Below are 115,343 nucleotides of genomic sequence, written 5' to 3' on the forward strand. Positions count from 1 at the left end.
GGCTGGACGATTTTGAGTTAAAAAGTTTAAATAGTCAGCTCGATTCAGGTGTACAAAATGCTACGTCGACTATTTAAACTTGTATTCAAATTCATTGATAGTTGGGTTCCAGACTAATTTGTGTATATCCCAATCGCCACGTGAAGCAGGTTTCTCAAGTTTTTGAGCAATAATAATTTTTTCACCGTCAGTGCGGACGTTTATCATGCCATAAACAGTTACAGCACGCTCTTTGGCTCGGTCGGACCGTTGAGGAGCTACTTCCACAAATTCTTTACTGGAGCGCGCCAATTCTGTCGAAAAAATTAATGAACGATCACCCCGACTGTGTTTACCAATAGTTCCAAGCGTGTCGGGACGAGGATGCACGTGCGGCTCATTGTCACCACTTGAGATGATTGTAGCCAGGGGATTCAGAGCCTGCATAAATTCGCTTGTAAAATCAGCACTGCCATGATGGCATGATTTAGCTACTTCTACTTCAAATACCACTCTTGCCTGTCTGATCGCATTCATGATTGTTTGCTGAATAGTCGGTCTATTTACTGGAGAGGCCATACGAAGTTGCCGCCGAAGTTGGGGTAAATCAGCCTGTGTATAGTGACGCATCAAATAGTCTTCAGCAGGCTCGTTCAAATCTCCCCCTAGTAACATTCGTACTTTACCAATAGTCAGCTTTAAAATAATAGAATGGCCATTTTTGGTTTTTCCTTTGTTGTCTTCGAAAACAGGTAATGCCGCTTTTCCATTAATAGTTTGAGCCACCGGCCCTACCACATCTATACGTAAACCACTCTTATTATAAATAGGTGGACTGCCTAATCTGAGTGCTTCTTTGGGCTTCGTCGTCTTGGAGAGGGTTCTAATATAGTTTCCTACTTTACCAGCCCCAGTTCGTAGCAGGAATGCAGCATTATCATCACAAAGATCAGTAATGTAATCGTCTCCATTATGGCTAATAGGTGTACCCAGTGTGTCAATCGAACTGCCACTAAATTCAACTAAACCATTGTGATATACTTTTTCAATGCTAAACTGCTGTTGGGTATCATTAGCTGGAGTAAAAACAGCATTGAAGCCACCGTAATGGTCTTCATCAGAATGCGAAACAACTACAGTAAATGGAGGAGGTGCCGAACTTGCCCGTTTCAGATTAAAACGCCACTTCAAAAAACGATACATATTATCCCCCGGTCCGGCATCGACCAGAAAATGTTCGTCATCGGGTGTCACGATATGGCACCCATCGCCCTGACCAACGTCTATAAAATTAACCTCCAGAATTCGGTTAGGTTGAATATCCGATAGTTGGATGAAGCCATCAGCCCCTCTGGCGCGTACTCGAACATATTCATTTCCTTTAATGGTTCGTATATCCGGTACTCCGGCGTCCGTAAATTTCAGGGCAACCCTGTCGCCAAATAACAATTGCTTTACCCGTCCGAATTTTTTCTCACCTGTATCTTCATCAGGTTTGAAGTCAAATAAGAAAACAGAAGGATAAACCGCAAAGCCTACCTTATTTTGAATAACAGTAGCATCAAGTGGCATAGTAGTGGCGTATTAAGGATGTATAAACTATTTGTGTTCCGCAAAAAATTTACAGACCAATTTGGAGACCTAAGTAAAAACTGGGTTTGGTAATGAATCGATATTCCAGATTCTGTTTCAACTGGGCCTCATCGCCAATTTTTCCATTCTCCTCCTTTCCATTTAGTAGTGTTTGTTGCCAGTGCCAAATGGCTCCGTAAGTGATAATAATGGGCATTTTCCAACTTAAACGAATTCCCGCTCCTGACAATAATGTAGGCCGGTTCTTGCCTGTTCCTACACCAAGTTGAATTAAAGGATGAGCAAAACCTTCCAGAGCGTTTAGTGTTAGATTAAGCATACCAGCTAAACCAACAGAATAGTCTTCATCCGTTTTACCGATAACCGTTTGTCCACTCACTGTTTTTACGTTGTACGTGGGAAAGGTAAGGTTTGTATAGAAGCCTCCCATTGAAAATTCAGGCACAAATGTTTGTGCTGCCCGAATCCGTATTTTTCCTTCAAACTGCTTATCTGTTTTATCAATAGAAGGCGGAGAACCATTCAGATTTAATTTACGCTCCTGAACCATAACTCGGACATCCCTCATTTTTTCGAGCTGAACATCATATCGGTTTAGAATGAAAGCGTTATCTAATTGATTACCATTAGGTAAGCGTACAGCTTTAGTCATTAAATTGTCGACTTCCTTGCTGATTTTTTTCGCCAGATCAAGCATCTGGTTCCGTTTCTCCTGAAATTCAGCTCTGGCTCGTACAAATCGCTTAAAGACAATTTGTGAGTAGGTGGCAAAATCCTGACATAAGGATTCATCGGTTGCTGTAATCGTTTTTCGCAGCAAATCCTTAGAAATATTATCCGAAATTAGATCATTGAAGGCCAGTAGTAATTTGATATTTCCCTGATTGACTTTATCAAGACTATCAAGTACAATTTTAAAACGATCATTAACTTTCTGAAAATCAACTATATTATCAGGCTGACTCAATTTAAGTAGATAGTCTTTTGTGACTCCTCGGATGGACGCATTAAAATAACGGTCGTCCAGTAACTTAAGATCTTTCAGCACTTTACTGGTGGTATCAATACATTTAACATTGCCTTGCAACGACATGTATTTCCACTCGGCTAACTCTTCAGCCCTCAAACTATTTATTCGCTTTACCCAATTCCAAGACTCTTTTGCGGTAATGGTAAGTGAAGTGGGAGCTTTCTGATTGTTCGCAACTTTAACTGCGAGTGAGTCGAATTGTCCTGACGTATATACGGTTAATGTATTCTGCTCGTTCGCTCTAATCGAAGCGTTAAGTGAAGCCGATGATGCAGGGCTTGTTGCATCAGAAACTTTTGGTATTGGAGCGGCATTAGGCAACGTACCAAGCAAATTGGTTAATGCCAATGCAAACTGGCCGATATTCTGATAACTGGGTTCAGCTAACAACGTATCACTAGTTCTGATAGAATAACGTAGTGGATTGTAAAATCGAATTGCCAACGCTATCTCCTTACTTTTTAAAGGAACGCCAACGGTTACGTTTTTTAAGGTCTTTGATCTGACCGATGACACATCCCGATCAATTGTGTAGTTGAATTTACCATCAGAAAACTCTGGCCAGAGTAGCACAAAGTCATGCACTTTAGGAGCACCCAGCATCTCGTCTGTGTTACTTTGACCATACGCTTTTGCGCAAAAAAGAAGCAGACTTATAAAATAGAGATATCGCGCCATAAATGTTCAGAATATGGCTACCAATCTATGGTAATCAACACGTTAGCGCAAGGGTAATTTCCCCGTATTCTAAATATAATAATGATTACAGATGGGGGATTTTTAGCTATAGAAAGCAATTTCTACTATAAAGTCTTTACTTAAATTATCCTCAATTCTGAAAGTCAATTCCCCTAATTTGTTAGTTATTTATCAACAAAAAAGCGGCCATTAAGCCGCTTTTTTGTTGATAAATAAGCATGCTTTATTTACCGTCGAAGCTTTGGATCATGTTCCGGTACATGGTTTTTGCTTTCCACTGACCACCGGCAATGATACGTCGAACGGTATAAAGCGGCATTTGATCATCGGGTTTGTCGGCCAGCGTAAAGGCAGCCGCGTAGCCGCGTTTCTGCAATTCGGGAAGTGCCTGTTTGTTCCACAAGCCAAACGGATAGGCGAAATATTTCACAGGCTTGCCGGTAATGGCTTCCAGCTTGGCTTTTGGTTCTTCAATCTGAATCCGCCAGTCGTCGCCCTGATATTTCTTCACGTTGTGGTGATCCCAGGTGTGTGCGCCAATCGTATGTCCCCGGTCGGAAAGGTCTTTAATTTGCGCCTTATCCATATACGGCTGCTTACCCCGACGACCAATGGCTACCGTCATGATGAAGAATGAGCCTTTGAAACCATGCTTTTCAAGTTCAGGAGCCGCCACTTCATATTGGTCGAGGTCGCCATCATCGAACGTCAGCATAAACGGTTTCGACGGTAAGGCTGCGCCCGTAGCCAGATACGCATAAAGCTGATCGGGCGAAATGGTGTGATAACCACTATCGGCCAGCATCTGCATCTGCTCTTTGAATGCAGCTACCGGAATAATGTAATCTTTCGCGCTTTTCGAATCGCTCGCCCGCCAGTCGCGAATCTGGTGATAACACAGAATGGGCACCTGCGGACGCGCCAGAATCGTAGCGGCATCGGCAATTTTATCGGCCGGAATACTCGCCGGCTCTGGAGCAGGCGTAGTAGCCTCCGCTTTTGCCTCGCTGGGTTTCCCGGCTGGTTCCGACGTAGCCGTTTTTTCGGTGGCGGCTTCGTTGGTAGAGCCTTTTGATTGACAACTCGTTAAACTATTGGAAAGTACAATAGAGAGAGAAAGCGCTGCGGTGAGCGATAAGATTTGACGCGAAAACATAACTGAATAGATATACTAGTCAAACTTAACTAAAACTATGATGATGTATAGTATGATACGTTGAAAAATATAGTCAAATTTTGGGCCAACTATGTATATTCTTTTTCAATGGTATTATTGGCAGCAGAAGTAACGTAACGGCGATTTAGGTAGCTTTTGCTAATTTTAGCTATTTGCTGAATCACTACATATATGAGCAACTATGAACGTAACGCCAATCGGCTAACTAATGCGCTATTCGTTATTTTAATAGCCTTGTCTGTCGGTGGAGCCATCTGGTTACCCAGTCCAATTCCGATTCATTATAACATGGCTGGTCAGGCTGATCGCTGGGGTAGCCCCGCTACGTTATTGGTTCTCCCTGTTATTGCTTTTTTCACACTGGGAATTCTGTATGCTACCCGAAAAGTTCATCCCGATTTCATGAACTTTCCGGGACCTCGCACACCAGAGAACGTAGCACGCCAACTGCAAAACGCCTATCAAATGATGGCAACGCTACGGGTTTTTATCGTTTGCCTTTTTCTAAGTATACAAGTGCAAACCATCTGGGCCAAACTGCACAATCAAAATCAGCTACTGGGTTGGACAATCCCTATTCTGACCGCTACTCCGCTTCTGTTAGCCGGTTTCTTTATCTGGCGCGCTTACAAACTGATTCCGCGCCCGTAACACCGAGTTTCTTCGTATTTTTGAGCCATGTTTCTACTCGCTCAAAAGCTGCCCTTTGCCAATCTGCTCCCTTCGTTCGAAGGCGATTTATATTTCGATGAATCACCGGAACACACGGCGCAACGTGTGCTTTACGCAACCGATGCATCGGTGTATCAGGAAATGCCTATTGCGGTAGCATTGCCTAAATCCGTCGCCGATATAAAGAAGTTGCTTCGATTTGCGCAGCAACATCAGCTTGGCCTGATTCCCCGCGCAGCCGGAACGTCGTTAGCAGGTCAGGTGGTGGGCAGCGGCATTGTTGTCGATATTTCGAAATACTTCGGCACTATTCTGGAAACTAATGCCGACGAAGGTTGGGTGCGTGTGCAGCCGGGCGTCATCCGCGACGATCTCAACGCCTTCCTGAAACCACACGGGCTACTTTTCGGGCCAGAGACATCCACAGCCAGCCGAGCCATGATCGGCGGTATGATCGGCAACAACTCCTGCGGACTTCATTCCATTGTCTGGGGCACTACCCGCGATCATTTGCTTGAAGTTAAAACCGTTTTGAGCGATGGTGCCGAAGTAACGTTTGGCTCACTTACACAGGAACAGTTTGACGCCAAATGTCGGGGTGAGAACGTAGTGAGTCCACTTGAGCAAAAGCTTTACGTCCAGTTCCGCGACTGGCTTTCGAACGCAGACGTACAGAACCATATTCGCGAAGGTTATCCCAAACCAACCGTCACCCGCCGAAACACTGGCTACGCGCTGGATGCGCTGGTGTCTTTTTTTACAGAGGGCAAGGAGCAGAGGGCAGAGATAGAAAAGGCCATCCATGCCTACTCTGCAATCCACGCTACGCCCCCCGCCCAAAGCCCTGCGCTTTTCAACTTCGCCAATCTGATTGCGGGTTCGGAGGGAACGCTTTGCTTCATTACCGAAGCCAAACTCAACCTGTTACCATTGCCTCCCAAAGAAACGGCGTTGGTATGCGCTCATTTCGATACAATCCGACAATCGTTAGAAGCTAATCTGGTGGCGCTGGACCATCGTTGTTTTGCCTCAGAACTGGTCGACGATTATATTCTGCAACTGACCAAAACCAATATTGAACAGGCAAAAAACCGCACGTTTGTTGAAGGCGACCCAAAAGCGATTTTGATGGTCGAATTCTTCGATGATACGGTAAAAGGCGTTGAACAGAAAGCGCAGCAATTTGTGGAAGCGCTACGTCAGAAAAATCTGGGTTACGCGTATCCAATCCTGTTCGATGAGGAAACCAAAAAGCCCTGGGCGCTACGTAAAGCGGGTCTGAGTATCATGTACAACATTCCCGGCGACGAAAAACCGGCGAACGTAATTGAAGATACAGCCGTCGACGTACACGATTTGCCCGATTATATCGATGAACTCGACCGCATGGCTTGGGAGCAGCACGGTCTTCGTCTGGAATATTCAGCCCATGCCGGTGCAGGCGAAATTCACGTATTGCCACTTATCAACCTTAAATCCTCAGAGGGACGGACTAAATTCCGGACGTTGCTGATGGATACGGCGCAACTGGTCAAAAAATACGGCGGTTCCTTATCAGGCGAGCACGGCGATGGTCGGCTTCGGGGCGAATGCATTGCGTTTATGCTTGGGCCAGAAAATTATCAGTTGTGTAAAGAGGTAAAAGCACTCTGGGACCCACACAATACGTTCAATCCGGGGAAAGTGGTTGATACGCCCCCCATGAACGAGCATTTGCGTTCGGAAGCCGACGTAGTGATTCCACAACCCAAAACCATTTTCGACTTCTCGAAAGACGGCGGTTTGCTCGAACTAGCCGAAAAATGCTCCGGCTCCGGCGACTGTCGGAAAACAGCCATCTCGGGCGGAACGATGTGCCCGAGTTACATGGCTACCCGACGCGAACGCGACACCACACGGGCACGAGCCAACATCCTGCGGCATTTTTACAGCCAGACACAACAACCATCCGAGCATGATTACAATACGGTTAGCGAAGTGCTGGATTTATGCCTATCGTGCAAAGCATGCAAAGCAGAATGTCCGTCGAGTGTCGATATGACGCGCATGAAAGCCGAGTTCGCGCAGCAGAAATATAAAGCCAATGGCATTCCGCTACGTGCCCGACTGGTTGGAAATTTCACCAAACTAATGTCGCTGGCGAGCATTGCACCCTGGGCGTATAATGCCATTTATGAAACTCCGGCGCTACGTCGATTAGCCAATCAAACCGTCGGTTTTCATCCTGAACGTAGTATGCCTGAACTGGCAGGTACTACGCTGCGGAAGTGGGCACGTAGCAGGACGCAAAGGGCAGAAGGCAGAGAGCAGGGGGCCACGAAAACGAACGGTTCATCCCCCATGCCCCAGGCTCAACGCCCTATGCTTTTTTGCGATGAATTCACCAATTATAATGACGTTGAGGTTGGCCAGAAAGCCATTCAACTGATGGAGCGGTTGGGTTATTCTGTCACGATTCCAGAACACGTAGAAAGCGGACGTACTTACCTCTCGAAAGGCTTGGTTGAGGACGCCCGCCAGATCGCCATTCGGAACGTAACGCTACTCAAAGACCTCATTACCGACGCTACGCCCCTGATTGGCCTGGAACCATCGGCCATTCTCACATTCCGAGACGAATATCCGGATTTAGTACCGGCCGAATTGAAAGCTGATGCACTACGTATCGCCCAAAACGTTTTTCTGTTCGAAGAATGGTTTGCCCGCGAAACCGAAGCCGGACGTATCGACTCAGGCAAATTCACAACAGAATCACGGCTGGTGAAAGTACATGGTCATTGCCACCAGAAAGCGTTGTCGTCGATGATTCCAGTAAAAAAATCGCTTTCGCTTCCAGCTAATTATACTGTTCAATTGATTCCGTCGGGATGTTGTGGGATGGCCGGTTCGTTTGGCTACGAAACCGAACATTACGATTTATCGATGCAGATTGGCGAACTGGTCTTGTTTCCGGCCGTTCGTCAGGCGCAGGACGCTATCATTTCAGCCGCCGGAACCAGTTGCCGCCATCAGATTAAAGACGGAACGGGCCGTAAAGCCCAGCACCCGGCTGAAATTCTGTTTGATGCATTGGTGTAACGTAGTAGAATAATGTAACGCGTTACGTAGTAAAAACCTTTTCTCTTCCCAGTAGTTTTCCATAGACCTTAAACACGTACAACGATCATGGAAAACTCACATTCATCAGCCCTTAGCGACGGATCTCAACAAGCGAATTTGGTTTCGAACGAAAACGCGGAAACCAAATTCGGAGCCGATCAGGGCGAAACAAATATGGTTAAGCTAGTCGACGGTAAACTAACCCCCATTGGTCACACCGAAGACGATGTCGTAGACGAACAACTTCGCAATCGCTATAGCTCCGACGAGGAACGTACCGTTCAGGGCGACCCATCGCGCGGAAAAACATACGAAAACTCGGAAGCATCGCTACACGTTGGCGAAGGTGTCGATGAGAATAACGTACCGAATGATCCGATTGCAGTAGCCGATATTACCGGAAATCCAGACGCAGGTTCAACCGTGAATACAGGTCTGATTTCGGAAGACGAGACTGAACAACCAAAAGGTAAATCGACACAAACGAATTCGTTCGGTGGCTGGAATTATATCGGCGGCAATCAGCCGTTGGGCATGTCTAACGATATGATTCCGCCAACGCCGGGTACACCCGATCCAACGCAACCAATTCCGGGTGTTCCTGAAACCCCACCGACACCACCCGTTCCGGGCCCAGAAATCCCGGATTTGCCCGGTACGCCAAAGCCTGCCGTTCCCGAAATTCAAGAGCCTAGCGAACCTGACCGTTCGCACGAGATTAACTCACAACTCGCTACGTTTACTATGTCGGGCCCCGGCGTTATTCCAACCAATGGCCCCAAACCAGATGGTTACGTACCGAACGACGAACACGTTCCTGAAACGCGTTATGAAAGTCTGGATGAGGGCGGAAAAGCAAAACCCGGTTCGCAGGAAGGTATGGAAGACGAACCCGACACTGGCGATTCGGCCCGGCCTTACGACGTAAACGCAAAAGATCAGGCTCAGAATCAGCCCGGTGAACGTCCGGAAGAAGCGCAGGAAGCCGAGAAGCAACCTCGCGAAATGACCGACGAAAGCGGTGTGAAAGCGCAGGATATGATTTCAGGTACTGACCGCTCTGACCAGAAATCGACGGAAGGACTGGACCGAAAATACAACGACCCACAGGCCGCCCGCGAAATGGCCAGCTAGTTTTGAGACGTAACGCGGACAGAATGTCCGCCGTGTAAAAATTCTCTACACGGCGGACATTCTGCCCGCGTTACTTTTTTATACCTTTACTCAAAACATCTAAACTCTCATGAAACGATTTATTCAGCTAGACGTACTGGGCCGTACATTGAAACGGTTATTTCAGATGGAAGTAGCCATATATCTGATAGGCTTAGTAGCCACGGCCTTTACATTTGCATCTCCACCAAAATGGACATCGTTGTTCGATGGCAAGACCATAAAAGGATGGCACAGCTACCATAAAGAAGGTGTTGTTGGCTGGTACGTTGAAGATGGAGCCATTACGCCCGACGGTACGGGGGGCGACCTCGTAACGGATAAAGAATACGAGAACTTTGAACTGGAATTCGACTTTAAGATTCCGAAAGGCAGCAATAGCGGAGTCGTTTACAAAATCATCGACAACCCGGAAATCAAATCGACATATATGTCAGGCCCAGAATATCAGGTGATTGATGACAAAGGCTATCTGGACGGCGAAGGCAAGCCGTATAAATTAAAAGAGACACAAATGTCAGGCGCTAATTACGACATGATTCCGCCATCGGATTTCAATGCCATAAAAGCGCCCGGCGAATGGAATAAAGGACGTATCGTGGTCAATAAAAATCACGTAGAACATTTCCTCAACGGCAAAAAAGTTGTCGATTACCAATACGGTTCCGACAACTGGAAAGCACTGGTAGCCAAGAGCAAATTCGCAAGCTGGCCCTATGCTACACCACACGCCAAAGGCAAAATCGCGTTACAGAATCACAGCCCCAAAGAGCGCGTTTGGTATAAGAATATCCAGATACGAGAATTGTAATTGATTCCGAAAAATCTCACGAAAAGCCGTGGATGAGTTGCTCATCCACGGCTTTTTTTATTTCAGAACAAACCTACTTCAATAATCAAAATATTATATTGATTTATTTATAGACACCAAATCTAAACATAAGCATTCAAGTTATTTTACAAATAATAATTTTAATTTTTTCAATAATGTCAAAATAATATTTTAATAAAAATCAACAACACAGTATATTAGCCTAATAGCGATTCGAAACAGGCCCTATCTATTTTGTGAATTGCCCTTCTTACCTATTCTGGTCGCTTTTAGTGTCTTCATCTACTTGTTTTCTTAACTACTTACTAACAATGAACCATTTTTTTACGCGATGCTGTCTGTTGGCTTGCCTGCTGGTTAGCGTAGCCAGTTTTGCCCAGGACAAAACAATTAAAGGACGTATTACGTCAAAATCCGATGGCTCAGGTTTACCCGGTGCTAACGTACTGATTAAAGGGACCGACCGGGGAAGTACGACCAACGCCAATGGCGAATTCACACTCAGTAGCCCGGCCAATGCGGTTTTAATTTTTTCATTCATTGGTTTTAAATCGACCGAAATACCGCTTGGCTCAAAATCGGTTATTGACGTAGCATTAGAAGAAGATGCATCGAACCTGAGCGAGGTTGTGGTAACGGCGTTGGGAATTACCCGCGAAAAGAAAGCGCTAGGCTATTCCGTACAGGAGGTCAGCGGAAAACAACTCACGCAGGCACGGGAAACCAATCTCGTCAATGCCTTGTCGGGACGTATCGCCGGGGTGCAGGTTACGGGTTCGAATGGGGCACCGGGTGCTTCGTCGCGGATGCTGATTCGGGGTGCCAACTCGATTGGCAGCAACAACCAGCCCTTGTTCGTGATTGACGGTGTACCCATCGACAACAGCAATATCGGCTCGGGTACGGCGGTAGATTATGGTAATGGAGCCGCTTCCATCAACCCCGACGATATTGAGAATGTGAGCGTATTGAAAGGGCCAAGTGCAGCCGCTCTGTATGGTTCGCGGGGTGCCAACGGCGTAGTGCTGATTACGTTGAAAAGTGGAAAAGGATCAAAAGGAATTGGCGTAGCAGTAAACTCGAACACTACGTTCGATTCGCCATTTCGGCAGCCGAAATGGCAAAATGAATATGGTCAGGGCGGTAAAGGTCAGTTCAAATACGTCGATGGTCGGGGAGGTGGTATCAACGATGGCGTCGATGAAAGCTGGGGGCCAAAACTGGACGGTCGGCTAATTGAGCAATTCGATTCGCCCATTGTCAACGGTGTTCGGCAGCCAACGCCCTGGATTGCGCATCCCGACAATGTCGACAAGTTTTACCAGACAGGTCGCACGCTCACCAATAACGTATCGGTAACCGGCGGCAACGAAAAAGGTGATTTCCGGCTATCGTACACCGATTTGAACCAGACCGGTATTCTGCCAAATACCGATTACAAACGGAAAACATTTGCCGTGAACGCAGGCTGGAATCTGACTGATAAACTCAGCATCCGCGCTACGGCAAACTACGTGAAAGACGGTAGCGACAACCGTACCAACTGGGGCCTGTATTTCATCTGGTTTGGTCGGCAGGTCGATATGGAACAATTGAAGAATTACCAGGCTCCCGGCAGCATTTACCAACGTAACTGGAACGATAATTACTGGACAAATCCCTATTACCAGCTCAACGTCAGTGCCCGCGAAAATACCAAAGATCGGTTGTTTGGGAACCTGTCGGCAACGTATCGGTTTACGCCCTGGCTGAGTCTGACCGCTCGTTCGGGTACGGATTTTTATCAGGATCGGCGAAAGACCAAAAACGCAGCCCGTACGTCGAATCTCTTCGATAGCTATAACGAAGATTTAATTTTCGTTCAGGAAACCAATAGCGATTTCCTTCTGAACGCCACGCATAAGTTTGGCGATTTCGACGTAACGGCGAACATTGGCGGCAACTCGCGCATGAACTACACCCAGCGCAATTACACAGGTGCTACCGAACTGGCGATTCCGCGCGTATGGAACATCGGTAACTCGCGCCAGCGGCCCGTAACGGATAATACTGGCTACACGAAAAAAGTCATCAACAGCTTGTATGCTTCGTCGAACATCGGCTACCGGAATTATTTATTCCTCGATTTGACGGTACGTAACGACTGGTCGAGTACGTTGCCGGTCAACAATAATTCGTATTTCTACCCGTCTGCGGCCGTGAGTGCGGTATTGACCGACATGTTCAATATTAATTCGCCAACGTTGTCGTTTGCCAAAGTTCGGGCGGGTGTGGCTCGCGTGGGTAACGATACCGATCCGTATAACCTGCTTCAGACATATTCGTATGCCAACGCCTGGGGTTCACTGCCATCGCTGGCCGAAAGTAACGCCATCCTAAACGCCGATTTAAAACCCGAATTGACTGATTCTTACGAAATAGGTGCCGAAGTAAAACTATGGCACAACCGGCTTGGTCTTGATGTAACGTACTACGGTAAACAGTCGTTCAACCAGATTCTGAGCGTGAACGTATCGAACGCTACGGGTTTTTCATCGAAATGGCTGAATGCAGGACGCATCGAAAACAAAGGAATTGAAATTCAGCTAACAGGTTCACCCATTAAAACGAGTGCTTTTCAGTGGGACGTAGCACTGAACTACGCTCGTAACCAGAACAAAGTAGTTGAACTGGCCGATGGTCTGGACACTTACACACTGGGTACGGTACGTGGCATGACTATCGAAGCACGTAAAGGCCAACCGTACGGTACGTTCTTTGGCCAGGGCTTCATGCGCGCGCCATCCGGCGAAATTGTCTACGACAACAGCGGTTACCCACGTATCGACCCTACGCGCCGGATTTTGGGCAACTTCACCCCGCGCTGGATTGGTGGTTTCCAGAATACGTTCACCTATAAAAATCTGTCGCTGAGTACGTTAATCGACGCAAAAGCAGGTGGAGACATCTTCTCTCAATCCATCAACATCGGTCGGTATACGGGCGTACTGGCCGAAACCACTCTTGGTCGCGAAACGGGCATTGTTGGTCAGGGTGTCGTAAATACCGGAACGGCTGAAAGTCCGGTGTATACGCCCAATACCAAGAATATATCGTCGGAAGAATGGCACCACAAATACTACCTGCTGACCAACAACGAAGAAACCATTTTCGACGGAAGTTATGTGAAACTACGTGAAGTGCGGATGACGTATCGGCTACCGGGCAAAGTGTTCCCACGTCTGCCTTTCCGCGACATCACCATTTCGGCAGTTGGCCGGAACCTGGCTTTGCTCTATAGCAAAATCCCGCACATCGACCCCGAAACCAGCTTCTATAACGATGGCAATTTGCAGGGCATCGAAAACGGACAGATTCCGACAACCCGCTCCATTGGCTTCAATGTCAGCTTTAATCTTTAATCATCTTCGGTAAATCAGTTGCTGGTCACGTTGGGCTGGCGCAGATTACCCCAAACTTCTTCATGCGTCCATAGCTAATCAAACTCGAACTATGAACTCTACTTTTTATTCATTCCGACATAAACTCACACTCGCCTGTTTACTCTACGGCATGACGGCTTGTACGGGTGAGTTTGCTGAAATAAATACCAACCCGAATACGCCCACCACCGCGTCGGCCGATTTATTCATGCCACACGGTATCCAGACCGCCGTTGATGCGTATTGGGGTGGCTCATTGGGTATGGATGTTGGTGCTGGTTTTTCGCAGCATTGGGCACGTATTCAATACACCGACATCGACCAGTATACCGTCACCAACGACGTAGCAAATACCGGCTGGCAGAACTTCTTTATCGAATCCATGGCCGATTATCAGCGGATTCTCAAGATCGGCAAAGAAACGGGTAACGTCAATTATCAGGCGGTAGCGATTATCATGCGGTCGTTTACGTTTTCGGTACTGACGGATATCTACGGCGACATTCCCTACAAACAGGCGATTCAGGGCGTTGAAGGCATATTACAACCGAAATATGACGCACAGAAAGATGTGTATGCGGGTCTGGTAGCCGAACTGAAAGCAGCCGGCGAGATGATCGACGTAGCGGATAAGTCAAAAGCCATTGCGGGCGATATCATGCTCAACAACGACCTCACGAAATGGCGCAAATTTGCTAACTCGCTCAGCCTGCGTATTCTGAACCGGATGCTGGGCAAAGCCGATGCACCAATCGACGTAAAAGCCGAGATCGAACGTATTCTGAAAGATTCCACAAAATATCCCGTTCTGACGGCAAATTCCGACAATATTCAGCTGGTGTATCTATCGGCAGCACCCAGCAACAACCCGATCAACGAAAACCGGAAAACCCGCGACGATCACCGCGTGGGCGCTACGTTGGTTAACAAGCTGAAGGCCCTCAATGATGCCCGATTGCCTATTTACGCCAATTTACCTGCCGATGGCGGTGATTACAAAGGCGTTCCGAACGGACTGGCCGCTTCGGATGCCAATTCGCTGGGCCTATCGAAAACCTCGAAAGTGGGCAACTATTTCGTAGCCGCTACGGCTCCGGGCGTACTGATGAGTTATGCCGAATTGCTGTTTATCAAGGCTGAATTTGCGTATAAAGGCATCACCTCGGCTGGCGACGTAGCAACAAACTACAGCGACGCCATCAAAGCTTCTCATACGCAATATGGTTTAACGGCAACTCCGGCTTACCTGACGACCAATGCCCTGAAAACTGGGGTGGATGGTTATACGCAGATCATGGAACAGAAGTGGATCGCTTTGTTTGGTCAGGGTGTTGAAGCCTGGACCGAGTTCCGCCGAACACGTATTCCGGCGCTGGTTCCTTCGGTGATTAACACGAATGGCGGTATTCTGCCAACCCGCCTACCCTACCCCGGCTCTGAAGAATCGCTGAACTATGCCAATTTCAACGAAGCACTTACGCGGCAAGGCGGCAAAAACGATATGAAACTTAAACTCTGGTTCGCAAAATAGTCTTGTGGTGTAACGCGGACATTCTATCCGCCGTATGAAAACTGATTGTGTATACACGGCGGACATTCTGTCCGCGTTACGTTCATCACGATACGTGTAATTATGAAAAAAATAGTCTCTGCTACGTTCGTTGCCTGTCTGGCCGGAAGTGTTCTTACCGCCACGGCGCAGAACGATAAAGCGCTGCTTAAAAAAGCGCATAAAATTCACGACAAAGCCTTTACGCTCGATACGCACGCCGATACGCCCATGCTGTTGTCGCGGGGTGGTTTCGACGTAACGAAAGAAAACGACCCACGCACTAGCAACAGCAAAGTCGATTTTCCTCGTATGCGCAAAGGCGGGCTGGATGCTATTTTCTGGGCGGTCTATCTGGGTCAGGGGCCACGCACGGCCGAAGGGCACGAAACGGCGAAGAAAAAGGCAATGGCCATTTTCGACGCGATTGACGCTACGCTCAAAAAGACAGCTTCGGAAGCGGCACTGGCAACTACGCCCGACGAAGCGTATAAAATCAACAAGTCGGGCAAGCGGGTCATTTTTCTGGGTGTCGAAAATGGCTATCCTATGGGCCACGACATCAGCCTGTTGAAGCAATTTTACGAGAAAGGTGCCCGTTACATGACCCTTTGCCATTCGAGCAACAACGACATCTGCGATTCATCGACCGATCCGAAAGGAGCTGAATATCAAGGATTGAGTCCGCTGGGTGAACAGGTCGTTGCCGAGATGAATCGGCTGGGTATGATGATCGACGTATCGCACGTATCGGATTCAACATTTTATGACGTAGTACGTTTGTCGAAAGTGCCCATTATTGCCTCACATTCGGGTGCCAAAGCCATCTGCGACCATCCCCGCAACCTGACCGACGATATGCTGAAAGCATTAGCCAAAAACGGCGGTGTCATTCAGCTAAACCTGCTCAGCGATTACGTTAAAACGATTCCAGCCAGTCCCGAACGCGAAGCGGCCCAGAAAGCGATGATGGAGAAATGGGGGGTTAAAGATCGCCGGGGCATGATGGCCGCTATGAGTAAACTCTCGGAAGATGATCAGAAAAAGCTCCGCGACGAATTCATGGACATCAACAAAAAGTACCCCGTTCAACTGGCTACGGTGAAAGATGCCGTCGATCACATCGACCACATTGTGAAGTTGATTGGCATCGACCACGTCGGTATGGGTGCCGATTTCGACGGCGGTGGTGCGCTGGCCGATTGCTTCGATGTGAGCCAGTATGAGAATTTCACGGTCGAGTTTCTTCGCCGGGGCTATTCAAAAAAAGATATCGAGAAAATATGGGGCGGTAACTTCTTCCGAGTCATGAAAGCCGTCGACAAAGGTAAAACAGGCGAAATCGCCAGCAAATGATTTGTCAAATTCCTGTAACCGCCTGTCAGTATACACCGACAGGCGGTTTTCTTTATATAGAGATATATTACCTCTTTTTTTACAGAACAGTATGATCAATAATTTACCGGACTCTCCGGCCTACCCAACCGTACCAAAACGCTTATCCAAAATCAGTCAGAAAGCATTACAGGCAACAAGCACCCTGTTGGTCAGTACGGTCTGGATTAGTGCCGGTTTGTTTGGGCTGTATATTCTGGCGTTCTACGCAGCTGCTGTTTACGAAGGTAATATGGTGCGCTGGAATCAGGTTTTACCTCGACTGTATGAGCAAAGCACTACGTCGGCAACAACGGGTATCGGGCTGCATTTCGCAGCAGGGGGCATTATCCTGATTCTGGGTAGTATTCAGTTGATCGAATCCGTTAGAATTCGCTTTGCGGCTCTGCACCGCTGGATTGGCCGCGTCTACGTGTCAGCGTGTCTACTAGCGGCTATCGGCGGTCTGGCCTTTATCGCGCTAAAAGGAACAATTGGCGGCCGGGTCATGGATATTGGGTTTGGCCTATACGGTATTCTGATGTTTGTAGCCGCCATTCAAACCTATCGTTTCGCCGTAGCTGGAAAGATGGACCAGCATCGTTTGTGGGCGTTGCGGTTGTATGCACTGGCTATCGGCTCCTGGCTCTATCGAATGGATTACGGTTTCTGGATTCTTTTAACCGACGGCCTCGGTCATACCCGTTCGTTTAATGGCCCTTTTGACCAGGTGATGGCCTTTTTCTTTTATATTCCTAATCTGTTGGTTGTTGAAGCCCTCGCCCGTACAGACCGCGCGCGCGTTTCTCCTATCTTCTCCCTATCGGCATCGCTCCTTCTGCTGTTTGCTACCGCTTTCCTGTTGATAGGCACCTATTATTTTACCTTATATTATTGGGGTCCAGCCATTGTAAACTGGGTATCCGGAACGTAGCGGCAAAAAAAATCCCGGCAGAATACTTGCCGGGATTTTATATGACCAACCTATTATAAAACGCTACGTTATTTAGCCAGAACCGTCAATCCCAAATCCCACGTATTGGTTCGAAAAGGGATAACGGGCAAGCCTTCTTTACTGAATAAATTCGGTTCGGGTGCGTCGCGAAAGGCAAAGCGAACAGCTATCGGCTTGCTGATCCGCTCCGACCAAACCTCAACCATATTACCGTTGATACGTGCCTGCGCTTTCTCGAAACGCTGATTTGCGCCGGCAATCTCAAATTCAGTTAACTCGTTTCCCTTCATGACCAAACCGTTTGGTGCATGGTCGAACGTAACGCGAATCGTGTTTCCAATTACCTGCATCGACTGATATTGTGGACTTTTATACAATCCAATGCTACGTCCGTAATGCTCCGATAACGCCCAATTCGCCAGCCGATTTCCTACTTCTTTTTTATAAGCGGGATGAATATCGTCCAGATTATCAACCAAATCAGTTGTGACTACCATACCCGATTTCGGAATATCCATCGCCTTTGTCTGGTTTTCCCGCAGAAGCGCCGTTTCGTACTTGCCACCGTATTGATACGGAGCCAGTTGGACGTAGTAAAACGGAAAATCCTGCTGCCAGAGTCCGCGCCAGCTTTCAACCAGCAGATGCATCAGTTGATAATAGGCTGGTGGATAATGTCGATTCGATTCTCCCTGATACCAGATCACTCCCGCAATGGCGAAGGACGTAACAGGCGATACCATCCCGTTGAACAACCAGCCCGATTTTGCCGGTGCCCACTGCGTTTTAATCATAGTCTGCGCCGAATGCCGTAGTTCAGGATAAAGCATCACCAGTGATTCAGGCATCCAGCTTTCTATTTTCGATCCGCCCCACGACATATCTATCAGGCCAATCGGCACCTGAAGCGTTGCATGTACGTTCTTCCCGAAAAAATAACCGACCGAGCTAAACGGCTTCATGCTCACCGAATCGCACACGCGCCAGCTTCCGGGCACATCGTTCTGCGGGTCTTTGGCCGAACGTTTATCCATTTTAAACAGACGAATGTTCGAATTAAATGCCTGCGACAACTCTGCCCGAGCGTCTTTGACACCGCCAGCCGCGTTCAGGCCCATATTGGATTGCCCCGAGCAAAGCCAGACTTCGCCAATCAGAATATTGTTGAGCAGCAACGTATTACTGCCTTTAATACTGATAGTGTAAGGCCCGCCCGCTTTGGGCGTTCGTAGCTGGATTTTCCACGTAGCATCTTCGGCGCACGTAACGCTGATGGGTGTAGCGTTCCAACTGGCAGTGATCGTTATTTTTTCGGTCGGGTTGGCCCAGCCCCAGAGTGCTACGTCGGTTTCCTTCTGCAATACCATATCCGACGCCAGAATCGACGGCAATACGACTTCAGCGCGAGACGTAACACTCCAGAGCAGCCAAACCAACAACAGGTATTTCATCAGGCTTCGCGCATACCGAGTTTGGTTAATAACTGCGAAGCATCGCTCCAGGCCACTTCGTGCGGCAGTTTGTTGGTCTTCGCGGCAATCGACGCAACGGCTCCGGCGGCTTCGCCCATCGCTACGGAATTGCCCGTAACGCGGTAACTGGCATGTGCCACAAAATCGCCACTGATACACCGACCGGCCATCATCAATCCGTCCACATCGCGGGCAATCAGGGCACGTAGCGGAATATCGTACGGAATCATTTTAATACCACCCCGACCAATGGTTTCTACTTCGTTCGCTTTCCGGTCAGTCGCGTGAATATCGACGCCAAACGTCGGACGTACTACGGCATCATCGTGATGAATACCCGCCACCAAATCTTCTTTTTTCACGACGTAACGACCCGCTATCCGACGGCCATCGCGAATACCAATTTGTTCGGGCGTCGCTACAATCTGCATACCTTCCCACGGACCGCCCAGTTTGTTGAGCCCACGCACAATGCTATAGACTTCGGCACGCGCCCGAACGGTGGCTTCGGTCAATTCATCAGCGTCGAACGCTTTGATGTTGTATTCATGATTGACCATGATCATCACCAGATTATCCCGAATCAGGAAAAGCGTTGGCATACCGTAGGAGGGCGTAATACCAGCTCGCGCGATTTCTTTTTTGAACGCTTCTACTGCCGGTACGTGCCAGTTTTTCCGATCACCTTCGTTCGTGTAAAACGAAATATATTGCTTCAACGCTGCCGGATCTTTCACCACGGCCAACGTATTGAGTGTCAACGGCTGGCAGGGGCACGTATCACCACCTTTGCCGATTTCCCAGGCATTACCGGCCTGTGCGCCCAGATCGCCATCGCCCGTAGCGTCGATGAATACTTTGGCTTTCCAGGCTTCGCGGCCCGACTTGGAATCGGTCACAACCGTAGTCAGTTGTTTTTTGTCCTTATAAGCCGCCGATACGCGGGTGTGCAGACGGAATTTCACCCCCGCTTCGGCGCACATTTCTTCCAGCAACAGCTTCATTTCGTCGGGATGGTAGACAAACTGGTCAGCAATTTGATTACGTCGCGCACCTCGTTCGTCGAGTTTGGCTTTGATCTCTTTGGTCAGGCCGGGCTTGTTGAAATCGAAAATATACGTCAGCAAACCAGCCGTCCAGACGCCCCCCAGACAACCGTGAATTTCAAGCAATTGCGTTTTTGCTCCTGCACGAGCCGCCGTGATAGCCGCCGACACCCCTGCTGGACCAGCTCCACAAACCACTACGTCGTATTCGCCTTTTATGGGTACGTTACGTGCCGGTTCTTTAAACTCGTCGGACGCCTTCGATGCCGCTTCGGCATCTGACGACAATGTTGGTAACGTAGCAGCACCTGCGCCAGCAAGGGCCGAGTGAATGAATTTCCGGCGGTTCAGGCTGAACATGGCCGATAGTTTATCTTGATTTTCGTTCATTGCTTTAATGATTAAATGTGATGGATAACTCCACGGCAGCGGCCGACCGTCCTAAATCCCGTAGGGCTAATCTTATTGGGTTTTGATCTTACCACCCCGTCGGGTGGGGTCTTTTTAATACCCCGGATTTTGATCTTTCACCGCGTCAATAGCCGTGTTGTAGCCTAATTCTGAAACGGGAAGCGGCCAGAGAAAGGCTTTATCGGCAATGGTGACGTTTTTTACGGCCTTGATAATGTCTTTAGCCTTGCCCGTCCGCTTCAGTTCGAGCCAGCGTTTGCCTTCGTACTGGAATTCATAACCACGCTCTTTAATAACCAGATCCACGAACGTAGTAGCGTTGTAATCAGCTAGTTTGACATCTATATCCGACGTAGCAGTCGGGTTCTTTCCATACGCCCGGCGACGGACCTGATTCAGTGCCTCAACAGCTTCGGCAGTTGGTCCGTTAGCAGCTCGGCTGGCGGCTTCGGCATACAACAACAATACATCAGAGTAGCGATACCAGGGCGCGTCGTTTGCCGAACCGGAGCCAATAGCCTCAGGATCAATAAATTTCTTATTTAGCAATGACGTAGCACCAATACCGATATTCCAGTTATACCAGAGTCCTTTGCGAAGATCTTTGTCGTCCCAGTTTTTGTAGACGAGGTTGTTCGAATCGCTGTGATGCCCATAAACGCCCCCGCCCCCATGAAATTTCGTACCGGGATGATTGGTCAGCCACGGCCACAAATTGCCCTGATTCGCCTGACGCGAAAATTTCAGGTAAAAAACCTCCTCGGACGTAGTAATTACGGCTGGCCCAAAGATTTTTTGGAAATCATCAGTTGTGGCGACGGGTACCAGCGAGAACTTTTTCGATTTGATCACCTCGTCCGATTTGTCGCGGGCTTCGGCGTATTTTCCCAGTTGCAAATACACATCGGCCAGCACCGTCTTGGCTGCCCATTTGGTAGGATGTCCCGATTGAGCAACCTGTTCGGGCAGGTTGGTTTCCGCTTCTTTCAGATCAGCCTGAATCAGGTTGTAGACCTCATCCACAGAGTTACGTTTGGCCCCGATTTCGGTCATGTTAGCTTCGGTACGTAGCGGTACGGCGGCCCAGTTTCTGACCAGATGGAAATAGCTGAACGCCCGCAGAAATTTGGCTTCCGCTACGTATTTTTTCACGTCGGCCTGACTGATCATCGTACCATTTGGGGCATTTTTGATTACCAGATTGGCGTTTCGAATACTGAGGTAAAACGCTTCCCACGTACCCGACGTACGACTGATATTGACGTTATCCAGTCCGGCAAAATTGTTCAGCACGCCATAGCTTCCCCGACCATAAGCGTAGTCGATATGCGCTTCCATCACGGCGATATATACGCCCATACCGCTGGTATTGCTGCTACGTAGTGGCGAATAAATGGCGTTCACCGCCGATTCAACCTCTGCCGCTGTATTGTAAAACGTCTCAACAGCCAGCGATTTGGTTTCTTCCTCCAGCACATCCTCACAGGACGTCAGGGCAAGAATTGAGAGTAAGAATATGAGTTTTTTCATGGTTCAATGTCGAATGAGTGAATGATAGAATGGTAGAGTAATGATTTTTCGCGGCAGCTATTCAATCATTCACTCATTCTATCACTCAGAATTAAAAACCCGCCCGGATACCGAACGTAACGACTTTAGATGTTGGATAACTGAACTGATCGAAGCCCTGCGACGTGGAGTTAGCGCCACCACTTGAATTTACTTCGGGGTCCCACCACGAGTATTTTGTGAGCGTCAGTAGGTTTTGCCCGCTGGCGTATACCTGAATCGAACGCGCCCACTTGACACCCCACTGCTGAAGCGGCAGATTGTAAGCCAACTGAATGTTTTTCAGACGCATAAACGAGCCATCTTCCACAAACCGATCCGATACGTTGATCCGGTTTTTGTTGCTGATCAGCGGATATTTCGCCGTCTTATTCGATGGTGTCCAGTGGTTCAGAAATACCTCGCGGGGCATGTTCAGGCCGTTGTTGTAATCGACCGTGTTGTTGATCGAACTGGTGTTCATGATGTCGTTGCCCTGACTGCCTTGCAGGAAAATAGTCAGACTAAATCCTTTGTACGAAACCGTCGAATTGAAACCATAAATGAAGTTCGGATTTGGGTCGCCGATATAAGTTTTATCCAGCGTGTTCACAGCACCGTCGCCGTTGAGGTCTTTGTATTTCACAAGTCCCTGATCGGTATAGCCGTCTTCGACGTATCCCCAAAAACGCCCGATTGGTTGACCTTCGCGCAGAATATTCCGGTAATCGGTAATAGTGTTGATGTCGATGTAGCCGCCCAGAATATCCTGACCGCCGTAGAGCTTCACCACTTTGTTCCGGTTAAACGCAATATTGGCGTTCACATCCCATTTTACCGCTCCCCTCAGCAGATTCGAATTGATGCCAAATTCAAACCCTTTATTCTGCACCTCGCCCACGTTCTGAATCGTATTCACAAACCCCAGCGACGACGGCAGTGACACGGTATTGAGCAGATCGCGGGTGTTTTTGATGTAGTAATCAGCCGTGATAAACAGACGATTCTGCAAAATGGCTAAGTCGATACCAAAATCGGTTTGGGCCGTTGTTTCCCATTTCAGATTGCCGGGCAACACCGTTCCGGGTGCGTAAGTCGTGTATAAAGCATCATCGAAAATGGTTTTTCCCGAAAAAAGCTGATTCAACGTAGCGTACGCGCCAATGGCCTGACTACCCGTTTGTCCCCAGCTCGCCCGAAGTTTCAGATCGGAGATGAACGTATTGTCTTTCATAAACGCTTCGTTCGAAATCCGCCACGCCAGAGCCGCCGAGGGGAAATAGCCCCATTTGTTGCCACGGCTGTATTTCGACGACCCATCCATCCGAAAACTCGCCGTTGCCAGATACCGGCTGTCATACGAATAATTTACCCGACCCAGATACGACAACAGCGTCGATTTGGAAAAGCTCGACGTTGGAATGCCGGGCGTAGCAGCCGCCGACAAATCAAAGGTTTCGCTGGTATTGCTCAGATAGCCCACACCGGAGCCGCTGAGCGACGTAGTAATAAAGTCCTGATACGTAAATCCGGCAACGGCGGCAATTGAATGTTTCTGGCGAATGGTTTTGTTATAGCTGACCGTATTTTCGCTCAGCAAACTCGTAAACTGCGAGGTGTTGACGCTGGCACTACCCTGATTATTGACAAAACGGTTGGTCGTATACGAATCGCTGCGGTCGTCCGAATTTTCGATGCCGCCCGAGAATTTAAAGGTCAATTCAGGAATCGGGTTATACGTAACAGCCGCGTTGGTCAGCACCCGGTTGGAGCGGGTTACGGCGTTTTGCTCATTCAGAAAATTGATCGGGTTGATAAGCTGCGCCTGAATAAAAGCGTAGGCCGTACCAAACACCCGATACGTACCGTCGTCGTTGAAAGGCGTCAGAATGGGCGGAGCCGAAACCGCACCCGAAATCAACGAACCGCCCCGGTTACCACCCTGACTGTTCTGCGCATTACTTTTAATTCTGGACAACGTAGTGTTCAGGCTCACGTTTAGCTTACTGCTGATGGCATGGCTGACGTTGGCACGTAGCGAATAACGGTTATAATCACTCCCGCGAATGATACCATCCTGAGAAAACGCACTGCCCGATACCGAAAACTGGGTTTTGTCATTGCCGCCACTCACATTCAGCGACAGCGTTTTCATGGGCGCTTTCTGAAAGACGAAATCCTGCCAGTCGAAACCTTTACCGAACGCATTGATCTGATCCTGCGTAAAATACGGTTTCAAGCCATCGTTGGCAGCCTGTTCGTTGTAGAACGTAGCATATTCCGTAGCGTTCATCATATCGAGTCGCTTACGTAGCGTTTGCGTGCTATAACTCGTTTCAAAATCAACGTTTGTCCGGCCTGACTTGCCCCGTTTGGTCGTAATCAACACTACACCATTGGCTCCACGAGAACCATAAATAGCCGTTGCCGACGCATCTTTCAGGATCTCGATATTCTCGATGTCAGCATTGTTCAGTACGTTCGGATTACTACCCGACAGCGGAAACCCATCCACTACGTAGAGCGGCTCGTTACTTCCCTGAATCGAGTTCGTTCCCCGAATCCTGACGCTAACCGGTGCGCCGGGAGCGCCTGTATTCTGCAATACCTGCACACCAGCCGCCCGGCCCGACAACGCCTGTAATACGTTCGTAGCTGGATAGGCATTCAAATCTTTGGCTTTCACCTGCGCCAGCGAACCCGTCAGGTCACTTTTTTTAACCGTTCCATACCCCACCACCACCACCTCGTCCAGCGATTTATCGTCAGGAGCCATCTGAACATCAACCGAGGAGCGGCTCCCCATCACCACCTCCTGATTCTGATAACCCACAAACGAAAACACCAACGTAGTGCCCGGCCCATCGTTACGAGAATCAGGTATTGAAAGCCGGTATTTTCCTTCAGCGTCGGTAGTAGTACCACGTGTCGTATTTTTCACGACGACGCTTACTCCCGGCAAACCTTCGCCTGTTTCACTTTTTACGGTTCCCGTAATGGTCCGATCGAGAGGTTGCTGGTTGTCGATAAGACTAGTTTTTTGAAATATTTCGGGCAAACCGACCGGAGTAGCAGGACGAATGCTAATTAAAATTTGCTTACTCCCTACCACTTCATAATTCACCGGGATGTGGCTAAATAGCTGGTCGAGCACGTTTGCCAGCTTTTGGTTCGAAACCTTTATAGACACTCGCCGATTGGCCTGAATTTGCTGTGGTATATACGAGAAACTAACATTGGCCTGTTTTTCGATAGCCGTCAATATGCCACTAATCTCCTTACTATCAATTGACAATGTAATTTTCTGCTCTAGTAAAGCCTGTGCGTTGGCTGTTCGAGCATACGTAATATTCAGCAACAGTCCCGCCAGCAACAGTTGTATGAGGGTAATACGCATAAGCCTACGTGCGTAAGGGTGACAGAATAGCGGTAATTTCATACCTTTGGTTGTTTTTGTTTTAGGTTTAGACAAAGACAAATAGCCCCCAATACGTTTGACGAGAACGTAGCAGTTAGCAACTTAACGGGGCTTTACTTAGCCAGCGATGCTTGGACCCATCGCTGGCTTTTTTTACGTCTTATTTTCGCGTTACGCCATAATGTGCAGGCTAAGGTTAGATAATTGATAGGTCAACAGCCGGGTCCGGTAATAACAATTTGCGCGTCTATGACTTTGTACGTAGCACCCATCAGTTTACAGATTATGGTCAGCTTGCCATACAGATCTTCCTGATCTAAAGCCGTCGTTATAAAGCAGTTAGCCAGTATATCTTCATCATAAACAACGTCGATACCGTAGGTTTTCTCAATAGCGGTTAGGATAGACGATACGGGGGCATTCTGAAACGTGAACGATGTCTGCTCGGCTTTAGGAATCAACATAACGGGCTTTTCGACCAATGTCTTGACCAACCGTTGTTCGAGTCCCTGAAACGTTACCTGCTGATTAGGGGCAAGCACTACGCCAATCGTCTCAGGGTCGGCAGATGCTTTTGTCTGTGTGGCGAGTTTAGGCGAATAGACCGACACCCGTCCCGTCCGAACAGCTACGGTTACGTCGCGGTCGTTGGGGTAGGCTTTGACACGAAAGCTGGTACCTAATACTTTCGTTACCAAATCATTGGCATAAACAAAAAAGGGCTTTTGGGGATTTTTCTGCACGTCAAAGAAAGCTTCCCCCACCAGGGTAACTTCCCGTTTCGCCCCCGAAAACGGTTGTGGATACTGAATCTGACTGCCTGGCTGTAAGGTAACCACACTGCCATCGCTCAACGTAATCCGTTCGGGCTGTTCTGACGTATTGACTCGTTTGGTAAGCGTAAGCGACCTAACACCCGAAGCCATTTGATTCGGTATTCGGTTTAACGCGGCTGGCTGACTCAAAAAATACCAGGCCAATCCGCTGGCAAGCACAACAACCGCAGCAGCAGCCCAAACCGGTCGCCACCAGAAACGAACAGGCTGGGCTGGTGTTTGCGCTACTGTACGACTACGTAGTGCATCCCAGTTTCGAGCGAGCAGTAATGCTTTTTCCTGTTCAGAAACAGATTGACTTTCGGTGTCGAGCGAAGCATACCACTGGTCGAGCAGTACACGTTCTTCATCAGAGCATTCGCCCCGGAGGAATTTCGCCAGTAATTCTTCGTATTGCTTCTGATGCATCGGCCCAAGTGTTCATTCAAAAGGTATAGACGAACAAGGGCAAAGATTCCCTAGGCCAAAATCAGATTTTTTTGTGTTTTTTTTGAATACGTAAAGACGACGGTATTCAGATCCACAGAAATACTAGCCACGCCGTTGCGAAATCGCGCAAATGTGTACGCAAAAAAGCGGTTGAACGAGTCAGATGATATTCGATTGTTTTTTCGGAAAGGTTGAGCTGCTGAGCTATTTCACGAATAGTTAGGTGCTCGAAGCGGCTGAGGATAAAAATCTGCCGTGTTTTTTCGGGAAGCTGTCCCAACTGCCGCTGAACGGCTTCTGAAAGCTCATTCAATTGAACGGCCTCGATAGTGACAAAGGACTCCGTTGGGAAAAATTGCTGAAGTTGATCAAGGTAATGTTCTTCCTGAAGATGCCGACGGATGTAATCGATCATCAGGTTTTTGAGCGATACGCTCAGAAATGCCTGTACATTAATGATACGTAGTGTGGTTCGCTTCTGCCAGATCACAACAAATAACTCCTGCGCCATTTCTTCAGCCACTTCCCGGCGTCGAAGTTTCCGATTCGCAATCGCAAACATCTTATACCAATAGCGATCATATAGCTCCCGAAATGCCAGTTCATTATCGTTGGCAATCAGGGTTAAAAGCTCGTTATCTGTTCGTGTTTTCACTACGTATCCCCCATATTTATTGGCAAAGTTGTAAATAATACGGAAATATGTCAAAAACACTTCACCTAAGCGAAGCCTTGATCGGCAGAAAAATCACGAATAAAACGTAACGAGGAGTTAAGCATCATTCATTTGTCGGCAAAAATCGGTGTTCTCCTCTGAGTTTTGACGTCGCACACTAACGCATCCTGCCAATTTATCTCATTACAAATCTTCAAGTTTTCCGAACATAATCCGTTCTTTATTACCCTGTGTAACGACCAGCCAGATACTTCCCTGATGCGCCCTGAACGTAGGATACTGAAACGTTTGCGGGGTTTCGAACTGGTATTTCCGCTCCCAATGAATGCCATCTTTCGATACATCAATATTGAACACCGAACGGCCAACCCCATTAATCGTTCGACTGTCCTGCCAACCCAAGTAGTAGGTGTCGCCGAATTTATCGAACGTGGGTTTAGATGCAGCGCCACTGGCTACGAAGCTCTTATATTCACCGTTCGACCACGTAACGCCGTCTTTACTGGACGAAAACATATAATTTCCGCCGTCCTGCCGAATAATGGCAAGCCAGGAACCGTTGGGCAGACGATTGACGGCGGGTTCGCAAAGTTGCGCTTGCTGCGGCTCATTCATGTGCCCCACTACCTCAAAGGTGTCCATTTCCGGGTTTAAAACCGCCAACGCATTCTGGCGACCAATGTAGTTGTTAATGGCTACCCAGATTTTACCATCCCATTTCTTAAACGAGTCAAAGATGTACATACCAGCATCTTTTTCGGGCTTTTTAAATCCATTTTTCACCGCATCGGCATACAGGTAACGCGGCTGCATATCGAAAATACCCACACTTGTTTTCAGTTTCGCCTTATAAATCCGATTGGTAAATGCGCTGGTTTTCAAATCGAAATCCATATACCACGTTTGCGACTGGCGAATGCCCGGATTCTCGCTGGCAAAAAAACAACGTAGCGTATTATTGTCTTTCTGAATAATTCTCGGAACGAAGCAGGCTCCTGTGGGCAGCGTCTCATTGTCGAAAGGCTGATCGGATCTTGCCATCGAGATAACTTTTTCCAGTGTACCAGTTTTCAGATTCACGATCGAAAGAGCCGAGTAAATGAATGGCCAGTTAGCAGCCTCACCCGGTTTTATATCGTTAACTTCGGCAACCACATACGCATAATCGCCAACCATAACCATCTCGGCATCGTGCGCACCACGTACCTGCAACGCACTTACCTGTGTGAGTGTAGCCAGCACCTGAGCCGCTTTCTGTTGTGGGTTCCAACTAGCCGGAAGCAGATTTTGCCCTTGCACTGATCCACTTATCCACACCGACACGATTACAAGCAGGCGAAGAATGTTTTTTTGTGGCATGAGTTTGATGGTTTCTTTTGATAAGAAGGCGATTTGTGTGGGCATTTAACGGTACGTATCAAAAAAAATCCCCGGCAAAAACTGTCGGGAATTTAGGCATTATCAACCTATCTTATCTTCACAAGTTGGTTCAGATTAGCTGTGCGGTAATCGCTCCCCCCTGACAGACGTTATTTGCTAGTCCATTCGGTCATGATTTTAGCCTGATGCAACAAGGGTTTCAAACGTTGGTAAGGCACTTTCTGAACCGGCCACTGGTTATCGATAGCCAAACAGGCGGCAATGGAACTCGCCTGTCCCAGCGACATATAAACGGGTTCCATCCGAATTGAACCATAAGCAGCGTGGCTAGCCGATAAACAAATGGGAACCAATAGATTACTACATTCTTCCTCTTTGGGAATAATGGCACGATACGAAACCCCGTAAGGAGCTTTTGTCCTTTTCAGAAATACGCCTTCCCGTTCTACAAACCCGTCTTCGGTTACAAAATATTGGACAGCATGGGAGTCCTTGGCAAAACTGGCTAACGCAATCGGGTCATCAGCCACCGCTTCCTGGTCGCAATGATGTTGATTCATTACATAGTCGCTCACCATGCGTCGGGCCTGACGAATGTAAATCATGTAGGGAAATCCGCCATTCTTAACGAACTCATCTTTTGCATACCCCCAACGGCTCATTTCTCTACGAATGGAATCAGGCACACGCGGATGATTGGCCAGCGCCCAAAAATGTCCTTTTATATAGGTTTCATGGAGTTTTTCGATCTGCAACCGGGTTTTATAATCACCATCAGCATAGCCTTTATTAGCTCCAGCCATATCTGTACCCACTGCCCCGAAACTATTCCAGTCGATTTTCCGATTGGGTAACTTTACCCGACGACCAGGTAGACGGTGATCTCCTGCTTCAAAATTCCGTAACAATAACTCATGTTCTTTCTCTGAATAATCAGCTGGTTTTGTGAACGGGATTTGATTGTTGGGATCGTCGGTCAATGTCAGCCGGTAGTTATAAGCCTGAATCTGTTCGTCGGCTTCTCCATTTTTTTTGGTGAGTTTGTTTACCCACGGCAGTAAACCACTAGCTGGTTTTCCGGGAATAACGTATGGATCAACGTGTTTAATAAAATGATCATCTTCTCCCAAATCCGAAATATCGTCTAACGGCTTGTAGTCTCCCCGTAAAACACCGTTCAGCGTTTCGTTATACGTTGCATTTCCTTCCCGGCCTACTACGTAGCTAACCTGCGCTTTGGCCATCAGGTCTCCTTCGTAGGTGGCGTCAATAAACATCTTACCCGTGTAGACCTTTCCACTTTCGGCCCGAATGGATTGAATAACCCGGCCTGTTTTTTTTACGCCTTTTTTTAAGTCAAGGCGCTCATTATGCACAACCGGAATCTGATATTCCCGAATAAACTGGTCAAAAGCCTGTTCGGCAACATGCGGTTCAAAGCTGCGCGAAAATGGCTTACCAAGTACTTTCCCCATTCGTTCAAAAAACTCGCGTGACATGCCCGATACAGACGCGGCATTCCCCACGTCGGCATCGCTTAACCCGCTGCTGGTCATTCCACCCAGAAATGAATACGGGTTGACCAAAATGACCGATTTACCCATCCGCTTTACCTGCACCGCAGCCGTTACGCCTGCGCACGATCCACCGTATACTACTACGTCGTAGGTTTGCGCCTGCCCGTAGTTCATAATGCAAAGCCATAGTATGGTCAGGAAGCCTGTTTTTATGATTTTATTCATTGTGTTCGTTTATCGGCTAATAGCCTGAGTTTTGGGTTAACAGTGGATTAATTCGGCGCTCAACAGCAGGAATAGGCCATAGATACTGTTTGCTTTTGTCGAAACTCCGATTGGCGAGCACTTTTACAAAAGGCATCAGAGCTGTATAGTCAGGAATACCATCATCGTCAATAGCAGGTGTACCCGCAAAAGGCCATTTAGTACGGTCCTGATTGGCTGGGTCAGGAAAACCGATAACAGGTTTACTCAATGCTTTTTCAGCGATTTGCCAACGTATCAAGTCCATGTATCGTAATCCTTCACGCGCCAATTCAACCCGTCGTTCCCGTTTGAGAATGGTTCGTAACTGCTTCTGATTGAGCGTTCGAATAGCCGGGTAGTTCGTTTGCCCAGGCGTTACACCATAGGCCCTGGCTCTGATCTGATTAATGGCATCCAGTACCGACTGATCGATCGTGTTGAGTTCAATGTTGGCTTCGGCATACATCAGCAGGATTTCAGCGTATCGCTGGATAATAATGTCGGTGTCCATCACCCGCCGGTCTACCCAGTACTGTTCTATTCCTTTTTTCCATAGAAAGCCCGTCCAACTTGCAAAATTCTGCACGGCTCGTGTATCCAGATTGCTCACCATGGCACCCGTTTTGTAGTTTCTTACCTGGAGTGAATCGGGGTGTGGCTGGAAAGTAAAGCCTAACCAGGGTGTTCCAAATTCGACGATACTCATTGTCATACGTGGGTCCCGATTTTTGAAAGGCTGCTTTGGATTGTAAAGCGGAGATTCGTCGATGGGTAATCCATCCGTACACTCATACGAATCAATGATTTCCCAGGATGGAATCTGGGCTGCGGTTCCGCCATTAAGCCGGTTGAAATATTGCTGAACCACTAATGGATCGGCGCTGATAACCGCCCCGAATTCCTGACCTTGGGGAAGCGAAAAAATAATCTCTGGACTGGTTTGACCCGCCTTCAGAAACAGCTCGGCGTAATTTTTGTGCAATGAATAAACGCCCAAATCCATAACAGCCTTGGCAGCACTGCGGGCAACGTCCCATTTATTCATGTACAGGGCAATACGTGCTTTAGCTCCCAGAGCTACGCCTTTGGTAATTCGTTTTAACTCGCCCGAGCTGTAGCTTACAGGCAGATTGTTGGCGGCCCAGTCTAACTCACTGAAAACAAATTGCAGGACTTCATCTTTTGAGCTTCTTCCTAATTGGTAGGAAACATTCAGATCAATGGCTTCCTTTAAGAGCGGAACATCGCCAAAGTGCGTAATTAATCGACCATACTGAAAAGCCCTAAAAAAACGTGCTTCGGCTTCCAGCCGGGTAAATATAGCTACGGGCGTATTGGCTTTGGCGCGGTCTCTATTGGCTAGAAAACTATTGACACGGGCAATTTGCTGATACGCTGTGACCCAGTAGCTCAACACGTTGGCATCATCGGCATTTAACGTACCAAACGTAATAGGGTTTCCCAAAGCTCCTCGATCCCAGTGGCTATCGGTATACCGGTCAGGGTCATTATCGTAAAAGCCAGATCGGTACAAATCGTTGACGGCAAGCTCCAGTTCGGCTTGATTGGTATAAAAATTACCCGTTGAACTTTGGGATAGTGGATTCAGGTCGAGATTGACACAGCCTGTCAGACCCAAAACCACAGACAGAAGAAAAATAATGGATGGTTTCATGAGTAAGCAGGTTTAGAATTTGGCACTGACGCCCGCCATAAATGTTCGGACAATTGGGTACGTTGTCGCATCTACCTCGGGGTCCCAGCCAGTAGGAAACCTGTTCAGGGAGAATACGTCATTGGCTGCCACAAACAGGCGTAATCCCTGCATGTGTAGTTTCTTACTGACGAGTGGTGAAAGGTCGTAACCTACCGTCAGATTCTTAACCCGTAGATAGGCTCCACTGATTAGCCAGAAATCGGACATTGTATAATTATTGGCACTGGATGTCTGCGAGAGTCTGGGGTAGCGGGCTTGCCGGTTTTCGTCAGCCGATTTGGTTACGCTCCAGAATTTTCCGTCGATCTCTTGCGATACGTTACCAAAGCCCTCCAGAAAGGGTTGTGCCTGCACACTGGTACGTCTGGCCAACACCTTGCCTACACCCTGAAAAACTACACTGAAATCCAGCCGTTTATAGCCAACACTAACAGTACCGCCGTAGATGTAGCGAGGCAAAGAACCACCCAGCAACACTTTATCTTTATCCGACGTAATTTTCCCGTCGCCATCAATATCTACATATTTTATATCGCCCGGTTTGGTATTCGCATTCAGCACGGCTGATTTATTTACTTCTTCCTGCGTCTGAAATAACCCCGCCGACCGATAACCAAACCATTCATTGAATTCACCGCCCTGAATCTGCGCTTTGTCGCCCAGCAACTGCGTACCTTTCAGGTCGACCAATTGGGTTTTTGAATCCGATAGGTTGCCCGCCACGGAATACCGAAAATCGCCCTTCTGATCGCGCCAAGACAGCTCCAGTTCCCAGCCACGGGCATTGAGTCGGCCCGCATTCTGGTTCGGATTGGCATATCCTAAAAACCGGGGAATGTCGAGCGTTAGCAGAATATTTCTGGTATTCTTGTTGTAATAGTCGGCCGTCAAATTGAGTTTGTTCCCAAAAAAACTGGCATCCAGTCCAACGTCGAATGTTTCGGCAGTTTCCCAACTAATGTTTGGAATGGCATATACGCTTTGTGCACCCGTACCAGCCGATACTTTCTGACCACCCTGATAGAAAATGGCGTTATTGAACACAATCGACGCCTGATAAGGGTAATTGCCAATTCGCTCGTTTCCTACCTGCCCCCACGACGCCCGAAGTTTTAGAAACGACAACGATTTCACCTGCCTTAAAAAAGGTTCCTCCGAAATAGCCCAACCAGCCGAAAAAGAGGGAAATAATGCCCAGCGATAGTTTGGGTTGAAACGAGATGAACCGTCATAGCGCAGGTTAGCCTGAAGGTAGTATTTGTTCTGGTAGTTGTATTTTAATCGACCGAAAAAGGAACGTAACGCATATTCGGAAGCCGCCCCCGAATTGTCACGTAGCGCAAGCGACCCCAGATCGAGATAAGGAAATGACGTAAGGGTGTAGCCCGTTCGGGCCGAAGTCAGTGACTCTGAATAGTTATAATTTTCTTCATAACCCGCCAGCGCATCCAGATTATGCTGACTACCGAGGGTTTTAACATAGTTGACCAGAAACTGACCATTAAATGTAAACCCTTCGGGCCGAGCTTCGGTCAGGATCGTATTGGCCTGATTCCGGTATAATACCCGCGAAGGATCGCTCAAATCAGTATATTGAATGATCTTCGAGAACGATTTACTTTTATTAAAATCATATCGGGGAGCGGCAACTCCCGTCAGAGTAAGCCCTTCCAGCGGTTTAAAATTAATACCAAATCGGGCAATAAGCTGGTTGTTGACGGTTTGATCAGTTCCGCCGTCGTTCACCTGAGCAACAGGATTGATACCGTCTTTACCTGTTCCCCATCTACCATCAAGATACTGATCACTATAAATAGGCGGCACGTTGCGTGCGGTATAAAATCCGTTACGATCTCTGAGAGTAGATTCACCCGCCGGGTCTATATACTGATTTCTAACAAATGAAAGGTCGATATTGGCATCTAGTTTTTTACCGATTTGCAGGTCATTATTGACACGTAGTGAATACCGTGTAAACGATTTGTTCGGATAAAGCCCATTGGCTGTAGAGTATCCGAGAGAAGCCTGAGTTTTTACCCGTTCGCTCCCAATTCTGAAAGCGAGATTATGATCTTGTCGGGGAGCCGACGAGTAAAGGAATCGGGATTGCCAGTCTGTGTCAGGATATACATCTGGATTCTGACTATGATTAGCCGCATATGAATCAATCAGTTGCTGATTATAGGGAGCTTTACCTCCGTCGTTACTCGTGAATTCATTAAACAATTGCATGTACCGAACCGCACCAACGTATTTAGGAAGTCGCGTTGGTGTCTGTAAGCCATAGTTAAATGAGTATTCAAAATTAGCCTGACCCGTTTTGGCTCGTTTAGTTGTTACCAGAACAACGCCTGCGGCAGCACGGGAACCATAAATGGATGCCGAAGCCGCATCTTTCAACACAGTAATGGATTCAATGTCATTCGGGCTTACGTTGTTGAGATTGTCATTGGGAACCCCATCGATAATAATTAACGGAGCATTGTTGCCGATAGTCGTGATACCACGTAGTGTGATGGTCGATGTTGCCCCCGGTGCGCCATTGTTTCGCGTAACAGCAACTCCGGCCATAGCCCCCTGAAGCGCATCGGATACCTGAAGTGTTTGCCGCGTAGCGATATCTTTGGCACTAACTGTCGAAACAGCTCCCGTCAAATCTTTCTTTTGCTCTTTCCCATACCCCACCACTACCACCTCGTCCAACGATTTATTATCGGGCGAAAGTTGTACATCCACACTCGTTCGATTCCCAAGAACAACCTCCTGACTCTCATAGCCTACGAACGAGAAAACTAACGTAGCGTTTGGCAAATCGGTGTCCGCTACGTTCAGCCGGTATTTCCCGTCGGCGTCGGTGGTGGTGCCACGTGTGGTACTTTTAATCACTACGCTCACACCTGGCAACCCTTCGCCCGTTTCGCTTTTTACGGTGCCTGTGATGGTTCGGTCGGCCTTTTCGGTTGCTACCCCAAAGGCTTCTTCCTGCTTTCCGGAAGGCTCGGTTGGCAACGTAGCGGGGCTGAGTACAATTTGCCGACCCACAACCTCATACTGCAGACGTAGCGGTTTGAGCGTTTTGTCGAGCACATCACGTAGCGATTCGTTGGTGGCCACGAGCGTAATTTTTAAATCGACGGGAATTTCACGCGGGCGAAACGCAAACCGTATATTGGTCTGGGTTTCAATTTCTTTCAGCACTTTCCGTAAGCCCTGGTTTTCGAGCCGAACGCTTACCCGCTTGTCCAGTAATTCCTGGGCACTGGCATCATAAGCCAGTGATACGCCCGTAAAAATCACCGCCAGCAGCACCTGAAACAACGTCAGTTTCATGAGGTAAAGGAGGGTTTGGAAGGGTAATGGGTTTTTCATTACTTTGATCTGTTTTTGTTTTCGATAGACAAAAGCTCCCCCTGCATCCGAAAAATCGAATGCCTCCGAATGAACCATCGTGAAGGGGGGAATTACGACATCCGTGGTGTTGCGAGCACTGCGGATGTTTTTTGAGGAAGGTTACTACGTATGTTTCATGCAGGTAGTTTGGTAAGGATATATAATAGAACTTCGGGTTTCGAATAGTATTTATTTAGGACAGCCTTTGCTATAGATAACAACCTGAGCATTAATCACTTTATACGTAGCATCGAGCACTTTGCAGATAACGTCGAGCTTCTGAAAAAGGTCTTCCTGTTCGAGGCTGAGCGTGAGTGTACAGTGTTGCATCACTTCTTCGTCGTAGATCACATCGACGCCGTACGCCTTCTCAATCGAAGCAAAAACGTTCGACACCGACGCGTCCTCAAACTCAAACGATTGTATTTCTTTTGGCAGCAAAACCAGTTTCGGACTATCAACCAGCGTCTTATTCAACGTAGCCACATCACGCTGGAAGACAACTTCCTGATTCGGGGTCAGCACCATGCCTTTCGATTCGGGGTCGTGTACTTTCTCCGATGGATTTGAATAGACCGAAACCCGACCTGTGCTCACCGCTACCGTTACCGTTGGCGCATCAGACCATGCTTTTATTCGAAAACTAGTCCCTAACACTTTCGTAACTAGGCCATTGGCGTAGACCACAAACGGTTTCTGCGGATTTTTACGGACATTAAAAAAGGCTTCTCCAGTTAAGGTTACCTCCCGTAGCGGCCCGGTCATTTCCTTGCGGTAACGTAGTCGACTTCCTTTCTGCAAATCAACCCGGCTCCCATCGGGCAATTGCACCTGCATTACCTCACTGGCTTCGTTCAACGTTTCGACCCAGCCGTTACGTTGCTGATACTGCGCCGATACTTTAAAAAAAGGCGTTTCTAATCGACTGTAACCCAGCCAGCCAGCACCCAGAACCAGCAACAACGTAGCAGCCGCAGCCCACACCCAACGCCAGTTTATCTGTCGGCCAACTGAAACAGGCTCAGACTGTTGAAGTGTATCCTGAATCCGGTTCCAGATGGCATCAGTTGAATCTGTTTGAGCTGATTGCTGAATCGTTTGCAGGCCCGTAACCAACCGACGTGCTTCTTCAATCTGATAATATCGCTCGGGGTATTCTTTCAGAAAGTCGCGCCAGAAGGTTTCCGTTTCCGGCGATGGCGCGCTGACCCACTCCTTAAAGTAGTCGTCGGCGGCAAAGTCTTCGGCGTTAAATTGATAGTAATTCATGGTTGTATCCGTCTAGAAAATGCTGGTTAATCCAATCCATAGCATCGATACAGAAAAGATTCGGACCACCTCGCGCAGTGTTTTCAGGGCTGAGTAAATAAATCGGCAGGCCGATTGGTAATTGACACCCATTATCTGGGCAATCTCTTCGTTGCTGAAATGCTGATAGAATCGCAGATTCAGCGCTTCCTGCTGACGGGGTGTCAGTAAGGCGTAACTACGTCGAAGCTGTTCATACACCTGTTCAAGTTCCTCACGCTCAATCAGATTGGCTTCAATCATAAAATCGTCGGATGGCGTCGGCACCGCATCGATTGTCGATGCCTGAAAAAATGGATCACGACTACGTACCCGCGTGATTTTATTACGTAGCGACCGAAATAAGTAGAATTTAATGGAATCGGTATCGCTCAGATTAGCGCGACTTTGCCAGAGTTCAATAAACAGATCGTGAATACTATCTTCAATCAGGGGCGTATCGTTGGTAACCTTGTAGCCGTAGTTTAACAGGTCGCGGGAGTAGAGTTGGTAAATCTGCTGAAAAGCCGCTTCATCGCCCTGACGAAAGGCGTACCACAATTCATTATGAGGCAGATTTGAGAACACGGCACACGGGTTTAGTATCGTAAAAGCAACACGCCAAGTTCTTTCGAAAGAGCGTTTACATACTAATGCCGCCTTTGTTGGATTTTAATCCTATTTTTTAGAAAAATATTTTTACTGACCTACTTTTTCTGTGAATACTGCGCCAGTTTCACCTTGATTTCGGCATCAGAAATCGAGAGTTTTTCCAGATAGGCGAATGCTTTTTGTGCAATGAACTGGTTCTGACTAATCAATAAATCAGCAATCTGGCGGCAGGTTTCTGTATCGGCTACGTTATGCTGCCGGAATACATCCAGAATGGTGCTAACCAGTTCGCTATTGGGTGATTTCAAGCCGTCGGCCAATGACTTTTTCGCCTGACCATCGAGCGACGTAACACGCTTCAGTTTATTGACAATCAACTTCTGCAACGCATAACTTTTAGTGGTCAGTTTATCGGCCAGCATAGCCTGCCACGTAGCAGAATTCGGGCCAATATCCAGCGCATTGATCGCCCGTTCGGTTAGATTGTAATTGCTACCGTTGATAAACGTAAACAGTTTCTGATGCAACGCTGGCGTAGATGTAACGAAACCCTGACTATGATTCAACGCCCAGATTTTATCCGACCCATCGGGACTGTCGAGCAAAGCCAGTAGGTACTCGGGCGATAGACTTTTTTCAGTCAGTTTCACTACGTCGGCCTGGGTGGGGCCATACACGACGTGCCACATTTTATAGGTTGTATAGGCCGCTCCTTCCACTACGTAATCCAGTACGTTCTTCGCCGTTGCTGACGATACGCCATCGACTTCATCTTCTTTATTGATAGGCTTTTTAGGCGGAGCAATTTCGGCATACGCCAACGTAGCGAGTGGCGATAACTGGTCGGCCAGAACATCGCTCATGCGCTCATATTCAGTCGGTGTAAAGGGTTTGTGTTCGGCTTTGCTCAGAAATTCTCCTTTGACTAAATCGTAGCCCAAATAACGGCCCGTCGGATTCCAGAATAAGGTCACTTTCAGCAATCGGCATTTATTATCGAAGCAAACGCTGGTTTTGACTTTCCGAAAATACGCCACCGGAAACCCTTCTTTCGAGCGCATCTGAAACAACGTGTCGTTGGCAATCGAATCTTCGGCAACGGCCAGAAACGCCAACGTAGTGTCGGTTTTCAGCGGAAGCGTTGGCGTTCGAAAATACCGTATCTGCCCGGCACTTTCGAAGGCCGATATAAGAATCAGAAGTATAGCTAGAAGCAGCCGTGTCAAATCTGTTCGAATTAGTAGTTTACCACCCCCAACCCCCGGAACGCCGGACCGCTCCTAAAACAGGAGGGGACACGCCGAGAGTCACTTATTATCTTAATTTTAAACTTGAATCAACGACAAGCGATTATCGTTGATCAAGACCCCTCCTGTTTTAGGAGCGGTCCGGCGTTCCGGGGGTTGGGGGTGGTAATTTTAAAAAATCAAGCTCGTCCACAACACAATCGCGGACGAGCATTTAATCAATCCTATCAATTTATCCTTTTTGCCCTGCGGGAACGATAGCGCCGTGTTCTTCGAGCAGTTTCCGCAGGTCGGCCATCGATACGTCGAGTGGGGTTTTGTTTTGAATATTGGCCAGTACAGCAGCCGCACCAGCCGCCTGTCCCATCCCCATACTCGATGCCTGTACACGCAGCGCCGAATTGGCCAGTCGGTCGCTACAGACGCAGCGACCCGCTACCAGAAAATTCTTGCTGTTTTTCGGAATCAATGCCCGTAGCGGAACCGTTGGCACAACGCCTTCTTTCAGATGATCGGGTACAACACCGTTTTCGTCATGTACGTCAATCGGATAGTACGAATACGACACCGAATCATCGAACTGTTTGCCCGTTACGTAGTCGGTATGGGTGATTTTGTAATGGCCGTCGATGCGGTACGTTTCCCGAATGGCGGTTTCATTCTGTACGTCGATAATCTTCGTTTTTTCGCAGCCGGGCAACGTTCGCAGGAAACGTAGCGTTTTCAGCAACGCCATCCGCCCTTTGATATTGGCAACCGTATGCGTTTCCGACGTAGTGGAATCGGCTCCCAGAACGTGCGAAATATTATCGCCTTTGGAACGTAGCAAACCGGCGATGTTATTCCGAAAATCATGTTTTTCGAGTTCACCTTTTTTGATGGCTTCCTGATAGCGTGCCTGAATCATCTTCAAATCGAGCGATTGAAAATCATAGCCGCCAATCTCGAACATCAGCGAACCCGGTTGTGTGGTTGCCTCCCGAAGCACATCGTAGCCCGCCATCGACGTAACGTAGGCATTACCCGTACAATCGATAAGCTGATTGCAGGTGATTTGGGTCATCACCCCCTTGCCAACCGTTTCGACCAGCCAGCCGTTTTTCTGCGGAGTCACCTGCGTGGGAGTTTCGTAAAACCGGATCTGCACGCCCGCTTCCACACATTTTTCTTCTAGCAACAGGGCATACAACTGACCGTTCAACCGCACCTGATGACGTGGGTGATGTTTGCCGTGCGGAATCGAAAAGTCGGGCAACGTATCATCGTTCAGGGCTACGGCTTCCTGAACCATTTCCCAGCCAATACCGCTGATTACCTGCTTTCCCCAGGCGAAAAAGATTCCCGGATAGGCCACTCCGCCCGTAGTGGTAGTTCCGCCAAGCTGACTACCATTCTCGACCAGAATCGTTTGCCGACCCGCGCGTGCCGCCTGAAGAGCCGCCACAACGCCCGCCGTTCCGCCACCAACGACGACAATATCAGCTTTGAGCGCTTTTTTCGTGACTTTATATGGCTCTTTCAGCACCTCGCCCGGTTCCAGCGCCGAGGCTTTGGCTCCCAACGAAAGAGCACCTAACGTAGCAATAACCGATCTTCTTTTCATAGTGTCTTAATTTTCAATGATAGAATAAACAAGTCGCCGTTGCGGTTCAGTAATTTTTCGCGTCAGCTATTCACTCATTCTATCATTCAACATTCAACATTCTATTTAGTACCCCGGATTCTGGTCTTTGGCCGCATCAATGGCAAGGTTGTAGTTCAATTCGGACACCGGAATTGGCCACAGTAAATGCTTGTCCTGCACGGTTTTTCCTTTCATGGCCTGAATCACCGCTTTAGCCGTGCCGGTACGTTTCAGCTCCAGCCAGCGTTTGCCACCGTACTGAAATTCATAGGCTTTTTCCATCAACACGGCATTCACGAACGTAGTGGACGTATAATCCGCGAGTTTAAAATCGACGGTCGACGTAGCGGTTGGCGTTTTTCCGTAGGCCCGACGATGTACCTGATTCAGAGCTTCCAACGCTTCAGCCGTTACAGAATTTCCTGCCCTAGCAGCCGCTTCGGCATAAATTAGTAATACGTCGGAATAGCCATACACCGGATCATCATTGCCAGCACCGTTCTGGCCTACAGCTAATTGGTCGATAAATTTTGAACTGACGAGCGTAGTAGCTCCCAGACCAAAATTCACTACGTCCCACAAGCTTTTCCGCAGATCGCCATTGTCCCAGGCTTTGTAAAACGCGCTGTTCGCGTCGCCATAAACGGCGTAGGCACCGCCGAAATTGAATAGCTTTGTGTTGGGGTGGTTGGTAATCCAGAGCATGTAATTTCCCTGATTCACCTGACGGGCATATTTGAGATAGAAAATCTCTTCCGACGTCGATACCAGTTCAGGGCCCCAAACTTTCGTTTGGAAATCGGCTTTGGTTGCCACTGGCACCAGCGAGAACTTTTTGGCATCTATCACTTCTTTCGCTTTGTCGCGGGCTTCGGCGTATTTGGCCTGTTGTAGATACACATCGGCCAGCATCGTTTTTGCACCCCACTTAGTAGGTCGACCCGCCACTGCCGGATTGTCGGGCAGGTTGGCTTCGGCTTCGGTCAAATCGGCCACAATCAGCGCATAAACTTCGTCAACGCTGCTACGTTTCAGGTTGATTTCTGACATATTGGCTTCGGTACGTAGCGGTACGCCCGCCCAGTTGCGCACCAGCTGAAAGTAATTGTAGGCTCGTAGAAACTTGGCTTCACCCACAAATTTCTTCACATCAGCCTGACTGATCGATTTACCTTTCGGCGCATTCTGAATCACCAGATTTGCGTTCCGAATACTTAGATAAAAGATGTTCCAAAGGCCCGAAACCCGCGTTACATTAGCGGCATCAAATCCCTGAAAATCAGACAAAGGCGCCCAGCTTCCGCGTCCATAGGCATAATCGGTCTGGCTTTCGAGAGTAGCTTCGTATACGCTCAGGCCACTACTGCTACGTAGCGGAACGGCAATCAGGTTCGCGGCTGCTTCCACTTCGGCAGCCGTATTGTAAAATGCCTCCACAACCAGCGATTTCGGGGCTTCAATAAGCTCACTTTCACAAGCCGTCAGGCAAAGTATCGGAAGTAGGAATAATAGCTTTTTCATAGTTCAATGTTAACTGTGTTGTGGTGTCGGGTTCTCAAACCCGACGCAGTTGCGCTGTAAATGGTCGGGTTTGAGAACCCGACACCACCCACTCTTTGTTAAAATCCCGCCCGAATGCCAAACGTGACTGATTTGGCGACCGGATAACTGAAGAAATCCAACCCTATCGCTGTCGACGTAGCGCTACCACTCGAGTTCACTTCGGGGTCCCACCACGAATACTTGGTTAGGGTAAGCAGGTTCTGGCCGCTGGCATACAGTTGTACATTTTTCACCCAGTTCACACCCCATTGCTGGAGTGGAAAATTGTAAGCAAGCTGAATGTTTTTCAGCCGAACATAGGAGCCATCTTCCACAAACCGATTCGACAGTTTCGCGTTTACGCTATTGCTGATAATAGGGTATTTCGCGTTCGGATTCGAGGCCGACCAATGGTTGTAGAACACCTCGCGGGGCATATTCAGACCAAAACCGTAGTCGATAGTGCTGCCCATGGCGCTGGCATTAAACAAATCGTTGCCCTGCGAACCCTGCAAAAACAGCGTTAAATCGAAATTCTTATACGACATCGTGGAGTTGATACCGAAAATGAAGTTCGGGTTGGGGTTGCCGATGTACGCTTTATCGGCTGTCGAAATTGTATTATCGCCGTTGATATCTTTGTATTTGATTTTGCCCTTATCGTCGTAGCCATCTTCAACGTAGCCCCAGAACTGACCAATGGGCCGGCCTTCGCGGAGAATACTCGATACATCGCTGATTACCACCACACCGATATTTCCGCCCAGTACGTCCTGTCCACCGTAGAGCTTCACTACTTTATTCCGGTTGAACGATATATTGGCATTGACATCCCACTTGAAAGCGCCCGTCAGAATACGGCTATCGATACCCAGTTCAAGCCCTTTGTTTTGCACTTCGCCCACGTTCTGAATAGTGGATGTGTACCCCAGCGAGGCAGGTAACGCAACAGTAGTGAGCAGATCGCGGGTGTTTTTAACGTAGTAATCGGCGGTCAGGATGATTCGGTTCTGGAAGATTCCGAAATCGACGCCAATGTCTTTTTGCTCCGTGGTTTCCCATTTCAGATTACCGGGCAGCCGGGTGCCGGGGCCGTAGGTGTTATAGAGCGCGTCGCCCAATACAGTTTTTCCAGAATTCAACTGATTCAACGTAGCATACGCGCCAATGGCCTGACTTCCCGTGAGTCCCCAGCTTGCCCGTACTTTCAGATCAGAAATGAACGTATTGTTCTTCATGAAATCTTCGTTGGAAACGCGCCAGGCCAGAGCCGCCGAGGGGAAATAGCCCCACTTATCACCTTCACTATATTTCGATGAACCATCCCGACGAAGGCTGGCCGTAGCCAGATATTTGCCATCATACGAGTAATTGATACGTCCCAGATACGACATCAGCACCGATTTTGAATAATCGGACGACGGAATACCGGGAGTTGCCGCCGAACCCAAATCATTCGTTTCGGGCGTATCGCTCAGAAAACCTACTCCACTGCCACCCAGCGACGTACCGATGAAGTTCTGATACGTAAAACCCGCCACCGCCGAAATGTTGTGTTTTTGCGCGATGGTTTTGTCGTAACTGATGGTATTCTCGTTCAGTAGGCTGGTAAACTGGCTGGCACTAACCGAAGCCGAGCCGTTTGAATTCACAAAATTGAGCGTCCGGTAGGAGTCGTTTCGGTCGTCGCGGTTTTCGATGCCGCCCGACACCTTGATCGTAATTGATTCGATGGGCTTAAAAATCAGCGACGTATTGAGCAGTGCTACGTTGGCTTTAGTATTGTTACTCAACTCGTTGATAAAATTGAGCGGATTGATCAGATCAGTCGCCACAAACGGATAAGCAATGGCCAACACTCGATATTTTCCCTCATCGGTATACGGCGTCAGCGTCGGCGGAGCGGCAATGGCTCCGGCAATCATCGAGTTTCCCCGGCTACCACCAGCGGCCGTTTTCTGGCCTGTTTCCAGCCGAGACAACGTACCGGAGAAATTGACGCTGAATTTGCTGCTGATGCTATGATTAATATTGGCACGTAGCGAGTACCGATTGTAATTACTCCCCTGAATAATACCCTCCTGATTGAACGTACTGCCCGACAGCGAAAACTGGGTTTTGTCGTTCCCTCCGCTGATGTTCAACGACGCAGTTTTCATGGGCGCTTTCTGGAAAACGAGGTCTTGCCAGTCGAAACCCTGTCCAAACGCATCGATCTGGGCCTGTGTGAAGTAGGGCGTTAGTTTATCGTTAACAGCCTGTTCGTTATAGAGTTGCGCGTATTCTTTGGCATTCATCAAATCCAGCTTTTTCCGCAGACTTTGCGTGCTGTAACTGGTTTCAATATCGACCCGCGTCTGGCCAGATTTGCCCCGTTTGGTCGTAATCAACACTACACCATTCGCACCCCGCGACCCGTAAATGGCCGTTGCCGACGCATCTTTCAGAATTTCGATGGTTTCAATATCGGCGTTGTTAAGCTGCGTTGGATTTCCCCCATTAATCGGAAACCCGTCTACTACGTAGAGCGGCTCGTTACTGCCTTGTAATGAGTTCGTTCCGCGAATCCGAACGCTCACGCCACCGCCCGGTGCGCCTGTGTTCTGCAACACCTGCACACCAGCCGCCCGACCCTGCAACGCCTGCAATACGTTTGACGCCGGATAAGCGTTTAATTCTTTGGCTTTCACCTGCGCCAGCGAACCGGTCAGATCGCTTTTTTTGACCGTTCCGTATCCTACGACAACCACTTCCGAAAGTGATTTATCGTCGGGTGCAAGCTTTACGTCAATCGTGCTTCGGCTACCGATTACCACTTCCTGATTCTGGTATCCTACGAATGAGAACACCAACGTAGTGGCATTGTCGGGCGTGTTCAGTCGGTATTTGCCGTCGGCATCGGTGGTGGTTCCTCGCGTCGTATTTTTAACGACAACGCTCACACCCGGTAAGCCTTCGCCGGTTTCGCTCTTGACGGTTCCCGAAATGGCTTTATCGGCGGCTTCGGGCATTTTTATCGCCACACTCTGCAATTCGGAAATTCCCGACGTAGCGGATTGCTGTTTCGGAATAACCTGAATAACAATCTGCCCGCTAAATACCTGATACGTTAGTCCGAGGGGTTTCAGCAATCGTTCGAGTACCGTGGCCAACTCCGTATTCTGAGCGTTTAACGATACTTTTCTTGATACGGGAATGGTACTCGGACTATAAACAAAATCAACATCGGCGATACGTTCCAGCCGGGTAAGCATTGTTTTTAACGCCACTTCGTCGGCTTTGATGGTAACGGGTCGACGGAGGAAATCCTGCGCTTTGCCATCGTACGCCAAGGACGCACTTGCCAGCAGAAGACTCAGAAAAACAGGCAGAAACGAGATTTTCATGACGGTCAGGAAGTACAAACCGAACATTCGATAAAACTTCATACTTTTGGTATGTTTTGTTGGGTGAAAGGAATAATTAGACAAAACAATCCCCGGCTCATCCTGGCAGATGAGTACAGACGCGAATCAATGGGGACGTATCAGGCCGATGGTGTAGCCGCACTATCGGCCTTTTTGCTGCTTCGTAAGGTTAATTCATAAGCATCTGACAGAGTTACGTGGTAAAAGTTAAGGGTTAAGGTGTACAGCCCGCGCCGTTGATGATAATACGTGGCCCCTGGATTTCGTAATGGGCGTTGATGGCCTGACAAAGCAGTTCCAGCTTACTGTATAGCGGCTGCTTTGAAATATTGCCCGTAAATCGGCATTCGGTTAGCGCCTGATTGCCAATCACCATCTTGATACCGTACGTCTGTTCTAATCGGCTCAGTACTTCTGGCAAAGCACTGGCTTCAAAGTCGAAACTCACGGGTTTGGTAGGATTGAGCGATTCGAGCGGTTTGGGTTCGTCAACCAATCCCCTCGCCAGCCGATTTTGCTCAACAAAAATGGTTACTTTCTCATTTGGCGTAATGACGGCATCCGCTTCATCGTTCGTCTTCTTATCGACATTGTTTGAATGGGTTACATTCTTAAAAACGGCTACTTTTCCGGTCTGTACGGCCACTTCCACGGTTTGCGCATTGGTTGGTGCCGTTACCCAAAAACTGGTTCCCAGCACGCGCGTTGCTACGTTACCGCTATAGACCAGAAACGGCCGATTCGGATTGCGCTGAACGTCAAAGAAAGCTTTGCCGGTAAGCCATGTTTCGCGTTTGGGACTGTTCAGATTCGTGGAATAACGTATTGAGCTATTCGGTTGAAGCTGTACAATACTTCCATCCTTAAGCGTAATTTGCTCTGCCTTGTCGGTCTTGTTGCTATACTCGGCAATCTCGGAATTCACTACGTTGGTGTTCCCTCCCGTCGCTAACGTAGCAGACTGATAGCGATACGTAATGAATGTGCCAATACCGATTAGCATCGCAACAGCCGCAGCGGCAACCCAGCGTCTATAGATAGGTAATTGAATCTGCTTGCCTGTTTGAGAATCCTCTTCGTCGGCATCGACCTCGGCGTCGATTTGATGCCAGAGTTTTTTCTTCAAATCCAGCCGCTCGGATTCAGACATCGAGAGCCGACTTTTACCATCCAACTGATCATACCACTGATCAATCAGCTTGATTTCTTCGTCGGAGCATTGCCCGGCGCGGTAACGTTCAAGTAGGCGAATAAAGTCTTTTTCTGGCATCATCGGCGGTTAGGACGATTTCTTACTGTGGAAGTCGACAAAGCCTATCAGTTGCCCTAAAGCCTTTTTTTAAATAGAAGATTATTTATACAAAATAGATCATTTCGAACGATTATTATATCAAAAGTCCAATCTTAAGTAGAGCATAATAGCGACCTTTATAGAATTATTCACCAAAAAATTATAACTTAGTTCATACTTTTGACAGAAATCGTTGTCGGATACCGATGAGTCTGCAAACCTCTTTTTTTAAGGACTGGGATGACATACAGGTATTGCAAGCCTTATCGGGCGGCAATCGGCTGGCGCTTGCCGAACTCTACGAACGCTATTGGTACGATCTGTATCGGGTTGCTTTTCAGAAAACAAAATCGCGGGAAATTGCCGAGGAGTTAGTGCAGGATTTATACGTACAACTCTGGCAACGTCGTGAATCGCTGGACGTTCGGCAGGTCGATGCGTATTTGTTTCGGGCGCTGAAATATTCGGTGATCGACCACATCAAAAGTCAGGTTGTCGAGCAGAAGTATCAGGAGTATCAGCAGTTTTTTGCACCACAGGCCACTACGTCCACCGAAGAACAGGTTTCGTACAACAATCTAGTCGAAACCATTGAATCCGAATTAGTTAAACTCCCTCCAAAAACGCAGGAAGTCTTTCGACTAAGCCGCTTCGAAGGCCAATCCATCCCCGAAATTTCGGAACGATTATCACTTACCGATAAAGCCGTAGAGTATCATCTATCCAAAGCGCTCAAACTGCTACGTCTTCAACTGCGCGATTATATGGTGATTGTTCTTTTATCGTTTTTCTGGTAGATGTTGACCTCGTCCTAATTCGGTCCTCCTTTGCTCACAACCTTCCGATTTTTAAAAACCTTCAGCGTATTCTCGTCATAGGTATCGCTTGCAATATCTTCTTCTGTAAAGCTGGTTGTCAGGATTAATTGCTCGTTAGTGCGGTTATAATCGTAAATGATATGGATGGTACCATCAGCCGTTTGCTGACCATCGGGATAGGAAACCCCTACTCGTTCGTCCAACAGTAACCCTTTAGACCAGGAACTTCCATCATCTTTTGAGAGAAAAGCCATCAGGTGTGAGCGACCTGTTTGCACGTTAATTGGACCATGTTTGACCAGTAGCAAATTTCCAGAACGAAGCCGTCTTACAAAAAAACGTGAACTCGGATGTTTGATTTTGGAGTGAACCAGTGGGGTCCAGGTTTTGCCCCGGTCTTTAGATGTACTTTCGCCGATGCCGTATCTGGTGCGAACCAGCATCCACAACGTACCGTCCTTTTTCTCGACAATGATGTGCTCGTCGAATTCCCGATCTTCTTTCGGAACGTTAACCGCTCCTCTGATCGCCCAGCTTTTACCCCGATCTGTAGTGGCTAATACTTTAGCGCTGTTATCGGTTTCGCGCCAGGTAGAGACCGGAAACAGCCAGTCGCCATTAGCCAGTACGGTAGGTTTATCCATCATAACGCCGTCTGTAAGCCGTTTTGGTTCTGACCATTTTGCCTTGCCATTTTCGAGGTCTGTCGTTTTCATGTACCAGACGCCAGCAATGGTGCCATTGTGGCCCATGGTCTGCGTCCAGAAAAACCAGAGCTGGTTATCGGGGTCTATCCACAATTGCGGATCATACGCCCGTACTGGTCCTTTTCCATCAGGGTCTATAACGAGCACCTCCTCCCACGTCACTCCCCCATCGGAGCTGGTTGCCAGAGGGACGTAATTATTTTTGTCCTCACCGGGTGACGTACCTGCATACCACGTCGCCCACATCCGCCCGCCCGACGTAACAGCAAAGCTTGGGATGCCCGTAAATTTGCGAGTAGACTCGGCGTATTGATAGTAATTCAGGGGAGATGAGATAACATTGGGCGGGTTCAGGAAGGCTTGCTCTGCCTTTTGGCTGAATGCCTGAGCATACACCAGAAAACAAGCCAAAATGGCTATTATACGCATTTAGAATCTAAGGTTTAGAGGAGTTCTTTGTTTTACTATTAGCAGATATTACAGGGCTGGACTAGCCTTTGTGAATTGTTATAAGGAACTTTTCCGGTTGCATTACTCAGATAATTAACGATTATTCAGTCACAGACGCGAGCCTTGAGCATCCGCAATAGAACCTCGGACGAGCGGAGAACGCGTGAACATAAAAATTGCCCCGGTAGATTCCACCGGAGCAATCGATAACCAACCTATCTAAAAACGTAATAACCCGTCGTGGTGTCGATCTCGTTGTGGTGTCGGGTTCTGGAACGCCAGCCCGGTCAAACCCGACACCACAACGAATATTCAGTTTGGAATACCCAGAACCTGTTGCTGGCTCACTAGCAATGGTTTCAAATCTGTGTACTTGACTTTCTGAACCGTGCTACGTTTCTGATTCGCCAGCACGGCCGCCGTGCCGCAAGCCTGCCCCATTGCCATGAAGGTAAATTCGATACGTATGGCACCGTAAGCAATATGACTCGATGATGGGCAGGACGCCGACAGCAAATTGGTACACTGCGACGCTTTCGGCACCAGCGCCCGGTACGAAATTGGTAACGGCTGCCACTCATGCCCACCAAATACAAAGCCTTCGTTATAAGCGTATCCATCACGTACCATCGTGCGAACATTATGCACATCGGGTGGCCAATATGCCATTGCTACAGGGTCTTCAACGGGCGTAGGCTTGTCTTTTTTGACGTGATGCTCCGTAATCACGTAGTCCGATACCATCCGTCGGGCATCGCGCACGTAGAAAATCCGAGGCCAGCCACCGTTGTCTGTAAATTCATCTTTCGGCAACCCCCACTCCGACCAGTTTTTTTGCAACTCAGGATCGAGCCGACCGATTTCGGGGTCATTCGCCAGAAAATAGAAAAGCCCCTGCGTGAAATTGCGATGGTAATCAACGATTTCCTGACGCTTTTGATACGTACCAGCCGGATAGGCATAATTCATACCATTGAGGTTGTGCGATACGTCGCGACCGCCGTTAAAATCCGTTTTCTGATTGGGCAGATTCGCACCGGGTTTGTATAGTTTTCCGCCTGCTTTTACGTAGCGTTCGAACAGTTCGTAGTTCTTTCGGTCGTAGTTTGCCGGTTTGGGCATCGCGATTCGGTTGTCAGGCTTGTTGGTCATACATACCCGAAAACAATAGGCCTGCAACCGATGATCGCCCGAACCCGGTTCGCCCAACGGTTCGGCAGAGACGCCATAAATCAGCCCGCTTTTCGGGTCGCCCGGTGTTTTGTAGGGGTCTACTTTCACCGCAAACTGGTTGTGATCCGTTACGTTCCGAATCCCGTTTTTGGTTTCGTTATACACACTATTCGCTTCCCGTCCGATGGCCGTACTAACGCCAGCCAGATGCAGCAAATCACCTTCCAACGTAGCGTCGATAAACGTTTTGCCTCGATACGTTTTGCCGTTCGCGAGTTTTATCCGCTGAATGGCCGTTCCTTTTTTCGAGACAGCTTCCGGAGATTCCAATAGTAGGCTTTCGTAGACCACAGCAATCTTATATTCGGCGATCCAGTCTTTAATCACCTGCTCGGCTACGCTAGGTTCAAAACGCCATACTTCGGTTTTTTTGGCTTTGGTACGTAGCACTTCTTCAAAGGCGTCAGTGCGATTGTATACTTTAGCAATACGTCGGTAAAACTCGAGGGCCAGCCCACCAACGGCTGAGCTATTCTGAAAATCTTTCTGATTGTCGATGTCGGTTCCACCCAATCCCTCGACCATGATGCCACCCAGATGTTTCCCCGGTTCTAACAACGCCACCGACTGCCCCAACTTCGCGACCTGAATAGCCGCAGCGACACCGGCTGGCGTACCACCATAAATCACTACGTCGTAGGTCTGCTGAGCCAGCGCCTTCCAGGAAAGAAGAAAAAACAGAACTATAATCGGACCGCCGAACGGTTGTTTTCGATAAATCATTACGTTAATACGATTTAGGATGTTTGATTTTTACCACCCCCTGCCAGAACGCTGGCAGGGGGTGGTATTTTTAATAACCATCATTTTGTTTTAATGCCGAATTCGCGTCCATTTCGCGCTGTGGAATCGGGAACAGTACGTTGGTCGCTTTTATAGCCGGACTGCGGCCATACGTGGTTTCGGCATTGACCGCGTCCAGCAAACGTCCCGTTCGGGTCAGGTCGAACCAGCGATTGGCTTCAAACGCAAATTCAAGTCGACGTTCCCGCAAAACAGCGTCTTTAAACTGCTGGCGATTTAATCCGCTGAGTGGTTCAAGACCTGCTCTGGCCCGAACCCGGTTTATGGCCGTAAACGCATCGGCAGTCGGGCCGTTATTGGCTTCGCTGAGGGCTTCGGCATAAATGAGCAAAACATCCGCAAACCGCTGAACAATAAAACTTCGGCCACCGCCACCGCCAACGGTAGAGGTCAGATCGGCCAGTTTCCAGAACGATACTGCTCTGGCCGGATCGGCATCATCGGTCGATAACGTAACGGTTGCTTTCGTTGTTGGGTGAACATACGAGGTCAGGAACGTAGCGGCTTTCCGTTTATCGGCGGCAGAATAACTATCGAACAGACTTTTGCTGACCCGAAAAATACCGCTGCCCGTACTCGGCACAATGGGCGCACCGCGTGGCGCATAACCCGTTGTGAAGTTGTTTCCGGCCAGATCGGTGATGTACATGACCTCGAAAAGCGACTCTTTACCGGCCCGGTTTTTCAGATCGAAGGCATCAGCATAATTTGCCCACAGGTCATAACTACCCAAGTCGATTACCTCTTTGGCTTTGGCAGCCGCCTGCGCCCAATACGGCGAACTCGCATTGGCGCCCGCCCAGGTCAGATACACTTTGGCCAGCAACCCTTTAGCAGCTCCCGACGTAGCACGGCCAATGTTGTTGCCCGCATAGCTTTTCGGCAGAACCGTTTCGGCTTCTTTAAGGTCGCTTTCGATCAGTTTGTACACATCATCGACCGAAGCGCGTGCTACGTTCACATTGTCCAGCGATGCGGTTTCGTTCGTAACCACCGGGACGCCACCGAAAAACCGAACCAGCGTGAAATAGTGCATGGCCCGCAGAAATTTGGCTTCGCCGACGTAACTTTTCTTCGTCGTTTCATCCATCGGAATAGCCGGAACCCGACTAATCACTACGTTGGAACGCTGAATACCTCTGTAGGCATTGCTCCAGATATTCCCGACAAACGTATTGGTCGAAATGATGCCGTAGCGCCACATGGCCACCCGGTCGGCGTTACCCGTCAGAAACGGAATGCCATCGTCGGCGGCAATCACATTCGGCGTAACCACTATTTCATCGCGGTACATCTCCCGCAACAAACCGTACATACTCAACGTAGCGGCATCGGCGTCGGAAGCTGTTTTGTAATACGTCCCTACCGATTGCGAACCGGGCGGATTTAAGTCAAGATCAGGCACGCAGGAGGTCAGCAAACCCGCCAGCGCAATGGAAAAACCATAGATTAATTTCATGATTATAAGGCGTTTAGAGGGTTATATTTAAACCAAAAAGTAGTGTTTTAGCCGCCGGATAGCCGCCGTAATCCATCCCCTGACTGATGGACGTAGTGCCGAAGCGGCTCACTTCCGGGTCGTAACCTTTGTAGGCCGTAAACGTGAGATAATTCTGTGCGGCTACGTACACTTTCGCGTTCCGAATCGAAATTTTGTTCAGCAACGTAGCAGGCAGATTATAACCCAGCGACAGATTTTTGAGCCGTAGATAAGCCCCATCTTCAATTTGAAACGACGACAGAATCCGCTGCCCGCCGGTGAGCGTTGCGCGTGGAATTTCGTTACTCGGATTGGTCGGCGTCCAGCGGTTTACGACTTCCTGAGCCTGATTATTGTTGCCATTGAGATTATAAAGATCGAAGCGCAGGTAATTCAGGATTTGATTTCCGGTTATTCCCTGAAAAAATACATTTAGCTCAAAGCCTTTGTAGGTTACGGTATTGTTCAGCCCACCGAAAAGCTTCGGATAGCTGTTGCCGATAATGGTCCGGTCGTTATCGTTAATAACCCCATCGCCATTGAGGTCGCGGTATTTGAAATCGCCCGGTTTCGCGGTTTTCTGGGCCGAGTTGTTTATTTCTTCCTGATTCTGGAAAATACCGTCCGTAATACGTCCGTAGAAATTGCCCAGCGCTTCGCCTACTTTCAGCAAAACAGGATTCGTTACCTGAAGATGGCCAACGCCATTTCCCGTCACAAATTCAGGGCGACCGTCGAGGGTTACGATTTTGTTTCGATTGATCGCCAGACTGAACTCAGTGTTCCAGCGAAACTCTTTTTTATCGACGTTTATTGTTGAAATCGATAGTTCAAATCCCCGGTTTTCAACCTTGCCAATGTTTCTGAGTGCCGTGCTATAGCCGGTGGTCTGGGGAATATTGACCTGAAACAGCAAATCAGAGGTGGTTTTGACGTAGTAGTCGGCGGCTACCTGAATCCGGTTGTTCAGCAAACCAACGTCGACCCCAACATCAAACTGCGAGCTTTTCTCCCAGCGCAAATCGAGGTTACTAATGGCGCTGGGCGTCCAGCCAGTACGTAGCACGGGGGTTCCTCCGCCCAAAACAGACGTACTAACGCCCAGTCCCGACAGGTACTGATAATCGCCAATGGCCTGATTTCCACCCAACCCATAACTCGTCCGAAGTTTCAGATCGGTAATGAGCTTCTGATTTTGCATGAATTTTTCGTTGATAATACGCCAGGCCAACGCCCCCGACGGAAAAAATCCATACTTATTATTCGTACCAAAGCGAGATGATCCATCGCGCCGGGCGGTCAGCGTCAGCAAAAAACGGCTGTCGTAATTGTAGTTCAGGCGGGCCAGATACGAAACCAGTGCCCAATCGCTGGCAGACGAACTAGGGGTTTGCAACGTAGCACCCGCCCCCAGATTATTGAACTGGGCGTAATCGTCTGTAAAGTTGATGGCGTTGGCCGTAAGTCCTTCATTATGATAGCCCTGCGTTGTATAACCGATGAGCACATTCAGACTATGTTTCGGGCCGATGGTTCGCGCATAGGTCAGCGTATTTTCATTGAGCCAGTTCAAGCTGAAACCCGATTCAACCGATGCGTTACCGTTCGACGTAGCGCCCAGACGTACCAACCGCGTAGCGTAGTAGTTCGATTTTGTGTTTACAATATCACTACCCCAACTCGTGCGAAAGGTTAGTCCTTCGGCCAGTTTTATATCGGAAAATACGTTGCCCAGAATCCGGGCCGTCAGGTTCTGGTTCGTGATTTCGTTGACCAGCCCCACCGGATTATCGACCAGGTTTCCGTTCAGTGAGCCCTGATCCAAATAGTAGCCGCCCGCGCTGTTGTAAATCGGAAAAACGGGCGCATAGTTAATCGCCGACGTAGTAACGCCACTGGCAATTCCGCCCTCCGTTTCGGTACGTGCCTGGTTCGATTTGGTGTAAGCACCCTGCATCGAAAGGCCCACTTTCAGCCACGGTTTCACTTCCCGATCCAGATTGGCACGTAGCGTAAACCGTTTGAAATACGAGTTTTTGATGATTCCCTGCTGATCGTAGTAGCTGCCCGAAATAGCGTATTTCGTTTTGGATTCGCCACCCGTAAAACTCAACTGATAATTCTGGATGGGTGCTTCCTGAAATACTTCGTTCTGCCAGTCGGTGCCTTCGCCCAGCGATGAGGGAAGTGGACGGTCGGGGGCTGAGCCATCGAAATAAGCCGTGCTGCCGCCGTTAATACGGGCTTCGTTGATGAATTCGGCATATTCGCGGGCATTCATCAACGGAATTTTCCGACGTACCGACTGAACTCCGTAATACGTCTCAAAATTAACGCTCGACTGTCCATCTTTTCCACGTTTCGTAGTCACAATCACTACACCATTCGAACCCCGCGATCCGTAAATAGCCGTAGCCGACGCATCTTTCAGTATCTCAATTGATTCTATATCATTCGGATTGATCGAATTCAGGTTTCCCGTCGGATAGCCGTCAATTACGTACAACGGCTCATTTTGGGCATTGACCGAACCCGTTCCCCGAATCCGAACGGTAGTAGTGCCACCCGGTTGCGCTGAATTGGTCGTTACGTGTACACCCGCTACGCGCCCCTGCATGGCCCGATCCAGCGCCACAATGGGCGTGGCTTTGATGTCGGTCTCCCCTACTTTCGAAACCGAACCCGTCAGGTCGCTTTTCTTAACCGTACCATACCCCACCACGACCACTTCTTCCAGCGACTTATTATCGGGAGCCAGTTGCACATCAACGCTCGTCCGGTTGCCCACCGACAATTCCTGACTCAGATAGCCTACAAAACTGAATACCAGCACTGCCGACTGATCGGGAACGGCGAGTCGATACGTACCATTTCCATCCGTAACGGTGCCGCGCTGTGTACCTTTCAGCAAGACGCTCACCCCCGGTAACACGCCCCCTTTTTCGTCGCTGATACGTCCCGTAATGGTTATGTCATCGACACGTAACGACTCAATTACAGCCGATGTTTTATTATTCCGAACGAGCTCTTTTCGGAGGACAATGTAGTTGCCCGAAATCTGGTAGCTAATATGCAGGGGTTTCAGCAATTGGTCGAGAACCACTTCCAGCCGGTCGTTATTGGCCCGAATGGATACCTTGTTTTCGGCTTCAATAACCTGCGGTACGTAGGTAAACTTCACATTGGCGGCTTTTTCCAGTCGACGTAGCACCACTTTTAAGTCCTGCCGGTCGAACTGAACAGAAACCGGGCGATTCAGCAAATCCTGCGACAGCCCATCGTGGGCGAGCGTCAGACTGGCCGAAAAAACAGCCAATACCAACTGTAGACCGGTGATTTTCATGAGTGTTAACAGGGAAAAAGAATCCCACTTTTTTTTCATACTTTTAAGCTGTTTTTTGTTCGTGAGCGTTGAAAACTTTGGGCAAAAACAATCCCGTCCCCGTTTTTCAGGGTTGTTGCAAGGCCAGAAAATGAAGGAGACGTTACGTAAGGCCGGACATTGGGTTAGCTGTGGTTGCAACACGGCTACATCGATGCTCCGGTTCTTTTTTTGACTGATTCGGTCGAGGTGATTTACATAGGCATTTGGTCTATGAATGAATAATTAACAATGAATAATTGATAACGGGGTTTCGGTTTAATGCTGAATGCAATCATTCTTCATTATCCATTTTTCATTATCAATTAGTACGGCAGCCAACTCCACGAATAACAACTCGGGTGCCCCATACTTCATACGTAGCACCGATGGTCTGGCAAACAATATCCAGTTTTCGGAATAGCGGTTCGTTGCCCAGCGGTGCCGTTAAGCTACAGCCCGAAAACGTCGTAGAATCGTATTGAATTGTTACGCCATACGCCTGTTCCAGTTTCTGAAATACGTCGCTAACGGGCGCTTCATCGAACACAAAATACTGGCTGGTTTCGGGTTTATTCAGGAGCGCGGGCTCATCAACCAATCGCTTTGTTAGCTGCTCGTTGGTGGTATTAAAAATGGCCTGTTGATTGGGCGTAAGCAGCAGCCTATTCGCAATGGTACCGCTACGTTGCTGCGATTGCTGAAGTGCTTTCAGCGTATATACTGCCACTTTTCCTGTTCGAACCGCTACCGAAACCTGTGCTACGTTAAGCATAGCTTTAATAGTAAAACTCGTTCCAACTACCTGCGTTACCAACCCATTGGCATAGACAATAAAAGGCTGATCTGGATTTTTAGTTACCTCAAAAAATCCCTCCCCTTCCAGATACACCTCCCGCTTGATCGAATTAAATTTTTCAGGATACTGAACCCGACTACGCGGCTGTAACACAATGGTGCTTCCATCGCTAAGTTGTACGGTTAGTGGCTTCTGGGTTTCATTACGTTTCTCTGTCAACGTAGCATTTTCTGGCGAATGCCATCCTGCCGACGTAGCAAGCTGATCTGCCGAGTCTGGTTTTTGAACAAACCACCACCCAAAACCCAATAATAACAACACGGCTGCCGCTGCCCCCCACGATTGCCAGAAACCGATACGTCGGATGCGAGGAGAGTTCACTACGTCAACTATTTCGCCGTTCTGAATCTGCTGTTGAATATCAGTCCACATCCGGTCTCGCTGCGTAGCGGTCGGCAGAATCTGCGTATTTTCTACTGCTTTCAGAAAAGCCCTTGCCTTAATCACCGCTGATCGACATTCCGGATATTGCATCTGAAAACCACTCCAGAACGTATCATTCTCAGCAGTCGGGGCCTGAACCCACTGCCGAAAAAAATCGTCCTGTGCCAGTTCTTCAGCCGTGTATGTCCGGTAGTGATCCATTTTTATCAGGCAAGAAAATAGTGGAATAATCCTCTTTTACTAAACAAGAGAGAACAACCTCGAAAATGTCCCCTCGTATTCAGAAATATTTTTTCTATCTCGTGTCTTTTGTGAAAAGGTATTCCTCGCTAATCATATCTGCCGCCATTTGACATGTACGTTGTAGGTGCATCGCCCGAAGAATTTGCCAGTATTTACTCAGTTTTTATAAACTATTGAGAACGTTTTTCATGGCATTAACAGCTCATTAACATTCTTTTACAAATCATTAACCAGATACCAGCGCGAAGACATGTAGGTTTGTTAAAACTCCTGAATTATAAAAAGAACTACTGATGAAGTACACCTTCGGATATGCGCTGTCTCTACTGTTCGTTTTTTATTCTTTCTGTAAAGGGCAACCCAATACTGAATCATCTCAAGGCGATAGCAAGCCCAAGCAAAACGGAGCCACCACCTACTATGGACCGAAGGCAATCACGCGCACGATCAAGCAAGATAGAAAAGGTAACATCTGGATGGCGGCCTTTGACGGTGTTTTTCGGTACGATGGAAAAGCGTTTGCCAATATGACCGCCGACGTGAGCTCAGCCCGCTTCTTCTCCCTTTTAGAAGATAGAAAAGGCAACTTGTGGTTCGGCTCCGTTGGCTCAGGTGTTTATCAGTACGACGGAAAATCATTCCGACATTTCACCACAAAAGATGGCCTGATTAATAATGAGATCGTCTGTATTTATGAGGATAAAACTGGCACGGTTTGGTTGGGTGCCAATGGAGGTGTAAGCCGTTACGATGGGAAATCATTTCAAAATTACAGGCTGAACGGGGGTTCGATGGTTAACGATACAACCGGGATACCGTTTCCGGATTTTACCCGCCCCCCGCACGAAATCAATACGATTATTGAAGATAGAACAGGCCGGTTTTGGTTTGGCACCAGAGACAATACCTTCGTTTATGACGGAAAAACATTTATCAATACAACGTATATCGGCCAACCTTTTACCAATGTCCGTTCAATCATCGAAGATAAAAAAGGCAACATTTGGCTGGGTGGCGCAAATGGTCTCTGGCGCTATGACGGTCGTACCTTTACCAATATCACCCAGAATTTTGTTGGATACATATACGAAGATAAAAAAGGGAACATCTGGACCAGTTCAGAAACGGCTCAAGGCTGGGCACTTTCCCGTTATGATGAAACGAGCCTGTCGCAAAAAATGCCCACTGTAACCGAACTATACCCCAAAGAAGGGAAGATGATTTTTGGGATTTTAGAATCCAGTGATGGTAGTATCTGGTTTGGCGCCGATGGCGCGTATCGCTATGACGGCATTACTGTTACCAGCTTTAAACAGTAAACATGATCAGAAAGAACTCAACAGACGCGCTTCCACTGGCAATTTAGTTTGACGGTTATTTCAATTTGTCATTCGCCCAGTGAAGACCAAAAAAATATCTCCTCACTTTCATCTTGTTCATCCTGTCAAAAAATTAGCTAGGCCAGCAGCCAGAAAAGGAGAAGTCCAAGAAAAGGAGCCAGATACGATGCCTGATCGCGTAGATGGGTCAGGGCTTTGTGAAGCGTATTGCGTACCGATTTCTCAGTAATACCCATGATCTGGGCAATTTCTTCGTTTTTAAAATTCTGGTAGAAACGTAGCGTTACCACTTCCTGCTGACGTAGTGGCAATTGAGCGATGGCCTGCGTCAGTCGTTGCGTTAATTGTGATTCCTGCTCCTGACCGATCAAAAGCTGTTCGATTGATGAATCAGCAGGCTGGATAGCATCGTCAAAATGAGCGGTTTCGAGTCTATTTTCCTGCTCGCCCAGCAGATGAATTTTACGACGTAGCGAACGAAACAAATAGAACTTCACCGAATCGGCCGCCGAGAGAGACCGTCGCATTCGCCACAAATCGACGAATAAATCCTGAATCGCATCTTCTATCAGACTGGCATTGGCAACTATCTTGTAGCCATAGCTATACAACGTAGCATGAAATCGCTGGTACAGTTCGGCAAAAGCAGACTGATCGTCCTGTTTGAGGGCGTTCCAAAGCTGCTCATCCGATTGCCGTTCGTGAACCAAGAGTGATACGTATCGCCAGTGTAAAATTCCAAATACCTTCTAATGTTCATAAAATTAGCGATAATAATCATATCTGTAAGTTCTGCGAAAAAGTATGCCACGGAGTGCCGCACTAATTCGCCGTTTACCCCACCCGTGTACGATACGTAGACTGCTTCAGGAAATGAGCACTTTGTGTCCTCCACCTAAAACTGAGCTATTTTCGGGCATCTGTCCCATACGTTATCGTTTTTGTCTCAAACGGTATAGCCCACCTCAAGGTCATGCGAGATATTTGTCTCAGAAAAACTAATCTCCCTTCCAGAACATGAAGCACATTCTACAACCACTACGCTCATTGGCTTTCCATACCGCTGTTCATGAGTTGACATTTTCCCTGTCAGCCCAAATGCGTATTAGTGATAACCCATTAGCTCTACCGTAGCCATAACCGGAACATGGCGCTGAAACTGGAAAATACCATCCGCGCCATGTGGCTGCTCCGACTGAGCCAAATCCAGATTACTATTCTACGGGATGTACTAGCCGGGACAATTCAATCCGCTAGGTATTCACAACCTTGTGTCTATGACAAGGCTATGATCTTTTGGCAATAAAAACCAGCTGTTCCAAGCAATGACCTTTCCAGTTGCACCGACGTATTCGTCAAATACTAACTAGCTGTTGTTATTAATTCTCTATCCAAAACTAGGTATGACCTTTTTTTACCTTTCTTCCCGAAACCTAATGCCCCTGATGAGAATAGGGCAACTCCTGTTGATCCTGTTGGTAGTAGCGTTCCAGCCTGCCCTATCCCAGAATATTCGGTACGTGAAACCCGCTAGAACGGGCACTGGAGACGGCACATCCTGGGCCAATGCCTCCAGCGATCTGCAGGCCATGATTGACCGCGTCAGTTCTTTAGGGGTGAATCCTCAGGTCTGGGTCGCCAAAGGGGTCTATAAACCTGTCGGCATCGGCAATGCTGACCGTACTGTTAGTTTTATACTACGCAGTGGCGTAGCAATCTATGGTGGTTTTAATGGTACTGAAACCAACTTAAGCGGAAGGCCTACAACACTTCCCAGCAGCACAACCTTATCGGGTAATATTGGTGATCCCTCAAGTAGTTCCGATAATAGCTACCATGTTATCAGGAATATTGGTCCGCTGACCGATAATCTTCGGCTCGATGGGCTGGTAATTGCCGACGGACGAGCCGATGGAAACTTTCAGGACATCGTTGAAAATGGAAGAGTTACCGGAAGTATTTACCATAGCGAGGGGGGCGGCTTGTATAATCACGTCACCTCCATTCAAAGTACAACCCTTACGATCAATAACTGTCTCTTTATTAACAACTACAGTCGATCAACCGCAGGGGCACTCCTCAACACGGCGAGCAATGGCATACAGTCGGTGGTGAATTGTAGTGCCACTACGTTTGATGATAACACGGCAATGTTTGGAGGAGGAGCGGTGTTCAATGGTAACTATTTATATGATTCAGGTAATCAACGTTATTATGGGAACCAAGGAGCCAGTCAGTTCAATTGTGAGGACTGTGTATTTAAAAATAATCAAACGACTAATCCGACTTCTCAAACCACCCGAAAAGGTCAGGGGGCAGCCGTGTTTCTAAATAACCGGCTGATGGACGCCACTATCTCTACCTTTACTCGCTGCCGGTTTGAGTCCAATCAGGCAAGCAATGAGGGGGGAGCCATTTACAACCAGGACGGGATTCCGCAATTCAAAAATTGCGGTTTTTTGAAGAATATAGCATTAAACGGTGGTGTAGTCGCATCCTATCATAGCGTTCAAGGGTCGCTGGCTGAGCCAAAATTTATAAATTGTAGTTTTACTGGGAATAAATTTCGACCACCATTAGGTGCCTCCTCAATGGGCCTTGCTTCGGTAGCCCGCGCCGAACGATCCAGAATTCATCTTATCAATTCGATCATTACAGGCAATGGAAACGATACTGGGTTTGAAGGCGGATCGTTCACGGTTGTCGATGGTGTTTCATCAGTATCGGCAACCTCCTCATTGTATAATGCCCAAGTGATGTATATTACAGGAGACGGTAATTACACCACTACCACGTCACCCTTTAGCAACTCAGCAACGCTTGAAATACGTCCGTGTCCCCCTGTACTAAATGGTAGTTCGATCACCTTTGCTACCACAGCACAGCTTGGTGACAAGGACTTAAATGGTAAGACTCGGAGAATCGACGATAATGTCGACTTGGGCGCGGTGGAATTCCAAACCATCCCCCCGCAGGAATCGGCTGGTGGAATCACTACTGAATCAGGGGCTACGGGTTCATTCACGATATGTAGCGCTATTCCCCGACTGCAAGTAAATCCGAAGAAGGAAGGCTACGCATATGGTGGTTTTTACTGGGAAAGCAAGCTCGGTGACGGCAATTGGGAAACTATACCAGACCCAACCACCACATCCGCCCCTTCCATCACCTTGACCGGCGGAACGACCCGTTATATCCGGCGTGTTGCTAATGGTTGCGAGGTTCCTAATCGTACAAGTAATATTCTGTCATTTTATGCGCCGGCTAGCTCGGGCAATGGGGGGACAATCAGCGCTCCAGCGTTAATTCCTCATCCCTTAGACATTCCGTTGTCATTCACGAATCTGGTTAGTGCAACCGCAACGACAGGCCCGGGAGCTCAGATTACACTAAGCTGGCAATATAGTAGCGATAATGGCGTAACCTGGACCACGCTCCCCAATAGCAATAGTCAGACCCTGGGTCTACCCGATTTAGCCCCACAAAATAATACCACTACCTTTCTCTACCGGCGACGGATTACCAACGGATGCGGTCTGGATATCACCTCGAATCACGTATCAGTTAACGTGATAAAAAGAACCTCGTTTATTTCGGGTAAAGTTGCCAGCAAAAATGGAACGGGCGTTGGCAACGTACTGATTACGGTTGTTCGTTCAACAACGGGTCTTGCTGGTAGCCCTGGAACAAAGACCTATACGGTTAGAACCAGTAACGGAGAGGATCTCGGTAACTACCAAATACCGGTTTATTGGGGCTTTCCAGATAGTGGTCCGGTCGATAAATCTTCATTTACGATAACGGCCAGTTATCAAAGTCATACATTTTCCGCTCCACTAACAAGATTGATAGGCCGAGGAACGCCTTATCCAAACGAAGCTACCGATGTGAATTTCACGGACTCCACGGCTTATGCTATCAACGGGCGGGTGTTCCAAACCTGTACTGACTGTCTACCCGAAACCGGAATGGATATAGTAAATTTTGGCAACGGACTATTGGGTTGCCCAATCGACTCGGTACAGATGGAAGTCCGTAATTCGATGGGTTATTATAATTCTAACCGAAGTCATCTGGATAAGGGGGATGGGAAGTATGGCCGTTACAGCCTGATTGTCGATAATCCCGGTAGTTATACTGTTTCAGCTACCTATCCCACACTAGCGTTTGTTCCTGTATCCCCAACGATGGTGATAACAAGCGACGTATATAACCTCACCTTTACCTCGCCCACTTCCCGCACCATTACCGGCCGGCTGACGGCTGGCTGTAGTGAAAAAATCGGCGCAGCTACCCTGGAATTTAGCGATGTTCTGCCAAAAGCTGCGAATGGTACGGAGCGCGTCTGCTTTAAAAAGCAGGTAAAAACGGATAGTGATGGATTTTACTGGATTGCACTTCCGCCCCGAACCTATACGGTAAAAATTGTGAGTTATACAGCTAATTTAGGGTCAGGACTAAATCTAGAAGAGTTAAATAAAGTTTTTAATCACTCCACATTTGCCGATTCGCTTGTGCGGGATTTGACGAGCAGCACGGTCAATACGACCCTCAACCTTGTCTATCAACGCCCTCCGGTGTTGGTAATTAAGGGATTGCCCCAAAAGCCAGCTTGCAACACCGCCTTGCCCCCGATTATGGAACAGGCCAAACCCTATGCCCTGTCAGTGGTTGTATATCAGGGCCCCCCGGCGAATGGTTGCTTAGTAGCCAATCGGGTAACAACCACTACAGCAACGACTGGTACGGGCGGTAGCGAGACGGCGAATGCGCCACTCAGCCATACGCTGCTAGTCCAAACGGACCTCAAAAATGGTACTAACGACAAGGATACGCTGACGGTAACAAATGGTGTAGCCAGTTGGAGTCTCACGCCCGGTGCCCCCAACGTGGCAGGTAATTTCACGCGCACCCTCACTGCCCAGTACGACGATGCATATGGGCGACCCGTTGATGATCTCCAACAAACACTCATCATCACGGGGTATCGTGCCAACAGACCCACCTTCGCGACGGTCTCTCCTTCCGTCCCCTTAATGGTGCTGCACGACCCCCCTGGCGACAAAAGCTTTAGCTTCTGGGCAAGAAACCAGACGCAGAGTACGGCACTACGGTTCTTCACCAATAAAAGCGACGGGAGTAACAAATGGTGGCAGGTGAAACTGGGCTATGAATCCTCAAATGGTTTTGGTGTGGAAATTAACAGTGCTGTCTGGGCAACCGTCGACGCTTCCCGTACCGCTACCCAACGACAATCTAGTGCGGAAGAAACCATTGTGACAACTACGTACAGTGAGGACGTGAAGACATCCGACTTGTCGACAGTTGTGGGCAGCTCCGCCGATTTATTTGTGGGGGGAGCCTTGAATATGATCTGCACTACGGCTGATGTCATTTCATTAAGTCAAACCACGGGAGGTTCGTGCCAGGTAGTGTCTAAACAAGAATTGGTGGTTGGAGCGAAAGGCTTTGAAACGCAGTTTTATTATACCGCCTGGGAAATCAGGAATATTTATATCAAACAGTTACAAGCTATTGTGAACGCTTCCCCACCGGAGAGTTCAACCGCGATTGAAGCTCGTCGGCAGATTAATGTTTGGGAGCAGGTACTGCAGGACAACGAGAACCGGAAAAAAGCCGCTCCGTTTGATCAAAATATATCGTTTGGCGGAGGAGTCGGTTCAATTACCAAATCGCTAACGAAATCTCAATCCAAGTCGAATAGCATTGAGTTCCAGATGGATATTGATGAAGAGATGGCTGGGGCAGCTGGGCTCGAAATCGCCGGAAGTGGGGCCAGTGGTGGTGCATCGGTTACGTTCAGACTGGAAACGGGAGAAAGCCAGACAAATACGAAATTCAATGAAGTCACGACCGGTTACACCCTCTCCGATGATGATCTGGGTGATAACTGGACGGTCGATGTCAAAACAGACCCTGTCTATAGTACGCCGGTTTTTGAGGTAATTGCTGGCAAAACCAGTTGCCCACCCGAGGAAGGCACGACGCCCCGGGATGAATTCGCCCTGAGTACGCCCAGTACAGTCCTTCGAAACATTGCTCCTGATGCGGTAGCTGTTTTCCCAATAGTTATTAGTAATATAAGCCAGGTATCCACCGATCTTCCACGAAGGTTTGCGGTCTTAGTTGATTATAGCAGTAACCCCAACGCAGCTGCTGTGGTAATCAATTTCCTCGATGGCCCCATTTCTCAGACGCTGGCCACTGGAACGCAAATGCCCTTTACCGTTACCGTTACACGAAACCCGGGCTTACCGTATTACTCGTTTGAGGGCATCCGGATTCGCGTAGTTGACGCCTGTTCGAATGCGGATTTCAATAGTCGCGATGTGGCCCCACCCCTTCTTTTGTCGGCGTTTTTCCAGAATCCCTGTAGTTCGGCCGAGTTGACTACCCCTGAACCGGGCTGGGTTTCGTCGAAGAACGCGAACAACCCGTTACCAATCTGGATCAAAGGCTATACGGTGGAAAATTTAAATAAGATTACCATCCAGTATAGTGAAACCGGAAGTAACAACTGGACAAATGCATTCTCACTCTTACCTAATCAATTGACCAATAGCACTACAGAAAGCGTTCTCGATGTCAGTCGTCTGCCTGACGGGCCATATTCACTACGGCTCGCGGTAGAATGTCCAACAGGGAATGGGAGTTTCGCAACAAATTACTCCCTCCGTTCTGACGGATTGATTGACCGAAGAGCACCGGAGGTTTTTGGGAACACACTACCTGTCAATGACATCTACTTGCCTGGCAACACCATCGGCATTACCTACGATGAACCGATTGCCTGCCGCCGATTAACCAACGCCAACGTTACCGCCAAACGGCTGTCGAACGGGCAACCTGTTCCATTTTCAGTGGGCTGTGCGGGCAATCAGGTGGTTTTAACGCCCCAATCCAGTTTGTTTTTGGGTGATGTATTGAGCGTAACCTTAACAAATGTGACCGATCTGTACGGTAACGTACGCACCACGCCCGATGCGTGGCGATTTACCGTGGGCAGCAACACCGTCGTTACTGGCAGTCGCACGGTATCTGTACGGAGTGCCAACAGCCCACTTTCTGAAAGTTCAACGAGTCCTATTCGTGTGACATTCCCACTTTCGGCTACTAGCGCCCAAAATGTGCTAGTCAACTACAATCTAACCGGAACAGCCAGTCTGGGAACAGATTATACAGTTACATCGGGTGCGACCGCAACAACTGGTGTTATCGGCTCCATTACGATTCCAAAGGGGACCACCGGAGTCACACTGCTTCTCTACCCGATTAACGACCAGCAATATGAGCCAGATGAGACCATTATCGTTAGTTTACTCGAAGGGGGCGATTATAGTATTGGCGCACCATCCGCTGTAACGGTAGTAATTCAGAATGATGATCCTGTGCCCAGTCCGAACGTGATCACCAGTATCCGAACGGGCAATTGGGAAGATCAGGATACTTGGGATCTGGCGCGTCTACCACTGGCAACCGACCACGTTATTCTAGATCAAAATCATACCGTAACAATTTCATCGACGGGTACTGCCCGTAAGTTAACTCCCCGACTCAGGTCCCGGCTGCGGTTTCTGTTACCCAAGTCGAAATTACGAATAGGTTTCTGACGAATTACGTTAAGGGAATCCAATAGTACCGTCCCTAGTGTCTAGTGTTCATTGAAGAAAGCGGAGACGTACGTTCTTCAGCGAATACTAGACCCCAGTGGCAATTTGAAAGGACTAGTTTGAGGTTAACTATCCCCTCTTTTAAAAAGCTGATTTCTGGATCATGAAACCCACTCCCCGATTAAAGGCCCATCAACTTGGCAGTGCACCCCAGGTGAGCTGGATACGAGCCCAAGGCAACTATACCCAGCTATATTTTAACGACGGCAGTCAGTATCTTTCAGCTATTACGCTGGGGAAAGTCAGTCAACGGTATCCGTATCTAGTGCGACTCAACAAATCCTTGGCAATTGACCCTGCTTTGGTCGTGGACTGGCATATACCAGCCCCCAAACAGTTGGCGGTGGTGCTGGTGGGTTTTAAGGTAATTCAATCTGTTTTAGTAGCTCGCCGTCGCATCCGCCAGGTGAAACAGGTATTAATCCAAGCTCAGCTGGATTCAGAATTGGTGTTGGTTAATCCTTAATAGGGCCCTTCGCTGAAACGCCCCAATTATAAAGCAGATAGATGAATGACCCTTCATATCGGAAAGGATCATTTCGTGAGATTAACTCAATTTACCTCCCTCTTTATCTAGCAGGGCTTTTGTACGTCGAATGCCCTCCGCTTCACTCAAACCTCAAACTCAATACCGATATAGACCTTGAATCCGGCCTCCCTGGCTAGTTTTAACAGCTGACCATAGTCAATTTTTGTCTCTTCACCTGCGGCATTGAAGCGGTAACTTTTGGCGCTTAGCCCCCCTTTTACATAAGGAAGCATTTCCGAGACGGTTTGGTAGCAATCATATTCTCAGTCGCATCCCTTTTTAGTAGTGCCCCAATCTTCGGACATACAAAAATTACCAAAATCAGGTAAAAGGTCACAGTTTGGCTTATTGATGGCGCTGGCTACCACAGCCATCCAGCTTCCATCGGAGGAATAGCTACCGTGGTTTTCTGCGACTACATTAATTCCTAAAGGACATACCTTTTCGGCTAAAAGGCTCATAGACTCAACAGCACGTTTACGCACCTCGTCTCGGGCATCCTTACTTCGTAGATTCACCCGGACTGTCTTACACCCCAAGAACTTGGCCGCTTCATCTGTCAGCCCTAATGAGTTGAATCAACTGGCACACGTGTCAACTGTATCCGTTTACAACGCGAATAGATGAAGGCTTCAGCGTATCAAAATGGAGCGTTTCGTGCGACCATTCCATAGGCAACCTATTTATTCAATATACCCATCTATTTAGGAGCAAAAATCTACAGCATTCTGTAAAATCGGACCGCCAAAGCGGCAGCTTTTACGTTTCGTTTACATTCTTTTACAGGCCATTAACAGACGACAGGATAGAGACCTTTTAGCTTTACGGCCCACCGCAGTGGTTGAAATCCTTTAAAACTAAAAAAATATGAAAAAAGTCATTTATATGCTGATCTTACCACTGGTTGTGGTAAGCGGGCTAGTTTTTGCTAATCGTGAAATTAAAAATGAAGCTTCTAAAAAGTCAACCGCAAAGCCACTCTCTGCTGCTGAACGGAAAGATTACTTAAAAAAATGGGAAGCTACCCCAGATGGTATAAGGTATAAAAAATGGGAAGCATCGCCCGAAGGTAAAAAAGTGTATGCCGGTGAAGCTAAAATCAGGAAGCATATAAGTGCTTTTACCAATATGGAGGCTGTTGTAATCTCTCTTTCTCTTCCGGTAGGCTCACGATTAGGTTTTGGAGTGATGGTGAAGATCAATGACGAGGATTATATTCTTAGTTTTGGGTCGGAAAAGTTAGACAAGAATTTATTAAACGTTAACAATGAATTTCAGCAATTGCATAGTCTGAAAGTTAACGACAAACTAATTATAAGAAGCCATAGTGTATCGCACGCGCCCAAGTATTTATATCCAATAGTATCGGGCGACTATGTAGAACGAGATGGTAAACTAATGTATAAACGTGCCCCTCGCAAAGGCGGTTGCTAAGTAAATCATGAAATACATATGTGCATTGGTCTTGCTGTTCGCTTTTTACGCTTTCGCCAAAGCACAGAGCAAAATTGATCAGCCCAAAGACACAATTAAGTCCGAACACAAAGAGGTAAGTACATCTTACGGACCTAGCCATATCACGCGTACCCTTAAGCAAGATAGAAAGGGTAATATTTGGATTGGAACCTTTGGAGGTGTCTTTCGATACGATGGAAAATCGTTTACCAACGTGACCAGTCAGGTAAGTTCAGCCCGTTTTTTTTCGGTTTTAGAAGATAGAAAAGGAAATTCCTGGTTTAGTACGGTTGGTGAAGGGGTTTATTATTACGATGGTAAATCCTTTCAACACTTTACCACCAAGGAAGGACTTGCAGATAATCAGGTTATTGATATCTATGAAGATAAAACGGGGACTATTTGGTTCGGCACGCTAAGCGGAGCCAGCCATTACGATGGGAGATCCTTTCGAAATTACAGAATGAATGAAGGGTTACCAGAATTGGCCAATAAGAATGATAATGATGTTAACTCCATTATTGAAGATAAAACCGGGAAATTCTGGTTTGCCACCAGGGGCAATGTCTATAATTATGATGGAAAAACATTTACCGTTCTCACTCATGATGGCGCTCCGTTTATCAATGTTCGTAGGATCATCGAAGATAAAAAAGGTAATATATGGCTGGGTAGCCCGTATGGGCTTTGGCGCTATGACGGCAGTAGCTTTACCAATTTCACCGAGCGTGGAGTTGCCTATGTCTACGAAGATAAAAAGGGTAATATCTGGACGAGTTCACAAACGAACTGGGGTTGGTCACTTTTCCGGTATGATGGCAATACTTTGGCCAACAAAAATCCCACGGTAACCGAAGTAGAATTAGAATCTGACGATACTAAAACCATGCTTTTTGGTATTTTAGAAGCTAACGATGGCAGTATTTGGTTCGGTTCAGGTGGGGCGTATCGGTATGACGGAAAAACCATTACCGACTTTAAGAAGTAAAGTGATCAAATGAAAAAGTGTTATTGCTCCGTAAAACGCCTGTTTGTGCGCCACTGGCAGGTATTATAGAGAATACCCCATGGGTTAAATGGGACTTCAATTTGTCATCTCATAAATCTACGTTTCATTTTTACAGCGATACGTTTGAGTTTACGATCGGGCTGCCAGAGCAGACGGGTTTCTTGATAAATGACGATCACGGATGACCGTGAATTATTCGCTCTTTTCCACAGAAGCACCTCTTAATCAACATAAGCCTTACTCCCTAGCTGGTAACCTTTCACAAAAATACCCGGCAGAAACCACCGGGCGTTTTCATAACCAACCTATCTGTATCTGATAATCATTTACGCTGCCGGGCCAGATCCCGCTCTTTGATCAACTCGTCCCACGTCCAGGGTTTTTCGCGGCTGGCGGTTTGTTCTCGGATTTTCCTGACCTGTTCGGGTTTCACGATCACGAAATTACTCATGTAGCCCGGCGACGTTTCGGGGAAACTTTGCATGCCCAACTCCAGCCGAACGAACGTCAATACCGAAGCAATCCAGTCGTCGCTGTTCATGCCCATCGGCGGCATGAGTTCATGATACGTAACGCCATCGATGGGGCCAGTCAGTCCGTGAAGCATAATCTTGACAACCTCGTCGCGGTTTTCGAGCAATTTGAATTTTCCGGCCAGATGCGGGGCAATTTTAGTGGGCACTCCTTCGCCATGTGCGCCGTGACACGCAGCACACAACGACGTAAAAATCTGTCTCCCTTCCAACACGCGTTTACGGTCGTCGGCATTCAGCGCAGCCAGTTTACTATTGCCAACTTTCCGGGCATCTTCGGCTTTTTTAAGCGTCCGTTCGATTCCCGAAAGCACTACGTGGTCGGTGTGTCTGGCCAGAATATCCTGCCGGATAGCCTTCGCCTTCGCTGACTGGCTGTAGTTCAGTGATAGTAAAAGCTGCGCCAGTACGTCATAATTTGTGTCTTTTTTCAAATAATCTAACTGCGCCAGCATTACCCCATCGTTGGCCCGAATGAATGGTTCACTGAGCCAGACCGATGTTTTGCGCAGATTTGGGTCGCTGTCGTTCAACGTAGCCAGCAGCAGATTTTTATCGAGAGCGTCCAACCCTTCCAGCGTCCATAGCGCGTGCATTTGCGTAATTGGGGAAGGCAGCTCAGTTAACAGACCTTTTTTCCCTGACGCAATCTGTTTCAGCGACGCAACCACCGATTTATCGTTACGAACGATGATTTCTTTCTGGGCATTGTCGCGCCACCAGCCATTCGGATGGGCCAGATACGTAACGAGTTTGGCGGTGGGTTCATTGAGCATTTTGGGAGCAGGGCCGGGCTTCATACCGTCATAAACCAGCCGATAGATACGTCCGCGTGCTACGTTCTTATCGAGTCCTTTGCTCTTGATCTGATCATACAGATAACTACCCGGCTGCGCCCAGGTCGACTCCTGAATAATGCCCCGATACATATCCAGAATATAGATGCACCCATCTGGCCCGGTATACGTGTTGATGGGCCGGAAATTCATATCGGTCGATGTGATGAATTCATCTTCGTGATAGACATTCGAGAGAAGCACTTTACCGTTTTTGTTCTCGATGTTGGCCCGACGAATTACCCTCGCTACGGGTTCGGCTACGATATAATCGCCAAAAATGCTTTTCGGTAAACGATCACCCCGGAAAACGGATTGCCCGCAGATCGACGTAAACATTTCCATCGTACTATCGGGACGTAGCGTTTTGGCTCCACCGTTCACATCCGGCGTTTTTATAGACGACCATACCCGATTGAACCCTTCCTCAAAGGCATCGGTAAAGTCGAGCTGCCCATACGCCGGATTGATCTGAAAGCCCGACGCAGCGACTCCCGCAGCCGCCCGACTGTAAAATAGCCGACCATAATCGTCGTGTGTAAGCCCCCACTGACCAGCCGCATAAGGCAACGTATCGGCTTTCAGCACGCCGTTTTTATAGCGATAGCGAATGGGGTCGATGGTTTCGTAAATCCAGTTGTCGAGGTTCCAGTCAAGACCGCTACGTTGGTGCTCTACGTTGCCAAACGCTTTGCGAGTACTTTTAAAAACCAGCCTTTTTTTATCGGCTTTCCCATCGCCGTTCGTGTCCTGATACGCGTAAATATCATACGAATTGGTTTCGTTGACCAGCAATTCTTTCCCAACTGTGAGAATAGCGCGGGGATTCAACAACTTGTCGATAAAGACCGAACTTTTGTCCATTTTGCCGTCGCCGTTGGTGTCTTCCAGCAGCATAATCCGGCTGTGGGGTTCGTCCTGTCCGTCGGCCAGCACCGTCTGCATGTAGGTTTCCATCTGCGCTACGTATAAGCGGGCGTTACCATCCCAGGCCAGCGCCACAGGCTCCGAAATCATGGGCTCGCTGGCTACCAGTTCGAGGTGATAGCCCTTCGGCAAACGAAACGTTTTCAGGCTCGCTTCGGGCGATAAGGGCACTGTGTTCGGGTTCTGACTGACAGTGCGTGGCGTTTCAAACGGGTCTTCTTGTTTGTTATCCGTCCGTTGATAAGCTGTCAGGAAAAATACCGCAGAGAGAACGGAAACCGTGATAATCCAGTAAGTACGTTTCATTCTGTTTTATAAAAGTTAAGAAGCCATTTGACTTATGTTTTGCCAGTGGTTTACCACCCCCAACCCCCTCCTGTTTTAGGAGGGGGTTGGGGGTGGTAAAATTCCAGTATCTAAGGCAGTTCTTCAATCTCAATGTCCTTATACGCCACCTGCGTAACACCCGCGCCGTGAATCTGAAGGCCAATCAATCCCGATTGCGGAATAGCTGCATCTTTTTCGGTATAATCGACGGTTTGGTTGCCATTTACATACAGTTGAATCCGACGATTTTCGGCACGTATTTCGTAACTATTCCAGTCGTTTAATTTCGCCCATTTCGTCATTTTCACCGAGTCGGGCAGAACGAGCGTTACGTTCCGACGCGATTCATCATACAGACTTCCCCAATACTTTGGGCCCCAATCGGCCTGATAGCCAATCATTTCGTAAGCGGGTTTGGTCAGTCGTTTACTCCGAAACTGGATACCGCCGTTTACAAAACCTTTCGTGCCCGTTAGCCTGACTTTCAGACGTAGCACGAAGTTGGCATACTCGCGGGTGGTACACAGGAAATCGTTGTGTGGTACCATCTCACCGGGCTGTCCGGCGGCAATAGTACCGTTTTCAATACGCCAGGTTTTCACCGTATCACCCTCCCATCCCCGGAAGGTTTTACCATCGAACAGCCGGACGCTTTTTTTAACCGGCATTGTCCAGAAACCAAATAGGAATAAGGCGATTATGTGTAAGAAGGATTTCATAGTACGTGCTGCTTAGGAGTTAATGGAACACAGATTTTCATGATCCGTATAAATCAAAGAAATCATAAGAATCTGTGTTCCATTCATATCTACTCGAATCGGTTAATACCCCGGATTTTGTTTCAGGTCGGGATTGGTAATAATTTCACTCACCGGAATCGGGTACAGTAAATCGCGCTCTGTTACGTTGAAGGCCGTAGCGATGGGCGCTCCACCAGCCGGATAATAATACGTCTGTGGGTTGGCTTTCACCCGTGCGCCAAACGCCGACATCACCTGCACAGCCTGACCACTACGTACCAGATCGTGCCAGCGTTTATTCTCAAAAGCCAACTCAATTTGCCGTTCTTTTAGAATACTGGCACGCAACGCCGTTTGATTGCTGGCCGTTAGCGGATTGAGTCCTGCGCGCGCCCGCACTTGATTCAGATAACCAACCGCATCCGCCGTACGACCTTGCTCATTCACAACTTCGGCCAGCATCAGCAGCACTTCGGCATACCGATAAACCGGGCCATTGGTTGCCGTCTGATTATAAACTGAATGCGGATGTAAGAATTTTTTGATGTAAGGCGTCCGATTATACGTAACGCCAATCAACGGCGATGGGCCGGTATAAAACCCGATGGAAGCCGCATACCGCTGATCTTTGATCGTATCTTCATACACCTTCAGCAAGTCGGGCGTTGGTACGTTAAAACCGCCATACGTCTGCTGCGTAGCTGGTTTTACCCCTGTCAATATAGACGGATCGGCCAGTATCGGAATGAACAGATAGGGCAAACTGTTGAAAATAGCCTGCGACGTTCCTTCGGCATACTGTATATCAAAAATGGTTTCTTTATTACCCTTGTTCGTCGGCTTGAAAATATCGGCGTAGATAGGCAACAGGCTGTAACCCAACGTAGCAACTGTTTTCAGGGCCGTTTCAGCTTCGGGCCACGATTTCTGATTGATGTAAGCATCGGCCAGCAAGGTTTGAGCCGCTCCCGACGTAGCACGACCAGCCGCCGACGCCTGTGCCGGAAGTAGTTTGGCGGCTTCGCTGACGTCGGCAATAATTTGTTTGTAAACCTCCGCTACGTCAGCCCGGCTCTTAAACGTTGTCTGATACGACGTAGCAGGATCGAGAAAGAGCGGTACACCACCAAAATTTTTCACCAGATCGAAATACGCGTACGCCCGCAGAAACAAAGCCTGCCCTTTCAGATTGTTTTTAACCGTCTGATCGAACGTAGCGGCATCAATGGTTTTCAGTACCTGATTGGCCCGCGAAACAATCAGGTAATTGTTCGTCCATTTTCCCAACGTATACGTATTGTTGGTTTCTACCGTGAACGTAGCGGGGTCTTCCTGCTGCTTGGCCCCACGCTGGGCAATGTTGTAGATAAAGAACGTATTGTCGGACCGCATTTCGTTTAGCACCCAATCCTGATTATAAAGCCCCTGAAGCGGTGCATAAACACCACCCACGGCTTGTTCAAAATCCTGCTGCGTCTTATAAAAATTATCGGCCGACAATGAGGTTTCGGGCGTTACGTCCAGAAAATTCCGGCAGGAGCTGAGCGCCAGAAACAGGATACCAATAACGATAAGTTTATTTTTCATGATGGCTGTCTTTCGTGTTTAGAGACCAATGTTGACACCGAAACTGATCGTTCGTGGAACGGGATAGGAATTTTCATCGACACCCGGCGAACTACCACTGCTCGAATTGCGCGTACTAACCTCCGGATTGCCGGGATATTTGGTAATTACCCAGGCATTCTGAATACTACTGTAGACGCGCAGACTACGTATCGCTTTTACGTTCAGCGGCAACGTATACCCTACCGTAATGTTTTTGAACGACAGGAAACTACCATCTTTCAGATAACGTGTGCTCCAACGGTCGCGCTCCAGATACGTAGTGCCCTGCTGCACACTGCCGTATTTACCATCGCCCGGATCAGATGGCGATTTCCAGCGGTTTTTCACTTCCTGCAATACGTTGAATGGGCCGTCGAGATTGGTGAGCCAGTTTTCGTAGTGCGCCAGAATCTGGTTGCCGTAGCTTCCGGTAATGGTCAGACCAAAGTCGATATTGCGGTAGTTGAGTTGGTTAGTTAAGCCGAAAATAAACTTCGGCCAGGGCGTACCGGTGGTGGTGTAATCTTCGGGGAACGTAACTTTTCCGTCGCCATTCAAATCCCTGAATTTGATGGTACCCACCTGCGAGTCAGAGTATTTGGGCGAGTTATCGAAATCCTGCTGATTCCGGTACACTCCATCCCAAACAGCTCCCCAGAACAGCCCTACCGGCGAACCGACCTGCGAAATATGGCTGGTAAATCCGTAGCTGGTCATGCCATGATACAGGGCCGTTACCGACGACAGTTTCTCGACCCGGTTCCGGTCGAACGACAGATTAAGAGTTGTATTCCAGCTAAAGCGGTTCTTGCGAATATTGACGGTATTGATTCCGATTTCATGCCCCCAGAATTTCAACTCGCCGATATTGGTTTGAATGCTGCTGAATCCCGACGAAACCGGCACCGATACGTTATAGAGCAAATTGCTGGAAATGGTACGGTAGTAATTGTACGTCAGTTGAATACGGTCATTGAGTAGATACACATCGGCACCAATGTTGAACTGTTTCTTCTGTTCCCAGCCTAAGTTATTATCACCCAGATTGTTGGCGGCCCGCCCCTGAAACAACGCATTGGCAAATGGATAATAGGTCGGTCCAACCGTAGTGCGGAATGTGTAATTACCAATCTCGAAATTACCGGTTAAGCCGTAGCTTGCCCGAAGTTTCATAAATGAGATGGGGGTTACTCGGAAGAAGTTTTCTTTCGAAATTATCCAGCCAACCGACGCCGACGGAAAATTCCCCCAGCGATTGTTTGGCCCAAACCGCGACGAACCATCCCGCCGAATCGATGCGGTTAGCAAATACTTATTCTTGTAGCTATAATTCAACCGCCCCAGTAGCGAAAGCAGTGCCCATTCCTGTACGTTGTTGGTTACCACAACCCGCCCGGCGGCACTGACAGCCTGAATTTTATCGTCGGGATAGTTGGTTGCCGACACCAACGTATTGTCGCTACGTGACCGTTGCGCCGTAAAATCAACCAGCGCGTCGATAGCATGACCATTTACCTCCGTCTGATACGTTAATGAGTTCTCGTTGACCCAGTTATATGAACGGGTTGTATTTTCGGAACCGCTTGGAATACGGGGTGGCGGGGTAAACAAGACGCCTATGGTCGATGGGTTGAACTGGAAAATGTTGTTGTTGCCTAGTTGTACATTGGCCGTCGTTTTGGCCTTGACCCCTTTAATGATTTCGTATTCAACATAGGCATTCGACAGCAGCCCGAGCGTTTTGTTCTGATACACTTTCTCTTCGGCTACCCGCAACCAGTTCGGGTTGCCAAACGAAGCGGGATCGGAGGCCGTTAGGGTCAGACTACCATCGGCATTGTAGGGGCTGGCCAACGGACTCGTCGACAGAGCAGAGGAAACGATATTTTCAGAACCATAGGGGTTACCATCGGTCGGAAAGTTGCGATTGACGGCATAGTTCGGTGCTACGTTAAAGCCAACCCGAATACGGTCGGTAGGCGTAAATACAGTATTGACACGTAACGACAACCGTTCGAAACCCGTACCTCTAACAACGCCATCTTCTTTAAAATAACCGCCCGTTACGGTAGTCAGGAAGTTTTTCGAGCCAGAACTGAGCGTCAGATTATAACTCTGAACGGCACCTGTTCGGGTCACTACGTCGTACCAGTCGGTACCTTTCCCCGCATATTGGGCAGGATTCTGAAACACCGCATTAACCGGACGGCCATTCAATTCAGCTATTTCTTTCTGAAACTGAGCGTATTCTTCCGCGTTCATCATTTTCAGTTTCCGAGCGTCGGGAATCTGCTGAAATCCGTAATAGGCGTTAAAATCGATCTGTGTTTTACCCGCTTTCGCCGATTTTGTGGTAATAAGCACTACCCCGTTTCCTGCCCGAGAGCCATAGAGCGACGACGCAGCCGCATCTTTCAACACACTGATGCTTTCAATTTCGGCGGGATTGATGGTGTTGATATCGCCCGTTATCGGCATACCATCCACTACGTATAGCGGATTCGCTCCGGCTGTAATCGACACCGAACCGCGCACTTTGATATTCATGCCTTCGCCGGGCCGACCCGTTACCTGATCGATACGTACACCCACCATCTTCCCCTGCAACATCTGCGCAACCTGACCAACCGGCGGATCTTTCAGTTCTTTAGCCGGAACCGTAGCAATGGCTCCCGTAATGTCTTCTTTCTGCTGCGTGCCATAGCCAACCACAACCACTTCGGCCAGCGAACTCTGATCGGGAACCAGTTGAACATCCAGCACCGTCCGATTACCAACTGCTACTTCCTGTTTGGCATAACCGACAAACGAAAAAACCAGCGTAAACGCAGCGTCGCTCGCAATTCCTTCGGGAACGATTAATTTGAAATTTCCGTCGGCATCCGTTGTCGTGCCCCTTGATGTTGTTTTCACCACCACGCTAACACCGGGCATACCTTCGCCCGTCTCGCTTTTCACGGTTCCGGTAATAGTTCGGTCGGCAAATTCGACGGGCGCGATTGCCGACGATTCTGGCGAACTGTTTGCTGGTTCTGGTACCGATCCCGGAACAATAGCAATCTGACTACCAGTCACTACGTAGCGAAGTTGAAGCGGCTTCAGCAAGCGATCCAATACGTTAGCCAGTTTTTCGTCGGTAGCGGCCAGCGATATTTTCCGATCAATCTGCACAATCTGCCGACTGTAAACAAACTTGATACCTGCTGTTTTTTCGAGCGTTTGCAGGGCCTGCCGAACTGTGTTGTTGTCGAGCCGCACACTCACCCGCTGATCGAGAAGCTCTTGTGCATTAGCAGCAAGAACGCCGTTGATCAGTACAATCGTTAGCAACAATTGGAGTAGCGAAAGTCGCATAACCAGCCGAATCGTTTCGTGATTTGTAAACTTGTACATAACTTGGGGGTAGGTCTAGTTATTCCGGGCAAAGGAGTAGCTACACCAGTTGGCGGTGGCCCGAAATTGCCGCCAGACTGGTCCGATTCGGCCCGTTGTGTTGCAGCACAGCGGGCTTTTTAATGAAAAATGGGTAATGTTTAATGACCAATGGAAGACGTACTGTGAATAAGAGAATTATTCATTGTACATTATCCATTATTCATTCGCTTAGCAGCCTTTACTGGTAATGATGATGCGCGTATCGACCACTTCATACGTAGCACCAATCGATGCACACAGTAGCTGAAGCTGGTCATACAACGATACGTCGGCCAGCGATGCCGTCAGCGTACAATGTCGAAGTGCCGACGGATCATAAATAATTTCTACACCATACGCTTTTTTCAATCGTTCAAAAACGGTGGTTGCGGGTGTGTCGTCGAAATGAAACGTTTCCGGACTCCCCAACGCTCCGGCAACAACCATTGGCTTAGGCACCAGATCTTTCAGATAACTCTTCAACGTAGCATCGTATGTCACCTGCTGATTGGCAGTCAGCACCACCCCAGCTTTGGCATTGACGGGCGATGTCTGGGTTCGGTTCCAATCTTTCCGATCCATAACCGACACTTTCCCGCAAATTACCGATACCGTCATACGCCTATCGCCCGGACGAGCTTTTACCCGAAACTGCGTACCAAGCACCCGCGTTACCAACGTACCGCTATAGACCAGAAAAGGCCGTTTCCCTTCATGAACCACCGAAAACAAGGCGTCGCCTTTTAGATGAATTTCGCGTTTTTCTGCATCGAACTGCCGGGGGTAAGAAGCCTCACTGTTCGCCATGAGCGTCATCTTACTGCCATCTGGCAACGTAATACGTACCGGCTGCGACGTACCGTTGGCCTGATTTACCCAGTCGCTACGTAGCGGTTTATGTGTATCCGCTACGTCGTTCTGGAGCGCGTTACTTGTTGGCAACATACGGTTCTGCATTGCCCACCAGCCAGCTCCTGCAACGAGTAATACCAGCGCGGCTGCCGCCCAGCCATACGAACGCCAGATAGTCCTGAAAACCGTTTGCGGAAGCTGATTTGGCACATGGCGAGACATGCGAACAATTTGCTCAACTTCAAGCTGTTCCTGCTCAGGCGACAATGCATGCGGTCGATTTTTCAGTGCTTCGGCCATGTCTTTCGCCAACAGCAACGTATCGCGCTGGTCAGGGTTTTGCTGTTGCCATTCTTCCCAGAACTGTCGGGCTTCGGGCTGATTGTGTTTTACCCAGGCCAGAAACCAGCTATCGGTCAGAAAATCTTCGGTTTTATAGTGCTTATACGTTTTCATAGCGCGGATGAGCCATATCAATCGGTTGTTAATAGGAACGTAGTGAGCGACTGATACTCAGTGCTGAACGATTATTTCGAAAATGATTCGCTTAACAGCCAACCCGTCAGCAGCGATAACAACGACGGCCAGCTTTCGCGCAGTCGGCTCAATCCCCGATGCAGGAGATTCGCTACCGATTGTTTATTGACCGCCAGAATATCCGCGATTTCGTCGTTCGAGAGTTCGGCGTAAAATTTCAGGTGAATGGCTTCCCGTTGCCGGTCTGAGAGTTGAGCCAGCAATGCGTTTAGTCGGGCCGTCTGATATTCTGACAACTCGGTACGTATCAGCGCCTGTTCTGCGGTAATTTCCTCCGAACTGACATCATCGAACATAACAGATTCTTCGCTGACAACAGCCGAATGACGCATCAGTTCCCGGTATATTTTCCGACGTAGTGATTTGTAGAGATACGGTCGAATGTAATTCGTCTGGATAATCTTATGCCGATACGTCCACAAGTCCAGAAACAGATCTTGCAGGCAATCTTTCAGCAGATCAGAATCGCGGGTGAAACGGCCACCGTAGAAATGTAATTCGCGATAGAAATGCTGTACCATTGCCTGATAAGCATCGGCTTGTCCTTCCCGAAATTGCTGCCAGAGCAACGTTTCGTCGGTTTTTTTCCACGCATTCGGCGCTTGTTGGCTCAGGTCAGATTTCAGCATACGCTCCTAAAATTTACCGGAATTGCATTCGAAACGAGCAGTTTTATTCATCAACTGCCTGTTAATAGGAGCGATAATTCAAATAATACTCAGTATTGTACAAAAATTATTTTACTTAGTCAATAGCAAGTAGGTCAGCGTTTTAATACGTTAGTTAATAGATACATAGTCTGTCACATACAGCATATTGCTGGCGTAGCCGTAGGCTATCTATAGTACTGATAGTACGTTAAAACACAGACAGAAAGATGCTGTCTGTGACAAACCAATCTTCCATCAAACAGGAATCTTCTTAAAAATAGCGACGTATTGATTTGGGATAATCGGCGAAGGCGAGTTCGGGTTCAGCTATTTCGGGATGCCACATTTTCTCCCACTCGAAACTGTAATAACCGGCATAACCACCCTCTTTCAGTGAGTCGATGGCTTCTTTGAGTGGCGCTTCTCCCTGACCAACAAACGTATAATGCGGCTTCCCGTCGACGAGTTTTCCGTCTTTGATGTGTGCATGGCGAATGTATTTTTTCAACGTCTGATACACTTCTTTGGGTGGCTCTTTCGTCACTGACCACATATTGAAAATATCCCAAATCAGGCCCACATTTGGCTGTTCGGCCTGTTTCATGATACGTAGTAAAATATCTTTCCAGATCACTTCGCCATGCGATTCGAGCAGCACCGTTACGTTCGCTTTTTGCGCGTAGTGCCCAAGTTCCGAAAGCCCTTCGCTGATCAGATTTATGGTCTGTTCACGATCCTGATTTTTCGGCAAATCGTTCGGGAACACCCGCACGTAAGGGCACGAAAGCTGCTGTGCCAGATCGATAAACTGCCGGGCTTCATCCATATTCTTTTCCCGTTTGGCGGGGTCCATGATGTGCAGATTGGTAGATGCGCCGAGGTTGCAGACTTTTACGTTACTATCGGTAAAGCGTTTCCGGGTTTCGGCAATTTTTGTGGGCGTGCTAAACTCCGGGCATTTCGGCAGAAATAATTCCCCCTGAATGCCTCTGATTTCAATAGCTTCGTAGCCTTCAGAACTGGCCGTTTTGAGAATCTGATCCAGCGTCCATTTGGGACATCCCAGCGTCGAAAAAGCCAAACGCGGCTGTTTATCGGCAAACGAAAAACCCAACGTAGTAGCTCCGGCAAGGCCAATAGAGGTTTTCAGAAAAGTTCGGCGGGTAGTCATATCAAGGCAATTTTATAGGTTTTGGGCTTTCAATTGTTTTACGGCATAATCGGCAGCGCGGGCCGTGAGGGCCATGTACGTCAATGACGGATTTTGTGTCGATGTAGAGGTCATGCAGGCACCATCGGTTACAAATACGTTGGGGCAGCTATGCAGTTGATTCCACTTGTTCAGCATCGACGTTTTAGGATCTTTGCCCATTCGGGCACCACCCATTTCGTGATTTTCGTTACCCGGCGTTCGTTTGGTATCGACCCGACGGATGTTCGTAAATCCGGCAGTAGTATACATCTCCGACCATTGGTCAAAAAAGTCGTTCAGCATTTTGGTATCGTTATCGTCGTAGGCCACCGAAACACGTAGCTGCGGCATACCATAAGGGTCTTTCAACGATGAATCAAGCCGTACGCGACTAACCTCTTTCGGAATGGTTTCGCCCATCATACTCGCGCCAATGTTCCAGGGGCCGTATTCCTGATTCAGTAAATTTGCTTTCAAATCAGCACCGACGCCTTCGCTACTTTGCGCAGTCGAACGGCCTGCTGAAAAGGCAGTTGCATATCCCCGAAGAAAATCGGTTTCCTGCTTATGGAGATTCCGAAACCGGGGGATGTAACACTGATTTGGTCGCTGCCCGTCGGTTCTGACATCGGAGAAACCGTCATAATCCGCGTAGATACGGCCCCGATAACTATGAAAGGCTACAAATTTCCCCAGTACGTCATGGTCGTTACTCAACCCATTCGGAAACCGATTCGAAGTTGAATTCAACAGAATCAGGTTCGTGTTCATGGTCGACGCATTCATGAAAATAATCCGGGCGTAATATTCCGTCATTTCATGCGTATGTACGTCGATCACCCGCACGCCTATGGCCCGTTTTTTTGCTTCGTCGTAAATCACCGAATGCACAATGGAATCAGGACGTAGCGTCATCTTTCCGGTCCGAGCGGCCCAAGGTAATGTCGATGAATTGCTGCTGTAATAACCACCGTATGGACAACCCCGGTCGCACAAATTACGGTGCTGGCATTTGGCACGACCCTGTTGCAAATGAATAGGTTTTGGCTGCGTCAGATGCGCTACCCGGCCGATAATTACGTGTCGATTTTGATACGTAGCATCCATTTTTTCGCGGAAATAGGTTTCCACGCAACTCATTTCGATAGGCGGTAAAAATTCGCCGTCGGGCAAATGTGGTATGCCATCCCGATTGCCCGTAACGCCAATAAATTTCTCTACGTGGCTATACCAGGGCGCAATGTCAACGTAGCGAATTGGCCAATCTGTGGCGTATTCATCTCGCGCGGGCCCTTCAAAATCCAGATCGCTCCACCGCTGTGTCATCCGTCCCCAGAGCAACGAACGTCCACCGACGTGATAGGCTTTAATCCAGTCGTAGGGTTTATCCTGAATATAAGGCTGTTCCGCATCTTTCGTAAAAAAATGCCTGGTTTCTTCCCGAAATGCAAAATTTTTACTCGTAATCGAATAGTCTTTTTTGATCGCCAACGGCACATCGCCCCGGTGTTCAAATTCCCACGGCTGCATCATCGTGGTCGGATAATCCGTTACGTGTTTAACGTCGTGCCCACGTTCGAGAACAAGTGTGCGAAGACCTTTGCCAGTTAACTCTTTGGCAGCCCATCCTCCACTCATCCCCGTTCCGACAACGATGGCATCAAAGGTGCGTTCTTTCCGGCTGTCGATTGATAAATAACTCATTAATACTAAACGTCTATCAGCGTTCTACTTATAAAAGCAAAGAAGCCATTATCTACCTATGTGACAATAGCTTCTTTTACTGTATGACTTTCTAAGCGAAAGGACGTAGCATTATGGGGCTAATCAAAACATACCTTACTGGCTGATACGTCCGGGCTGGCGAACATTGGCGCCGATACGTTTCTGTAACTCATCGCCGAGGTCGGTGCGGGCTTCTTCGGCCAGTTTTTCCAACGTAGCAACAATTTCGGGATGTTGTTCTTTGACATCGTAGCGCTCACCGGGGTCACGACGGAGATCGTACAACGCACTGGCAAATTCGTGGGTTTCGGTGAGAGGGCCGGGTTTACCATTCTGGCCCGGCAAAAAGCCTTCGTAGGTGCGTCCGGGATGTGGAAAAATCAGTTTCCAGTCGCCTTGGCGAACCGCTTCCAGGCTATTTTTCCGGTAGTAATAGTAAAAGTTTTGGCGGGGTGTTACGTTGTTATCACCTTTCAATAAGGCTATCCAGTCAACGCCGTCGATACGTTGTTTAGGTAAACGCGCCCCGCATAGTTTAGCCACTGTCGGCAGAATATCCATTGTGGTCAGAAGCTTGTTGCTGATCCGCCCAGCCGGTACAACACCCGGCCAACGTACCAGACAAGGCACTCGATGCCCACCTTCGAACGATGTTCCTTTGCCTTCCCGGAAGCCGCCTGTTGACCCGGCGTGATCGCCATAGTTGAGCCAGGGGCCATTGTCGCTGATGAAAATGACCAGCGTGTTTTTATCGACGCCCTGCTGCTTCAACTCATTCATAATTTGACCCACCGACCAATCGAGTTCGGTTATTACGTCGCCAAAAATTCCGCGTGTACTTTTCCCTTTAAACTTCGCCGAAGCCGCCAGCGGTACGTGTGGCAGTGGGTGCGGTACGTACAGAAAGAAGGGCTTGCTCTTGTGCCTACGAATAAAGGACAACGCTTTTTCGGTCACGGTCGACGTAATCTGGCTTGCATCATCCAGATTCTTGATTTCCTGCTTCTTTTCATTGCCTTCAATCCAGCTCAAAGACGGATAGTTCGCATTGGCCTGATTAGGATGCAGCGGCCACATATCGTGCGAATAGGGGACACCATAATATTCATCGAAACCCTGCTGGAGGGGTAAAAATTCTTTTTTATCGCCCAGATGCCACTTCCCGAAAATACCCGTTGCATACCCTTTCTCTTTCAGCAATTCGGCTAATGTTTCTTCGTTTGGGTTCAACCCAACAAGCGAATTAGGCCCAAATGCGCCCGAAACCCCCAATCGGTTTGGATAACAGCCTGTCATCAGCGCAGCCCGCGATGCACTACAAACCGCCTGTGCTGCCAGAAAATTGGAAAACCGTGAGCCTTCGGCCGCCATCCGGTCGAGGTTGGGCGTGGTGTAATCGAGCGCGCCCGTTACCGACAAATCGCCGTAGCCCATGTCATCCATAAAGAAAAGCACTACGTTCGGTGTAGTTGGTGCAGGCTTCTTAACCCAGGCACTGACTAGCAGGCCCAGACCTATTAACGTAACAACACTTGCCAACAAGCGAAGCGAACGGGGCGGAATACGTATCATAGCGAATGATATTGCGGGAAGAGATACTCTATCAAAAATCAACTTTTTTTCGGGTCGCCTTCACGTCACCTTTTCGCTTTTTCCCTGCAATACGTTCTTCAATAGATGTTTTTGAGGGCTTGGTCGCCTTGCGTGGCTTCGGTTTTGCGAACGCTTTTTCGATGAGTTTGTAAAACTTCAGCGTCACTTTCTCTTTGTTGGCCAGTTGCGTTCGCTCGGTTTGGTGCGTGAGCAGCAACTCACCCTCGGAGGTAAGTTTATTGGCCAGTTTTTCTTCCAAAGTGGCCCGTTCTTCATCGGTCAGTAAGGCTGAATTCCGAACATCGAAACGAAGCTCGGCTTTCGTCGACACTTTATTCACATTCTGTCCACCAGCTCCACCGCTGCGAGCAAACTGGTATCTAAGTTCGGGCTGTAAACGAATTGTATCCATAACTGGTCAGTGTCATACGCGCCCCTTTACCAAACAACCGTTGAACAATGGCAAAGTGGGTCCGTTTTCCACAAAACTAACGGTATTCTGTTGTTCAGAATATAAAAATTACCTTCCTATAGCTATTGACCAGCATGCTTCAAACTTGATTGATAGTACAACAAAGGCCTTCAATGGCGTGTAACTAACGTATCGCCAACAGATGCCGCATCTCTTATTGATAGTTAGATCAAGTTTCTTAAAAACGGAACCCGATAGTTCGTCAACGCGGTCACGTAGCGATACGTCGCGAATCAGCGGTTCGGGAATTTCGGGAGGTACCGGCGATACAGCAACTCCACAATCGGGAGGGCGTTCTCAATACTAGCCTTTGTTAGAAAACGGTGGCAATTGTTAGAAAGCGGTGGCAATGTAAAAGCCATTATTCCTGTCATTGCCGCTGCTTATTGGTTGCCAGCATTCCTACTTTTAGAGCCAAACAAACCACCCGCTCACCAAGTTATTGACTATACAACAACCATGAACCGATTGGTATGATGGTTATCAGGAGTACCCTTGTATCGATCTATTTAAACTCAACGTATTATGGCTTCTCATGCATTAAACCAGCGACTATTTGAACAGACAGCCAGCCTGACAGACTCAAGCAATACTAGCTCAGAATCGACACCCGACCGGCTGGAATTGATCGACGGCTGGCTAAAGGTTATTGACGGTAACGATCAAACTGAATTGATCAAAGGCAAACTTCACGAACTCCGAGATGAACTGAAACTCAACCAGCCCGATGCCGACCACGTACGGGAATTGCTCTTCAGTCTGGCTGATCATACGTCGCAGGTTGCGCAGGGTTCAAGTACATCTGAACAATTGGCTAGTGAGCTGGAAAACCTGGCCACAACACTACGTCAGTTGGCAGGTTTACAAATTGTAGATACCCGGTCGTAACGTAATACGCTAAGGCCATTCTTTATTAATCAGGCTTTTATGATAAGCTCAAACAGAATAGAAGAGAACATGCTCAGCAATACGCTGGCGATGTTCCGCAATAGCAACGACGAAGGTCTGTCGCCATCGGAAGGCGTTTTGCTCATTGATGGCTGGCAGCAGGCCTTACAGGGCGATCCTAATCTGGATCAGATAAAAGGGCTGCTCGATGAATTGCGTACGGCTATTCAGGCCCATCAGCCCGATAAAACCTACATCCGTGATCTGCTGCACGGCCTGGCCGATAAAACCGAAGCCATCGCCAGCGATTCGAACTCAGAAGGCACCTGGACTGGCGGCCTGGAAAGCCTTTCGAAAATACTACGCGGACTTATTTCATGAACAATGGATAATGTAGAATGTCAGCCCTTAACCAAAAGATGTTCTGCGTATTTACATTATCCATTCTTCTAACTCCATTATCCATTCAATTTCTAATCAATTAATTCACTACAAATTATGGAAGGAACCGGAACAACCCTTGAACATCGTATGCTCAACGATACGTTGGGTGCGCTAGGCGATGGCCATCAGACAAGAATCTCCGCCGAACAAGGCATACTACTACTCGAAGGCTGGCTTAATGCCTTGCCGGGCGATGTAGGAGCCGAACGCATTCTGGCCGAAGTAGAAGCCCTGCGCGATCATCTGAAAACCGGCCAGTATGACAATGAGAAAATTCGGCATTTGCTCCTGAGCATGGCAAGTCATACGCTGGCCCTTTCGCATGAACCTGCCGTTGGTTCTACTACCGCCGACGAATTGAAACACTTGGCTAATGCCTTACGTAATTTTACCAGCCAGATTTAATTATGCTAACTCACGAACAATCAACCACCCTTCTCGACATGACTATGGATGTGTTGGAAGGCGAAGTTGCGGGTACAACTCCTCAAAGTGGCAAAGGTGTTATCGATAGCTGGCTTGAGCAACTCCGGCAAACCGATAACGCCACAGAAATTGCCGATACGCTTGAACAGGTAAAAACACAACTGGAAAGTAATGAGATTCGAAAAGACGAACTCGCTGATCTACTGACGATGTTGGCTACGCAAACGGCCGAATTCAGTACGTTTATGGGTTCGGAAGGCGACATAGCTCCCCGGCTCGAAGGGCTATCGGCAGCACTAAAATCAATGGCGGGCCAGCTAAGTCATACGTAGTTTAACGTGATTGCATCTATCTGAAACACCCCACCCTAAATCCCTCCCGCATAGAGAGCAGATTTAGGGTGGGGTGTTTCACCTCAGCTTATCTTACCCGAATTGACATAGAAATCGGAAAGTAGTTCCAGAAACTCTTCTTTACGTCGGCGCGATACTTCCACTTCCGAACTATCACTCAGCCACACTTGTCCGCCATCACCTTTAACGTAGCGTTTAATGTGTTCGAGGTTCACGATGTTGGACTGATGTACCCGAAAAAAGTAAAAATTATCCAGAATTTCTTCGTACTCCTTCAAGAGTCTCGACACCACAATAGGCTTATTACCCACCAAATGAAATTTGGTATACGACCCTAACGATTCGCACTGAATAATGTCGCTCATTTGTACAAAATGAATTCCTTCCGATGTGGGCAACGCGATACGTTGATTGTCGTTGCGAGTACGTTGTTTTAGGCCGGATGGCTGCGGATTCTGGATGTGTTCCTGTAAAATTTTCAACTGCTGTGGATTCACCGAATCCTGCTGTGATTTAAACTTATCGACTGCCGATAAAAGCTCGTCGGGATCAATTGGCTTGAGCAAATAGTCGATCGCGCTGAATCGAAATGCTTTCACGGCATATTCCTGATAAGCCGTTGTGAAAATGACACCAAAATCAATTTTCTCGAAACTCGACAGTAAATCAAAACCCGTTTTCCCCGGCATCTGAATATCAAGAAAAACCAGATTCGGTTTTTCTTTTTTGATCAATTCGATTCCTGTATCGACGTTTTTAGCCTCTCCACAAACCACTACGTCCGGGCAAAGAAGCCGGAGTAAACTGATCAGGGCCTGGCGGGCATTGGCCTCATCGTCGATGATGGCGGCACGTAGCGTTTCCATAATTTTTCAGACTTTTTCGATTGGTAGTAAGAGTTCGACCCGCGTTCCGACGGGGTGGTTCTGATTGTCAAACAAATCAATTATTTCCAGGCGTGCTTTGCTGCTTTTGTAACGTAGCGACTCAAAAATTCCCTTCGTCATTTCCTGACCGCGCGATATGTGCCCTTCCCGGCGGGGTGTTAGAGTACGGCCTACGCCATTATCTTCGATGATACAGATGATGTGATCGTTTTGCGCCCGTGCCGAAATTTTGAGTTTTTTCTCACCATCTTTCGGCATCAGCCCGTGCCAGATTGCATTTTCAACATACGGTTGCAACAACATCGGCGGAAGTTGCGCAGATAGCAATACGTCGTCCTCATCAATATCAAATTCGTATCTGAATTCATGATTGAACCGAAATGATTCAATCTCAACGTACATTTTCAACGTCTCGATAATTTGCTCGAACCGTAAGTATGGATGATTGGAATTTTCCATAATCCGACGTACCAGTTTGGAGAATTTCGACAGGTATTTGGCCCCTTCAACACCCCGATTGTTGAGCAGATAATTCTGAATAGAGTTAAGCGAGTTGAACAGAAAATGCGGGTTCATTTGCGACTGTAACGCTTTCAGCCGTAGTTCAGCAATCTGCAAATCAAGTCGATTCCGTTCATTGTGCGTACTAACCCGCCAGCGTATCACACCAAAAACCACAAAACCAGTTAGCAACGTAACTAACCCTTTGAAAAGCCAGGTTTCGTGAAAGCGCGGTTTAATGGTCAGTTTTACAACCATCGGTTTCTTACTCCATAACCCAAAGCTGTTTCCGGCCAGTACGTTCAACGTGTAAGTTTTGGGCGCAAGATTGGCGAACGAAACGGTATTCTGGCTCCCCAGATCAATCCACTTATCATCGAAACCAGCCAACTGATAGCGATATACGTTACGAGAAATAGGCTCAAAATTCAATGTCGAGAAATGTAACGTAACAGCATTCTCGTCGGGCTCAATGGTAATACCATTCGAAATGTCCTGCTCGAGTCGTCGGCCTTGCACTGCCACTGAACTCACAGCCACCTGTGGTGGTATTTTATTAATATTCAGGTGATTGATATCCAGAATATTCAGGGCGTTTGTATAGCCGAGAATCAGTTCTTTCTGCTGGTTGTACAAAAACCCCGACGGTGAGTTATTGTATAATCCTTCGATGGTTGTGAGTCGGTTAACGATATTCTTTTTAGGGTTGGCAATGTGAACACCTTCGTTGGTGCTAAACCACAGGTTACCACTCTGATCTTCGCAGATATTACTGCAATACGTATCGTTGACGCTTGGATGATGAAAATCGAACGTAGTAACCAGCTTGCCCGAAGGCGCTATTTTATTAACTCCGCCCCAACTGGCAATCAGAATTGACTTATCGTCGCTCAACCGCAAGTCATTGATACACAACCCTCCCAGTGCCTGTCCTTTATTAATAGACATTCGTTCTACGTCCACAAAACTGGCGGTGGCTTCATCGAAAAAGAATAACCCCTTCGAGCACGTAGCAATCCAGACCTTTCCGTCAGCTCCCTCCTGCATCACTTTCACCGAATTATTTCGAAAGAGTTTGGCGCCGGTTTCTTTATTCCAGAGCGTATAGGGCTGGCCGGTTTGCGGATTTAATACCTTTATTCCTTCGGTTACGTTGGCAATCCAGAGTCGGTCTTTCCGGTCGAGGAGGCCGTCTGTAAATTCGGTTGTTGTGAACGCTTTTGTGAGTTGCCGAAGCGGTTCGAATTGATTATGGGTCAGGTCATTCCTAAAAATACCCTGACTTGTAAATGCATACAATTGTCCACCCATCAATCGTAATCGATGTGTAGCTGTTGACACCGGATAACGTAGCAGATTGAACTGATTGGTCGACGATTTCCAGCGAAGTACACCGGTATGAGAAAGGCCCAGAAAATACGTATCAGCCGAATACTGAATAATGCTATTAATGCCAACGGGCAGCGTTACTACGTTGGCGGGTAAGTTAACCGTACGTATACCCGGATTTCGGTAGCGGTATTTATAAAGGCCATCCAACGTACTGAACCACAAAACGCCATTTTCTTTATCATCCATGATGCGTTTGATATGGATGCCTTTATTGTAAAACTCAGTTAAGCGATAGGATTGCCCCGTATCAGGATAAAGTACAATAACGCCGTTGGTTGTACCGACAAACAAAACACGCTTCCCGTTTTCGTCGTGCGATTCAATCCCACAAATAATAGTCTGGTTTTCAAGCCCTTTTTTGTGCAGAACAAATGACTGATCGGTGGGTTTGAAACAAACTAACCCTTTATCGAACGCACATAACCAGATAGCGCCAGTATGATCTTCGAAAGCGTGGCTAAATCCAATTTTGATTCGATTCTCTTTTGTAACGGCTTCTTCGCCATACAAACAGATAATCTTATCCTGCTTACGGTCGTACTGATAAAAGCCTATCTCTGAAATTATCCACAAGTTATGGTTCGCATCTTCCAGAAAGCTGGCGTACTGATGAACTTCTTTCGATGCCATTGCATACTGGTGAAGCTTTCCAGTGCTCGGATCATAGCGTTTTATGGCCGTATAATCGCAAAGCCACGCTTGATCTTTCGAATCGACATAGACTTGCTCATGTAAATCGTTACTAGCCTCGGCATCGGTGTAATTGTTTTTTAGAACTGTTTTAACGAGAAGCGTTTTCGGGTCAACCACGCACAAGCCCTGCGTATCGAGCGATATGTAAATTGTCCCTTTCGAATCCACCGAAATACCCGAACAATAGCCCCTCTTAAGCGAATCGGCAGTGTCGTAGCGATAGCCATCGAACCGATATGCACCGCGTGATGTGCCAATCCAGAGAAAACCCTGCTTGTCTTTGGCCGTACACCAGACATTATTGGAAGGCAAGCCTTCTTTAGTTGATATATGTTCAAAATTAAAATTGGGTAATTGCGCAGTAGCTTCCCGGAAGTTTACCAAAAGCAACCCAATCAGCAATAAAAATCTCATTAGTAGACGCTTAGGCGAGCAAGATAATGACATTTTCAGCATTCGTGCAAGTCGGTTACCCACCGCTAACTCTATCCGGTAAAATCATATTTCGCCGTTTTTAACCAGCTACAAATTCGTTTCTGCCGCTTTTTTGTCTGGTACAGCCAAATATAAATTTGGTGGATAACGCGCAGGTAGGTAAAAATAATTTTGTACTAAAAGAAATACTTAATCAACGTAATGTAAACAACCTCATGAACTCCCTAACCTATATCTGTATTGGCACTGGTTTATTACTGTATTACTACTTCGTATTACGTCGGTTCAGGTCGTTGGGCTTCCGAATGTTCAGCCTGTTTACGTTTGTGAGTCTGGCGGCTGGCTACTGGATTTACGAAGATAGTCTTATCGATAAAGCTATTCAGCAAAAAGGGCAGTTGCTCAAAGCAACCATCATTTCTAAAAAGCAGGTAAAATCCAGCACATCGGGCAGCCCCGATAATGAAATTAACGTAGTGGCTGCGGTTACGCACCATCAACTAGATACGCTCACTACATCACGCTACGTCTCAGCCGAAGAGTGGAGCAGTTGGCAAGTTGGTGAAGTTATCGACATTTACTACGTTGATAATCAAAACTTAGTGGTGGCCAAGATTTCGTTCGACCGCTACCTCGGAGACCGAATGGGTTTATACGTGGGCGTCGGAATTTTCTTTCTTATTGGCGTGCTTTGCTGGTTTTTCCTGAATCGTTATAACATCGGTGTCGATCCGGAAACCGGGTATGAATGGTTGGAAAAAGACGGCAAAATCTATTTCGATGAGCGCCAGAGCAAGGCTTCACAGGTTATGAAACGGGCCAATATTGTCTTGAAAATGATTCAGTTATTTAGCCGTTAACTAACAAATACGATTCCTTAACATGCTCATTCGTAGTCGTTGGTTCTATAGCCAGAATAATCTTCTAAATTTATTCAGGTAATAAGCCAACGGTCTGATTGATAGAAATTTATACCTAACCTATATACCTATGAAATCGTCTGTCCTGATACTTCTGATTATTGTAGGTTTCTGCATTTTTTTTACAGGCTTGTGGTCAGGAATAATTTACCTGCTCTCAACGTTGAGCGGCTGGCAGGAACTGGCCCGAAAATACCGGACAGAGCTGATGAGAAGTGGCTACGATTCAAATGTGTTTGGCCGTATGGGTTTTGTTAATTACAATGGTGTGCTAAAGGTTGCCTGCACCGATCAGGGCATTTATCTGGGCGTGATGAAGGTGTTTAGCTTAGGCCATTCACCTATTCTGATTCCCTGGCACGTCATTCACGATATTCGGGAACAGCATTTGCTTTTTCAGGCAACCGTTGTTTTCAACGCCGACAACACCCGCATTACGTTGCCACACCGCTACATGGCAACTATCCGCCAACACACATCGGGCCGAAATCAGCCCTATGATTCCAACAATCCTCAATCTTATTAACTCGCTACGTAATACGGCTCTATTCCGAAAATACGTAGCATAATTGTACTGATTAACGTAGATTCATTTGCCTTGTGGCTTTTATATGTGGTTCTGGAAATTCATGGCCCAATACCGACTCAACAAGAAAATCAGACTTCTTTCGAGCGAGGAGCGGCAGGATATTTTACAGAAATCACCTTTAGAAGCCGGGGCTTTTCAGGGTGAAGGATTCCATATTTTTTTGAAGAATGAACCTGATTTTCAGAAAGCCTACGTAACATCACTGGGCGAAGTTTCGAACCAGCAGGCCGAAGATTGGATCATCAGACACTACTTGCTCAACAATTCTAAAGCAGCGTAATAAGTTTGTTTCAGATAGCAGGAAATTTTCTGAGACAAATCAATCAGTACAAGTAACTTATATAAGCACCGGAACGCTTTACCTCTTTTAACAATGATGACCTCCTTACTGCTTTATCGACAATTTTCATATCAAACTCCTATTTCTCCTTCTGAAATCCAGCAAAAACTTGACGCTAATGTCATTACAGGATTTAGTATTTTGAGTTCAAAACCTTATTATGGCGAAGTTAGTCAGTATGATTTTTCGGTTCGAAAAACATCTGGTAAGTTAAAGAAACAAAGCCTCGCCCCTACCGTACATGGGTCATATAAGGTGCAGGACGGCCAAACGTTAGTGAACCTCACCCTCGTTCCGCACACAATTTTCATTATTGCGACGGTATTGTTTGGCTTTCCGTGTTTGCTCTATATTTTCACAGGTTTACGGGAAGCACTACGTAGTGGCGACATTGTAATTTTATTCGATTGTTTTTTTCCACTGGTGCTTTTATACGGCATTTTCTGGGTTATTTTTCAATACCAGAGTCAGGCCGACATTCGCTTCTGGGAATACACGTTGAACCTCCGCAAACTGCCGCAACTGTAAGACTCAATGCATTTGGCTGGTTCATTCTTCATTACCTATTACTAAATCCTGCCGATTTTAGGGCTATTGGCTCCGCTTTTAAAGCCAAACCGGCACTACGTATACTTGCGCTCATGATGGGGTTTCGAACGTAGTAGTTTTGAGTTGTTCAGGAGATCGTACATAATCCTGCTACGTTAACACAACTTAATACGCTAAATCAGAACCATTTATGGAAACCCCACAACTTCCCAAACCAGTTCATGCTGACCTCGACGAACAATATCGGCGCGTTACCGAAATGATTCACTGCTACGCCGAATCGGCCGGGCTTTCGCGCGACAAGGTGTATAATCCCGAACGTAAAAACTGGCTCTGGAAACGAGGATCGGCAGGTATCGAAGTACTGATCGAAACGCTTAATTTCCAGGATGGGAGCCGCCGGGATTTTTTGCGAATTTTCTCGCCATTGATGGATATTCCGGCCAATAATCTGTTAGGTTTTTACCGGCATCTGCTCGAACTTAACGACCAAAAGTTAGGTGTAAAATTGTCTATAATGCCCAATACGCAAAAGGTTTATGCTACGGATGATCGCGATATAAAAGGCATGGATTACTACGAATTGAGCATGTTTATTTCGGACCTCGAGATCTGGGCAGACAAGCTCGACGACGAATTGAAAGCACAGTTCCCAAACTGGTCGAACTAACGAGTAGTCATGGCGTTTCGCGGTATTCTGTTGTCGTTTGGGTTAACGTTGCTGGTTGGCTATTCGCTGACGGCTGGCCTGACAGATCCTAATTCTCCACTCAAAAAATTACCTGATTGGACGAGTTTTCCGATTGTAGTTGGCATTGGTTTGTTGTATCTGTTAGCCATCTGGTGGACGTTTCAGGAATTCAGCCAGCACAAGTTTCTATCAATCATCAGTCTTATTTTTTGCCTGATGGGCGTTGGATTATATGCCGCCGTAATCAGCATGGAATTAGATAGAGGCAAAGCCAGCCCCGGCCAATATGACTACGATTTTTCGGCACTAATACCTGCAGAAAAAACAACACTTACTCAATTTGCCGAAAACGCTGGCCTTACACTCAACGACGCTACGTTTACCGAACACTGGAATCTTGACAAGCCAGATCGTGGGTTTCTCATCTGCGTTCAGAGAGGGCACGTAACGGGTTTGAGTCTGTCGGACCACCCGCTCAACGATGTTTCGGCACTTTCGCAACTACCCAATCTGGGAGATTTATACCTGAAACACTGCGGGTTACATAACGTATCCAAGCTTCGTGGCGCAAAAATAGACCGTCTGGACCTTTCGAATAATCAACTAACCGATTTACGATCGCTATCGGGTTGCCCAAATGTTCGCTGGCTGTTGCTGGCCAACAATCAGATTACTTCTCTGGATGGACTGGACGCTTTTCCGAACATCGTTGTGAAAGATTTCTCGGGCAATCCAGTCAATAAATAGAATACTATCAATCAACTACGTATCAAGAAAAGCATCAATGAAAACATCGTTGATCATATTCTTTATTGTCATGCTAGCAACCGAAACACTCTTTGCCCAAAGCGGTGCCTGGAAAATCGAGACAGCGCAACTTCCCAATGGTGAATCATATAATGGCATGGTAACTATCACCAAAAATGGCAATACGTATCAACTCGATTGGAAAACCAGCGTCGGTAATTACAGCGGTATAGGTCTTTTGCTCGATGGAAAGTTATTTGTCGGGTACGGTATCAACATTGCATATGGCGTGGCCGTTTACAAAGTAAATCCGAACAACAATCAACTGGATGGAGTCTGGACTTCACCCCAGTTGAATGGTGAAGTTGGTGCCGAAACACTGACGGGGCAGGATGGACAATACTACGTAGCAGGCACAAATCCGGGCGGACAAACGTATCGGGGCAAGCTCATGACACAACGTACCGGGCGCACTGTTCAGGTTCAATGGAACGTGGGCAATCAGACTTATAACGGTGTCGGTTTTTACAGTGGCGATTATCTGGTGATTGGCTACGGATTCGGTCAGGCGTTTGGTGTTGTTGAGTACGTCGTAAAAGGTAACAAAGCAACCGGTCGCTGGGCCTTGGGCGGAGGGAGCGACTTAGGTGCCGAAAATCTGATACGGTAAATTACTGGCTTTTGCTATGATAGAATTTACAAATGCTTTTGCTTTTATTTCCTTTACTTCTGCATACTTTTTTCGGTCCTGATTTACTTCTTCCGCAATTTTATATTTTAAAATTTGGTATTGATTTCTTGCTTCCTCATTTAGAGTTAAATAATTTCTGAATAAAATATGCCTTCGCAGTTCTTCGCTATCCACCGGACAAACGTACAGATGATGAGCAATTGAGTCTACTATCTCATGTTTATCAGATATTTTATGTCTCTTGAATACTTCCCTATTATAAACGCCCTGATTTCCATTGTGATAATAGCCTATTTTGGTTAATCTCGTTTTTATTTCATCAAATATTAGCGGACCATCATAAACTACATCAATATCAATTATTGGCTTCGCTGCTAATCCAGGAACTGAAGTGCTTCCTATGTGTTCAACAGAGATTTTCAGATTCGCCATAGCTTCAATAATTACTTTTTTTACTTTGGCGAAATCCTCAATCCAACTTTCCTGATATTCTTGAATCAACATGATTTTATTTCTTGCTTAATCAGTTTACCGCCTGAAATTTAGAAATACAAACCAAAAGCCTGTTTACTGGAGCATATTCGCCGTGCCTGTAACTTGATACGTAGTAACCTAGTCTGTGACGTACATCAAGCTATTATCCACTTTTCATTTTACATTACTCATTTCCGGCCGTTCCAGTAGATCAGTACGTTTAACGTAGCGCGGCCCGATGCAATCAAATCCAGATCGCCATCGCCATCAAGATCAGCGGCCTGAATATCTTCGCACGCCATTCGCACACTGTCGTCAAGGACATAGCCAGTCATGTTATCGTTTTCCGATGGTTTGAATAAGCGTATGCCCACCTTCTTATCGGCATTCGGATTCCGCCAGCCTGCCACAATCTGATCAGTGCCAAGACCCAGAAAATCGCCACAAACCAGTGCATGCCCCTGACTCAAATCATCCGTCAGGAGCGTTATTTCTTTTTCAGAGACCGGTTTTCCTGGTTTTTTGAACGAGTAATCTCCAGTTTCGAACTGGAGTAAATTACCGTGCATCGGTTGAATGGTGGCAACACTTTTACCATTGTCCATCCGTCGGATTTCACCAATACCATCTACGTTTTTATTGAGCATCGGCAAGGCATTTCTGACCGATTCTTCGTCAATAGCCTGCCACTTCGTCTTTTGCCATTCGAAAAGCTGACCACCTTCTTTTCCGGCCAGCACCAGCCCCGTTGCCGAGCCATTTTCGCCATCTTCCCAGATCTCGAAATTGTGCGTTAGATGCATAGTCGAATCAACCAGATACCGCTTCCACGTACTACGTGTGTTTTTCGGGAAGGCATAGCCCCATACTCGAACACCTTTGCCCTCACCATTTTTATTGCCTAATCCATGCAGTGGAGCCACAATAAGCTGATAGTCCGACTTGCCTACACGGGCCCAACGCATCCGGTGCGTAGTCACCTCGTGGTGTAAACGTACAGGTTCCCAACGCTGCGTGGGATCTTGTGGACGAATGAGATAAAATACCGCCCCAGACTTTGTACTGTCGTTTGTTTCGGCGGGACTCCAGCCAGCACCAACAGCCACTTCTACTTTTCCATCGCCATCCAAATCACGAGCGGCAATGCAAACGTTATCCTGTGGTGTTAGGTTGGCTGCCATAACGTAACGTTTCCAGAGCGACGTTTTATCGCCCGGATTTTTGTACCACACAAACTCTTTCTGATCGGCCAGCAGAATATCCGGTTTCTTGTCGCCATCTACGTCGCCAATGGCCAAACCATAACCAATATTTATTTGATTATCAACTACCTGAACAGAAAAATTCAGCTTCTTCTCATTCTTCAGATCGGATTGAGCCAGTGCCGACGTAGCGGCAATGAGGTACAGAAAAATCGTTTTTTTCATAGCGTTTGATTACAATTAGCAGAAGACGTAGTGTCAGGTAAAGCGGCCCTTGTAATAGTTCTACCGGCTATAGCTTATCCGTTCGCCCAGCTTCATTACCCGATATGGCGTATCATACTCTTCACAGGCTTGCACAAAATCGGCAGGGTCGGCGGTATTGAATTCAAACAGATCGTAATGATGCGGAATAACGAGTTTTGCCCCTATTTCACGGCCTAGTCTTGCGGCTTCGTCAGCATTGAGATTCCCCGCTACGCGCCGTTCGGGTTTGTTGCCATTGATGGGTAAAAACGCTACGTCGACATTGAACGGACGTAGCACATCGACCATGCCATCGTACCACAACGTATCACCCGAATGATAGACGCGATATTGACCAATTTCCACTACGTATCCCATGAATTTGCAACGGCCTTCGGCATCGCGCTCTACATGGTTATGAGCAGCCGGTACGCCGTGAAACACAAATCCATCGACCGTTATAGTTTGCCCATCGTTCAGCCCAATCGGCAGATGATGACCAAAATTATTGCCGATACGTCCGTTCACAAAAGCGCGATTCGCTTCGGGGATAACAAACTTTATATTCCAATTGGCAGCAAACAACGGCATCAACGTATCATAATCAAGATGGTCGGTGTGGTTATGACTCGACGTAACCACATCGACCATTCCTAAATGGCCAGAGAAAATAACCTGCTCCGAAATCCGTACGTGCGGCTTGTCGGTATACATGTATTTTTCCGACAGAGAATCAGATAGATACGGATCAAACAAGAGGTATTTGCCATTGTATTGCAGCAAAAACCCACTCTGACCGAGCCACCAGATATGTAACGTATCAGCCTGGCCACGAGCCGATTCTATGTCAGCCAATAAGGCATCATCTTTTTGAAAAGCAGGTTTTAGCATACAATCGGGGTGGTTTATTTAGCTTTGGCTCCTTTATTTTCAACGACGATTTCTTTTCTGTCAGGGCCAACGCCGGTGATCGTCAATTTTTTCCAATTTGCTGGCAGAGTCGATTTAACCGTTGTCAGGCCCGTATCGGTAATATCGATACCACCGAAACCCATCAGCAAACTTTGCAGAACGCCACCAGCTCCGGTAGCGAAATAGGGATTCGTACCACCCTTGGTTTCGGCAATTACCCGGAATGGCGGATTCAGGTTCGGTTGATATGAATCACCAAAGAAGTGATAGGCTTTTTCGGCATTACCAAGCCGCGAGTAGAGGAGCGCAAAGATGGCCTGCGTCATTGCGGGCGTTCCCTCATTGGGGACCCGAGTTTCGTAATAGGCCAGATCTTTAGCGATTTGAGCCGGATCGGTAATGGTTTTTAACGGATAAGCCAGCAAATTAACATCGCTCTGTTTGATGCCTTCGCCTTTGTACTGATCGTGTTCGCGGGTTACGCCGTTGTCCATTTTGGTAACCGGAATGTTTTTTGCTACCTGCATCCAGTCGGGATTTGCCGTCAGGCCTAGAATTGCAGCCGCTTTTGTTGCGTTGGTCAGATTAACCTGAGCAGCGGCATTGGTAAAAGCGTCGTTGTCAACGTTTTCGGCCCATTCGTCGGAAGCCACTACGTTCTTGATATCATAACGACCCGGACCGTTACGTTCTACCCGGCTGGCCCAGAAATCGGCAGTGGCCGATAAGATCGGATAGCCTTTTTCCCGAAGCCAGGTTTTATCCTGTGTAACGCAATAGTATTGCCATGCTGCCAGTGCTACACAAGCCGAAATATGATGCTCAAAAGGGCCACTCAATGCCCAGACCGGCGTTTCTTCGACACCTGAATCTGCACTTTCCCACGGATACATGGCCCCTTTATACCCATTCGCAAACGCGTTACGTCGGGCAGCTTGCAGTCGTTCGTAACGGTATTCAATCATCGACTTCGCGATTTCAGGATGAAGCACCAACATGGCCGGATACATCCACACGTCTGTATCCCAGAAAACGTGACCGTTATAACCCAAACCAGAAAGGCCCATCGGCGAGGGCGACATCGCTACACCTTCGCGCGAGAACGAATACAGATGATACAACATGCTGTGCGCATCCTGTTGTGCCTGCGGATCGCCATCAATCTGGATATCGCTTTTCCAGAGATCATTCCAAGCCTGCTTATGAAACGTTTTGAGTCGCTCGCGTCCCTGTAATTTAGCAGCAATAGTCAATCGTTCGGCAGCATTCAACGGGTCGTCGTTATGAGCCGACGTAATGGATGTACCCGCAATGGCAAAGCGATACTGTTCGCCCGTATTGAGCTTCTTCGAAAATTTCATAAGGTGCATGTTGTTGTCCCACATCTCATGAAGTACCGGGGGTTGCTGCGTATGATCTTCGTCGAAAATAAAGGTTGTTGAGGCACACAATTGAAGCTTACCTGTTGGGCTTTTTGCTGTAGATGTCAACAAACTAAGGCGGGTATGAGGTCGGTCTATTTCGTTGTAGTAATTCTGCACATCTTTCAGTGCGTCAGGTGCTTCCATTACACTCGACGGGGTAATGGTTAGTGGCTTTTTGGCGGTTATGGTCACCTCGCACAACACCGAATACGGCATCTGTCGCAGGGCGTAGTACGTATACGTAACAGAAGCCGAATTCTGATAATCGAACGTAGTGGTAAACGCGGCTTCGCGCATATTCAATTCCTGACGAAAACCACTAATTGCACTACGTTCGATTCGCTTACCGTCAATCTCCAGATTCATATTCAGGAGGTTGAAGCTATTAAGAAAATTGCTCACCCGACCACGACCGTATAAATCGAAAGCACCCGCCAGCACTACGTTCTTGACCCGAAACGGTTCCGGCGCCGACACTACGCCAATCATGCCATTTCCTACCGTAATACCATAATAATTAGCTGGATCGATTTTATTGGCCGTAATTTTCCAGGGGTCAACTGACTGGGCCTGACTCACGAAACAGGCAGAAAACAAAAGCTGCACACTCAGGTGCATTCGGGTTAGGAAATTCTTCATCATAGGTACGTTTAAATGGGTAACAGCCACTATTAAGGCGCGTGAAAATACACCAAAATTCAATTTCAGCGACTTATATATAAAGAGTGTATATCCAAGGGCTTACTTTTCTCAATAATCCGCCCGGCATCGAAGTGTAGAAAAGCAGACGCTTCTCCTCACAATTAATCAGCATTTTGGCCTGATTTACTTAGCAATACGTGCTAGAATCCAGTCGAGAACCCGGTCGGGAAGTAGGCGAGGTAATACCCAGCTCACCAGTTTGTTAGGTACTAACGCGTAGCGTATACTGGGGTTTCTGGTTTCGTAAATCTCGACGATACGTTCGCCCAGATAATCAATCGAAAAGCCTCGCTCTTCGGCTTTTTTCACCTGTTTCAGGAAACCCTGCATAGCTCCAAAATAGGCCGTATGTTGGTAAGGTGACATATCCGTGCCTTTTTCCCAAATCGGTGTTTTAACGGCACCCGGCCCCACAATAATTACGTTGATACCGAACCGGGCCAACTCCCTTCGCCAGCTATGCGACAAACCTTCGAGAGCAAATTTCGACCCGACGTAAGCTCCCATAAATGGAATAGCAACCTGCCCGTTCACTGAGCTAATGTTAAGAATCCGCCCCGGCTGAACCGGGTGATTCTCGCGGGCACCAAGCAGCGGTAAAAAAGCCTGCGTCACTGTTGCCAAACCCAATACGTTTACCTCGAAATGCTTTCGGAACGTATCAATCGGCTGGTGTTGTAATGGACCACCAATGGCAATACCGGCATTGTTAATCAAACCGCCCAGTCCGCTTCCGGCCAATTTTTGAGTTAGCTCCTGAGCCGCTAATGTAACCGACGTAGCATCGGTTACGTCGAACAATAGGGGTACAAACAACGGCCCAAAATCGGTCTGTAACCGGTCGGCATCCGCCTGATTTCGCACACTCCCCAAAACAGTATATCCACGCCCAACAAACTGCTTTGCCGCACCATAGCCAATGCCCGTTGAGACGCCCGTAATTAGAATATATTTGCTGGTCGGTTTCATGGTGTAAACATACTATTATCGGCTTCAACAATCACCGCTACGTTAACGTTATAGCTAACGAGTGAAAGAGTGAAAAAGCTTGCGTCAGCCCTTCGCTCTTTCACTCATTCGCTCATACACTCTTTGATTATGCAGGACATTGAACCTTTTTATGGCTGGGAAAAATATTATTCCTCCTCTGAAGATGAGCAGTCGCCTTTTTACGAGCGGGAGTATAATATGCAGCAGTACGAAAACACGATTTATGGCTATTACATCCACCCGCTTTGGGATGAAATCGGATCAGAAACCTTGTATTGTAAGATTCTGTTTGCCAACTACGACCGACAATTTGTGGTCATCGAACTCTTTGGCGAATGGAACGATACGTTGCATAATGATATTATGTTCCTCAAACGGCAGGTTATTGACCCACTCGTTGATCAGGGAATCAAGTATTTTATATTGATCGCCGAGAATATTTTAAACTTCCACGGTTCCGACGATAGTTATTACGAAGAGTGGTTCGAGGACGTAGAAGATGGCTGGATTGCGGCCATTCATTCGCCAGACTTTATTGAACGCGAATGGAAAAAATATCACCTCGATTATTACATCAACTTTGGTGGTACCCTCGATATTGCTAACTGGCGCACCTTAAAACCAGTTGTCTTGTTCGACTTGGTAAATGGCCTGATAATCCGGCGACTCGGTTAGATTGGTTGTTCTGTTACCACGTTATCAGATCGGATATTTGCCTTTCTTATGGTTTATTTTACCCCTCTTACTTTTTTGTCGAGCAATTGACGCAACTTTCTCAACTTTACCCGAAATCCCACAAGTAAGCCAATGGATAACAACGCAAAAACCAACGCCACAGAACAGGCACAGGCGGCCAAAGCATCGGCGGCCGAGAAACTTGAATCGTTCAAAACAGAAGCTAGTCAGCATCTCGACGCAGCAGCGACACAGCTCGATGAACTGAAAGATAAATTAGTTGCACAAGCCAAAGAGTTTGGTAAAGACATTGATATTGACGGACTTCAGACAAAGGCTACGGAACATTTCGAGGCAGCTAAAGCATCGACGGCTTCTAATCTGGCCAATTTACAAACGCAGGCTGAAACCGTATTTGCCAGTGCAGCGGCTAAGGCCGATGAACTTTCGGATGCTGCCGAAGATAAGTTTGATGAGTTGAAGGCCGATGCAACTGTTCAGCTCGAAGCCGCTCAGGTAAAACTAGACGAGCTAAAAGCCGAAGCCGCTCTTCAAATTGAAGAAGCGAAAGAAAAAGCAAAAGCGATCTGGAATCAGTTCTTTGGCGAGTAACAATCAATTTCTACTAACGTAACAGCCAGACATTTTCAAATGTCTGGCTGTTACGTTAGTAGAAACAATTAATTACGTTTCGGCTTTGGTTTTGGCCCCGGAGGAGTTCCTGTGCCGCTATGAGGGGGCGTGGCCGTACCGCTGTGGGGCGGGGTAGCCGTACCTGTATGCGGACCTGTAGCCGTGCCACTATGTGGTGGACGCGGTGGTGGCCCGCCATGACCGCCTGTTCCACTATGGGGCGGTGTGGCCGTGCCGCTGTTTGGGGGCGTTCCGGTTCCACTATGAGGTCTAGTAGCTGTACCAGAGTGTGGTCCAGTGGCACTTCCGCTATTAGGGGCTGCACTACGTGCCGATGCGGTGGTTTCATCAGGCGTAAGGTCTGCAGTTTTGGTGCAGGCGTATCCACTTAGTAAGGCAGTTACGACGCAACCAGCAACGATCAGTTTTTTCATTTTGATGATTTTTACTGGAAATAGATAGGAATAAGTTAGTCTACGCCATTATTACGACGCTGGTATGTAAAACGTTGCAGCTTTAACCCCAATTTAATTCCGATCAAACAAAACCATAATCATCTGAAATACACACAATTAAAATTTATTTATTTAAGTAATAATCCTTATACGTATGATAGATAGTTCCGACTATATACGTAAGCTTGAAAATATACTTTATAATTATTTCTATATACTATAAGATCAATATACGTAACAATAAGTAAGAAAATACAAACTGGATATTGTCCGCAATTTCTAGTAATAAACAGAGCTAGTATTCGTAATACCGAATAATATTTCCCGAATCAAATCATTACCTTTGCGGCCTGTTGCCCCTTCTTACCGTGGATTCAATTCGTGTATTTGCCCCCGCTACCGTAGCCAACGTAGCCTGTGGGTTCGATATTTTTGGCTTTGCTGTCGATAATCCTGGCGATCAGGTTACGCTTACTCTTAGCGACGAACCAGGTGTTCGAATTACCGATATTATCGGAGACGAAGGTCGGTTACCGCGAGAAGCAGCTCGTAATACGGCAGGTATTGCGATTCAAACATACCTCCAGCAAATTAACCGGACCGACGTTGGTCTCGACATCGTTCTTCAGAAACAGATGCCGCTGGGCAGTGGTCTGGGATCAAGTGCGGCCAGTGCTGTAGCTGGGGTTTATGCTGTTAATGAGCTACTTGGGCGCCCTTTACCAGTCATAAAGCTACTACCTTTTGCGATGGAAGGGGAGCGAATTGCCTGTGGTTCGGCCCATGCCGACAATGTCGGTCCTTCACTGCTAGGTGGATTTGTGGTGGTTCGGAGTTACAGTCCGCTGGATGTAATCAAGATTGAAACGCCCGCTACGCTCTTTTGCACGCTCGTTCATCCAGACATTGAGGTCAATACAAAAGATGCCCGCTTCATTCTAAAAAATGAAGTGTCCCTAAAAAATACGATTATACAAATGGGGAACGTAGCAGGCCTGATCGCGGGTTTGATGACGCCCGACTATGATCTGATCAGCCGTTCGCTGGTCGATGTGATTATTGAGCCAGTACGTTCGATTCTTATTCCCGAATTTAACGAAGCGAAACAGGCCGCGCTAGATAATGGCGCACTGGGTTGTAGTATTTCGGGTTCGGGGCCTTCTATGTTTGCGCTAAGTCGGGACGTAGCAACGGCTGAAAAAGTTGGTGCAGCGATGCAACAGGCGTTTTTATCGGTAGGTATCACGAGCGAAGCCTACGTATCACAAATCAACCGTCAGGGCCCGAAAGTTTTATAGGGAATGAAAAATGGATCATGTAGAATGAATAATGGCCAGTCAGATGTTTCATTATTCATTCTACATGATCCATTTTCTTATAACGCTTCCCAGGTTAGTTGCCAGCCTTCCAGATGCGATGGTTTAGGCACGCCCGGCTGTTTGGGCTTATCAGTTGCGACTAAACGTAGCGGGAATGTTTCTCGATTTTGAGCCGCTGTTCCTTGATCAGTACGTAAGAAAACCCGCCCTGTACTGGTATCAATAATTTCAATATGAGCCTGAATCAGATCACCGACCGCAAAATTACGTCCATTCAGACTGACGGGTTGAACTACCTGAAACACACAGAGTTTCCCTTCTGTTAATGGCCCTTCACTAAGACTACGCGTTATCAATCGGTTTACGGCTACGTCTGAAACGGGAGCTAGCGACGTAGCATTTACAGTTTCTTTGTTGGCTGTAGCCGCTACGATGGTCGGCGCTGTATCCTGTTCCTTATCTTCGACAATCAACACTACGTTCGTTGTCGAATCGGCCACAAACGTTGGTTCATCTTCGCTCTCCTCATCCTTAGCTGCAACTTTGGCGAAGGTTTCTTCGTCCATATCAAAGGAGGCTAGTATGTTGGCCCGCTCCCACGACTGCACAACCGCCTGATTACTCAGGCTCGCCAGTGCTTCGCCAAATTGCGCCCGATACGCCTGCGGACGTGTTAGCAATTCTTTAATGGCTACGGTTTGAAACAGATATGCTTTGGTTTCGGCGGCTCGATAGGGCAACGCCATCGGGTGCCGATCTGGATATTGGCGAGCTAGTTTCTGGATATAATTTGGTCCGGCATTATAGGCAGTTGCTACCAGCATCCAGGAGCCAAGCTGATCATATAATTCATTGATATATCGGCAGGCAGCATGCGTAGCTTTCAATAAGTTAAACCGATCATCACGCCGACGCGATACGCTAAGGCCCAGCGATTGAGCGGTTTGGGGCATAAGCTGCCAGAACCCGGCTGCTCCTTTGCGCGATACGGCCCGATTTGTTACGGCACTTTCGAGCAAAGGCAGAAACTTAAAATCAGCAGGAATCCGGTATTGTTCGAGAATTGGTTCGATAATCGGGAAAACCACAGAAGCCCGACGTTTTAGCACACTTAAATCACTGGCCCAGGAAGCTTGGCGGGTTAATGTGCGTGTCCAACGATCGGTGATAGCCGGATCATGCACCGGAACGGTTTCACCGCAGAAATGAATAGGAACTTCTTCGAATGTAGCAGATGCTAGTTTTTTGATCAGGGGTTTAACCGCAGAGGTTGCATTGAGGGCAAGGAGAGGACTTGTTTGGGCAACGGCCAACGAGCTGGCGAAAACAGTCAAGCCAAGTACGGCTGTGACCGTCAGGTACAGTTTGGTCATTAAAACAATGAGTTACAGTGGGTACGCTACTCCGTCGTTCACCCTGAACAACGTTTGATACTCAGCGGCTTCTCCTGTTAATTTGACCTGAGTTCACTAATCTAACAGCCGCAAAACGAAATTCTTAACTGAATTATGCTTAATCACTTTTACCAGCCGACCGTTCTCATAGATGTAGTCATCTTCCCGGTCGCTTACCACGGCGTGATAGGTGCCGGGCTTGGTACGATTCATGACGAAATAATCACCAAAATACTCGGCAAATACCTTCGTTCTTCCAATGGGTTCGTAAAAGTACAAAAGCGAACTTGAAAAATCAATATTCTGCGTCTCCGTTGTCTGCCGATTGTACTTGTATTGATTAGCTACGATGTCGTAATGATCACCTTTCCAATCAATTTTGGTCGAGTAATCACCGCGATTAGTGCGTGCATCGACCGTAGCAGCGATCAATTTTTTCCCTTCGAACCGGCTAACTGCCTTGTAATAAATTTTTACAGTGTATACCAGCAAACTTATTTTCACATCGCTGACAATTGTATAGACCGTCTGATTTCCGGACTGCGGCTGACGTGACGCCGTTAACGTACCAACCCGAATACCCGCAACTTCAATAGCGTAATGATGCGTTTCTGAAGGAGCAACTTCGGTCGGCGATTGGGCCATTGTGCATGTTCCAACTCCTAACACAAACCAGACAGACAGAAAAAACGTAACAAAATGCATTCCGAACGAGTAAAGTAAAAACACCAAAGCTGGCAATAATAAGGCATCTATATGAATTTTATACCTTTTCGCGTTAAATCGCAGTCATGTAGTTTTAGTAACGTATGCGTGCTTGTTTGCTTTTAGTACTTGTTTCTGTTGTTTTCTCAGCGTCTACATACAGTCAATCTGTCGACCGTTACGCGATTATTCCTCAGCCTGCCCAGCTTGACCCCCGCACTGGCGAATTTTTAATTAATCGGACAACATCAATTATGGTGCCGTTTGCCCAAACGGAGCTGAAAGCCATTGTCGATACGTTCGCAATACGTATTAACCGAAGCACTGGGCTGAACGTAGCAGTTCGCAACGTAAACAAATTAACGTCCACCGATAATTTGATAGAATTTTCGCCTTCGTCCGACACAACTCTACACGACGAAGGCTATCGAATTGATGTTACCAATAAACACGTTCTGGTTGAAGCAAGAACGTCGAAAGGTTTCTTTTATGCCGTTCAAACACTTTATCAGTTGATGCCGCCCGTCGTTCTAAGCCACACTGAGCGCGAATCAGCCGTGCAGACTACGTCGTCGGGACTACGTTCATTGCTACTTGCTCTGCCCATTCCCGCCTGCCATATTCAGGATAGCCCGCGCTATCGGTATCGGGGGCTGCATCTTGATGTCAGTCGCCACTTTTTTTCGGTAGCGTACATCAAAAAATACCTCGATCTGATGGCGCTGCATAAGCTCAATAATTTTCACTGGCACCTGACCGACGATCAGGGGTGGCGTATCGAAATTAAAAAGTACCCCAAACTAACGCAGGTTGGTGCGCAGCGACGCGAAACAATTATTGGGCATTACGACGATTTTGACCCGCAGGTATTCGACGGAAAACCGTATGGTGGCTTCTACACGCAGGACGATATTCGGGAAGTGTTACGTTATGCAGCTACGAAATATATCAACGTAGTTCCCGAGATCGAATTACCGGGACATGCCATGGCAGCATTAGCCGCATATCCCGAATTAGGCTGTTTCCCAGGCCCTTATCAGGTTGCTACCAAATGGGGTGTTTTCAACGATGTGTTCTGCCCGACCGAAAAAACCTTTGCTTTTCTGGAAGACGTATTGTCGGAAGTAATTGATTTATTCCCAAGCAAATACATTCACATTGGGGGCGACGAATGCCCTAAAACCATCTGGCGAAAAAGTGCGTTTTGCCAACAACTCATCAAACGCCTGCGACTACGTAACGAAAACGGTTTACAGAGTTATTTCATAAAACGTATCGACAAGTTCGTTACGTCGAAAGGGCGACGTATCATTGGCTGGGACGAAATTCTGCAAGGCGGCCTTTCGCCGAACGCTACGGTCATGAGCTGGCGAAGTGTAAACGGCGGAATTATGGCGGCTCAGCAGCATCACGACGTTATTATGACACCCGGTCAGTTCGTTTACCTCGATCATCTTCAGGGAGATCCAGCTCAGGAGCCAACGGGTTTCGGTAGTTATCTTCCACTCGAAAAAGTCTATTCCTACAACCCAACTCCGGCTGAATTAACGTCTGTCGAGGCTACGTATATTCTGGGTGCCCAGGCCAATATCTGGACTGAGTACATTAATAATCATACCCAGTTAGAATATATGCTCTGGCCCCGTGCAGCCGCTTTAGCCGAAGTAGTCTGGACACCATTACCCAAAAAGAATTATGACGATTTTACTCGCCGAATTACTACTCATTTTGAACGACTGAAACAGTTGAACGTCAATTATTCGCGAACTATTTACGACGCTGCCCTGACCGGAAAACCCACCGCCGATGGGCAAGTTGAGATTACGATAACGGCTCCAAAATCTATTTCTGTTGTTCGATATACACTCGACGGAAGCATCCCATCGGGCGAATCATCCCAGTATGAGAAACCGCTCCTGCTCGACAAAACGACAACAATTCGTTTAGCTTCATTTCAAGGGCAAGGCGGGCAGCCGCTGAGCCAGTTGACCAAAGTGCAGAAAGAATACATCGTATCGAAAGCAACGGGCAAATCGTATACGCTCCTGAATGCGCCAACATCAGGCCGTCCCGACCGAAATTATAGCCTTACCGACGGTACAATCTGCGGCATCGGTGGCTATGAAGTAGCGGGTATTGTATCGTTTGCCAATGATTTCAACGCTGTTGTCGATTTAGGGCAAGTGCAATCTGTTGAGAATGTTCGGATTGGTTTTTTGAAATACACCGCTCGAAATATCTGTTTGCCCAAACAGGTCGAGATTTCGGTATCAGACGATGGGCAAACGTATCGTCCGGTGCTTTCTACTAAAACAAATGCGGCTGAAAACGGTAAGCGAGGCATTGCCCGATTACCGTTCGATTTTGAGCGAACCACGGCACGCTACGTACGTATCATTGCCCGTAACGTTGGACGCGTACCAGCGGGCCTGCGCAATCCGGGCAGAACCGCACAACTGGCTATTGACGAGATTGAAATTCGGTAAATCAATCCGCAACCGAGAACTGAAGCACCCACCGATTTCCTTTTGGTTGAATGATCAGTTGTGAATAACCGCCTTCCGAGTCGATGGTCAGGCGTTGTCTGGCGGCTTCATACGTAGCAGTCGTCTTTTCTTTCTGGAACCACAAGGCCCGAAACAAGACCAACGCTTCCTGCGTCGAGAATTTATCTTTAGGCAATTCCAGAAATTGCGTGTCGCCCCCTTCGTACTGCTGCTCCTCAAAACGTGCGCCATCGGCATAAGTATATTGATAGCGTTCGATGGTTCCTTCCAGTTTGGGCAACGTAGTACGCTTCCCTTTAATGGGCGAAATGGTGCGGTAAAACGCATCAATCATCGACACGCTACCATCCGATTTTGCTACGTCTAGTGGCTTATAACGTGACAAATAGCCGTCAAACAAAAATCCTTCCTGCCCCCGGCTTGTTTTTACCTTTACCCATCCGCCGGAAACCTGAAAAGCGCCTATTGTTTCAGCAACGTAGCGAATACCTTTTTCGGGCGGAGCCAAGACCGTTAACGGTGAGCCATCATAAGGAACCAGTACTACTTTGGCACCATCTTTAGCCGCCGTTTTACGAAGCATAAGCCCATTGGAAGCGTGAATGTAAATAACATCATTCGTTTGTAATGGCTTTTCACTACGTATCACTACGTCGGAAATCGCACTACGTTCCGGTATCATCCAGCCTATTGCAAGAGCAGAAATCATCGACAGAATTTTTAGCATATAAGCAGTGAAAACGATACGTTGCTAAACTATGAATTTTGCTCAGTAATCTAGATAAATCACTTAGCAGACGGCAGCAAAAGAGATTAAAAACAGCTTAATAAATCCTGTTATTTTTCTATACTTTTGATTCTTGTACTTAACTGTTTTTATACTTCTATGAAGCACCTGTTTACGCTTTTGTTTTTAGTTCCTGTTTTGGTTTTGGGGCAGAGCAATGTTGTTTTAAGATACCCTAATGCATCAGAACCCGGTTTAAGAAATACATTGATTGGCCCCAGTGCTGGCAATACCTCAATGACTGGTATTGGAAACGTGATTATAGGTGATACGGCTGGCAGAAGTTTAACTTACGGTTATAACAATATAATGTTAGGAGCTGGCGCTGGGTCGAACCAAACAACGGGCAATCACAATATATTTATGGGTACTACTGCAGGCCAAAATAATAGTGGGCATAGCAATGTTTTCTTAGGTACCTACACAGGCTTTAAGAACACAACAGGAAACGATAATATATTTCTAGGATCGTGGACAGGCCATAATAATACTGGTGGTACGAATAACGTATTTCTGGGACAATTTGCTGGATATAACAGCACATCAGGTAACGGCAATACGTTTATTGGGAGATCTGCCGGGTATAGAAATGATGTAGGCAATGGAAATATCTTCTTAGGATCATCTGCGGGATTCAACAACACGCTTGGCAAAAATAATATCTCCATCGGGGAAATATCTGGCCAGGGTATAGTAAGCGGGAATAATAACATTATACTGGGTTACGAATCCGGCGGCAATCTCACAACAGGCAATAATAATGTAATGCTTGGGACTGGAACCAATGTTCCTATTAACAACATAAAAAATGCCGTTGCTATTGGAGCCAATGCTAGAGTTGCCTTGGACAACGCTATTGTACTTGGTGACCCTTACAATACTAGTATCGCCGTTGGAATTGGCACCGACTCACCTCAATTTCCTCTCGATGTGCGGGGTATTATCAATCTGCGTAATAACGGCACAATTAAATTCAGCCACTTATCGAATCCGCTACGTAACGGCACCACCGACCAATTCCTGACCGTCGACGAGCAGGGCGAAACCGTACTGGCCAAGCATCGACTACGTATCGAAAATGTGAACCAGTGGAGCGATAAAGTCTTTTCGGCGATGTATTCGCTACGTCCGCTTTCTTCGGTGGCTACGTATATTCAGCAACATGGCCATTTGCCGGGTGTCCCTTCGGCAGAGGACGTAGTAAAAGAGGGCGTTGATTTGGTAAAGATGAACGCTACGTTGCTCGAGAAGGTGGAAGAGTTGACGCTCTATAGTATCGAGCAGGATAAAAAAGCAGATCGGCAGCAGAAAGAGATCAATGAGCTTAAAACGCTGATTAAACAACTACTTGAGAAAAAATAAGTCTTCTTCAGAAACAACTCTAAACACAGCGGGTGATACGTATCTGGACGTATCACCCGCTGTGTTTTAAAACCCGCTTGATCGATAAAGTACGTAATTATCAGCCGATTACTCAAAAGTTTACAACTCCGGTACGTCCTGAATCTATCTTCATTTCTGAAACAGAACGATAGAAATCATGACAAAGAATTACGGCTTTCTCGTAGTAGCAACCCTCGTATCTGGTCTGACGTATGGGCAGAATAATTTAGTAATTCGCACCCCAGTCACAGCATCTCCAGGGGCACAGAACACACTTCTAGGCATCGGAACTGGCCTCTCAATTAATAGTAGCGGCCAAGATAATACGGCAGTTGGTTACTATGCAGGAGCTAGTCTGACATCGGCCTATGATAATACATATGTAGGGTATCGGGCTGGTTATAGCAATTCCACAGGGCCTAGCAATACGTTTATGGGTCACGAGTCCGGCTATAGTAATACGTTTGGAAGCAGTAATGTTTTTTTAGGGAAGCAATCTGGCTACTATAATACCACGGGCTATAGTAACGTGTTTATAGGCAGTACGGCAGGTTACCGCAATATTAATGGGTTCAATAACGTATTCATAGGCCTTAATACAGGTACAAGCAACACATCAGGTAATCACAACACTTTTGTTGGCAGGGGGACTGGCTATGGTAATACCACTGGCGAATATAACACTGCTTTAGGTGCCTATGCTGCTTATAACCTGAGTTCAGGTGGCAATAACGTCATAGTCGGTTATCAGGCAGGAAATAACACTACAACGGGCGGTGCTAACGTATTCGCAGGTTATCAGGCAGGCTTTAAAAATACAACTGCCAGTGCTAACGTGTTCATTGGTAATCAAGCGGGCTACAATAATACTTCTGGCATTGGTAACTTATTTCTTGGGCAGCAGGCAGGCGCCAATAGTAATGGCTCCTACAACCTATTTATGGGCAATGGTGCGGGTAGTGCTAGTACTACAGGTGAAGGTAATGCCGCCATCGGTGACGGCGCGCTTTATAACAGTGCTACTGGCAATTCTAACACAGCCATTGGACGCTATGCAGGCATCAACAACCTAGGCTCCAACAATACCTTCATTGGTATGGCCGCTACTAATCCGGTCAATCTGAATCTCACTAACGCAACAGCAATCGGTTACAATGCTTCGGTAACAGCATCCAATGCCATGATTCTGGGAAATACGAGTGTGAATGTGGGCATTGGCAATTCATCTCCTAACAACAAACTGGAAATAACCAAAGGAGTTAGCAATCAGTCAGGTCTGCGATTTACCAACCTGAATAACTCGTCGCCAGCCACTATGCTAAATCAGTATAAATTTCTGAGCGTGAATGAACAGGGTGACGTAGTGATGGCGAGTGTGAATAGCTCAGCTCGTGAGGGCGTAGCCGAAACTCTCTGGCAACGCAAAGGCTCATTTCTGCAAAGCACCCAGAACGAAGCCGTTATTATTGGCAACAACGTAGCGCATACGCCATCGGGTTACAAACTATTTGTAGAAGAAGGAATTTTAACCGAAAAAGTAAAAGTGGCGGTAAAAAACACCTCCGACTGGAGCGATTACGTCTTTGGCGATACGTATCAATTGAAAGAATTGTCGGAAGTAGAACGCTACGTCAAAGCTAATAAGCACTTACCCGGCCTACCGTCGGCTTCGGAAGTGGTTGAAAAGGGAATCGACGTAGCAAAAATGGATGCCAAACTGCTGGAAAAAATTGAGGAATTGACCCTGTACAGTATTGAGCAACAAAAGGAGAATCAAGCGTTGAAAGATAAAGTTGCGAAGTTAGAAAAACAGCACTCTGAAATTAGTCTGCAACAACGTAAAGAAATTGACGAAATAAAAGCTTTGGTTAAGCAACTACTAGAGAAGAATTAAACGTCAAACGCCCCGAACTAATCAGGTTCGGGGCGTTTGACGTTTAATAGAGTTAGCTTCTATATCCAAAACTCGCATTATGAAAAATGTTGAGTACAGGTTTACTATAATTCACCATGATTAAGTAGTACGAAAAAGGCAATTAAGTGTCTGGTTTTGATTTGGTAAACAGGTTTTGTGTATTTTAAGGAGACAATCTGAATCCAATCAATCATGAAACACGCATATCTGCTCCTTTTTTCACTTTTCTTCGCCAGCTTCGGCTTTGCGCAGAAGAAACAAACTACCGATAAACTTGCCAAACTCAAGGCCGAAGCCATAGCTGCTGTAGAAGCAAATGCTACGTTGGCCCAGCAAATCAACGACAAATTATTTAGCTTTTCAGAACTGGGGTTTCAGGAAGAAGAATCGTTTAAATACCTGACCGAATTACTCGAAAAAGAAGGCTTCAAGGTTCAGAAAGGTGTTGCTAACATTCCAACCGCCTGGATTGCTACCTGGGGTTCTGGAAAACCGTTAATTGCCGTTGGCTCCGACATCGACTGTATTCCAAAAGCCAGCCAGAAACCGGGTGTTGCTTATAAAGATCCGATTGTGGAAGGTGCTCCTGGGCATGGCGAAGGCCATAATTCGGGGCAGGCACTCAATATTGTGGCCGTGTTGGCCGTGAAGAAATTAATGGAACGGGAGAAAATTCCCGGTACGTTAATGCTATGGCCGGGTGTTGCCGAAGAACTCGTTGGTACTAAAGCATTTTACGTTCGCGATGGGTATTTCAAAGACGTAGACGCTTGTATTTTCACCCACGTTGGTAATAATCTGGCTGTTTCTTGGGGCGACAATGGCAACAATGGATTGGTATCGGTGAAGTTTAATTTTGAAGGGCAGGCGGCTCACGCAGCCGGAGCACCCTGGCGCGGACGTAGCGCCCTCGATGCTGTAGAGCTGATGAACATCGGCTGGAACTACCGTCGCGAACATCTCGAACTTACCCAACGCTCGCACTACGTTATTCCTGATGGTGGCGACCAGCCGAACGTAGTACCCTCGAAAGCAGCAGTCTGGTATTACTTCCGCGAGCGGACATACCCAAAAATCAAAAAACTTTTCGAAACCGGGGTAAAGATCGCCGAAGGAGCGGCCATGATGACCGATACCAAATTCACGTACGAAATTCTGGGTTCGGCATGGCCTGTGCATACCAACAAAGTGATGGCTGCCGCAGCTTATGAAAACATCAAAAAAGTAGGCCTGCCCACCTGGTCGGAAGAAGATCAATTGCTGGCGCGTGCATCGCAGCTTGAATTACAGGCCCCGAAAGTAGAAGGACTGGCAGTAAAGCTTGATTCGATGGGCATGCCTACATCGTCGGCGCCGGTGGTGATGATGGGCGGACAAGCCATGACACCAATGGGCGGTGGTTCCGACGATATCGCGGATATTTCGTGGTCGTTGCCAACCATCGTGCTACGTTATCCCAGCAATATTCCGGGTTTGCCGGGTCACCATTGGGCTAATGCTATTTCGATGGCAACGTCTATTGCGCACAAAGGCGTGGTTTACGGTGCCAAAGCCGAAGCCATGACACTGCTCGATCTGCTCATGAAGCCCGAAATCATTAAAGAAGCATGGACTTATTATAAAGATGAGCAAACGAAAGACATTAAATATGAGCCACTTATCTCGCCGAAAGAACAGCCAGCCATTTATCTGAATAAGAAAATCATGGCCGAGTTTAAGCCGAAACTAGAGAAGTTTTATTACGACCCCTCGAAATACAAAACGTATCTGGAGCAACTGGGCATCACCTACCCTACGCTACGTGATGATCAGCGGGAAGCAATAAAAAAGCAACTCGAAAAAGACAAAGCGAAGGAAAAATCAGGTGCGGCAAAAGTATCATCGTCGTCGCGCTCCGAATAATCATTGATATCCAATAAACGGAACAGCCCGAAAGTTCAGAACTTCCGGGCTGTTCCGTTTATTATAAAACCTATTTCAAAACAACCTTAACCATTACAGGCTGATGATCAGACGGATAACGCTGCTCTTTAGCATCGGTCAGCACGCCATACTTCAATACGTCGAACGGCTTGCTCACAAAAATATAATCGATACGTTTGTCCATAGGCGCGTCGAACTTGAAACTGTTAAACGTTCCTTCCGGGCCGTAAGGTGGTGTTGCTGTTACGTCGTGAGTGTCGCTCAACAACGTTTTAATGGTTTGAATCTGCTCTGTTTCGGGCGTTGAGTTAAAATCACCAGCGAGGATAACCGGAGCATTTTTAGCGATTTCCTTGATCTTGGCCACCATCAGTTTTCCTGATTGCCGACGTGCTTCAACACCCTGATGGTCGAAGTGAACGCTGAAAAAGTAAAAGTCTTTTTTGGTTTTCGTATCATTGAACTTCGCCCATGAACAAATACGATTACAACACGTAGCATCCCATCCTTTGCCGGGTTTATCGGGCGTTTCGCTCAGCCAGAAATTACCCGACTGAAGCACTTTGAAACGGTCTTTCTTATAAAAAATGGCCGAGTGTTCGCCAGCCTCTTTGCCATCATCACGGCCTGCACCTATAAAAGCAAATCCTTGAAGTTCGGCCACATCGTTCAATTGTTCACGCAAAGCTTCCTGCGTACCGAACAGTTCAAATTCGTGAAAGCGAATTAGGG

83 protein-coding genes (2 of these 83 cut by a window edge) are annotated in these 115,343 nt (G+C 47.6%); 34 read left to right on the top strand and 49 right to left on the bottom strand.

Annotated features, from left to right (window positions below; all coding sequences use genetic code 11):
• Positions 1–16 carry the 3' portion of a ThuA domain-containing protein gene (locus ACYVD4_RS00355; RefSeq protein ID WP_460941615.1) on the top strand. The gene continues 824 nt to the left of window position 1, outside the view, so the window shows 16 of its 840 coding nt (coding positions 825–840); its start codon lies off the left edge, out of view; it ends in the stop codon at positions 14–16.
• A 53-nt stretch (positions 17–69) separates the two neighbouring features.
• Here ACYVD4_RS00355 and ACYVD4_RS00360 read toward each other — a convergent pair whose 3' ends face one another.
• From ACYVD4_RS00360 to ACYVD4_RS00370, 3 genes are all read right to left on the bottom strand, one after another.
• Positions 70–1,551 (bottom strand): ComEC/Rec2 family competence protein, encoded by a 1,482-nt coding sequence (locus ACYVD4_RS00360; RefSeq protein ID WP_460941617.1) that lies wholly within the window; start codon positions 1,549–1,551, stop codon positions 70–72.
• A gap of 49 nt (positions 1,552–1,600) precedes the next feature.
• Positions 1,601–3,280: a hypothetical protein gene (locus ACYVD4_RS00365; RefSeq protein ID WP_460941619.1), complete on the bottom strand. Its 1,680-nt coding sequence runs from the start codon at positions 3,278–3,280 to the stop codon at positions 1,601–1,603.
• 244 nt (positions 3,281–3,524) lie between these two features.
• Positions 3,525–4,457, bottom strand: coding sequence for a polysaccharide deacetylase family protein (locus tag ACYVD4_RS00370; protein ID WP_460941621.1), 933 nt, complete (start codon positions 4,455–4,457; stop codon positions 3,525–3,527).
• Positions 4,458–4,649: 192 nt separating this feature from the next.
• On the opposite strand from ACYVD4_RS00370, the gene ACYVD4_RS00375 reads away from it, so the two are divergent.
• The 8 genes from ACYVD4_RS00375 to ACYVD4_RS00410 all read left to right on the top strand — a co-directional run bounded on the left by ACYVD4_RS00375 (position 4,650) and on the right by ACYVD4_RS00410 (position 17,533).
• On the top strand, positions 4,650–5,129 hold the full coding sequence (locus tag ACYVD4_RS00375) for a DUF1648 domain-containing protein (RefSeq protein WP_460941623.1): 480 nt from the start codon (positions 4,650–4,652) through the stop codon (positions 5,127–5,129).
• A 27-nt stretch (positions 5,130–5,156) separates the two neighbouring features.
• Entirely contained in the window at positions 5,157–8,228 is a 3,072-nt protein-coding gene (locus ACYVD4_RS00380) for an FAD-binding and (Fe-S)-binding domain-containing protein (protein WP_460941625.1), read from the top strand.
• 87 nt (positions 8,229–8,315) lie between these two features.
• Positions 8,316–9,383 (top strand): hypothetical protein, encoded by a 1,068-nt coding sequence (locus ACYVD4_RS00385; RefSeq protein WP_460941627.1) that lies wholly within the window; start codon positions 8,316–8,318, stop codon positions 9,381–9,383.
• A gap of 166 nt (positions 9,384–9,549) precedes the next feature.
• Positions 9,550–10,233, top strand: a complete 684-nt coding sequence (locus ACYVD4_RS00390; RefSeq protein WP_460942956.1) for a 3-keto-disaccharide hydrolase — start codon at positions 9,550–9,552, stop codon at positions 10,231–10,233.
• A gap of 332 nt (positions 10,234–10,565) precedes the next feature.
• Positions 10,566–13,655 (top strand): SusC/RagA family TonB-linked outer membrane protein, encoded by a 3,090-nt coding sequence (locus ACYVD4_RS00395; RefSeq protein ID WP_460941629.1) that lies wholly within the window; start codon positions 10,566–10,568, stop codon positions 13,653–13,655.
• A 91-nt stretch (positions 13,656–13,746) separates the two neighbouring features.
• A complete protein-coding gene (locus tag ACYVD4_RS00400) occupies positions 13,747–15,207 on the top strand; it encodes a SusD/RagB family nutrient-binding outer membrane lipoprotein (RefSeq protein ID WP_460941631.1) in 1,461 nt (486 codons plus the stop codon).
• 102 nt (positions 15,208–15,309) lie between these two features.
• Entirely contained in the window at positions 15,310–16,581 is a 1,272-nt protein-coding gene (locus ACYVD4_RS00405) for a dipeptidase (protein ID WP_460941632.1), read from the top strand.
• 91 nt (positions 16,582–16,672) lie between these two features.
• Positions 16,673–17,533, top strand: a complete 861-nt coding sequence (locus tag ACYVD4_RS00410; protein ID WP_460941633.1) for a DUF2306 domain-containing protein — start codon at positions 16,673–16,675, stop codon at positions 17,531–17,533.
• Between the two features lie 68 nt (positions 17,534–17,601).
• Here ACYVD4_RS00410 and ACYVD4_RS00415 read toward each other — a convergent pair whose 3' ends face one another.
• The 17 genes from ACYVD4_RS00415 to ACYVD4_RS00495 all read right to left on the bottom strand — a co-directional run bounded on the left by ACYVD4_RS00415 (position 17,602) and on the right by ACYVD4_RS00495 (position 46,632).
• Positions 17,602–19,005 carry a sialate O-acetylesterase gene (locus ACYVD4_RS00415; RefSeq protein ID WP_460941634.1) on the bottom strand — a complete coding sequence of 468 codons (1,404 nt, stop codon included), beginning with the start codon at positions 19,003–19,005 and terminating at the stop codon, positions 17,602–17,604.
• Positions 19,005–20,462: an FAD-dependent oxidoreductase gene (locus tag ACYVD4_RS00420; protein WP_460941635.1), complete on the bottom strand. Its 1,458-nt coding sequence runs from the start codon at positions 20,460–20,462 to the stop codon at positions 19,005–19,007. The genes ACYVD4_RS00415 and ACYVD4_RS00420 overlap by 1 nt, the downstream gene beginning before the upstream one ends.
• A 114-nt stretch (positions 20,463–20,576) precedes the next feature.
• Positions 20,577–22,013 carry a RagB/SusD family nutrient uptake outer membrane protein gene (locus ACYVD4_RS00425; RefSeq protein ID WP_460941636.1) on the bottom strand — a complete coding sequence of 479 codons (1,437 nt, stop codon included), beginning with the start codon at positions 22,011–22,013 and terminating at the stop codon, positions 20,577–20,579.
• Between the two features lie 91 nt (positions 22,014–22,104).
• Positions 22,105–25,470 carry a SusC/RagA family TonB-linked outer membrane protein gene (locus tag ACYVD4_RS00430; protein WP_460941637.1) on the bottom strand — a complete coding sequence of 1,122 codons (3,366 nt, stop codon included), beginning with the start codon at positions 25,468–25,470 and terminating at the stop codon, positions 22,105–22,107.
• A gap of 191 nt (positions 25,471–25,661) precedes the next feature.
• A complete protein-coding gene (locus ACYVD4_RS00435; RefSeq protein ID WP_460941638.1) occupies positions 25,662–26,693 on the bottom strand; it encodes a FecR domain-containing protein in 1,032 nt (343 codons plus the stop codon).
• 106 nt (positions 26,694–26,799) lie between these two features.
• Positions 26,800–27,369, bottom strand: a complete 570-nt coding sequence (locus tag ACYVD4_RS00440; RefSeq protein WP_460941639.1) for an RNA polymerase sigma factor — start codon at positions 27,367–27,369, stop codon at positions 26,800–26,802.
• A 204-nt stretch (positions 27,370–27,573) separates the two neighbouring features.
• Positions 27,574–28,749: a sialidase family protein gene (locus ACYVD4_RS00445; RefSeq protein ID WP_460941640.1), complete on the bottom strand. Its 1,176-nt coding sequence runs from the start codon at positions 28,747–28,749 to the stop codon at positions 27,574–27,576.
• 170 nt (positions 28,750–28,919) lie between these two features.
• Entirely contained in the window at positions 28,920–30,512 is a 1,593-nt protein-coding gene (locus tag ACYVD4_RS00450) for an FAD-dependent oxidoreductase (protein WP_460941641.1), read from the bottom strand.
• Positions 30,513–30,528: 16 nt separating this feature from the next.
• Positions 30,529–32,208 (bottom strand): RagB/SusD family nutrient uptake outer membrane protein, encoded by a 1,680-nt coding sequence (locus ACYVD4_RS00455; RefSeq protein ID WP_460941642.1) that lies wholly within the window; start codon positions 32,206–32,208, stop codon positions 30,529–30,531.
• 12 nt (positions 32,209–32,220) lie between these two features.
• Positions 32,221–35,619, bottom strand: a complete 3,399-nt coding sequence (locus ACYVD4_RS00460) for a TonB-dependent receptor (RefSeq protein ID WP_460941643.1) — start codon at positions 35,617–35,619, stop codon at positions 32,221–32,223.
• Between the two features lie 210 nt (positions 35,620–35,829).
• Positions 35,830–36,909 (bottom strand): FecR family protein, encoded by a 1,080-nt coding sequence (locus tag ACYVD4_RS00465; RefSeq protein ID WP_460941644.1) that lies wholly within the window; start codon positions 36,907–36,909, stop codon positions 35,830–35,832.
• Between the two features lie 12 nt (positions 36,910–36,921).
• Positions 36,922–37,515, bottom strand: coding sequence for an RNA polymerase sigma factor (locus tag ACYVD4_RS00470; RefSeq protein ID WP_460941645.1), 594 nt, complete (start codon positions 37,513–37,515; stop codon positions 36,922–36,924).
• A gap of 119 nt (positions 37,516–37,634) precedes the next feature.
• Positions 37,635–38,765, bottom strand: a complete 1,131-nt coding sequence (locus tag ACYVD4_RS00475) for a hypothetical protein (RefSeq protein WP_460941646.1) — start codon at positions 38,763–38,765, stop codon at positions 37,635–37,637.
• A gap of 253 nt (positions 38,766–39,018) precedes the next feature.
• On the bottom strand, positions 39,019–40,389 hold the full coding sequence (locus tag ACYVD4_RS00480; RefSeq protein WP_460941647.1) for an FAD-dependent oxidoreductase: 1,371 nt from the start codon (positions 40,387–40,389) through the stop codon (positions 39,019–39,021).
• Positions 40,390–40,494: 105 nt separating this feature from the next.
• A complete protein-coding gene (locus tag ACYVD4_RS00485) occupies positions 40,495–41,931 on the bottom strand; it encodes a RagB/SusD family nutrient uptake outer membrane protein (protein WP_460941648.1) in 1,437 nt (478 codons plus the stop codon).
• 98 nt (positions 41,932–42,029) lie between these two features.
• Complete coding sequence (locus ACYVD4_RS00490; RefSeq protein WP_460941649.1) at positions 42,030–45,380, bottom strand: TonB-dependent receptor; 3,351 nt, start codon at positions 45,378–45,380, stop codon at positions 42,030–42,032.
• Positions 45,381–45,573: 193 nt separating this feature from the next.
• Positions 45,574–46,632 (bottom strand): FecR family protein, encoded by a 1,059-nt coding sequence (locus tag ACYVD4_RS00495; protein WP_460941650.1) that lies wholly within the window; start codon positions 46,630–46,632, stop codon positions 45,574–45,576.
• A 224-nt stretch (positions 46,633–46,856) separates the two neighbouring features.
• Between ACYVD4_RS00495 and ACYVD4_RS00500 the strand changes: the two genes are divergently transcribed.
• Positions 46,857–47,447: an RNA polymerase sigma-70 factor gene (locus ACYVD4_RS00500; protein ID WP_460941651.1), complete on the top strand. Its 591-nt coding sequence runs from the start codon at positions 46,857–46,859 to the stop codon at positions 47,445–47,447.
• Positions 47,448–47,461: 14 nt separating this feature from the next.
• On the opposite strand, the gene ACYVD4_RS00505 is transcribed toward ACYVD4_RS00500, so the two are convergent.
• The 5 genes from ACYVD4_RS00505 to ACYVD4_RS00525 form a co-directional block, all read right to left on the bottom strand.
• On the bottom strand, positions 47,462–48,604 hold the full coding sequence (locus ACYVD4_RS00505; RefSeq protein ID WP_460941652.1) for a sialidase family protein: 1,143 nt from the start codon (positions 48,602–48,604) through the stop codon (positions 47,462–47,464).
• Positions 48,605–48,937: 333 nt separating this feature from the next.
• Positions 48,938–50,581: an FAD-dependent oxidoreductase gene (locus tag ACYVD4_RS00510; RefSeq protein ID WP_460941653.1), complete on the bottom strand. Its 1,644-nt coding sequence runs from the start codon at positions 50,579–50,581 to the stop codon at positions 48,938–48,940.
• 70 nt (positions 50,582–50,651) lie between these two features.
• Positions 50,652–52,121: a RagB/SusD family nutrient uptake outer membrane protein gene (locus ACYVD4_RS00515; RefSeq protein WP_460941654.1), complete on the bottom strand. Its 1,470-nt coding sequence runs from the start codon at positions 52,119–52,121 to the stop codon at positions 50,652–50,654.
• Between the two features lie 13 nt (positions 52,122–52,134).
• A complete protein-coding gene (locus ACYVD4_RS00520; RefSeq protein WP_460941655.1) occupies positions 52,135–55,524 on the bottom strand; it encodes a SusC/RagA family TonB-linked outer membrane protein in 3,390 nt (1,129 codons plus the stop codon).
• A 301-nt stretch (positions 55,525–55,825) separates the two neighbouring features.
• Positions 55,826–56,947, bottom strand: coding sequence for a FecR family protein (locus ACYVD4_RS00525; protein ID WP_460941656.1), 1,122 nt, complete (start codon positions 56,945–56,947; stop codon positions 55,826–55,828).
• Between the two features lie 335 nt (positions 56,948–57,282).
• On the opposite strand from ACYVD4_RS00525, the gene ACYVD4_RS00530 reads away from it, so the two are divergent.
• Positions 57,283–58,308: a ligand-binding sensor domain-containing protein gene (locus ACYVD4_RS00530; protein WP_460941657.1), complete on the top strand. Its 1,026-nt coding sequence runs from the start codon at positions 57,283–57,285 to the stop codon at positions 58,306–58,308.
• Positions 58,309–58,445: 137 nt separating this feature from the next.
• Here ACYVD4_RS00530 and ACYVD4_RS00535 read toward each other — a convergent pair whose 3' ends face one another.
• On the bottom strand, positions 58,446–59,039 hold the full coding sequence (locus tag ACYVD4_RS00535; protein WP_460941658.1) for an RNA polymerase sigma factor: 594 nt from the start codon (positions 59,037–59,039) through the stop codon (positions 58,446–58,448).
• A 693-nt stretch (positions 59,040–59,732) separates the two neighbouring features.
• On the opposite strand from ACYVD4_RS00535, the gene ACYVD4_RS00540 reads away from it, so the two are divergent.
• Together ACYVD4_RS00540 and ACYVD4_RS00545 are read left to right on the top strand one after the other, a co-directional pair.
• A complete protein-coding gene (locus tag ACYVD4_RS00540) occupies positions 59,733–65,960 on the top strand; it encodes an Ig-like domain-containing domain (RefSeq protein WP_460941659.1) in 6,228 nt (2,075 codons plus the stop codon).
• Between the two features lie 163 nt (positions 65,961–66,123).
• Entirely contained in the window at positions 66,124–66,486 is a 363-nt protein-coding gene (locus ACYVD4_RS00545; RefSeq protein ID WP_460941660.1) for a hypothetical protein, read from the top strand.
• Between the two features lie 146 nt (positions 66,487–66,632).
• Here ACYVD4_RS00545 and ACYVD4_RS00550 read toward each other — a convergent pair whose 3' ends face one another.
• Complete coding sequence (locus tag ACYVD4_RS00550; protein ID WP_460941661.1) at positions 66,633–66,782, bottom strand: hypothetical protein; 150 nt, start codon at positions 66,780–66,782, stop codon at positions 66,633–66,635.
• A 634-nt stretch (positions 66,783–67,416) separates the two neighbouring features.
• Between ACYVD4_RS00550 and ACYVD4_RS00555 the strand changes: the two genes are divergently transcribed.
• Both ACYVD4_RS00555 and ACYVD4_RS00560 read left to right on the top strand, forming a co-directional pair.
• Positions 67,417–67,983, top strand: coding sequence for a hypothetical protein (locus ACYVD4_RS00555; protein ID WP_460941662.1), 567 nt, complete (start codon positions 67,417–67,419; stop codon positions 67,981–67,983).
• Positions 67,984–67,990: 7 nt separating this feature from the next.
• A complete protein-coding gene (locus tag ACYVD4_RS00560) occupies positions 67,991–68,992 on the top strand; it encodes a ligand-binding sensor domain-containing protein (RefSeq protein ID WP_460941663.1) in 1,002 nt (333 codons plus the stop codon).
• A gap of 343 nt (positions 68,993–69,335) precedes the next feature.
• Here ACYVD4_RS00560 and ACYVD4_RS00565 read toward each other — a convergent pair whose 3' ends face one another.
• The 10 genes from ACYVD4_RS00565 to arfB form a co-directional block, all read right to left on the bottom strand.
• Positions 69,336–71,615: a DUF7133 domain-containing protein gene (locus ACYVD4_RS00565; RefSeq protein ID WP_460941664.1), complete on the bottom strand. Its 2,280-nt coding sequence runs from the start codon at positions 71,613–71,615 to the stop codon at positions 69,336–69,338.
• Positions 71,616–71,725: 110 nt separating this feature from the next.
• Positions 71,726–72,355, bottom strand: a complete 630-nt coding sequence (locus tag ACYVD4_RS00570; protein ID WP_460941665.1) for a 3-keto-disaccharide hydrolase — start codon at positions 72,353–72,355, stop codon at positions 71,726–71,728.
• A gap of 102 nt (positions 72,356–72,457) precedes the next feature.
• Positions 72,458–73,963, bottom strand: coding sequence for a RagB/SusD family nutrient uptake outer membrane protein (locus ACYVD4_RS00575; protein WP_460941666.1), 1,506 nt, complete (start codon positions 73,961–73,963; stop codon positions 72,458–72,460).
• Between the two features lie 18 nt (positions 73,964–73,981).
• Positions 73,982–77,377 carry a TonB-dependent receptor gene (locus tag ACYVD4_RS00580; RefSeq protein ID WP_460941667.1) on the bottom strand — a complete coding sequence of 1,132 codons (3,396 nt, stop codon included), beginning with the start codon at positions 77,375–77,377 and terminating at the stop codon, positions 73,982–73,984.
• Positions 77,378–77,587: 210 nt separating this feature from the next.
• Positions 77,588–78,706, bottom strand: coding sequence for a FecR family protein (locus tag ACYVD4_RS00585; protein WP_460941668.1), 1,119 nt, complete (start codon positions 78,704–78,706; stop codon positions 77,588–77,590).
• 71 nt (positions 78,707–78,777) lie between these two features.
• The gene (locus tag ACYVD4_RS00590) at positions 78,778–79,416 is read right to left on the bottom strand and encodes an RNA polymerase sigma factor (RefSeq protein ID WP_460941669.1); all 639 of its coding nucleotides are present in this window, start codon (positions 79,414–79,416) and stop codon (positions 78,778–78,780) included.
• Between the two features lie 292 nt (positions 79,417–79,708).
• Complete coding sequence (locus ACYVD4_RS00595) at positions 79,709–80,608, bottom strand: TIM barrel protein (protein WP_460941670.1); 900 nt, start codon at positions 80,606–80,608, stop codon at positions 79,709–79,711.
• A gap of 12 nt (positions 80,609–80,620) precedes the next feature.
• Positions 80,621–82,333, bottom strand: a complete 1,713-nt coding sequence (locus tag ACYVD4_RS00600) for a GMC oxidoreductase (protein ID WP_460941671.1) — start codon at positions 82,331–82,333, stop codon at positions 80,621–80,623.
• A 135-nt stretch (positions 82,334–82,468) separates the two neighbouring features.
• Positions 82,469–83,926 carry a sulfatase family protein gene (locus ACYVD4_RS00605; RefSeq protein WP_460941672.1) on the bottom strand — a complete coding sequence of 486 codons (1,458 nt, stop codon included), beginning with the start codon at positions 83,924–83,926 and terminating at the stop codon, positions 82,469–82,471.
• A 31-nt stretch (positions 83,927–83,957) separates the two neighbouring features.
• Positions 83,958–84,359: an alternative ribosome rescue aminoacyl-tRNA hydrolase ArfB gene (gene arfB, locus ACYVD4_RS00610; protein WP_460941673.1), complete on the bottom strand. Its 402-nt coding sequence runs from the start codon at positions 84,357–84,359 to the stop codon at positions 83,958–83,960.
• Between the two features lie 202 nt (positions 84,360–84,561).
• Between arfB and ACYVD4_RS00615 the strand changes: the two genes are divergently transcribed.
• From ACYVD4_RS00615 to ACYVD4_RS00635, 5 genes are all read left to right on the top strand, one after another.
• Positions 84,562–84,726: a hypothetical protein gene (locus ACYVD4_RS00615; protein ID WP_460941674.1), complete on the top strand. Its 165-nt coding sequence runs from the start codon at positions 84,562–84,564 to the stop codon at positions 84,724–84,726.
• A gap of 218 nt (positions 84,727–84,944) precedes the next feature.
• Complete coding sequence (locus ACYVD4_RS00620; protein ID WP_460941675.1) at positions 84,945–85,307, top strand: hypothetical protein; 363 nt, start codon at positions 84,945–84,947, stop codon at positions 85,305–85,307.
• Positions 85,308–85,346: 39 nt separating this feature from the next.
• Complete coding sequence (locus ACYVD4_RS00625) at positions 85,347–85,688, top strand: hypothetical protein (RefSeq protein ID WP_460941676.1); 342 nt, start codon at positions 85,347–85,349, stop codon at positions 85,686–85,688.
• A 117-nt stretch (positions 85,689–85,805) separates the two neighbouring features.
• Positions 85,806–86,156 (top strand): hypothetical protein, encoded by a 351-nt coding sequence (locus tag ACYVD4_RS00630; RefSeq protein ID WP_460941677.1) that lies wholly within the window; start codon positions 85,806–85,808, stop codon positions 86,154–86,156.
• A 2-nt stretch (positions 86,157–86,158) separates the two neighbouring features.
• The gene (locus ACYVD4_RS00635; protein ID WP_460941678.1) at positions 86,159–86,509 is read left to right on the top strand and encodes a hypothetical protein; all 351 of its coding nucleotides are present in this window, start codon (positions 86,159–86,161) and stop codon (positions 86,507–86,509) included.
• Between the two features lie 83 nt (positions 86,510–86,592).
• On the opposite strand, the gene ACYVD4_RS00640 is transcribed toward ACYVD4_RS00635, so the two are convergent.
• Together ACYVD4_RS00640 and ACYVD4_RS00645 are read right to left on the bottom strand one after the other, a co-directional pair.
• Entirely contained in the window at positions 86,593–87,396 is an 804-nt protein-coding gene (locus tag ACYVD4_RS00640; RefSeq protein WP_460941679.1) for a LytR/AlgR family response regulator transcription factor, read from the bottom strand.
• Positions 87,397–87,402: 6 nt separating this feature from the next.
• Positions 87,403–90,417: a sensor histidine kinase gene (locus ACYVD4_RS00645; RefSeq protein ID WP_460941680.1), complete on the bottom strand. Its 3,015-nt coding sequence runs from the start codon at positions 90,415–90,417 to the stop codon at positions 87,403–87,405.
• Between the two features lie 236 nt (positions 90,418–90,653).
• On the opposite strand from ACYVD4_RS00645, the gene ACYVD4_RS00650 reads away from it, so the two are divergent.
• The 7 genes from ACYVD4_RS00650 (at position 90,654) to ACYVD4_RS00680 (ending at position 94,944) form a co-directional block, all read left to right on the top strand.
• The gene (locus ACYVD4_RS00650; protein ID WP_460941681.1) at positions 90,654–91,298 is read left to right on the top strand and encodes a hypothetical protein; all 645 of its coding nucleotides are present in this window, start codon (positions 90,654–90,656) and stop codon (positions 91,296–91,298) included.
• Between the two features lie 130 nt (positions 91,299–91,428).
• A complete protein-coding gene (locus ACYVD4_RS00655; RefSeq protein WP_460941682.1) occupies positions 91,429–91,884 on the top strand; it encodes a hypothetical protein in 456 nt (151 codons plus the stop codon).
• An 85-nt stretch (positions 91,885–91,969) separates the two neighbouring features.
• Positions 91,970–92,227: a hypothetical protein gene (locus ACYVD4_RS00660; RefSeq protein ID WP_460941683.1), complete on the top strand. Its 258-nt coding sequence runs from the start codon at positions 91,970–91,972 to the stop codon at positions 92,225–92,227.
• Positions 92,228–92,320: 93 nt separating this feature from the next.
• Positions 92,321–92,815, top strand: coding sequence for a hypothetical protein (locus ACYVD4_RS00665; RefSeq protein WP_460941684.1), 495 nt, complete (start codon positions 92,321–92,323; stop codon positions 92,813–92,815).
• Between the two features lie 211 nt (positions 92,816–93,026).
• Positions 93,027–93,506, top strand: a complete 480-nt coding sequence (locus ACYVD4_RS00670; RefSeq protein WP_460941685.1) for a hypothetical protein — start codon at positions 93,027–93,029, stop codon at positions 93,504–93,506.
• Between the two features lie 9 nt (positions 93,507–93,515).
• Positions 93,516–94,274, top strand: a complete 759-nt coding sequence (locus tag ACYVD4_RS00675) for a leucine-rich repeat domain-containing protein (RefSeq protein WP_460941686.1) — start codon at positions 93,516–93,518, stop codon at positions 94,272–94,274.
• Between the two features lie 70 nt (positions 94,275–94,344).
• Complete coding sequence (locus ACYVD4_RS00680; RefSeq protein ID WP_460941687.1) at positions 94,345–94,944, top strand: hypothetical protein; 600 nt, start codon at positions 94,345–94,347, stop codon at positions 94,942–94,944.
• Here the strand turns inward: ACYVD4_RS00680 and ACYVD4_RS00685 are convergent.
• From ACYVD4_RS00685 to ACYVD4_RS00705, 5 genes are all read right to left on the bottom strand, one after another.
• A complete protein-coding gene (locus tag ACYVD4_RS00685; RefSeq protein ID WP_460941688.1) occupies positions 94,918–95,469 on the bottom strand; it encodes a GrpB family protein in 552 nt (183 codons plus the stop codon). The genes ACYVD4_RS00680 and ACYVD4_RS00685 overlap by 27 nt on opposite strands.
• Before the next feature lie 158 nt (positions 95,470–95,627).
• Positions 95,628–96,866 carry an FG-GAP repeat domain-containing protein gene (locus ACYVD4_RS00690; protein ID WP_460941689.1) on the bottom strand — a complete coding sequence of 413 codons (1,239 nt, stop codon included), beginning with the start codon at positions 96,864–96,866 and terminating at the stop codon, positions 95,628–95,630.
• Between the two features lie 60 nt (positions 96,867–96,926).
• Entirely contained in the window at positions 96,927–97,778 is an 852-nt protein-coding gene (locus ACYVD4_RS00695) for an MBL fold metallo-hydrolase (RefSeq protein ID WP_460941690.1), read from the bottom strand.
• 14 nt (positions 97,779–97,792) lie between these two features.
• Positions 97,793–99,865, bottom strand: coding sequence for a glycosyl hydrolase family 95 catalytic domain-containing protein (locus tag ACYVD4_RS00700; protein ID WP_460941691.1), 2,073 nt, complete (start codon positions 99,863–99,865; stop codon positions 97,793–97,795).
• A gap of 183 nt (positions 99,866–100,048) precedes the next feature.
• Complete coding sequence (locus ACYVD4_RS00705) at positions 100,049–100,894, bottom strand: SDR family NAD(P)-dependent oxidoreductase (protein WP_460941692.1); 846 nt, start codon at positions 100,892–100,894, stop codon at positions 100,049–100,051.
• A 129-nt stretch (positions 100,895–101,023) separates the two neighbouring features.
• Between ACYVD4_RS00705 and ACYVD4_RS00710 the strand changes: the two genes are divergently transcribed.
• Complete coding sequence (locus ACYVD4_RS00710; RefSeq protein ID WP_460941693.1) at positions 101,024–101,590, top strand: hypothetical protein; 567 nt, start codon at positions 101,024–101,026, stop codon at positions 101,588–101,590.
• 132 nt (positions 101,591–101,722) lie between these two features.
• Positions 101,723–102,202: a hypothetical protein gene (locus ACYVD4_RS00715; protein WP_460941694.1), complete on the top strand. Its 480-nt coding sequence runs from the start codon at positions 101,723–101,725 to the stop codon at positions 102,200–102,202.
• Positions 102,203–102,270: 68 nt separating this feature from the next.
• On the opposite strand, the gene ACYVD4_RS00720 is transcribed toward ACYVD4_RS00715, so the two are convergent.
• Positions 102,271–102,657: a hypothetical protein gene (locus ACYVD4_RS00720; protein WP_460941695.1), complete on the bottom strand. Its 387-nt coding sequence runs from the start codon at positions 102,655–102,657 to the stop codon at positions 102,271–102,273.
• A 389-nt stretch (positions 102,658–103,046) separates the two neighbouring features.
• Between ACYVD4_RS00720 and ACYVD4_RS00725 the strand changes: the two genes are divergently transcribed.
• On the top strand, positions 103,047–103,976 hold the full coding sequence (locus tag ACYVD4_RS00725; RefSeq protein WP_460941696.1) for a homoserine kinase: 930 nt from the start codon (positions 103,047–103,049) through the stop codon (positions 103,974–103,976).
• 77 nt (positions 103,977–104,053) lie between these two features.
• Here the strand turns inward: ACYVD4_RS00725 and ACYVD4_RS00730 are convergent, their stop codons facing one another.
• Together ACYVD4_RS00730 and ACYVD4_RS00735 are read right to left on the bottom strand one after the other, a co-directional pair.
• The gene (locus tag ACYVD4_RS00730) at positions 104,054–105,370 is read right to left on the bottom strand and encodes a lytic transglycosylase domain-containing protein (protein ID WP_460941697.1); all 1,317 of its coding nucleotides are present in this window, start codon (positions 105,368–105,370) and stop codon (positions 104,054–104,056) included.
• Between the two features lie 96 nt (positions 105,371–105,466).
• Positions 105,467–106,096 carry a DUF6134 family protein gene (locus ACYVD4_RS00735; protein ID WP_460941698.1) on the bottom strand — a complete coding sequence of 210 codons (630 nt, stop codon included), beginning with the start codon at positions 106,094–106,096 and terminating at the stop codon, positions 105,467–105,469.
• 116 nt (positions 106,097–106,212) lie between these two features.
• Between ACYVD4_RS00735 and ACYVD4_RS00740 the strand changes: the two genes are divergently transcribed.
• A complete protein-coding gene (locus ACYVD4_RS00740) occupies positions 106,213–108,582 on the top strand; it encodes a glycoside hydrolase family 20 protein (RefSeq protein WP_460941699.1) in 2,370 nt (789 codons plus the stop codon).
• Position 108,583: 1 nt separating this feature from the next.
• On the opposite strand, the gene ACYVD4_RS00745 is transcribed toward ACYVD4_RS00740, so the two are convergent.
• The gene (locus tag ACYVD4_RS00745) at positions 108,584–109,312 is read right to left on the bottom strand and encodes an SH3 domain-containing protein (protein ID WP_460941700.1); all 729 of its coding nucleotides are present in this window, start codon (positions 109,310–109,312) and stop codon (positions 108,584–108,586) included.
• A gap of 441 nt (positions 109,313–109,753) precedes the next feature.
• Between ACYVD4_RS00745 and ACYVD4_RS00750 the strand changes: the two genes are divergently transcribed.
• The 3 genes from ACYVD4_RS00750 (at position 109,754) to ACYVD4_RS00760 (ending at position 114,590) form a co-directional block, all read left to right on the top strand.
• A complete protein-coding gene (locus ACYVD4_RS00750) occupies positions 109,754–110,752 on the top strand; it encodes a hypothetical protein (RefSeq protein ID WP_460941701.1) in 999 nt (332 codons plus the stop codon).
• Positions 110,753–110,930: 178 nt separating this feature from the next.
• Positions 110,931–112,667, top strand: a complete 1,737-nt coding sequence (locus tag ACYVD4_RS00755) for a TMF family protein (RefSeq protein WP_460941702.1) — start codon at positions 110,931–110,933, stop codon at positions 112,665–112,667.
• A 213-nt stretch (positions 112,668–112,880) separates the two neighbouring features.
• Entirely contained in the window at positions 112,881–114,590 is a 1,710-nt protein-coding gene (locus tag ACYVD4_RS00760) for an amidohydrolase (protein ID WP_460941703.1), read from the top strand.
• A gap of 70 nt (positions 114,591–114,660) precedes the next feature.
• Here the strand turns inward: ACYVD4_RS00760 and ACYVD4_RS00765 are convergent, their stop codons facing one another.
• Positions 114,661–115,343, bottom strand: the 3' portion of a protein-coding gene (locus tag ACYVD4_RS00765; protein ID WP_460941704.1) for an endonuclease/exonuclease/phosphatase family protein. 160 nt of this gene lie beyond the right edge of the window; only the last 683 of its 843 coding nucleotides appear in the window; its start codon lies beyond the right edge, outside the window; its stop codon occupies positions 114,661–114,663.

The sequence above is a fragment of the Spirosoma daeguense genome, from assembly GCF_054776875.1.

Bases quoted from the DNA above. Each gene is read 5' to 3' on its own strand.
- ACYVD4_RS00360 (WP_460941617.1), bottom strand. From the start codon at position 1,551: ATGCCACTTGATGCTACTGTTATTCAAAATAAGGTAGGCTTTGCGGTT.
- ACYVD4_RS00365 (WP_460941619.1), bottom strand. From the start codon at position 3,280: ATGGCGCGATATCTCTATTTTATAAGTCTGCTTCTTTTTTGCGCAAAA.
- ACYVD4_RS00370 (WP_460941621.1), bottom strand. From the start codon at position 4,457: ATGTTTTCGCGTCAAATCTTATCGCTCACCGCAGCGCTTTCTCTCTCT.
- ACYVD4_RS00375 (WP_460941623.1), top strand. From the start codon at position 4,650: ATGAGCAACTATGAACGTAACGCCAATCGGCTAACTAATGCGCTATTC.
- ACYVD4_RS00380 (WP_460941625.1), top strand. From the start codon at position 5,157: ATGTTTCTACTCGCTCAAAAGCTGCCCTTTGCCAATCTGCTCCCTTCG.
- ACYVD4_RS00385 (WP_460941627.1), top strand. From the start codon at position 8,316: ATGGAAAACTCACATTCATCAGCCCTTAGCGACGGATCTCAACAAGCG.
- ACYVD4_RS00390 (WP_460942956.1), top strand. From the start codon at position 9,550: ATGGAAGTAGCCATATATCTGATAGGCTTAGTAGCCACGGCCTTTACA.
- ACYVD4_RS00395 (WP_460941629.1), top strand. From the start codon at position 10,566: ATGAACCATTTTTTTACGCGATGCTGTCTGTTGGCTTGCCTGCTGGTT.
- ACYVD4_RS00400 (WP_460941631.1), top strand. From the start codon at position 13,747: ATGAACTCTACTTTTTATTCATTCCGACATAAACTCACACTCGCCTGT.
- ACYVD4_RS00405 (WP_460941632.1), top strand. From the start codon at position 15,310: ATGAAAAAAATAGTCTCTGCTACGTTCGTTGCCTGTCTGGCCGGAAGT.
- ACYVD4_RS00410 (WP_460941633.1), top strand. From the start codon at position 16,673: ATGATCAATAATTTACCGGACTCTCCGGCCTACCCAACCGTACCAAAA.
- ACYVD4_RS00415 (WP_460941634.1), bottom strand. From the start codon at position 19,005: ATGAAATACCTGTTGTTGGTTTGGCTGCTCTGGAGTGTTACGTCTCGC.
- ACYVD4_RS00420 (WP_460941635.1), bottom strand. From the start codon at position 20,462: ATGAACGAAAATCAAGATAAACTATCGGCCATGTTCAGCCTGAACCGC.
- ACYVD4_RS00425 (WP_460941636.1), bottom strand. From the start codon at position 22,013: ATGAAAAAACTCATATTCTTACTCTCAATTCTTGCCCTGACGTCCTGT.
- ACYVD4_RS00430 (WP_460941637.1), bottom strand. From the start codon at position 25,470: ATGAAATTACCGCTATTCTGTCACCCTTACGCACGTAGGCTTATGCGT.
- ACYVD4_RS00435 (WP_460941638.1), bottom strand. From the start codon at position 26,693: ATGCATCAGAAGCAATACGAAGAATTACTGGCGAAATTCCTCCGGGGC.
- ACYVD4_RS00445 (WP_460941640.1), bottom strand. From the start codon at position 28,749: ATGCCACAAAAAAACATTCTTCGCCTGCTTGTAATCGTGTCGGTGTGG.
- ACYVD4_RS00450 (WP_460941641.1), bottom strand. From the start codon at position 30,512: ATGAATAAAATCATAAAAACAGGCTTCCTGACCATACTATGGCTTTGC.
- ACYVD4_RS00455 (WP_460941642.1), bottom strand. From the start codon at position 32,208: ATGAAACCATCCATTATTTTTCTTCTGTCTGTGGTTTTGGGTCTGACA.
- ACYVD4_RS00460 (WP_460941643.1), bottom strand. From the start codon at position 35,619: ATGAAAAACCCATTACCCTTCCAAACCCTCCTTTACCTCATGAAACTG.
- ACYVD4_RS00465 (WP_460941644.1), bottom strand. From the start codon at position 36,909: ATGAATTACTATCAATTTAACGCCGAAGACTTTGCCGCCGACGACTAC.
- ACYVD4_RS00480 (WP_460941647.1), bottom strand. From the start codon at position 40,389: ATGAAAAGAAGATCGGTTATTGCTACGTTAGGTGCTCTTTCGTTGGGA.
- ACYVD4_RS00485 (WP_460941648.1), bottom strand. From the start codon at position 41,931: ATGAAAAAGCTATTATTCCTACTTCCGATACTTTGCCTGACGGCTTGT.
- ACYVD4_RS00490 (WP_460941649.1), bottom strand. From the start codon at position 45,380: ATGAAGTTTTATCGAATGTTCGGTTTGTACTTCCTGACCGTCATGAAA.
- ACYVD4_RS00495 (WP_460941650.1), bottom strand. From the start codon at position 46,632: ATGATGCCAGAAAAAGACTTTATTCGCCTACTTGAACGTTACCGCGCC.
- ACYVD4_RS00500 (WP_460941651.1), top strand. From the start codon at position 46,857: ATGAGTCTGCAAACCTCTTTTTTTAAGGACTGGGATGACATACAGGTA.
- ACYVD4_RS00505 (WP_460941652.1), bottom strand. From the start codon at position 48,604: ATGCGTATAATAGCCATTTTGGCTTGTTTTCTGGTGTATGCTCAGGCA.
- ACYVD4_RS00510 (WP_460941653.1), bottom strand. From the start codon at position 50,581: ATGATTTATCGAAAACAACCGTTCGGCGGTCCGATTATAGTTCTGTTT.
- ACYVD4_RS00515 (WP_460941654.1), bottom strand. From the start codon at position 52,121: ATGAAATTAATCTATGGTTTTTCCATTGCGCTGGCGGGTTTGCTGACC.
- ACYVD4_RS00520 (WP_460941655.1), bottom strand. From the start codon at position 55,524: ATGAAAAAAAAGTGGGATTCTTTTTCCCTGTTAACACTCATGAAAATC.
- ACYVD4_RS00525 (WP_460941656.1), bottom strand. From the start codon at position 56,947: ATGGATCACTACCGGACATACACGGCTGAAGAACTGGCACAGGACGAT.
- ACYVD4_RS00530 (WP_460941657.1), top strand. From the start codon at position 57,283: ATGAAGTACACCTTCGGATATGCGCTGTCTCTACTGTTCGTTTTTTAT.
- ACYVD4_RS00540 (WP_460941659.1), top strand. From the start codon at position 59,733: ATGACCTTTTTTTACCTTTCTTCCCGAAACCTAATGCCCCTGATGAGA.
- ACYVD4_RS00545 (WP_460941660.1), top strand. From the start codon at position 66,124: ATGAAACCCACTCCCCGATTAAAGGCCCATCAACTTGGCAGTGCACCC.
- ACYVD4_RS00550 (WP_460941661.1), bottom strand. From the start codon at position 66,782: ATGCTTCCTTATGTAAAAGGGGGGCTAAGCGCCAAAAGTTACCGCTTC.
- ACYVD4_RS00555 (WP_460941662.1), top strand. From the start codon at position 67,417: ATGAAAAAAGTCATTTATATGCTGATCTTACCACTGGTTGTGGTAAGC.
- ACYVD4_RS00560 (WP_460941663.1), top strand. From the start codon at position 67,991: ATGAAATACATATGTGCATTGGTCTTGCTGTTCGCTTTTTACGCTTTC.
- ACYVD4_RS00565 (WP_460941664.1), bottom strand. From the start codon at position 71,615: ATGAAACGTACTTACTGGATTATCACGGTTTCCGTTCTCTCTGCGGTA.
- ACYVD4_RS00570 (WP_460941665.1), bottom strand. From the start codon at position 72,355: ATGAAATCCTTCTTACACATAATCGCCTTATTCCTATTTGGTTTCTGG.
- ACYVD4_RS00575 (WP_460941666.1), bottom strand. From the start codon at position 73,963: ATGAAAAATAAACTTATCGTTATTGGTATCCTGTTTCTGGCGCTCAGC.
- ACYVD4_RS00580 (WP_460941667.1), bottom strand. From the start codon at position 77,377: ATGTACAAGTTTACAAATCACGAAACGATTCGGCTGGTTATGCGACTT.
- ACYVD4_RS00585 (WP_460941668.1), bottom strand. From the start codon at position 78,706: ATGAAAACGTATAAGCACTATAAAACCGAAGATTTTCTGACCGATAGC.
- ACYVD4_RS00590 (WP_460941669.1), bottom strand. From the start codon at position 79,416: ATGCTGAAATCTGACCTGAGCCAACAAGCGCCGAATGCGTGGAAAAAA.
- ACYVD4_RS00595 (WP_460941670.1), bottom strand. From the start codon at position 80,608: ATGACTACCCGCCGAACTTTTCTGAAAACCTCTATTGGCCTTGCCGGA.
- ACYVD4_RS00600 (WP_460941671.1), bottom strand. From the start codon at position 82,333: ATGAGTTATTTATCAATCGACAGCCGGAAAGAACGCACCTTTGATGCC.
- ACYVD4_RS00605 (WP_460941672.1), bottom strand. From the start codon at position 83,926: ATGATACGTATTCCGCCCCGTTCGCTTCGCTTGTTGGCAAGTGTTGTT.
- arfB (WP_460941673.1), bottom strand. From the start codon at position 84,359: ATGGATACAATTCGTTTACAGCCCGAACTTAGATACCAGTTTGCTCGC.
- ACYVD4_RS00615 (WP_460941674.1), top strand. From the start codon at position 84,562: ATGCCGCATCTCTTATTGATAGTTAGATCAAGTTTCTTAAAAACGGAA.
- ACYVD4_RS00620 (WP_460941675.1), top strand. From the start codon at position 84,945: ATGGCTTCTCATGCATTAAACCAGCGACTATTTGAACAGACAGCCAGC.
- ACYVD4_RS00625 (WP_460941676.1), top strand. From the start codon at position 85,347: ATGATAAGCTCAAACAGAATAGAAGAGAACATGCTCAGCAATACGCTG.
- ACYVD4_RS00630 (WP_460941677.1), top strand. From the start codon at position 85,806: ATGGAAGGAACCGGAACAACCCTTGAACATCGTATGCTCAACGATACG.
- ACYVD4_RS00635 (WP_460941678.1), top strand. From the start codon at position 86,159: ATGCTAACTCACGAACAATCAACCACCCTTCTCGACATGACTATGGAT.
- ACYVD4_RS00640 (WP_460941679.1), bottom strand. From the start codon at position 87,396: ATGGAAACGCTACGTGCCGCCATCATCGACGATGAGGCCAATGCCCGC.
- ACYVD4_RS00645 (WP_460941680.1), bottom strand. From the start codon at position 90,417: ATGAGATTTTTATTGCTGATTGGGTTGCTTTTGGTAAACTTCCGGGAA.
- ACYVD4_RS00650 (WP_460941681.1), top strand. From the start codon at position 90,654: ATGAACTCCCTAACCTATATCTGTATTGGCACTGGTTTATTACTGTAT.
- ACYVD4_RS00655 (WP_460941682.1), top strand. From the start codon at position 91,429: ATGAAATCGTCTGTCCTGATACTTCTGATTATTGTAGGTTTCTGCATT.
- ACYVD4_RS00660 (WP_460941683.1), top strand. From the start codon at position 91,970: ATGTGGTTCTGGAAATTCATGGCCCAATACCGACTCAACAAGAAAATC.
- ACYVD4_RS00665 (WP_460941684.1), top strand. From the start codon at position 92,321: ATGATGACCTCCTTACTGCTTTATCGACAATTTTCATATCAAACTCCT.
- ACYVD4_RS00670 (WP_460941685.1), top strand. From the start codon at position 93,027: ATGGAAACCCCACAACTTCCCAAACCAGTTCATGCTGACCTCGACGAA.
- ACYVD4_RS00675 (WP_460941686.1), top strand. From the start codon at position 93,516: ATGGCGTTTCGCGGTATTCTGTTGTCGTTTGGGTTAACGTTGCTGGTT.
- ACYVD4_RS00680 (WP_460941687.1), top strand. From the start codon at position 94,345: ATGCTAGCAACCGAAACACTCTTTGCCCAAAGCGGTGCCTGGAAAATC.
- ACYVD4_RS00685 (WP_460941688.1), bottom strand. From the start codon at position 95,469: ATGTTGATTCAAGAATATCAGGAAAGTTGGATTGAGGATTTCGCCAAA.
- ACYVD4_RS00690 (WP_460941689.1), bottom strand. From the start codon at position 96,866: ATGAAAAAAACGATTTTTCTGTACCTCATTGCCGCTACGTCGGCACTG.
- ACYVD4_RS00695 (WP_460941690.1), bottom strand. From the start codon at position 97,778: ATGCTAAAACCTGCTTTTCAAAAAGATGATGCCTTATTGGCTGACATA.
- ACYVD4_RS00700 (WP_460941691.1), bottom strand. From the start codon at position 99,865: ATGATGAAGAATTTCCTAACCCGAATGCACCTGAGTGTGCAGCTTTTG.
- ACYVD4_RS00705 (WP_460941692.1), bottom strand. From the start codon at position 100,894: ATGAAACCGACCAGCAAATATATTCTAATTACGGGCGTCTCAACGGGC.
- ACYVD4_RS00710 (WP_460941693.1), top strand. From the start codon at position 101,024: ATGCAGGACATTGAACCTTTTTATGGCTGGGAAAAATATTATTCCTCC.
- ACYVD4_RS00715 (WP_460941694.1), top strand. From the start codon at position 101,723: ATGGATAACAACGCAAAAACCAACGCCACAGAACAGGCACAGGCGGCC.
- ACYVD4_RS00720 (WP_460941695.1), bottom strand. From the start codon at position 102,657: ATGAAAAAACTGATCGTTGCTGGTTGCGTCGTAACTGCCTTACTAAGT.
- ACYVD4_RS00730 (WP_460941697.1), bottom strand. From the start codon at position 105,370: ATGACCAAACTGTACCTGACGGTCACAGCCGTACTTGGCTTGACTGTT.
- ACYVD4_RS00735 (WP_460941698.1), bottom strand. From the start codon at position 106,096: ATGCATTTTGTTACGTTTTTTCTGTCTGTCTGGTTTGTGTTAGGAGTT.
- ACYVD4_RS00745 (WP_460941700.1), bottom strand. From the start codon at position 109,312: ATGATTTCTGCTCTTGCAATAGGCTGGATGATACCGGAACGTAGTGCG.
- ACYVD4_RS00750 (WP_460941701.1), top strand. From the start codon at position 109,754: ATGGGTACTACTGCAGGCCAAAATAATAGTGGGCATAGCAATGTTTTC.
- ACYVD4_RS00755 (WP_460941702.1), top strand. From the start codon at position 110,931: ATGACAAAGAATTACGGCTTTCTCGTAGTAGCAACCCTCGTATCTGGT.
- ACYVD4_RS00760 (WP_460941703.1), top strand. From the start codon at position 112,881: ATGAAACACGCATATCTGCTCCTTTTTTCACTTTTCTTCGCCAGCTTC.